This is a genomic window from Microbacterium sp. SORGH_AS_0505, from assembly GCF_030818715.1.
In the GTDB taxonomy this organism is placed as follows: domain Bacteria; phylum Actinomycetota; class Actinomycetes; order Actinomycetales; family Microbacteriaceae; genus Microbacterium.
In genome coordinates this window covers 620,822-734,247 of record NZ_JAUTAT010000001.1, presented here as the reverse complement: position 1 = coordinate 734,247, position 113,426 = coordinate 620,822, and the positions used below count along the sequence as shown (strand labels likewise).

The 113,426-nt window shown below is 70.1% G+C and carries 108 protein-coding genes, 4 pseudogenes and 1 riboswitch (2 of these 113 running past the window's edge); of the genes and pseudogenes, 59 read left to right on the top strand and 53 right to left on the bottom strand.

Going from position 1 to position 113,426, the window contains the following annotated elements; all coding sequences use genetic code 11:
- Positions 1–1,762: the 3' portion of a M13 family metallopeptidase gene (locus QE428_RS03625; RefSeq protein WP_307463134.1), read on the top strand. Its footprint begins 221 nt before the window's first position; only the last 1,762 of its 1,983 coding nucleotides appear in the window; its start codon lies off the left edge, out of view; its stop codon occupies positions 1,760–1,762.
- Positions 1,759–2,283, top strand: coding sequence for a 2'-5' RNA ligase family protein (locus QE428_RS03620; protein WP_307463131.1), 525 nt, complete (start codon positions 1,759–1,761; stop codon positions 2,281–2,283). The genes QE428_RS03625 and QE428_RS03620 overlap by 4 nt, the downstream gene beginning before the upstream one ends.
- 219 nt (positions 2,284–2,502) lie before the next feature.
- Here the strand turns inward: QE428_RS03620 and QE428_RS03615 are convergent, their stop codons facing one another.
- The 3 genes from QE428_RS03615 to QE428_RS03605 all read right to left on the bottom strand — a co-directional run bounded on the left by QE428_RS03615 (position 2,503) and on the right by QE428_RS03605 (position 4,108).
- Entirely contained in the window at positions 2,503–2,994 is a 492-nt protein-coding gene (locus QE428_RS03615) for a universal stress protein (protein WP_307463128.1), read from the bottom strand.
- Positions 2,995–3,063: 69 nt separating this feature from the next.
- Positions 3,064–3,561 (bottom strand): universal stress protein, encoded by a 498-nt coding sequence (locus tag QE428_RS03610; protein WP_307463125.1) that lies wholly within the window; start codon positions 3,559–3,561, stop codon positions 3,064–3,066.
- Positions 3,562–3,610: 49 nt separating this feature from the next.
- Positions 3,611–4,108, bottom strand: coding sequence for a pyridoxamine 5'-phosphate oxidase family protein (locus QE428_RS03605; RefSeq protein WP_307470616.1), 498 nt, complete (start codon positions 4,106–4,108; stop codon positions 3,611–3,613).
- Between the two features lie 10 nt (positions 4,109–4,118).
- Here QE428_RS03605 and QE428_RS14695 point away from each other — a divergent pair, with 10 nt between their 5' ends.
- Positions 4,119–5,126 carry a universal stress protein gene (locus QE428_RS14695; protein ID WP_373457692.1) on the top strand — a complete coding sequence of 336 codons (1,008 nt, stop codon included), beginning with the start codon at positions 4,119–4,121 and terminating at the stop codon, positions 5,124–5,126.
- Here QE428_RS14695 and QE428_RS03600 read toward each other — a convergent pair.
- The 4 genes from QE428_RS03600 to QE428_RS03585 all read right to left on the bottom strand — a co-directional run bounded on the left by QE428_RS03600 (position 5,089) and on the right by QE428_RS03585 (position 8,887).
- The gene (locus QE428_RS03600; RefSeq protein ID WP_307463122.1) at positions 5,089–5,688 is read right to left on the bottom strand and encodes a hypothetical protein; all 600 of its coding nucleotides are present in this window, start codon (positions 5,686–5,688) and stop codon (positions 5,089–5,091) included. The two genes, QE428_RS14695 and QE428_RS03600, sit on opposite strands and share 38 nt — an antisense overlap.
- Positions 5,689–5,717: 29 nt before the next feature.
- Positions 5,718–6,536, bottom strand: a complete 819-nt coding sequence (locus tag QE428_RS03595) for a universal stress protein (protein ID WP_307463119.1) — start codon at positions 6,534–6,536, stop codon at positions 5,718–5,720.
- Positions 6,537–6,611: 75 nt separating this feature from the next.
- Positions 6,612–7,229: a response regulator transcription factor gene (locus tag QE428_RS03590; RefSeq protein ID WP_307463117.1), complete on the bottom strand. Its 618-nt coding sequence runs from the start codon at positions 7,227–7,229 to the stop codon at positions 6,612–6,614.
- An 8-nt stretch (positions 7,230–7,237) separates the two neighbouring features.
- Positions 7,238–8,887, bottom strand: a complete 1,650-nt coding sequence (locus QE428_RS03585) for a GAF domain-containing protein (RefSeq protein ID WP_307463115.1) — start codon at positions 8,885–8,887, stop codon at positions 7,238–7,240.
- A gap of 168 nt (positions 8,888–9,055) precedes the next feature.
- On the opposite strand from QE428_RS03585, the gene QE428_RS03580 reads away from it, so the two are divergent.
- Entirely contained in the window at positions 9,056–10,114 is a 1,059-nt protein-coding gene (locus QE428_RS03580) for a zinc-dependent alcohol dehydrogenase (protein WP_307463113.1), read from the top strand.
- A 77-nt stretch (positions 10,115–10,191) separates the two neighbouring features.
- The gene (locus QE428_RS03575; RefSeq protein WP_307463110.1) at positions 10,192–10,710 is read left to right on the top strand and encodes a pyridoxamine 5'-phosphate oxidase family protein; all 519 of its coding nucleotides are present in this window, start codon (positions 10,192–10,194) and stop codon (positions 10,708–10,710) included.
- A gap of 257 nt (positions 10,711–10,967) precedes the next feature.
- Here the strand turns inward: QE428_RS03575 and QE428_RS03570 are convergent, their stop codons facing one another.
- Both QE428_RS03570 and QE428_RS03565 read right to left on the bottom strand, forming a co-directional pair.
- A complete protein-coding gene (locus QE428_RS03570) occupies positions 10,968–11,186 on the bottom strand; it encodes a helix-turn-helix domain-containing protein (protein WP_373457691.1) in 219 nt (72 codons plus the stop codon).
- Positions 11,138–11,581 carry a DUF2975 domain-containing protein gene (locus tag QE428_RS03565; RefSeq protein WP_307470615.1) on the bottom strand — a complete coding sequence of 148 codons (444 nt, stop codon included), beginning with the start codon at positions 11,579–11,581 and terminating at the stop codon, positions 11,138–11,140. The genes QE428_RS03570 and QE428_RS03565 overlap by 49 nt, the downstream gene beginning before the upstream one ends.
- A 320-nt stretch (positions 11,582–11,901) precedes the next feature.
- On the opposite strand from QE428_RS03565, the gene QE428_RS03560 reads away from it, so the two are divergent.
- The 3 genes from QE428_RS03560 (at position 11,902) to QE428_RS03550 (ending at position 13,442) form a co-directional block, all read left to right on the top strand.
- Positions 11,902–12,471 (top strand): hypothetical protein, encoded by a 570-nt coding sequence (locus QE428_RS03560; RefSeq protein WP_307463105.1) that lies wholly within the window; start codon positions 11,902–11,904, stop codon positions 12,469–12,471.
- Positions 12,472–12,506: 35 nt separating this feature from the next.
- Positions 12,507–13,019, top strand: a complete 513-nt coding sequence (locus tag QE428_RS03555; protein WP_307463102.1) for an RNA polymerase sigma factor — start codon at positions 12,507–12,509, stop codon at positions 13,017–13,019.
- 213 nt (positions 13,020–13,232) lie between these two features.
- On the top strand, positions 13,233–13,442 hold the full coding sequence (locus tag QE428_RS03550) for a hypothetical protein (RefSeq protein WP_307463099.1): 210 nt from the start codon (positions 13,233–13,235) through the stop codon (positions 13,440–13,442).
- A 405-nt stretch (positions 13,443–13,847) separates the two neighbouring features.
- On the opposite strand, the gene QE428_RS03545 is transcribed toward QE428_RS03550, so the two are convergent.
- A complete protein-coding gene (locus QE428_RS03545; protein ID WP_055939212.1) occupies positions 13,848–14,261 on the bottom strand; it encodes a MerR family transcriptional regulator in 414 nt (137 codons plus the stop codon).
- 88 nt (positions 14,262–14,349) lie between these two features.
- On the opposite strand from QE428_RS03545, the gene QE428_RS03540 reads away from it, so the two are divergent.
- Both QE428_RS03540 and QE428_RS03535 read left to right on the top strand, forming a co-directional pair.
- A complete protein-coding gene (locus tag QE428_RS03540; RefSeq protein ID WP_055939215.1) occupies positions 14,350–15,333 on the top strand; it encodes an aldo/keto reductase in 984 nt (327 codons plus the stop codon).
- Between the two features lie 335 nt (positions 15,334–15,668).
- Positions 15,669–16,472, top strand: coding sequence for a MerR family transcriptional regulator (locus QE428_RS03535; protein ID WP_307463094.1), 804 nt, complete (start codon positions 15,669–15,671; stop codon positions 16,470–16,472).
- Positions 16,473–16,647: 175 nt separating this feature from the next.
- On the opposite strand, the gene purU is transcribed toward QE428_RS03535, so the two are convergent.
- From purU to QE428_RS03520, 3 genes are all read right to left on the bottom strand, one after another.
- Positions 16,648–17,526 (bottom strand): formyltetrahydrofolate deformylase, encoded by an 879-nt coding sequence (gene purU / locus QE428_RS03530; RefSeq protein WP_307463092.1) that lies wholly within the window; start codon positions 17,524–17,526, stop codon positions 16,648–16,650.
- Between the two features lie 56 nt (positions 17,527–17,582).
- Positions 17,583–19,067: a peptide MFS transporter gene (locus QE428_RS03525; protein ID WP_307463087.1), complete on the bottom strand. Its 1,485-nt coding sequence runs from the start codon at positions 19,065–19,067 to the stop codon at positions 17,583–17,585.
- A 66-nt stretch (positions 19,068–19,133) separates the two neighbouring features.
- Complete coding sequence (locus QE428_RS03520; RefSeq protein ID WP_307463085.1) at positions 19,134–20,852, bottom strand: long-chain-fatty-acid--CoA ligase; 1,719 nt, start codon at positions 20,850–20,852, stop codon at positions 19,134–19,136.
- A gap of 105 nt (positions 20,853–20,957) precedes the next feature.
- Here QE428_RS03520 and QE428_RS03515 point away from each other — a divergent pair, with 105 nt between their 5' ends.
- Together QE428_RS03515 and QE428_RS03510 are read left to right on the top strand one after the other, a co-directional pair.
- Positions 20,958–21,851, top strand: coding sequence for a WcbI family polysaccharide biosynthesis putative acetyltransferase (locus QE428_RS03515; protein WP_091357088.1), 894 nt, complete (start codon positions 20,958–20,960; stop codon positions 21,849–21,851).
- 18 nt (positions 21,852–21,869) lie between these two features.
- Positions 21,870–22,565: a GNAT family N-acetyltransferase gene (locus tag QE428_RS03510; protein ID WP_091357085.1), complete on the top strand. Its 696-nt coding sequence runs from the start codon at positions 21,870–21,872 to the stop codon at positions 22,563–22,565.
- A gap of 5 nt (positions 22,566–22,570) precedes the next feature.
- Here the strand turns inward: QE428_RS03510 and QE428_RS03505 are convergent, their stop codons facing one another.
- Positions 22,571–23,752 (bottom strand): cobalamin-independent methionine synthase II family protein, encoded by a 1,182-nt coding sequence (locus tag QE428_RS03505; RefSeq protein ID WP_091357081.1) that lies wholly within the window; start codon positions 23,750–23,752, stop codon positions 22,571–22,573.
- 65 nt (positions 23,753–23,817) lie between these two features.
- Between QE428_RS03505 and menC the strand changes: the two genes are divergently transcribed.
- On the top strand, positions 23,818–24,951 hold the full coding sequence (gene menC, locus QE428_RS03500) for an o-succinylbenzoate synthase (protein ID WP_307463081.1): 1,134 nt from the start codon (positions 23,818–23,820) through the stop codon (positions 24,949–24,951).
- Positions 24,952–24,957: 6 nt separating this feature from the next.
- Here menC and QE428_RS03495 read toward each other — a convergent pair whose 3' ends face one another.
- Positions 24,958–25,227, bottom strand: coding sequence for a hypothetical protein (locus tag QE428_RS03495; RefSeq protein WP_091357074.1), 270 nt, complete (start codon positions 25,225–25,227; stop codon positions 24,958–24,960).
- Positions 25,228–25,291: 64 nt separating this feature from the next.
- Between QE428_RS03495 and QE428_RS14690 the strand changes: the two are divergent.
- Together QE428_RS14690 and QE428_RS03490 are read left to right on the top strand one after the other, a co-directional pair.
- Positions 25,292–25,684 (top strand): annotated as a pseudogene (locus QE428_RS14690) (MFS transporter); the annotation flags it as partial.
- Between the two features lie 40 nt (positions 25,685–25,724).
- Positions 25,725–26,546 carry an MFS transporter gene (locus QE428_RS03490; RefSeq protein WP_373457690.1) on the top strand — a complete coding sequence of 274 codons (822 nt, stop codon included), beginning with the start codon at positions 25,725–25,727 and terminating at the stop codon, positions 26,544–26,546.
- 124 nt (positions 26,547–26,670) lie between these two features.
- Here the strand turns inward: QE428_RS03490 and QE428_RS03485 are convergent, their stop codons facing one another.
- From QE428_RS03485 to QE428_RS03470, 4 genes are all read right to left on the bottom strand, one after another.
- On the bottom strand, positions 26,671–28,071 hold the full coding sequence (locus QE428_RS03485) for an MFS transporter (RefSeq protein ID WP_091357066.1): 1,401 nt from the start codon (positions 28,069–28,071) through the stop codon (positions 26,671–26,673).
- Between the two features lie 77 nt (positions 28,072–28,148).
- On the bottom strand, positions 28,149–28,949 hold the full coding sequence (locus QE428_RS03480; protein WP_091357062.1) for an SDR family oxidoreductase: 801 nt from the start codon (positions 28,947–28,949) through the stop codon (positions 28,149–28,151).
- Positions 28,950–29,030: 81 nt separating this feature from the next.
- Positions 29,031–29,522 (bottom strand): hypothetical protein, encoded by a 492-nt coding sequence (locus tag QE428_RS03475; RefSeq protein ID WP_091357058.1) that lies wholly within the window; start codon positions 29,520–29,522, stop codon positions 29,031–29,033.
- Positions 29,519–30,976, bottom strand: a complete 1,458-nt coding sequence (locus QE428_RS03470) for a flotillin family protein (RefSeq protein WP_091357055.1) — start codon at positions 30,974–30,976, stop codon at positions 29,519–29,521. The genes QE428_RS03475 and QE428_RS03470 overlap by 4 nt, the downstream gene beginning before the upstream one ends.
- A gap of 124 nt (positions 30,977–31,100) precedes the next feature.
- Between QE428_RS03470 and QE428_RS03465 the strand changes: the two genes are divergently transcribed.
- Both QE428_RS03465 and QE428_RS03460 read left to right on the top strand, forming a co-directional pair.
- Positions 31,101–31,472, top strand: a complete 372-nt coding sequence (locus tag QE428_RS03465; protein WP_065571031.1) for a DUF4870 domain-containing protein — start codon at positions 31,101–31,103, stop codon at positions 31,470–31,472.
- A 116-nt stretch (positions 31,473–31,588) separates the two neighbouring features.
- Positions 31,589–32,978: pseudogene (locus tag QE428_RS03460) on the top strand (glycine--tRNA ligase).
- A gap of 84 nt (positions 32,979–33,062) precedes the next feature.
- Here the strand turns inward: QE428_RS03460 and QE428_RS03455 are convergent.
- A complete protein-coding gene (locus tag QE428_RS03455; protein ID WP_307463069.1) occupies positions 33,063–33,638 on the bottom strand; it encodes an HhH-GPD-type base excision DNA repair protein in 576 nt (191 codons plus the stop codon).
- A 51-nt stretch (positions 33,639–33,689) separates the two neighbouring features.
- On the opposite strand from QE428_RS03455, the gene QE428_RS03450 reads away from it, so the two are divergent.
- The 8 genes from QE428_RS03450 (at position 33,690) to QE428_RS03415 (ending at position 39,881) form a co-directional block, all read left to right on the top strand.
- Complete coding sequence (locus QE428_RS03450; protein ID WP_307463067.1) at positions 33,690–35,111, top strand: NAD(P)/FAD-dependent oxidoreductase; 1,422 nt, start codon at positions 33,690–33,692, stop codon at positions 35,109–35,111.
- Positions 35,112–35,199: 88 nt separating this feature from the next.
- Positions 35,200–35,625 (top strand): hypothetical protein, encoded by a 426-nt coding sequence (locus QE428_RS03445; protein ID WP_091357044.1) that lies wholly within the window; start codon positions 35,200–35,202, stop codon positions 35,623–35,625.
- A complete protein-coding gene (locus tag QE428_RS03440; protein WP_091357041.1) occupies positions 35,622–36,032 on the top strand; it encodes a phage holin family protein in 411 nt (136 codons plus the stop codon). Before QE428_RS03445 ends, QE428_RS03440 begins: the two co-directional genes overlap by 4 nt.
- A complete protein-coding gene (locus QE428_RS03435; RefSeq protein WP_307463061.1) occupies positions 36,022–36,288 on the top strand; it encodes a hypothetical protein in 267 nt (88 codons plus the stop codon). The genes QE428_RS03440 and QE428_RS03435 overlap by 11 nt, the downstream gene beginning before the upstream one ends.
- A 169-nt stretch (positions 36,289–36,457) precedes the next feature.
- Complete coding sequence (locus QE428_RS03430) at positions 36,458–37,285, top strand: uroporphyrinogen-III synthase (RefSeq protein WP_091357036.1); 828 nt, start codon at positions 36,458–36,460, stop codon at positions 37,283–37,285.
- Between the two features lie 72 nt (positions 37,286–37,357).
- Entirely contained in the window at positions 37,358–37,834 is a 477-nt protein-coding gene (locus QE428_RS03425; RefSeq protein ID WP_133399178.1) for a hypothetical protein, read from the top strand.
- A gap of 51 nt (positions 37,835–37,885) precedes the next feature.
- Positions 37,886–38,947, top strand: coding sequence for an enoyl-CoA hydratase/isomerase family protein (locus tag QE428_RS03420; protein WP_307463058.1), 1,062 nt, complete (start codon positions 37,886–37,888; stop codon positions 38,945–38,947).
- A gap of 1 nt (position 38,948) precedes the next feature.
- Positions 38,949–39,881, top strand: coding sequence for a DnaJ domain-containing protein (locus QE428_RS03415; protein WP_307463054.1), 933 nt, complete (start codon positions 38,949–38,951; stop codon positions 39,879–39,881).
- A 9-nt stretch (positions 39,882–39,890) separates the two neighbouring features.
- On the opposite strand, the gene QE428_RS03410 is transcribed toward QE428_RS03415, so the two are convergent.
- A complete protein-coding gene (locus tag QE428_RS03410) occupies positions 39,891–41,246 on the bottom strand; it encodes a D-alanyl-D-alanine carboxypeptidase family protein (protein WP_307463051.1) in 1,356 nt (451 codons plus the stop codon).
- Positions 41,247–41,284: 38 nt separating this feature from the next.
- A riboswitch (TPP riboswitch) is annotated at positions 41,285–41,394 on the top strand.
- On the opposite strand from QE428_RS03410, the gene QE428_RS03405 reads away from it, so the two are divergent.
- From QE428_RS03405 to QE428_RS03395, 3 genes are all read left to right on the top strand, one after another.
- Complete coding sequence (locus QE428_RS03405) at positions 41,389–42,027, top strand: ECF transporter S component (RefSeq protein WP_133399182.1); 639 nt, start codon at positions 41,389–41,391, stop codon at positions 42,025–42,027. Its footprint overlaps the riboswitch before it by 6 nt.
- A gap of 3 nt (positions 42,028–42,030) precedes the next feature.
- Positions 42,031–43,485, top strand: a complete 1,455-nt coding sequence (locus QE428_RS03400) for an ABC transporter ATP-binding protein (protein ID WP_307463043.1) — start codon at positions 42,031–42,033, stop codon at positions 43,483–43,485.
- Positions 43,482–44,270, top strand: coding sequence for an energy-coupling factor transporter transmembrane protein EcfT (locus QE428_RS03395; protein WP_091357017.1), 789 nt, complete (start codon positions 43,482–43,484; stop codon positions 44,268–44,270). Before QE428_RS03400 ends, QE428_RS03395 begins: the two co-directional genes overlap by 4 nt.
- 15 nt (positions 44,271–44,285) lie before the next feature.
- On the opposite strand, the gene QE428_RS03390 is transcribed toward QE428_RS03395, so the two are convergent.
- A complete protein-coding gene (locus QE428_RS03390) occupies positions 44,286–44,789 on the bottom strand; it encodes a GNAT family N-acetyltransferase (protein WP_091357016.1) in 504 nt (167 codons plus the stop codon).
- A gap of 9 nt (positions 44,790–44,798) precedes the next feature.
- The gene (locus tag QE428_RS03385; RefSeq protein WP_307463039.1) at positions 44,799–45,203 is read right to left on the bottom strand and encodes an MmcQ/YjbR family DNA-binding protein; all 405 of its coding nucleotides are present in this window, start codon (positions 45,201–45,203) and stop codon (positions 44,799–44,801) included.
- A 53-nt stretch (positions 45,204–45,256) separates the two neighbouring features.
- On the opposite strand from QE428_RS03385, the gene QE428_RS03380 reads away from it, so the two are divergent.
- Positions 45,257–45,604, top strand: a complete 348-nt coding sequence (locus tag QE428_RS03380) for a hypothetical protein (RefSeq protein WP_307463036.1) — start codon at positions 45,257–45,259, stop codon at positions 45,602–45,604.
- Between the two features lie 19 nt (positions 45,605–45,623).
- Positions 45,624–46,145, top strand: coding sequence for a hypothetical protein (locus QE428_RS03375; protein ID WP_307463034.1), 522 nt, complete (start codon positions 45,624–45,626; stop codon positions 46,143–46,145).
- Between the two features lie 25 nt (positions 46,146–46,170).
- Here QE428_RS03375 and QE428_RS03370 read toward each other — a convergent pair whose 3' ends face one another.
- On the bottom strand, positions 46,171–46,896 hold the full coding sequence (locus QE428_RS03370) for an aminoglycoside 3'-phosphotransferase (RefSeq protein ID WP_307463031.1): 726 nt from the start codon (positions 46,894–46,896) through the stop codon (positions 46,171–46,173).
- A gap of 131 nt (positions 46,897–47,027) precedes the next feature.
- Between QE428_RS03370 and QE428_RS03365 the strand changes: the two genes are divergently transcribed.
- Genes QE428_RS03365 through QE428_RS03355 form a run of 3 tightly spaced genes read left to right on the top strand, consistent with a single transcriptional unit; the run spans position 47,028 to position 49,417 of the window.
- Positions 47,028–47,789: an SDR family NAD(P)-dependent oxidoreductase gene (locus QE428_RS03365; RefSeq protein WP_133399187.1), complete on the top strand. Its 762-nt coding sequence runs from the start codon at positions 47,028–47,030 to the stop codon at positions 47,787–47,789.
- A gap of 11 nt (positions 47,790–47,800) precedes the next feature.
- Complete coding sequence (locus QE428_RS03360) at positions 47,801–48,571, top strand: enoyl-CoA hydratase/isomerase family protein (RefSeq protein WP_307463027.1); 771 nt, start codon at positions 47,801–47,803, stop codon at positions 48,569–48,571.
- Positions 48,572–48,586: 15 nt separating this feature from the next.
- Positions 48,587–49,417 carry an NAD(P)-dependent oxidoreductase gene (locus tag QE428_RS03355; protein ID WP_307463025.1) on the top strand — a complete coding sequence of 277 codons (831 nt, stop codon included), beginning with the start codon at positions 48,587–48,589 and terminating at the stop codon, positions 49,415–49,417.
- 107 nt (positions 49,418–49,524) lie between these two features.
- Here QE428_RS03355 and QE428_RS03350 read toward each other — a convergent pair whose 3' ends face one another.
- Both QE428_RS03350 and QE428_RS03345 read right to left on the bottom strand, forming a co-directional pair.
- Positions 49,525–50,373, bottom strand: coding sequence for a Cof-type HAD-IIB family hydrolase (locus tag QE428_RS03350; RefSeq protein WP_091356995.1), 849 nt, complete (start codon positions 50,371–50,373; stop codon positions 49,525–49,527).
- Between the two features lie 35 nt (positions 50,374–50,408).
- Positions 50,409–50,876 carry a GNAT family N-acetyltransferase gene (locus QE428_RS03345; RefSeq protein WP_307463021.1) on the bottom strand — a complete coding sequence of 156 codons (468 nt, stop codon included), beginning with the start codon at positions 50,874–50,876 and terminating at the stop codon, positions 50,409–50,411.
- Between the two features lie 56 nt (positions 50,877–50,932).
- Here QE428_RS03345 and mmuM point away from each other — a divergent pair, with 56 nt between their 5' ends.
- A complete protein-coding gene (mmuM, locus tag QE428_RS03340; protein WP_307463017.1) occupies positions 50,933–51,856 on the top strand; it encodes a homocysteine S-methyltransferase in 924 nt (307 codons plus the stop codon).
- A 1-nt stretch (position 51,857) separates the two neighbouring features.
- Here mmuM and QE428_RS03335 read toward each other — a convergent pair whose 3' ends face one another.
- The 3 genes from QE428_RS03335 to QE428_RS03325 all read right to left on the bottom strand — a co-directional run bounded on the left by QE428_RS03335 (position 51,858) and on the right by QE428_RS03325 (position 56,328).
- Positions 51,858–53,276 (bottom strand): glycoside hydrolase family 1 protein, encoded by a 1,419-nt coding sequence (locus QE428_RS03335; protein ID WP_307463014.1) that lies wholly within the window; start codon positions 53,274–53,276, stop codon positions 51,858–51,860.
- A 95-nt stretch (positions 53,277–53,371) separates the two neighbouring features.
- A complete protein-coding gene (locus tag QE428_RS03330) occupies positions 53,372–55,231 on the bottom strand; it encodes a beta-glucoside-specific PTS transporter subunit IIABC (RefSeq protein ID WP_307463011.1) in 1,860 nt (619 codons plus the stop codon).
- A gap of 218 nt (positions 55,232–55,449) precedes the next feature.
- The gene (locus QE428_RS03325) at positions 55,450–56,328 is read right to left on the bottom strand and encodes a PRD domain-containing protein (RefSeq protein WP_133399194.1); all 879 of its coding nucleotides are present in this window, start codon (positions 56,326–56,328) and stop codon (positions 55,450–55,452) included.
- 58 nt (positions 56,329–56,386) lie between these two features.
- On the opposite strand from QE428_RS03325, the gene rlmN reads away from it, so the two are divergent.
- The 3 genes from rlmN (at position 56,387) to QE428_RS03310 (ending at position 59,232) form a co-directional block, all read left to right on the top strand.
- Positions 56,387–57,643 (top strand): 23S rRNA (adenine(2503)-C(2))-methyltransferase RlmN, encoded by a 1,257-nt coding sequence (gene rlmN / locus QE428_RS03320; protein WP_373457689.1) that lies wholly within the window; start codon positions 56,387–56,389, stop codon positions 57,641–57,643.
- Positions 57,644–57,722: 79 nt separating this feature from the next.
- Entirely contained in the window at positions 57,723–58,736 is a 1,014-nt protein-coding gene (locus QE428_RS03315) for an aldo/keto reductase family protein (protein WP_307463006.1), read from the top strand.
- A gap of 16 nt (positions 58,737–58,752) precedes the next feature.
- Positions 58,753–59,232 carry an NUDIX domain-containing protein gene (locus tag QE428_RS03310; RefSeq protein WP_307463003.1) on the top strand — a complete coding sequence of 160 codons (480 nt, stop codon included), beginning with the start codon at positions 58,753–58,755 and terminating at the stop codon, positions 59,230–59,232.
- A gap of 109 nt (positions 59,233–59,341) precedes the next feature.
- Here QE428_RS03310 and QE428_RS03305 read toward each other — a convergent pair whose 3' ends face one another.
- The 3 genes and pseudogenes from QE428_RS03305 to QE428_RS03295 form a co-directional block, all read right to left on the bottom strand.
- Positions 59,342–59,875, bottom strand: a complete 534-nt coding sequence (locus tag QE428_RS03305; protein WP_307463000.1) for a ribonuclease H — start codon at positions 59,873–59,875, stop codon at positions 59,342–59,344.
- 97 nt (positions 59,876–59,972) lie between these two features.
- Positions 59,973–60,266, bottom strand: coding sequence for a hypothetical protein (locus QE428_RS03300; RefSeq protein WP_133399197.1), 294 nt, complete (start codon positions 60,264–60,266; stop codon positions 59,973–59,975).
- Positions 60,267–60,447: 181 nt separating this feature from the next.
- A pseudogene (locus QE428_RS03295) lies at positions 60,448–61,426 on the bottom strand (zinc-binding dehydrogenase).
- 66 nt (positions 61,427–61,492) lie between these two features.
- On the opposite strand from QE428_RS03295, the gene QE428_RS03290 reads away from it, so the two are divergent.
- Genes QE428_RS03290 through QE428_RS03265 form a run of 6 tightly spaced genes read left to right on the top strand, consistent with a single transcriptional unit; the run spans position 61,493 to position 67,649 of the window.
- Positions 61,493–62,101, top strand: a complete 609-nt coding sequence (locus tag QE428_RS03290) for a TetR/AcrR family transcriptional regulator (protein ID WP_307462995.1) — start codon at positions 61,493–61,495, stop codon at positions 62,099–62,101.
- 57 nt (positions 62,102–62,158) lie between these two features.
- Entirely contained in the window at positions 62,159–62,830 is a 672-nt protein-coding gene (locus QE428_RS03285; RefSeq protein ID WP_307462992.1) for a GntR family transcriptional regulator, read from the top strand.
- A complete protein-coding gene (locus tag QE428_RS03280) occupies positions 62,827–64,353 on the top strand; it encodes an MmgE/PrpD family protein (RefSeq protein WP_307462989.1) in 1,527 nt (508 codons plus the stop codon). Before QE428_RS03285 ends, QE428_RS03280 begins: the two co-directional genes overlap by 4 nt.
- On the top strand, positions 64,353–65,252 hold the full coding sequence (gene prpB / locus QE428_RS03275; protein ID WP_307462986.1) for a methylisocitrate lyase: 900 nt from the start codon (positions 64,353–64,355) through the stop codon (positions 65,250–65,252). The genes QE428_RS03280 and prpB overlap by 1 nt, the downstream gene beginning before the upstream one ends.
- A gap of 22 nt (positions 65,253–65,274) precedes the next feature.
- On the top strand, positions 65,275–66,465 hold the full coding sequence (locus QE428_RS03270) for a bifunctional 2-methylcitrate synthase/citrate synthase (RefSeq protein ID WP_307462984.1): 1,191 nt from the start codon (positions 65,275–65,277) through the stop codon (positions 66,463–66,465).
- Complete coding sequence (locus tag QE428_RS03265) at positions 66,462–67,649, top strand: thiolase family protein (protein WP_307462981.1); 1,188 nt, start codon at positions 66,462–66,464, stop codon at positions 67,647–67,649. Before QE428_RS03270 ends, QE428_RS03265 begins: the two co-directional genes overlap by 4 nt.
- A gap of 67 nt (positions 67,650–67,716) precedes the next feature.
- On the opposite strand, the gene QE428_RS03260 is transcribed toward QE428_RS03265, so the two are convergent.
- The gene (locus QE428_RS03260; protein ID WP_307462978.1) at positions 67,717–71,484 is read right to left on the bottom strand and encodes a choice-of-anchor I family protein; all 3,768 of its coding nucleotides are present in this window, start codon (positions 71,482–71,484) and stop codon (positions 67,717–67,719) included.
- 143 nt (positions 71,485–71,627) lie between these two features.
- Between QE428_RS03260 and QE428_RS03255 the strand changes: the two genes are divergently transcribed.
- Positions 71,628–72,404 carry an enoyl-CoA hydratase-related protein gene (locus QE428_RS03255; RefSeq protein WP_133399206.1) on the top strand — a complete coding sequence of 259 codons (777 nt, stop codon included), beginning with the start codon at positions 71,628–71,630 and terminating at the stop codon, positions 72,402–72,404.
- Positions 72,401–72,805 carry a RidA family protein gene (locus QE428_RS03250; protein ID WP_307462975.1) on the top strand — a complete coding sequence of 135 codons (405 nt, stop codon included), beginning with the start codon at positions 72,401–72,403 and terminating at the stop codon, positions 72,803–72,805. Before QE428_RS03255 ends, QE428_RS03250 begins: the two co-directional genes overlap by 4 nt.
- Before the next feature lie 286 nt (positions 72,806–73,091).
- Here QE428_RS03250 and QE428_RS03245 read toward each other — a convergent pair whose 3' ends face one another.
- On the bottom strand, positions 73,092–74,408 hold the full coding sequence (locus tag QE428_RS03245) for an HNH endonuclease signature motif containing protein (RefSeq protein WP_307462972.1): 1,317 nt from the start codon (positions 74,406–74,408) through the stop codon (positions 73,092–73,094).
- Positions 74,409–74,708: 300 nt separating this feature from the next.
- Between QE428_RS03245 and QE428_RS03240 the strand changes: the two genes are divergently transcribed.
- From QE428_RS03240 to QE428_RS03225, 4 genes are read left to right on the top strand one after another with little or no spacing between them, the layout of a single operon-like run.
- Positions 74,709–75,086, top strand: a complete 378-nt coding sequence (locus QE428_RS03240) for a hypothetical protein (RefSeq protein WP_307462970.1) — start codon at positions 74,709–74,711, stop codon at positions 75,084–75,086.
- 21 nt (positions 75,087–75,107) lie between these two features.
- Entirely contained in the window at positions 75,108–75,884 is a 777-nt protein-coding gene (locus QE428_RS03235) for an electron transfer flavoprotein subunit beta/FixA family protein (RefSeq protein ID WP_307462968.1), read from the top strand.
- A 17-nt stretch (positions 75,885–75,901) separates the two neighbouring features.
- Complete coding sequence (locus QE428_RS03230; RefSeq protein ID WP_307462965.1) at positions 75,902–76,891, top strand: electron transfer flavoprotein subunit alpha/FixB family protein; 990 nt, start codon at positions 75,902–75,904, stop codon at positions 76,889–76,891.
- Positions 76,892–76,897: 6 nt separating this feature from the next.
- Positions 76,898–78,679, top strand: coding sequence for a cytochrome b/b6 domain-containing protein (locus QE428_RS03225; RefSeq protein WP_307462962.1), 1,782 nt, complete (start codon positions 76,898–76,900; stop codon positions 78,677–78,679).
- A gap of 97 nt (positions 78,680–78,776) precedes the next feature.
- Here QE428_RS03225 and QE428_RS03220 read toward each other — a convergent pair whose 3' ends face one another.
- Positions 78,777–79,286, bottom strand: coding sequence for a GNAT family N-acetyltransferase (locus QE428_RS03220; RefSeq protein WP_091356916.1), 510 nt, complete (start codon positions 79,284–79,286; stop codon positions 78,777–78,779).
- Between the two features lie 132 nt (positions 79,287–79,418).
- Here QE428_RS03220 and QE428_RS03215 point away from each other — a divergent pair, with 132 nt between their 5' ends.
- A complete protein-coding gene (locus QE428_RS03215) occupies positions 79,419–79,979 on the top strand; it encodes a thioesterase family protein (protein ID WP_091356913.1) in 561 nt (186 codons plus the stop codon).
- Between the two features lie 44 nt (positions 79,980–80,023).
- Positions 80,024–83,746, top strand: a complete 3,723-nt coding sequence (locus QE428_RS03210; protein WP_307462958.1) for a bifunctional proline dehydrogenase/L-glutamate gamma-semialdehyde dehydrogenase — start codon at positions 80,024–80,026, stop codon at positions 83,744–83,746.
- A gap of 191 nt (positions 83,747–83,937) precedes the next feature.
- Here QE428_RS03210 and QE428_RS03205 read toward each other — a convergent pair whose 3' ends face one another.
- The gene (locus QE428_RS03205) at positions 83,938–84,687 is read right to left on the bottom strand and encodes a hypothetical protein (RefSeq protein ID WP_240741296.1); all 750 of its coding nucleotides are present in this window, start codon (positions 84,685–84,687) and stop codon (positions 83,938–83,940) included.
- Between the two features lie 163 nt (positions 84,688–84,850).
- Here QE428_RS03205 and ddaH point away from each other — a divergent pair, with 163 nt between their 5' ends.
- Genes ddaH through QE428_RS03180 form a run of 5 tightly spaced genes read left to right on the top strand, consistent with a single transcriptional unit; the run spans position 84,851 to position 90,433 of the window.
- Positions 84,851–85,714, top strand: a complete 864-nt coding sequence (gene ddaH, locus QE428_RS03200; protein WP_307462955.1) for a dimethylargininase — start codon at positions 84,851–84,853, stop codon at positions 85,712–85,714.
- The gene (rocD, locus tag QE428_RS03195; protein ID WP_307462952.1) at positions 85,711–86,928 is read left to right on the top strand and encodes an ornithine--oxo-acid transaminase; all 1,218 of its coding nucleotides are present in this window, start codon (positions 85,711–85,713) and stop codon (positions 86,926–86,928) included. The genes ddaH and rocD overlap by 4 nt, the downstream gene beginning before the upstream one ends.
- Positions 86,929–86,976: 48 nt before the next feature.
- Positions 86,977–88,665, top strand: coding sequence for a circularly permuted type 2 ATP-grasp protein (locus tag QE428_RS03190; protein WP_307462949.1), 1,689 nt, complete (start codon positions 86,977–86,979; stop codon positions 88,663–88,665).
- A complete protein-coding gene (locus QE428_RS03185) occupies positions 88,659–89,591 on the top strand; it encodes an alpha-E domain-containing protein (RefSeq protein WP_091356892.1) in 933 nt (310 codons plus the stop codon). Before QE428_RS03190 ends, QE428_RS03185 begins: the two co-directional genes overlap by 7 nt.
- A complete protein-coding gene (locus QE428_RS03180; protein WP_307462946.1) occupies positions 89,588–90,433 on the top strand; it encodes a transglutaminase family protein in 846 nt (281 codons plus the stop codon). The genes QE428_RS03185 and QE428_RS03180 overlap by 4 nt, the downstream gene beginning before the upstream one ends.
- Positions 90,434–90,442: 9 nt before the next feature.
- Here the strand turns inward: QE428_RS03180 and QE428_RS03175 are convergent, their stop codons facing one another.
- The 8 genes from QE428_RS03175 to QE428_RS03140 all read right to left on the bottom strand — a co-directional run bounded on the left by QE428_RS03175 (position 90,443) and on the right by QE428_RS03140 (position 97,782).
- Positions 90,443–90,580: a hypothetical protein gene (locus QE428_RS03175; protein ID WP_172824693.1), complete on the bottom strand. Its 138-nt coding sequence runs from the start codon at positions 90,578–90,580 to the stop codon at positions 90,443–90,445.
- Between the two features lie 77 nt (positions 90,581–90,657).
- Positions 90,658–92,373 (bottom strand): hypothetical protein, encoded by a 1,716-nt coding sequence (locus tag QE428_RS03170; RefSeq protein WP_307462942.1) that lies wholly within the window; start codon positions 92,371–92,373, stop codon positions 90,658–90,660.
- A 1-nt stretch (position 92,374) separates the two neighbouring features.
- Positions 92,375–93,130: an SDR family NAD(P)-dependent oxidoreductase gene (locus QE428_RS03165; RefSeq protein WP_307462939.1), complete on the bottom strand. Its 756-nt coding sequence runs from the start codon at positions 93,128–93,130 to the stop codon at positions 92,375–92,377.
- Between the two features lie 16 nt (positions 93,131–93,146).
- Positions 93,147–93,995 (bottom strand): phosphogluconate dehydrogenase C-terminal domain-containing protein, encoded by an 849-nt coding sequence (locus QE428_RS03160; protein WP_307462937.1) that lies wholly within the window; start codon positions 93,993–93,995, stop codon positions 93,147–93,149.
- On the bottom strand, positions 93,992–94,786 hold the full coding sequence (locus QE428_RS03155) for a sugar phosphate isomerase/epimerase (RefSeq protein ID WP_307462935.1): 795 nt from the start codon (positions 94,784–94,786) through the stop codon (positions 93,992–93,994). Before QE428_RS03155 ends, QE428_RS03160 begins: the two co-directional genes overlap by 4 nt.
- Positions 94,783–95,553: a triose-phosphate isomerase family protein gene (locus QE428_RS03150; RefSeq protein ID WP_307462933.1), complete on the bottom strand. Its 771-nt coding sequence runs from the start codon at positions 95,551–95,553 to the stop codon at positions 94,783–94,785. The genes QE428_RS03155 and QE428_RS03150 overlap by 4 nt, the downstream gene beginning before the upstream one ends.
- Entirely contained in the window at positions 95,553–96,023 is a 471-nt protein-coding gene (locus QE428_RS03145) for a ribose-5-phosphate isomerase (protein ID WP_307462930.1), read from the bottom strand. The genes QE428_RS03150 and QE428_RS03145 overlap by 1 nt, the downstream gene beginning before the upstream one ends.
- Before the next feature lies 1 nt (position 96,024).
- On the bottom strand, positions 96,025–97,782 hold the full coding sequence (locus QE428_RS03140; RefSeq protein WP_307462928.1) for a dihydroxyacetone kinase family protein: 1,758 nt from the start codon (positions 97,780–97,782) through the stop codon (positions 96,025–96,027).
- A 120-nt stretch (positions 97,783–97,902) separates the two neighbouring features.
- On the opposite strand from QE428_RS03140, the gene QE428_RS03135 reads away from it, so the two are divergent.
- From QE428_RS03135 to QE428_RS03125, 3 genes are all read left to right on the top strand, one after another.
- Positions 97,903–98,640, top strand: a complete 738-nt coding sequence (locus QE428_RS03135; protein ID WP_091356862.1) for a FadR/GntR family transcriptional regulator — start codon at positions 97,903–97,905, stop codon at positions 98,638–98,640.
- Between the two features lie 184 nt (positions 98,641–98,824).
- Positions 98,825–100,690: a glycoside hydrolase family 3 protein gene (locus QE428_RS03130; RefSeq protein WP_307462920.1), complete on the top strand. Its 1,866-nt coding sequence runs from the start codon at positions 98,825–98,827 to the stop codon at positions 100,688–100,690.
- Positions 100,683–101,267, top strand: a complete 585-nt coding sequence (locus QE428_RS03125) for a TetR/AcrR family transcriptional regulator (protein ID WP_307462917.1) — start codon at positions 100,683–100,685, stop codon at positions 101,265–101,267. The genes QE428_RS03130 and QE428_RS03125 overlap by 8 nt, the downstream gene beginning before the upstream one ends.
- A gap of 1 nt (position 101,268) precedes the next feature.
- Here the strand turns inward: QE428_RS03125 and QE428_RS03120 are convergent, their stop codons facing one another.
- From QE428_RS03120 to QE428_RS03080, 9 genes and pseudogenes are all read right to left on the bottom strand, one after another.
- Entirely contained in the window at positions 101,269–101,637 is a 369-nt protein-coding gene (locus QE428_RS03120) for a nuclear transport factor 2 family protein (protein ID WP_157681093.1), read from the bottom strand.
- A 79-nt stretch (positions 101,638–101,716) separates the two neighbouring features.
- On the bottom strand, positions 101,717–103,279 hold the full coding sequence (locus tag QE428_RS03115) for a DUF5605 domain-containing protein (RefSeq protein WP_307462913.1): 1,563 nt from the start codon (positions 103,277–103,279) through the stop codon (positions 101,717–101,719).
- Positions 103,280–103,513: 234 nt separating this feature from the next.
- On the bottom strand, positions 103,514–104,230 hold the full coding sequence (locus tag QE428_RS03110) for an alpha-L-rhamnosidase C-terminal domain-containing protein (RefSeq protein ID WP_307470611.1): 717 nt from the start codon (positions 104,228–104,230) through the stop codon (positions 103,514–103,516).
- A gap of 91 nt (positions 104,231–104,321) precedes the next feature.
- Positions 104,322–105,932: pseudogene (locus tag QE428_RS03105) on the bottom strand (family 78 glycoside hydrolase catalytic domain); the annotation flags it as partial.
- A gap of 376 nt (positions 105,933–106,308) precedes the next feature.
- A complete protein-coding gene (locus tag QE428_RS03100; RefSeq protein WP_307470609.1) occupies positions 106,309–107,418 on the bottom strand; it encodes a serine hydrolase in 1,110 nt (369 codons plus the stop codon).
- On the bottom strand, positions 107,418–109,826 hold the full coding sequence (locus QE428_RS03095; RefSeq protein ID WP_307462910.1) for a glycoside hydrolase family 3 C-terminal domain-containing protein: 2,409 nt from the start codon (positions 109,824–109,826) through the stop codon (positions 107,418–107,420). The genes QE428_RS03100 and QE428_RS03095 overlap by 1 nt, the downstream gene beginning before the upstream one ends.
- Positions 109,827–109,901: 75 nt before the next feature.
- Positions 109,902–110,759: an ATP-binding cassette domain-containing protein gene (locus QE428_RS03090; protein WP_091356835.1), complete on the bottom strand. Its 858-nt coding sequence runs from the start codon at positions 110,757–110,759 to the stop codon at positions 109,902–109,904.
- Positions 110,756–112,639 (bottom strand): dipeptide/oligopeptide/nickel ABC transporter permease/ATP-binding protein, encoded by a 1,884-nt coding sequence (locus tag QE428_RS03085; protein ID WP_307462905.1) that lies wholly within the window; start codon positions 112,637–112,639, stop codon positions 110,756–110,758. The genes QE428_RS03090 and QE428_RS03085 overlap by 4 nt, the downstream gene beginning before the upstream one ends.
- A protein-coding gene (locus QE428_RS03080; protein ID WP_091359750.1) for an ABC transporter permease crosses the window boundary here: on the bottom strand, positions 112,636–113,426 show its 3' portion. 151 nt of this gene lie beyond the right edge of the window; only the last 791 of its 942 coding nucleotides appear in the window; its start codon lies off the right edge, out of view; its stop codon occupies positions 112,636–112,638. The genes QE428_RS03085 and QE428_RS03080 overlap by 4 nt, the downstream gene beginning before the upstream one ends.

Here is a 113,426-nt window from a genome sequence, read left to right as displayed (position 1 = left end):
CGAGACCCGTAAGATCGGCGACCTCTACGCGAGCTTCATGGACACCGACGCGATCGAGGAGCGTGGCGCCGACGCCATCGCGCCCCAGCTCGCGCTCGTCGACCGGGTCACCGGCATCCCGAGCTTCCTGAGCACCGCCGGGTCGCTGGAGCGAGAGGGCGTCTCGGGTGTCTTCGGCACCTACATCGAGCCCGACCCGGGCAACCCGCAGCGCTACGTGGTGTTCCTCGTGCAGGGCGGGCTGTCGCTCCCCGACGAGAGCTACTACCGCCTCGAGAACTTCGAGAAGACGCGCACCGCGTTCCGTGCGTACGTCGCCAAGGTCTTCACGCTCGCGGGCGTCGACGACGCCGACGCGCAGGCCGACCGCGTCGTCGCGCTCGAGACCGAGATCGCGTCCCACCACTGGGACAACGTGCGCAGCCGTGACGCCGTCGCGACCTACAACCTGATGTCGTGGGATGCCGCGGTGCAGCTCACGGGCGTCGACCTCGCTCCGTGGCGCGACGCCGTCGCCCCCGGCAAGGCGGGCATCATCGAAGAGGTCGACGTCAACCAGCCGAGCTTCTTCGAGGGCCTCGGCGCGCTGCTCGCAGAGGACCGCCTCGAGGACTGGAAGGCGTGGCTGCGCCTGCAGATCATCCGGGCATCGGCGCCCTTCCTGTCGAAGGCGTTCGTCGACGCGAACTTCGCGTTCTACGGCACCGAGATGACCGGCGTGCCCGTCAACCGCGAGCGCTGGAAGCGCGGTGTCTCGCTCGTCGAGGCCGCCCTCGGCGAGGCGGTCGGCAAGGTCTACGTCGAGCGTCACTTCCCGCCGCGCGCCAAGGAGGAGATGGACGTCCTCGTCGACAACCTCATCGAGGCCTACCGGCAGTCGATCTCGTCGCTCGAGTGGATGACGCCGGCGACGCGCGAGCGTGCGCTCGAGAAGCTCGAGGCGTTCACGCCGAAGGTCGGCTACCCGGTGACCTGGAAGGACTACTCGAACCTCGAGATCGAGGCATCCGACCTCATCGGCAACGTCCGCCGCTCGAACGCGTGGCAGCACGACCAGCAGATCGCGAAGCTCGGGGCGCCCATCGATCGTGACGAGTGGTTCATGACCCCGCAGACGGTCAACGCCTACTACAACCCGCTCATGAACGAGATCGTCTTCCCCGCCGCGATCCTGCAGCACCCGTTCTTCGACCTGGAGCGCGACCCGGCTGCGAACTACGGCGGCATCGGTGCGGTGATCGGTCACGAGATCGGGCACGGCTTCGACGACCAGGGGAGCGCGTTCGACGGCACCGGTGCGCTCAACGACTGGTGGACCGACGAGGATCGCGCGGCGTTCACCGAGCGCACGAAGACGCTCATCGAGCAGTACAACGCGCTGGTCCCGCAGGGGCTGTCCACGGACCACACCGTCAACGGCGCCCTCACGATCGGCGAGAACATCGGCGACCTGGGCGGCCTCGGCATCGCGATCAAGGCGTACCGGCTGCACCTGAAGGCGACCGGGTCGACGGATGCCGACGGTCCCGTCATCGACGGACTCACCGGCATCCAGCGTCTGCTGCTCAGCTGGGGGCAGATCTGGCAGCAGAAGGGGCGCGACGCCGAGACGATCCGTCTGCTGACGATCGACCCGCACTCGCCGAACGAGTTCCGCTGCAACCAGATCGTCCGCAACATCGACGAGTTCTACGCCGCCTTCGAGGTGACCGAGGCCGACGCGCTCTGGCTCGATCAGGACAAGCGCGTCACCATCTGGTGACCGTGGTGCACGGCGCGCCGGTCGTCAGCATCGAGCTCGAGTTCGATGCGGCGACCGAGCGCGCCGTGCGCACGGAATGGCAGGCGCTCGCCGACGCCGGGCTGTCGAGCCTCGCGGCGCACACCTCGCCTTCGAACGCGCCGCACGTGACGCTTCTGGTGCGTTCTTCGGTGGAGCTCGCCTCGATGCCGTTGCCGGCCGCGTTCCCCGTCACGCTTGGCGCGGTCGTGCTCTTCGGGGCGGGGGAGCGGCGGGTGCTCGCCCGCTCGGTCGTGCCGTCGGCCGAGCTGATGGCGCTGCACGCCGCCGTGCACGAGGCCGCCGGTCCCGGCGACGACGCTCCGCACACCGAGCCGGACGAGTGGATGCCGCACGTCACCCTCGCGCGCCGGCTCAAGGTCTCGGACCTCGAGCGCGCGCTGCCGCTGCTCGGTGAGCCGATCGTCGGTGTTGCTCGCGGGCTCAGGCGGTGGGATGCGGCATCCGCCACCGTCACCGAGCTGGGTGTGTTCGCGCGCTGATCTGGCACCGCCCCGAAAACCTGCCGCAGAGGTTTCGGCGCGATCCGGTTTCGGTAGGGGTTTTCGGTGGATGCATCTTCGGTGTGTGGCGTTCGTCTGCGATGCCTCGGTCGGTCGTGCCGAAAACGATCGTTTTCGGCACGGTTATTGGCGGTCAACCACGGTCCTGTGAAGTGGAGCCGGGTTCGCCCGACATAGGCCGTGACGGCGACTCATCGTTCAGCGGGCAGATTTGGGCTGTTCCGCTTCGTTCGATCGCGACGTCTTGCTTCCGCGAGATTCGTGTGCGGGAACGACCATCACGGGACACTGCGCGTGGTCCACGCATGCCCGACTCACCGAACCGAGCAGCAGCCCGGTGAACCCGCCGTGTCCGCGCGTACCCACGATCAGCATGTCTGCGCCTTTAGAGGCGTCGATCAGCGCCGGGGCGGGGCCGCCGAACACGATGTGTCGGTCGATTCTCGTAGGTGCGCCGTCCGGGAACGCTTGCGTGATTGCCTCGTCCAGCAGCTGCGCAGCATGTTCATCTCCGGACCAGCCGAGCAGAGCGTAGGGATCGACGAACGCGGGATTTGTCCAAGCGGTGATTGCTTCGACAGCGCATCCGAGAGGGCTCGAAAGTTCGGCTGCCATCTGCAACGCGAGTATCGAGGCGTGAGACCCGTCGACTCCGACGACTATTCGCTTCTGATCGTTTACGTGCTGCATGCCCACATCCTGTGTCGTAACCTCTTCCGATACTGGGACGAAGGTCCGCCGGAACTGCCGCGTCAAGCGTCAGCTTGTCTCCGACTCGACACGCCACGTCCTCGGGACCACAACAACGGGACAGGGGGCGTGCGACACGCATGTTGCGCTGACGGATCCGAGGAGAAGATCGGCGAAGCCACCGTGCCCCCGGGTGCCCACGACAAGAAGTCGTGCGTATCGACTCAACGCCAACAGCGTTGCTGCGGGCGCACCCTGCCGGGCGTCGTAGGTGAGCCAGGGAGGTTCATCTCCGTCCAAGACCGCGTCGATCGCGTCACGCAGACGTTCCCCGGCGTGAGCACGCACGGATGTGCGCACCTGCGGGTAGGCAAGGTCCTGGTAGAGGGGCGGCGGGTAGTCCCAGGCGAGGACCGCGTGGAGGGGCAAGCCCAACGTTCGTGCGAGCTGGTTGGCGTAGCTGAGGGCTGTCACGGAGTGGGTGGAGCCGTCAACGCCCACAAGCACCCCCGGCGTGGTCCATGGGAGGGAGTCGGCGAGGTCTGGGGGCGCGAGAGTAGTGAGCATGACCTGGATCGTGTGCCAGTGCAGCGAAGACGTCCGGGACCTCAGTCCCTCAGGCTTCGTCGGTTCCGACGAGGCGACGTGATCTCACCGGTTCGGTCGTTCGATGCCGTCGACTGGAGAAGCGGCGTCCTGTGATCGTCAGCGGCGCGATGCGAAGGAAGACGTCGCCGCCGGTAGGTGAGGCGCTGAGGAGCTGACGAATCCCACTGTCCGAGATGTCATAGGGGTCGTCGATGCGCCACGCGACACCTCTGATGACGACGCTCCATGCGGACGGGCTGTCGCCTGAATCGATCTCGAACGCAACCCGAGGGTTCATACCGATGAGGTTGAGCTTGCCGCCCTCGCTCGTCCGGCAATAGATCTGGCGGTCTCGCGCGAGGTAGTTCATAGGGAACACGTCCGGCGCTTCATCGACGCCGATCAGGCACAGGCGCCCGAGGTCCGCAGCCTGAACCAGCCCCCACGCATCATCTGCGGACACGACCTCGATCGAACCGCCTTCGCCGCTGTCGGCGCCGGGGAGCGTCCAGCCTGTATTGCGCATCTTCGCCACGATGACCCCCTACTCGGTCCTTCACTCAGGTGATTTCACACTCCAGAGGGCCAGCATGCGGGGCCGAAAGTCCCTCGAGCAGCTGCCGGGGGGCCTCGGGACCTTCGCCCCGTTAGGTTCTCCGCGCGTTACGTATGGTCTGACCGAAGAATCTGGAAGGGAAGGGTCGGAGATGATCGTGGTGTATCTCAATCGGTTGCAGCCCGATGGCGGTCCCATGAGGTGGGTGGGCGGGCGCGCCCGCTCCGCCCACGTGGCCGTCACCGTCGCCTTTCACGGCGGCACGACGGAGGCGCCCTCCGACACGGTCGCAGCGATGCTCGCGGAGACCAATGACACCCGCTTGGTAGAAGTGAATCGGAAAGGCAGAGAGCTTCGTCCGTTGGTTGCGGAGGGAGATCTCCTCGTCCTGGACCAGCAGGACGTTCGGCGAGGAGAGTCCACCGCTGTGGCACTCATTGATGAGTCTTTGCAGGCGGGGCGACCAGTATGCGTTGTACCGGTCGAGTGGACGGGTGAAGGTCAGGGGGTGTTCGTTGGTTTGGAAGACGATGAATCCTCGGAGCGGGCGCTGACCTTTGCCGCTGAGGAGGCGCTCCGCATGGGGCACACGCTGATTCTTGTCCACGCCTGGCGTGAGCCTGCGATGACGTTGGATGGTCCCATGGCGATCTTGGGGTCGCCCGCGTCTTGGTTGCAGAGCCATCGAGATCACCTTGAGCGGGCTCGCGCCAGCCTTGCCCAGTGTTTCCCTGGAGTGCGCACGCGAACGACCATCTCTCGTGCCACCCCGGAACGGACTCTCGTGGCGGCATCTGTGGATGCCGCTGAGGTCGTGCTGGGGTCGCATGCGCCTACCTGGGGCGCAGTTTCCCGCGAGGTCATGCGTCTCGCGGGCTGCCCGGTCCTCATCGTGCCCCCGCTTCCACACTCGCATTCGCGCGTGGGACATGGCTCAGGCGTCTCGGATATCAGGGTGTCAGCTTCCCGCTCCGCGCGTCCTTCGTGAGCTGCACGACTCCGAACCCGCTGAATGCGGCGACGGTCATGGCCATTGCGATGCCGGCGATGATACCGATCATGACGGTCACGCTGAAGGGCTGACCCGGCTGCCACAGCGGCGTGGCGGTGAGCAGGAACACCAGGAGCCCGGCGACCCAGCTTCCGCTGGCCCACACGACGCATCGCCACGACGCCCGCATCCCGTAAGCCCGCAGCACCATGGCTTGCGGGATGCTCATCGACGCGAGAAGAGCGCCGCCGAGGCCGACTGCGCTGGCGGCCGTAACAACGACCGGCGCTTGCGCCCAGACGCCGGCCGTGAGCGACGGAAGGCATCCGATCAGGTACGCCAGAAACGCACTTGCGGCAGTCACGCTCACCCAGACGAGCATCGGCATGAACGGGATCACCAGAGATAGGACGAACCATTGCGAGACGCCAAGCACGGTTCCTTCGATGATCCCGGCGGCGGCTGAGGCCGCGACAGCACCCGGACTGTCCGCAGTTGCGGCTCCGACGATCGCCGGCCCGATGAACCCCGCGGACTCACCCGCGGTAACAACGACCACCCACCTGATCCACACCCCTCGCAGTGTCATCAGCGACTCTCCTCGCGCGGCGGTACGACGCAAAGCGGCGTTGCGACGTGGCCGAGCAGGTCGAGTGCGACCGAACCGAAGAGAGGGCCAAGTATCGCGGACGCGGGGTGCCGTCCGAGGACAAGTAGCGACGAAGACGGGGCCTGATAGCTGAGGGCAGCCGTCGGGTTGTCTCTGACGAGTAGGGTCTCGACCGGAACGCGCGACTGCAATTCGGACGCCCTCACCGCCGCCCTTTCGAGGATGCGGTGGTGATGACGTTTCGCATCGTCGTGAGCGGTGTCGGACCAGGCATGTCCGGCTGCTGGATAACCCAGGAGCCAGGCGTGAACGATTCTCAGGGCGACCCCAGTTGCAGCGGCCTCGGCGGCCGCGAATTCGAGGGCGTCGTCGGACGATTCGTCATCGTCCACGCCCACAGTGACGGGGGTGTCGAGCGCCGTCCAACCGGCGGGGACGAAACAAGCTGGTCCCCGTGGCCCACTGCGAGGGGGGAATGCACCTGTTGCAGCTGTCGGCCGCCGCGTCATGCCGATAACGGTGAGCTCCGAAGACGGTGGTCGCTCCAACAGAGCGGTACCGGAACGGGAGCTGCGTACGGTTCCGGTGATGTCCGCCCAGGGGGCCAGATCACGGAGCCGGCGGCGAGCCCGTTCGAGAACCTCCTCGGCGTCTGCCGGCGCATGCTCGAAAAGCGAACGTTTCCTGACTACGTGCACGTCCACCGCCATGGGCTCGAAGCGTGCCCGGTACGCAACCCATTCCAGCGCAGACTCAGCTGCAGTGCTGCCGTCGTATTCGAGCACGATCCGGTCCATGCGATGCCTCTCCCGAGCACCGACGGTAGGACGCCGTCCAATGGGTGCGCGGGAAGAAGGTCCCCCAAGAATGAATCAGTCAGGATGCGCGAACTGAAAGATCGCCGCTTGTGTCCGACTCGCTACTCCGAGCTTCACGAAGAGGGATGAGATGTAGTTCTTCACTGTCTTCTCCGCCAGCCCCAACGCGTCCGCGATCTGCCTGTTCGTGAGTCCGTCGGCGATCAACCTCAGGATCTGCTTCTCCCGTAAGCCCAGCGACCCGAGTCGGGGGTCCTCCGCGGCGGCCCGCACCCGCGCGGCCGCGAAGCGGGACGCCGACTCCGTTCGAACCGAGTCGCCCGCGTGCACCGCGCGGATGTCGTGGAGAAGCGTGATCCCGCTGACGTTCTTCAGGATGTATCCGGCGGCCCCGGCAAGCACTGCCGCGTGCGCGGCCGCGTCGTCGTCGTATGCAGTGAGGATGAGACATGCGACCTCGGGAGAGGCCGACCGGATCCGCCTGCACAGGTCGATGCCATTGCCATCGGGCAGGCGCATGTCCAGGACGGCGACGTCTGGACCGGTTGCAGAGATACGGGCTTCGGCCTGTCTGATCGTGCCCGCCTCGCCGACAACCAGCATGTCATCAGCTTGATTGATGATGTCGGCCAACCCTCGCCGAACCATTTCGTGATCGTCGACGAGGAACACTCCGATTGTCACGACTCACCACCGAGCTCTATCAACGGCACCTGCCAGGTGACGACCGTCCCCGGATTCGATGACGCGATCTGCAGGTCACCGCCCCTCCGAGCAGCGCGATCGCGAAGGTTGCGCAGACCGCTTCGCCGATCGGACCTGATACCCGCTCCGTCATCCGCGACACGGACCGTGACAGCCTCGTCTTTGACAGCGACGTGCAGCTCGATGGAGTCAGCTTGGGCGTGACGGACGCTGTTGGAGATGAGTTCTCGGGCAACAGCGACAACGTCATCGCCCACAGGCCCGGCGAGCAAGCTGTCCACGGGACCGGAGAAGCGGACCGAGGGGGCCCGCTCCCGTTGGCCTGCCGCCTCGGCGACGATATCGATGAGCTTGTGCCGAACAGATGATGCGTCGGAGGACGACAGGGCGAAGATGACGGTGCGAATCTGGCGGATCGCGTCGTCGATCTGCGCGACCACTTCCTGCCCACGACCGCCGTGACGCCCCTGTGTCTCCGTCGAGAAGATGGACTGGATGGTCAGCCCCGCGCCAAACAGCTGCTGAATGACGTGGTCATGCAGATCGCGCGCGATACGTGCGCGCTCCTCAGCAACGACGGCGCGCTGCTGATCCCGACGTGCCTGAGCGAGTTCGACCGCGACAGCAGCCTGTGAGCAAAGACCCTCAAGAACGTCAAGATCGATTCGACGGTATTCCGGCGACGTCGGGGGCCGCGAGATGACAACTGCCGCCACAGGCATCCCCTTCACGACCAACGGCGCAGCTATCGCCGGGCCAGCCTCGTCGAGGTGCGTCTGCAACAACGGGTCACCTGATGCACGGCCGGGACCGCGGCGAAGAAGCTCTCCCTCGAGCGCCGCGGCCACCGTCGTTTGGGCGTAGAGGAACTCACGGCCAAGAAGAGTCCGCTCGCCGTCACCGCGCACTGCCGCGACATGGAAAGCCCCGCCCCCTTCAGCGGGCACGAGAACAGCGGTGAGGGACAACGGCTCAAGTTCGCGCACCCGACCGGCGATTAGATCAAACACCTGCTCACGAGGAGTGGTGAGGATGGCGCGGGAGAGCTCCGCAGCGGCGTGTGTCCAGGCGGCGCGGGTCCGAGTCTCTTCGAACAGTCGAGAGTTGGCGATGACGAGCCCTGCCGTTGATGCGAGAGCTTCCAGCAGGCTTTCGTCGCGGCTTGTGAACGAGCCGCCTCGGGCATTCGTCAGATACAGGTTGCCGAAGACCTCCCCACCAATGCGGATGGGCGCCCCAAGGAAAGACTGCATCGCCGGGTGATGTGGAGGAAAGCCGGCCGATCGCGGGTCCGCACCGAGATGTTCCAGGCGTATCGCCTGGGCCTCAGAGATGACCGCACCGAGCAGACCATGACCGCGAGGGAGATGCCCGATCTGCGCGGCGAGCTCCGGGGGAACACCGACATGTATGAATTGGTCGAGACCATGCCTGTCGCCCGAGATGACGCCGAGCGCACCGTACTCGGCCCCCACAAGCTCAACGGCGGCTTCGACGACCCGCCGAAGAACAGCGACCAGCTCTATCTCACCGACAACGGTCGTGACCGCACTCAGAAGCGACCCCGGTCGACCCCCCTCCCCAGGAGGCTCGGGCTCACGAGATCCCGCGTCCGAAGACGTCACGAGCCCACCGGCAGTTGCCCATCACGCATCCTCGACACCTCGCCTCCGCCCGAACGGTACTGCGAGTACTGGCTCTCCGCCACCCTCCGGTGCGGCGGGACCTTAGACCCACACTCACCGCAGCCCTCGGGAGAAGCTTCACGAAAGGTTCACTAGGAGGGAAACGCGATGCGCGCAGCCGTCGTCACCACGCTTGGAACATTCGCGAAAGTAGAGGAGCGCGATATTCCTCGGCCTGGGCCGGGGCAGGTTCTCGTCCGCCTCGAGGCGTGCGGTCTGTGCCACACCGACATCCACGCCATGCGAGGCGACTGGCCGGTCAAGCCCACCCTCCCCCTCGTTCCGGGACACGAAGGCGTCGGCATCATCGAGGCAATCGGCGAAGGCGTCGCCACACGCACCGTCGGCCAACGCGTCGCGATGCCCTGGCTCGCGCACGCCTGCGGAGAGTGCCGCTACTGCATCGACGGACGCGAGAACCTGTGCGAGCGCCAATACAACAACGGGTACGGCGTCGACGGCGGCTACCAGGAGTACATGCTTGCAGACGCCCGATTCGCCGTACCCGTCCCGGACGGCATCACCCCCGTCGATGCCGCGCCCCTGACGTGCGCCGGTGTCACGACCTACGCCGCGATCAAGAACGCCCACATCACTCCCGGCGAGAGAGTCGCCGTCTTCGGGGTCGGCGGACTCGGCCACCTCGCCGTCCAGTACGCGCGCCTGGTTGGAGCCGAAGTCATCGCCGTCGACGTAACAGAAGACAAGCTGCGCCTTGCCGCAGAGCTCGGTGCCGACCACACGGTCAACGCCTACGAGACCAACCCTTCAGCGGCGATCCGAGCCCTGGGCGGCGCAGACGTCGCCGTGATCCTGGCTGTCGCCCCACCCGTGATCCGACAAGCCTTTGACGCGCTCAACAGAGGCGGTCGACTGGTTCTCGTCTCCCTCCCCGCCGATGGCGAAGTGACCCTCCCCGTCTTCGACACCGTCCTCAAAGGAATCAGCATCATCGGTTCGATCGTCGGCACACGACAAGACCTGATCGAGGTCTTCGGGCTCCACGCAGCCGGCCGCACACGCGTCATCACCGAAACGCGAGACCTCCGAGACGTCAACACGTCCGTCGACGAAGTACTCGCCGGCACCGTCCCTGCCCGGCTCGTCTTCACTTACCACTCCGCAGACCTGGTCACCGCGCCCCCGACGGAGACCAGGTCTGCCTAGACCGCATGGGGAGCGGGGTGGGTGGCGCGCAGCTGCGGTACGCCACCCACCATCCCCCCCCCATCAAAGGAACCGCGATGCTGAATAGGTATCGGCACATTCGACACCTCGACAGTGCTGAATGCTGGGCACTTCTTGACACCGAGACCCTCGGCCGCTTGGCCGTCCTAGACGAAACCGGGCGACCGGATCTCTTCCCCATCAATTACCTGGTCCACTACAGACGCCTGTACATGCAGTCGGTATACGGATCCAAAACCGCCAGCATTCTCCGGAACCCCGCCGTCGCGTTCGAAGTTGACAGCATCGACGCCGCAGGCGACGCACGATGGAGCGTCGTTATCCGAGGGAACGCCACACTCCTTGAGGACGAAGAACTTGAGATCCGAGGGTCCGGAGTTCGCAGGCTCGCATCGTTCGAACCCTCCAAGAAGTGGGACTACATCCGGGTCGCACCGGCATCCATCACCGGCATCATGATCGAACCCGATGCCGACAACGGTTCGACCGTTCGCGGTCTCGGGCCGATGCAGTCGCCCGCGCACAAGCCGAAAGACATCTCCCACCGGCCACCGATTCACCTCAGCAATCAATGACGGCGCACCCACCGAAAACGCTCGCCGAAACCGGCTTTTGGCCCACCTTTCCGGCGGGCATTCTGCATCCGCCAGAGCGAATCGGCCGAAAACGATCGTTTTCGGCGGACTGCGCGACGCGTGTGTCAGCGGCGTAGATTGCTCGAGTGGATAGAGCGGAGCGAACGGTCTTCGTCATTGGAGACGAGGTCCATCAGGACGCGGATAAACCCGAACATCATCTAAGGACCGCTCGCTGACAACGCCCCGACTGGGTCTTAGGACTCGGCCGGGGCGTTGTCGTGTCGAAGTACGTCACCAGGCTGGCAGGCGAGCGCCTCACAGAGCGCAGAAAGGGTGGAGAAGCGAACGGCCTTCGCGCGACCGTTCTTGAGCACGGCAAGGTTCGCTGGCGTAATTCCTATCACCGCGGACAATTCGGCGACAGTCATTCCGCGCTCGCCCATGATCCGGTCGATGTCGACGACGATTGGCATCGGACGACCTCCGCGAGGTCGTATCGCATGGCGGCGGACTGCCGGAACAGCGCGAACAGCACCGTAACGATCAACGTCGCCGCGGCACTGACTCCGATCGCGGCGAGCGTGCCGAGCATGAGCGCCGGCGGCGTGACGTGAGCGGCGTTGAAAACAACGAACATCGCCAGGGTGGCGAGCCCGATCGCGGCGGGGCACCATGTCAGCGCGCGCACCCACGGAAAGGCATCAGTCGTGAAGATGCTGTCGCGCCGCACAAGATCGAGCAAGTGCCACGTGATGATGAGCGCTGCCTGACCGCAGGCAATGACGAAGACGCCCCACCCGATGATGACCGGCGCGATGCTGGCGACCTCCGCGTAGGCGCCGGCGAGGCCGGCGACGTTCGCGGGGATGATGAAAAGCTGGAGCGCGAGTCCGATGAGTGCAAGTACGGCGAAGACAATCTTGGCCGCAGCGACCTGGGGCCGGGATACCGCCTGACGCAGCAGGCTTCACAGCGCAAACCGCAGCATCTAACTACGGTCGGCCATAAACGATCGTTTTCGGCAGGCCTGGGGTCAAGGCGAGAGTTGCGGCGAGTTGGTTGTCACACTTTGTTCTGTGCTGGGCATTTCCCATATGACACCGGAGGGTCCGTTGTCAGGGAGCGGACGGAGCGGCCGTGAGTAAGCACGATGTGGATGAGGTCCTAGCAGGTAGCGGCCCAAGGTTTGTGGCGTCGGTAGCCACAGAGGCGGCGCTCGATGAGCTCGTGCTCGAAGCGCGATCGTCCGCCCGTGGGCACCGCAGCCGACGGCGCCTGCTGTGGCTCGTTCCCGGTGCTGTCGTCGCGGCCACCGCCCTGACAGCGGGCGCGGTGATCGCGGAGCAGTTGACTCGCGTGCATGTTCCGATCTCGATCGAGTACACGACCGACACCGGCAAGAGCGTGTCTTGCACAGCGCACATCGAGAGCTCAGCCTTCTCGCCCCGCCTGGCTGAGGTCACCGAGTACTACAACACGCATGACTTCGACGCCGACGGCCTCGGGCAGCGCATCTACAACTACGCGCTCGTCCTCGCTGGAGACAAGGAGGGCACAACCGCCGACCTGCCCAGCTCCGTTCTCTGGCTCCCCGGCGACGAGCACGACGGTGGGTGGGAACCGCAACCCGGCCGGAGTGCTCTCAATGAGTCGGCGTTCGCGTTCATCGTGCAGGACGTTGAGAACAAGCAAGGTTGGGCGGCAGGAAGTTGGCGCGCCGCGCAGATGGAGACCGACTGCACGGGTGAACTCCATTGAGCGTCGCGCCGACCACGCGATCCGTTCCCGCGGCGATGACGGGTGACCTGACCGAGGCATTTCGGCGCGAGGCCAGTAGCCTCCTGGGCTTCTTCGTCAGACGCGACGTCCCGGCGGAGGATGCCGCCGACCTCGTGAGCGACACGTTTCTCGCGGCATGGAAGTCGACGCGCACAGGGGACGTCGCACCTGACCAGTTGCGCGCGTGGCTGTTCGGCATCGCCCGCAAGACCCTGTCGAGATACCGTCGCGGCGGCACCCGTAGAACGGCGCTGAGCGAACGACTGAGGGCCACGCTCCTTCTCGAGGATGCGACACGGCACGGCCATGACGGAACGTCGGAGGAACTGAACGAGCACGTTCGGTTCCTGATCAACTGCTTGCCCCGCATCGACCAAGAGATTGTTCGCCTCGTGTACTGGGATGGGCTCAGTCAGGAGGAGGTCGCCGTGGTGCTCGGCAAGCCCGCCACCGCGGTCCGTGCGCGCCTGTCTCGCGCGCGGAAGACCCTGCGCGACCAGCTGGCGGCAACCGACGACGTCAGCTGAGCGATTGCCTACCGAAACCCCTCGCCGAAACTGAGTTGTGCGACCCGTTTACGGAGGGGTGGCCGAGGGTATCGCGGCTCGATCGCCAGAAACGATCGTTTTCGGTTGACCGAACGAGGCCGCTCGCCGTCGCTCAAAATCTTCACGTCAGGCCACTCCCGCAGGCGCGTTCTTCGGGTATCGCTGCGCCTGCATCCCTGCCATCATCGTCCGATGGCCCTCCGGTTAACTGTCATCCTCTTGCTCCTCATCGGAGGAGGAGGCGTCGGCGTGGGATTCGGCCTCGCGATCGTGTTCGACCTCCCGTGGGGATGGCTACTCGTCGCCGGGGGCGCGATCGCCCTCATTCCCGGGTTCATTCTCTTCGTGCGACTGAAACAGCGTGACGCGCCGCAGGCGACTCCCGGAAGCCACCGACCGTGACCAATTCACAGAGGTGGGGCGGATTGGCGATGGGGGTTCTCTTCGCGCTGATCGGCCTGCTTCTCGGATCCTCAGCAGTGGGACTGGTTCTGATCGTTGGCGGTGTGATCATCGCCGCCGTTCACGCGGGCCTGCTCCTCCTCGCTCGTCGCAAAAGGTGAGCGGCACGGCTGCCCGGCTTTCACCAGCCCGCACTGTCACAGCCGCGCCAGAAACGTCTATCAAAACTCAGTAGTGGGTGCCGTTTGCGGTGCGCCGAGTTCAGCGTCTTGGGTGCACCGCCGAAAACGATCGTTTTCGGCGGAGTCATCCCTGTGGGCACTTCCGCAGAGATCGTCGTTCTCGCAGCGATGCGTGTGTCTTGATCGCGCCCCCCACAAGCCGACGGCTGACCCGACAGAGCCGTCAGGCAGCCGGTCGGGCGCTGTCGCTCGTCGCGACGATGGTCTGGCGGTACGCCTTGATCTTCCGCTCCAGCGCCGCCAAGTGACGCTGGACCTCGGCCTGCCGGGCGAGGACGGCCGAGTGGTGTTGTTCGAGGAGCGCAAGACGCTCGGCATGATCAGCACCGGCCCGGTACGCCGCCGCGTATTCGCGCATCTCTTGCACGCTCATCCCCGTGCCGCGGAGCATCACCGTTCCGGCGAGCCAGCTCAACGCGGCCGTGTCGTACCGTCGCCACCCGTCCGGACCACGGTCGGGCGCGGGCGCGATGCCTTCCTTCTCGTAGTAGCGGATGGTGTCGACGGTGATGCCGAGGAGGTCTGCGGCGACACTGATCGTGACGGGCTCGTCGACGTGGACCTCGGGAAGCAGCATGGAACTGAGTCTGCCACTTGACATGGTGTGCACACCAGTGTGGAAGGTTGTCTTCGACCGGGGCACCCCGGCGAGGAAAGGACACCACATGCAGCAGATCCCTCTCGGCTCCCAAGGCCTTCAGACTTCCGTGCTCGGGCTCGGATGCATGGGCATGAGCGCCTTCTACGGCGGCGCCACCGAAGCAGGCTCCACCGAAGCCATCCGTCGAGCGCTCGACCTCGGGATCACCCTGTTCGACACAGCGGAGGCGTACGGGCCGTTCGAGAACGAGCGACTCCTTGGTCGCGTCCTCGGCACGGACCGGGAGCGTGTGGTCATTGCATCGAAGTTCGCGACGGACTTCACCGACGACGGCGAACCAATCGGCCTCGACGGCTCCCCAGAACACGCGCGCCGCGCGATCGACCGGTCCCTTGGGCACCTCGGTACCGACCACGTCGACCTCTGGTACCTCCACCGTGCAGACCCGAAAGTGCCGATTGAGGAGACCATCGGCGCGATGAGCGAAGCCGTCGCTGCTGGCAAGGTGCGCTACATCGGCGTCTCAGAGACTTCGGCCGAGACGCTTCGTCGGGCGCATGCGACGTTCCCGATCACAGCGATCCAGTCCGAGTACAGCCTCTTCGAGCGCGACGCCGAGCACAACGGCGTCCTCGACACAGCCTCGGAGCTCGGCGTCGGGTTCGTACCCTTCTCCCCACTCGGGCGCGGATTCCTCTCCGGAACCGTCACCCGCAAAGACGACCTGCCTGAAGGCGACGCCCGCCGCAACCTCCCCCGGTTCTCTGACGAGGCCATCGAGGCGAACCTCCGCGTCGTCGCAGCGCTCAAGGTCATCGCCGACGAAAAGGGCGTCACCACGGCGCAGCTCGCGCTCGCGTGGCTGATCCAGGCTGGCACAGTGCCGATCCCCGGCACCGCCAAAGCCGCGCGCATCGAGGAGAACGCCGCCGCCGCAGACGTCGTACTCACCGCCAACGACCTCGAACGCATCGACGCCGCATCCCCGCACGGCATCACGGTCGGCACCCGTAACACCGAAGCAGGAATGGCACGCGACCGCGGCTGACCTGCACGCGAAGGCCCGCGACACCGAACAGGTCTCGCGGGCCGGCGTCGGATTCAACACCGCGCCCCTCGCAGCGATGCGCCGAAAATCCCTGCCGTAAGGGGTTTTCGGTGATCGTTTGTGGCGCCTCTAAAGCGCCGACGGTTCCGGTCCCGCCGAAAACGATCGTTTTCGGCTCTGCGCGGCCAGGCAGTTCGTCGCCGCTCCAAAAGAAATTGGTTTTGGCGGCAGCCTCTGCGCGAGGTGCTCAAAGCGCAATTACAAACGAGGCGCAGGCGGCTGAATCCGCCGGGGCTTGACCCTCTCACAGTGTCAGACTGTGGCCTGGGATCACCATGTTGAGTATCGGAGAGTTCGCCCGCCTCGCCGGCGTCTCGGTGCGGATGCTGCGTCACTACGACCAGCTCGGTCTGCTGCGCCCGCAGCGAGTGGACCCCTTCTCGGGATACCGCTCCTACGCCGCGTCGCAGTTGGACCGCGCCAATCGACTGGTCGCGCTGAAGGGCCTCGGCTTCACGCTGGAGCAGGTCGGCGTCATGCTCGACGACGGGATGTCGTCGAGCGAGGTCGCCGTGCTCCTGCGCGAGCGGCGGGTCGAGCTCGCGGCCCAGATCGATGCGGACCGGCAGCGCCTGCACGAAGTCGAGACGAGACTCCGATCGATCGAGAAGGAGAATCCCATGTCCGAGTACACCGAGGGGGCGCTGCCCGAGCTGACGATCGTGCAGCTGTCGGCGAAGGTGGACGAGATGTCGCAGATCGAAGGGGAGATCGGCGGCATGTTCGAGCGCGTCGGCGTGATGATCGAGGCGTCGGGTGCGACGCGCGTCGGTCCGGGCGTCGCCGTCTACACGACGGTCGACGACGGCATGATCGCCGCGGCGGCGGAGCAGATCGGCGATGCGCCCGTGCCCGATGGACTCGCGCGCGCGGTGGTGCCGCGGCATCCGCGTGCCGTCTCCACCCGCTTCGACGCGGCCGACCTCAGCGGCATCCAGGCCGCGTGGCAGGCGCTCGTCGCCGAGATCGAGCGCCGCGGGCTGCGGTTCGACGGCCCGGCACGCGAGATCTACGAGCAGACGCCCTACGACGGTCCCGGCTCGCGCTGGGTCATCGACCTGCAGCAGCCCGTCGCCTGACGAGCCGTTTCCGGGGACGCGATCTGTCGCCTGGCACGGAGCGCAACGACCGTTCGCGTCCCCGGATCGCGGCCTCATCGCGTTCCGGGGACGCTACGTGTCGCCCGAACTCGACCCGAGCGACTATTCGCGTCCCTCGAACGCCCCGCGGAACCCGCGCCCCCGCGCCCCCGCGTCAGAAGACGATCGTGTGGTTCCCATGCCGGATGACGCGGTCCTCGGCGTGCCAGCGCACCGCGCGGGAAAGCACCTGTCGCTCGACGTCGGCGCCGCGTCGCACGAGCTCGGCGGTCGTGTCGGCGTGGGTCACGCGGATCGTGTCCTGCTCGATGATCGGGCCCTCGTCGAGGTCGCCGGTGACGTAGTGGCTCGTCGCGCCGATGAGCTTCACGCCGCGCTCCTTCGCCTTGCGGTACGGCTCGGCGCCGATGAAGGCGGGCAGGAACGAGTGGTGGATGTTGATGACCGGAACGCCGAGCTCGGCGAGGAACTGCGGCGACAGGATCTGCATGTACCGGGCGAGCACGACGAAGTCGACGTTGCCCTTGAGCAGCTCGAGGATCTTCGCCTCGGATGCCGACTTGTCGGGACCCGGCGTCGACGGCACGTGGAAGAACGGCACCCCGAACGAGCGGACGTCGTCAGCCGACGTCGCGTGGTTCGACACGACCATCGGCACCGTGATGGGCAGCTCGCCGCGGCGGTTGCGCCACAGCAGGTCGAGCAGGCAGTGGTCCTGCTTCGACGACAGGATCGCCATGCGCTTGGGCACCGACTGATCGGTGAGCGACCACTCCAGGTCGAACGGAGCGAGCGTGTCGGCGATCTCGGTCTCGATCGCGGGGCGCTGACCTGCGAAGCCGGGCCGGTGGAACACGACGCGCTGGAAGTAGGCGCCGCCACGGGGGTCGTCCGAGTACTGGTCGAACTGGACGATGTTGCCGCCGATCCGCGTGATCATCGCCGAGACCGCGGCGATGATGCCGGGGCTGTCCTTGCCGTGCACGATGAGGCAGGCGTGGTCGGGGTGGAGCTGCGACACGGGCGAAGTCATCCCTCGATTCTGCCCTGTGCGGTGACGGATGCCGACCGCGTGACGCGCGGCATCCGTCAGCGCACGCCCTTCATGAGCGACAGCACGGGCTTCACGCACACCAGCAGCAGCACGCCCATCGCGATCGAGATCCCGCCGAGTGTCGCGAAGTAGGGCACCTCGTTGTCCGGGTTGTAGAGGGTCGCGAGCTGGCCGGCGACGGCGGTGCCGAGCGACACCGACAGGAAGAAGAGCGCGACCATCTGCGTCTGGAAACGTTCCGGCGCGAGCTTGGTCGCCGCCGACAGGCCGACGGGCGAGAGCATCAGCTCGGCGACCGTGAAGACGAAGAGGATGCCGACGATCGCCAGCAGCGGCGTCGAGTTCGCCCCGCCGCCCGAGAACGGCAGGAAGAGCAGGAACGCGACACCCATGACAGCGACGCCGAGCGCGAACTTCACCGGCGTCGACGGCTGACGCGAACCGAGCTTCGACCAGACGGCGGTGAAGACGCCCGCGAGCAGGATGATGAACACCGGGTTGATCGACTGCACCCACGGGATCGGCATCTCCCACCCGAACAGGATCCGATCCAGACGCTCGGCCGAGTACAGCGTCACCACCGTGAACTGCTGCTGGTACAGCGACCAGAAGACGACCGAGGTGAGGAACAGCGGCAGGAAGCCCCACACCCGACTGCGCTCCTGCGCCGTGATCTGCCGGCTCAGCAGGATCACCGCGAAGTAGGCGATCGCCGCGACGATGACCGCACCGATCACGATCAGCGCGAGGTTGTCGGCGCGGATGACGCCGGTCAGGACCAGGACGACGATGATCACGACGGCGGCGACGCCGATCCCTGCGAACAGCGGGTAGCGCCCGCGCGGCAGCGGGTTCGGCACGATGCGTGCCTCGGCGGGCAGGCTCCGGCGTCCGAACGAGTACTGCGTGAGGCCCAGCGCCATGCCGAGGGCGGCGAGCCCGAAGCCCCAGTGGAACCCGAGCGTCGACTGCAGCAAGCCGGTCAGCAGGGGACCGGCGAACGCGCCGAGGTTGATGCCGAGGTAGAACAGCGAGAAACCGGCATCCCGTCGGGAATCGTCGGCGGCGTAGAGGGTGCCGACGACGCTCGTGGCGGTCGCCTTGAGCCCGCCCGACCCGAAGGCGACGAGGATCAGACCGACGGTCACGCCCGCGAAGCCGGGGAGCAGTGCGAGGGCGATGTGCCCCGCCATGATGACGATCGCGCTGAGGAACAGCACGCGTTCGGCGCCCAGGATGCGGTCGGCGATCCAGGCCCCGAGGACGGTCGAGAGGTAGACCGCACCGCCGTAGGCGCCGACGATGCTCGCCGCGACCGTCTGGTCGACGCCGAGACCTCCGTCGGTGACCGAGAAGTACAGGTATAGCAGCAGGATGCCCTGCATGCCGTAGAAGCTGAAGCGCTCCCACATCTCGACGCCGAACACGTGCGCGAGCGCGAACGGCTGACCGAAGAATCGGGTGTCGCGCGCTGCGGTGTCGTCGGAGGACGGGAGGTCGACGGGAGGTACGTTCCGCATTCGTCCCAGGCTAGGCACGGGTCCTGGACAGGGCACCCAGGTTGTGCGGCGTCGGCCGCGGGTGTATCAGTCCTCGTCGACGGCGGCGCGGGTGGCGTGGCGGTCCGCGAGCAGGGTGTCGCGGACGCGGCGGCGGAGCACCTTGCCGATGAGGGACTTCGGCAGCTCCTCCCAGACGACGTAGGTCGTCGGCCGCTTGTACTCTGCGAGGCGCTCGCGGGCGAGCTCGCGCGCGGCGGCCTCGTCGAACGTCGCGCCGTCCTCCAGGACGACGACGGCCGTGACGACCTCGGCGCCGCCGCCGCGGGGGATGCCGACGACCGCGGTCTCGGCGACGCCCGGCGTTCCGGACACGACCTGCTCGACCTCGGACGGCGCGACGTTGAAGCCGCCCGTGATGATGAGCTCCTTCTTGCGGTCGACGACCGTGACGAAGCCGTCCGCGTCCTGCTGCACGAGGTCGCCGGTGCGCACCCAGCCGCCCTCGAGGAGGGTCGCGGCGGTCTCCTTCGGGCGGTTCCAATACCCGGCGAAGACCTGCGGTCCGTGGATGAGGAGCTCGCCGGTCTCGCCCTGCGCGACCTCGCGGGTCGGCTCGTCGGGGTCGACGACCTTGATGTCGGTGGAGGGGAACGGGATGCCGATGGCCCCGATGCGGCGCGACTCGTCGAACGGGTTGGCCAGGGCGATGGGGCTCGTCTCGGTGAGGCCGTACCCCTCGTTGAGCATGCTGCCCGCGAGCTTCTCCCAGCGCGAGACGACGGCCGGGGTCAGGGTCATCGCCCCCGAGATGGAGTACACGACGCGGCTGAGGTCGAGGTCGCGGTCGCGGGCGACCCGGGCCAACCGGTCGAACATCGGTGGGACGGCGGGGATGAACGTCGGCGGGAACCGCTTCGCGGCATCCACCACCAGCTCGGGGTCGAACGTGGGGAACAGCACGGCGCGCGACCCGGTCTCGACGGAATAGATGATCGACAGCAGCAGGCCGAAGGAGTGGAACATCGGCAGCAACCCGTAGATGCTGCCCTCGCCGTGGCGGAACTCCGGCATCCACGCGGCGCCCATGCGGGCGTTCGCCCACAGATTGCCGTGGCTGATCATGGCGCCCTTAGGGTCGCCCGTCGTGCCCGAGGTGTACTGCAGGCAGGCGAGGTCGTCGCGCCCCGGCCGGGGGTGCCCCACGGCGATGGGCGCGGAGCTCTCGAGCCGCGTGAACGGGATCGTGCCGGGCGCGGCCGCCGTCAGCTTGGCACGCGACTCCCGGGCCTTCGCGACGGGCAGGCGCAGCAGCATCCGGGTCTTCAGCGGCATCGCCGTGGTCACGTCGACCGAGATGACGTGGCGGATGCCGAGCTCGGCCGGCAGCGACTGCACGAGCGGCGCGACCTTGTCCCACGCGATGACGGTGCGGGCGCCGTGGTCGCGAAACTGCACCTCGAGCTCGTCCCGCGTGTAGAGCGGGTTGTGCTCGACGACGACCGCGCCGAGCCGAAGCACGGCGTAGAACGCGATGACGTGCTGCGGGGCGTTCGGCATGATCAACGCGACGCGGTCACCGGCGCCGATCCCGAGCTTCCGCAGCCCCTCGGCGACGCGCGCGACCCGCGAGCCGAGCTCGCCGTAGGTCACCGCCCGTCCGAAGAACGCGATCGCATCGCGCTCGCCGTACTGACGCACGCGTTCGTCGAGCAGGTCGACGAGCGACCCCGTCACGGGTTCGATGTCGACCGGCGTGCCGGCGGCGTAGAAGCGGTTCCAGGCGCGTGTCTCGTTCAGCTGCACGGCGACGATCCTAGGTCTCGGGGGTGTCGTACGCGTGCCCTTGCCCGACATGTGCCCGCGCGCAAGCGGGTGGCCGGGGCGAGCGGCGCCTGCGACGCTCGAGGCATGACCGACGATGCGCTCACCGCCCGCCGCGCCCACTACGCCGGCTTCTTCGGCGACCTTCCCCGCACGGACTACGGCGTCGTCGTCGGCAACTGCCAGGCCGAATCGGTGCGCCTCGTGCTCGACTCCGACGACCTGACGCTCCTGCGCGTCCCTCCGGTGTACGAAATGGATGCCGCCGAGGCGGCACGCCTGCACGAGGTGCTCGCCGGCGCCTCGGTGCTCATCGCGCAGCCGGTGAAGGACGATTATCACGACCTTCCGCTGGGGACTCGGCAGCTCGCGGCATCCCTTCCCGCATCGGGTCGCGCGGTCACCTTCCCGGTCGTCCGCTTCTCGGGCCTCTACCCGTTCCAGGCCGTCCTGCACGTGCCGGGGACGGAGGAGGATCCGCCGGTCGTCGCGTACCACGACGTCCGCACGCTCGCCGAGGCGGGCGGCATCCCCGTTCGCGACACGCTGGGCGCCGAGGCCGTCCGAGCCGAGGCAGCCGACTCGATCGCCGAGCTCGCGCGACGCGAGCAGCAGCTCGACGTCGGGGTCTCGGACCTGTTCGCGGCGCCGGGCTTCGACCTCGTTCGCACCGTGAACCATCCGGGAAACCCTGTGATCCTCGCGATCGGCGACCGCGTGCTGCAGGCCCTCGGTCGACCGGGCGCGGCGATCGATCCCGGCCGGCCCCTGCTGGACGCCGTCCACGCGCCGCGCGAGGACTGGGTCATCGACGCGTGGGGTCTCGACGCCGTGCCCGAGCCGGTGTGGCGGGTGAACGGGGATCTCGTCGATCCGGCCGAGATCCGCGAGGCGCACCTCGAGTGGTATCGCCAGAACCCCGGCTTCGTCCGCGGCGCGCTCGAGCGACTCCGACCGACCCTCGAGCGCTGGCGGCGCTGACCGGCGTAGCGTGGCGGGATGGCTGACGCGCTCGACATCCGCGAACTGCACACGATCGACGAGATGGTCGCCGCGAGCGGCGTCTTCGAGGCGGTCTGGGGTTCTCCGGATGGGGGGATGCCGCCGAACCTGCTGCGCGCGTTGGAGCACTCGGGCAACTACGTCGTCGGTGTCTTCGACGGCGAGCGCATGGTCGCGGCATCCGCTGCCTTCTTCGGGCCGCCGTCATCACGCAGCATGCATTCGCACGTGACGGGCGTCCTGCCCGAGGCGCAGGCGCGGGGCATCGGCCGCGCGCTCAAGGCGCACCAGCGCGAGTGGGCGTTCGCGCGCGACGTCGGCACCATCACGTGGACGTTCGATCCGCTCATCGCCCGGAACGCCCACTTCAACCTCGAGGTCCTCGGCGCGCGGGTCACCGACTACCTCGTCGACCACTATGGCGACATGGGCGACGCGATCAACAGCGGCGACGAGAGCGATCGGCTGCACGTGGCGTGGCACCTCGCGTCGCCCGTCCCGACACCCGAGGCATCCGATGTGGTCGCGTCGGTCGCGATCCCGACCGACATCGAGGCACTCCGCCGGGAGGATCCGGATGCCGCGGCTCGCCTCCGCCGCGAGGTCCGCGATGCGTTCCGGGCGCAGCTCGACGCCGGCCTCGCCGTGGGCGGCTTCCGCACCGGCGAGGGCTACCTGTTCGTCCGAAGCTGACTGGTTCAGCCCGCCCGGCGCGCACCTTCACCGAGCGACTCGAGCTTCGCCCATGCGATGTCGGGGTGGATGCGGCCCCCGAGGCCGCAGTCGGTCGAGGCGATGACGCGCTCGGCGCCGACGATGTCGGTGTAGCGGCGGATGCGCTGCGCGACGAGGTCGGGGTGCTCGACGACGTTGGTCGCGTGGCTGACGACGCCCGGGACGAGGACGAGGTCGTCGGGGATCGCTGCATCGGCCCAGACGGCGAACTCGTGCTCGTGGCGGACGTTGCCGGCCTCGAACGAGATCGACCCGACGTTCGCCTCGAGGACGACGTCGAGGATGTCCTTCAGCTCGACGTCGGTCGTGTGCGGTCCGTGCCATGAGCCCCAACACAGGTGCAGGCGCACCTGCTCCTTCGGGAGGCCCTCGATCGCCCGGTTGATCGCCTCGATCCGGATGCGGGTGAACGCCTGGTAGTCGGCGAGCGAGGGCTCTGGGTCGATCTGGTCGAAGTTCTCGGCCAACGACGGGTCGTCGAGCTGGAGGATGAGACCCGCATCGGTGATGGCCCGGTACTCCTCGCGGAGGGCGTCGGCCCACGCGTCGATGTGCTCCTGCTCGGTCGCGTAGTAGTCGTTGTGCACGCGCGCGGCCGACCCGGGGGCGATTGCCGTGAGGAAGCCGCGCTCGCCGTCGCGGAGCGCCGCAGTGAGGTTGCGGATGTCGGCGGCCACCGCGTCGTGGCCGCGGTAGGAGATCGGACCCGTCGTGGTCGGGAACGCCGACGCGATGCGGCCGGTCTCGACGGCCTCGGCGTACACCGCGGGGAACCGCTGGCGGTCGCGGCGACCGAGGAAGCTCGTGAGACGGATGTTCCCCGGGGTGGAGAGGACGGGAGGCTCGGTGAAGGCGTTGACCTCGGTGAGCGACAGCCCCGCGACCCGCTGGAAGGAGTATCCCCACCAGGCGCCGTAGTCGACCGGGTTCGTCATCGCCTTGCCGAACTCCCCGTCGCCGACGAGGGTGATGCCCGCGGCGCGCTGGCGCTCGACGACGTCGGCCACGGCGCGCGCGGTCAGTTCCTCCGCCTCGGCACTCGGCAGCAGGGTGAAGCCGTCGTCGGCGAACGCGCGCGCGGCGTTCGCCTCGATCAGCGCGGTCGAGCGGGGAAGGCTTCCGGAGGTGGTCGTCGCGAGGGGCATCGCCCGAGTCTAGGAAGTCGTCGCCGTCGATGCACCCAGGCAGCAATGGCCCGTAACCTGACCCCATGCCGCTCACCCAGCACGCCGCGTCCGTCCGTCTCGAGGAGATCGAGCTGCGGGTGCTCCGGATCCCGCTCGTCGCCCCGTTCACGACGTCGTTCGGCACCATGGCCGACCGCGAGGTCATCGTCGTGCGTGCGAAGACCGACGCGGGCGAGGGATGGGGAGAGATCGTCACCCAGAGTGCGCCGGTGTACTCCAGCGAGTACACGCAGGGCGCGTGGGACGTCACGACGCGCTGGCTCGGCCCGGCGCTCCTGCAGCGCGGGACGCTCGCGCCCGAGGACGTCGCGGGTGTTCTCGAATCGTTCGTCGGCCACCGGATGGCGAAGGCGGGACTCGAGCTCGCCCTGCTCGACGCCGCCCTTCGCGGGGAGGGGCGTTCGTTCGCGTCGTACCTCGGCGGGACGGCGGCGACGATCCCCTCAGGGGTGAGCGTCGGCATCCAATCGGATCCGGCGGCTCTCGTCGAGACCGTCCGCGGATACCTCGACGAGGGATACGTGCGGATCAAGATCAAGATCAAACCCGGCCGCGACATCGCCGAGACGGATGCCGTCCGCACAGCGTTTCCCGACATCCCGCTGCAGGTGGACGCGAACTCCGCCTACACGCTCGCCGACGCCGACACGCTCGCGCAGCTCGACCGGTTCGGCCTGCTGCTCATCGAGCAGCCGCTGCAGGAGGACGACCTCGTCGACCACGCCGCACTCGCGCAGCAGCTGAAGACGCCCGTCTGCCTCGACGAGTCGATCACCTCGGTGAAGGCCGCGCGCGACGCGCTCGCGCTCGGCGCGACGACGGTCATCAACGTCAAGGCGGGCCGTGTCGGCGGGTACCTCGAGGCGCTCCGCATCGCCGACCTCTGCGCGTCGGCCGGGATCCCGGTCTGGTGCGGCGGCATGCTCGAGACCGGGATCGGCCGCGCCGCGAACGCCGCGCTCGCCGCGCACCCCGCGTTCACGCTGCCGGGCGACGTCTCGGCATCCGCTCGGTTCTACGACCGTGACATCGTGACGGAACCCGTGGTCCTGGAGGACGGGCACGTGCGCGTGCCGACGGGTCCGGGGCTCGGTGTCGAGGTCGACCTCGACGCGGTCGAGGCGTTCACCGTGGCGCGCGAGACGCTGCGACGGTGAGGCGCGTCACCAGATGACGCCGCCGCCGATCGAGATGCCGCCCCAGGTCAGCAGCACGAAGATCGCGGCGAAGACGACCGGGCCGATGCCCTTGCCGCTGCGGGCGAGTCCCTTGAAGAGGGCGATGACGGCCAGGATCGCCGCGACGATCGACAGGCCGCCGCCGACGAAGAACCCGATGAACAGCGGGATCGGCATGAGGATGAGGCCTGCGAGACCGACCCAGAAGGCAGCCCAGGCGGTCGGGTTGGAACGGCGTTCGGTGGCGTAGGACATGACTCCATCCTGACGGGCGGTGCCGGGCTCCGCGACGGGGCTGTCCCGAATCGCGTGGCGTGATATGGCCGCGCCGGCCGGTGATGCAGCGCCCTACGCTCGAAGGATGACCACGTCGACCGCGCCCGTCCCGACCACAGCGATGGCCGCACCGCGGTTCCCGTTCGGCGCGCTCCTGCTGCTGAGCTTCGCGGTCTTCGTCACGGTGACGGCGGAGTCCCTGCCCGCGGGGCTCCTCCCCGAGATGGTCGAGGGCCTGCAGACCGACCCGCTGGGGGTCGGGCTCCTCATCTCGGTCTGGGCGCTGACGGTGATCGTCACGAGCGTCCCGCTCGCCCGTCTCACCGCTCGGTTCGACCGGCGCCTCGTGGCCGGCGGCGCGCTCGCCGTGTTCGCCGTCGCGAATGCTGCGACCGCACTGGCACCGACCTATGAGGCCGCGGTGGCCACCCGCATCGCCGCGGGCGTGGCGCACGGCCTGTTCTGGGCCATCGTCATTGTCTACGCGACCTCGCTGCTGGCCTCCGTCGCACCTGGGTCGTGGCCTCGCCCTGGTCACGGCCGGAGGGACCGTCGCCACCCTCGCGGGACTCCCGGCGGGCACGCTCATCGCGCAGCTCCTGTCGTGGCGATGGGCCTTCGGTGCGCTGGCGGCCGTCGCGCTCGTCCTGGCGGTGATCATCCTCATTCGTCTGCCCCGCAGAGTGCCCGAACCCGCGCTCCTGCGCGCGGATCGACCTCGAGGTGCGGATGCCTCGCTCGTCCCCATCTTGCTGTTCGCCGCGGCCTCGCTCGTGTTCGCGCTCGGGCAGTTCGCGACCTTCACCTACGTCCGGCCTCTGCTCGAGGTGTCGGCCGGGGTGCCCGAGGCGCAGGTGCCGCTCCTACTCTTCGCCTACGGTGCCGCGGGTCTCGCCGGCGTCGCCGTGGCCGGGCCGCTCGCCGACCACTGGCCGCGGGCCTCGCTCGTGATCATCCTCGCGGGGCTGGTGGCGGCCTTCGGCATCCTGACCCTCGCGGCCGACACCCCGCTCGTGTACGTCGCACTCGCAGGGTGGGGATTCGCGATCGGCGCGTTCTTCCCCCTGCAGTCCTCGCTGCTCATGCGCATCGCGACCGACCGCACCCGCACCCTCGCGAGCGCGGGCACCGTCGTGACCTTCAACGTCGGCATCGCGGTCGGCCCCTGGCTCGGCGATCTCGTGGGCGGAGCCGCTCAGCCGACCGCGGCCACGGCGCTCTCGGGCGGCGCCGTCCTCGTCTCGCTTCTGCTCGTGGTCGCGGCCGTCGTCCGCGGCTTCCGGCGCTCCGACGCGTAAGCGGATGCAGGGGATCCTCGGCGACACGCCGGGGGAGGGACGGATGCCGCGGCGTGCCGCCCGGCATCCCTTGCATCCCGCGACGGTCGCCCGCGGTGCGGGCTGGGTCAGCGGGGCGGTTCCGTCAGCGGGGCATCGAGGGCCGCGCCTCGTGCGGGTCGCGGCGCTGCGGGATGAACAGGGCGACGCCCAGGGCGATCACGGCGGCGCCGAGTCCGAGGGCGAACGAGAGCTGGAACGCGGCCGGGGTGGGAACGGCAACCCCGCCCCTGTCGACCGAGAGCGCAGCGAGCACCGCGCCGACGACGGCGGCCGCGATCGACGTGCCGAGCGAGCGGAACAGGGCGTTCAGCCCGTTCGACGCACCGGTCTCGTGCTGCGGCACCGATCGCATGATGAGCATCGGCATGCCGGCGTACCCGAAGCCGATGCCGACGCCGATGAGCAGGTTCGCGACCAGCAGGTGCCAGACCTCCGACGCCCACAGCAGCGAGTAGCCGTATGCCAGGATGAGCGCGCTCGCTCCCATGATCAACAGGACCCGCGGACCGATCGTCCGTGCGAGGCGACCCGAGAACGGCGACAGCACCATCATCACGAGCCCGGCGGGCATGACGATGAAGCTCGCCTGGACGAGGGTGAGACCGAAACCGCCGACGGATGCCGGCAGCTCCAGCATCTGCGGATACGACACGTTCGAGGCGAAGAGAGAGAAGCCCATCGCCACCGAGGCGAGGTTCGTGAGCAGCACGGCGGGCCGGGCCGCGACCCGCAGATCGAGGAGCGGCTCGCGGATGCGGAGCTCGAACCAGCCCCACACGAGCAGAACGGCGAGTCCGCCGAGGCCGAGGGCGAGGGTCGCAGGCGAAGCCCAGCCCCACTCGTTGCCGCGCGACACCGCGAGCAGGACGCCGGTGAGGCCGATGGCGAGGCCCACGGCGCCCGCGAAGTCGAATCGTCCGGCCGTCCGCAGGACGCTCGCCGGCACGACGGTGGCGACGAGGACGAAGACGACCGCACCGAGCCCTGCGGCCATCCAGAAGAGGACGTGCCAGTCGCTCGTCTCGGTGATGATCGCGCTGACGGGCATGCCGACGGCGCCACCGACGCCGAGCGTCGCGGACATCAGGGCGATCGCGGCATCCACCCGGTCCTCGTGCAGCACGTCGCGCATGATCGAGATGCCGAGGGGGACGACCCCGGTCACGGCGCCCTGCAGTGCTCGCCCGACGATGATGCCGCCGATCGAGGGCGAGAGGGCGGCGATGACCGACCCCACGATGAGGAGTCCGAGCAGGACCAGGACGATGCGACGCTTGCCGTACATGTCGCCGAGACGCCCCGCGATGGGCGTCGAGACCGCCGCCGCGAGGAGCGTCGCCGTCACGACCCACGCGGTGTCCTCACGACTGGCGTTCAGTAGCTCAGGGAGCTTCGACTGGATCGGCACGACGAGCGTGAACATGAACGACGACGCGAGACCCGCGATCGCCAGGACTGCGACGATCGCGCCCTGTCGTGGCATCCGGGTGAGTCTGCGTCTGTCGTCCGGAGCCATCCCTCCAGGTTATCCCCGGCGGGGTGTCGGAGACGCGCCGCGGATCAGCCGGCGGAGCGCCACGCGTCCGACTCCAGGTGCGAGCCCGCCTGCGGGCCCATCTGGAGCATGCCGCCGTCGACCACCCACGTCGCCCCGGTCACGTACGACGACGCGGGCGAGGCGAGGAAGGCGACGACGTCGGCGATCTCCTCCGGCTTTCCGGGGCGGGGGATCGGGATGCCGGGGCGATGCGTGTTCTCCGCGTCCTCGGCATCCATGTCGTTGATGGGCGTCGCGATCTCGCCGGGGGCTACGGAGTTGACCGTGATGCCCTTCGCGCCGAGCTCCTGAGCCATCGTCTTCACGAGTCCCTCGAGACCGTGCTTGGACGCGACGTACGCGGCGGAGCCGACGCGGGGCTGCGAGCCGTGCACGCTCGTGACGGCGATGATGCGCCCCTCCTCGCCGGAGTCGGCCATGAGGGTCGCCGCCGTGTGCATACCGACGAAGGCGCCGTCGAGGTTGAGGCCGACAACCGTACGCCAGCCGTCGATGTCCATGTCGAGGAACGGGCCGCCGGTGCCGCCGCCCGCGTTGTTCACGAAGACGTCGAGGCCGCCGAGTTCGTCAGCGAGATGGCGGATCACCCCGGGCACGGACTCGAGGTCGGTCGCGTCGAACTGCGCGACGACGGCCTTCCTTCCGCGACGGCGCACCTCCTCCGCCGTGCCGTTGGCGCCCTCCTCGTCGGAGTGCCACGTGACGCCGACGTCCATTCCCGCGTCGGCCAGGGCGAGAGCGGTCGCCCGTCCGATCCCGGAGTCGGAGGCGGTCACGATGGCGCGGCGAGGAGAGAAGGTCATGGCTCGACGCTACGAAGCGGGCAGCCGGCCCGGCACCGGGTTGACAGCCCCGCGGCCGCGGACGTATCGGGAGTGGGGACGTCAGCGCGAGCAGACGGCGCGCAGATGCGCGACGTCCTCCTCCGACAGGAGTGCGCGAGGCATCACGGCCACAGGTCCCAGAGTGGACCCGACCTTCAGCAGGAGGGCGTCGCCGGCGGCATCCACCCGGCGGAACGCGCTGAAGCGGATCTCACTCGTCCCGAGCGCGGACGTGGCGACCAGGGAGTCGGCGGTCAGCGCTGCGGTCGGGGCGGAGCCGACGGGGTACGCGCGGTGGATGGAGGAGTGGACCGCCATCCACGACACGATCACGACGACGCTGAGCAGGATCACCATGACGATTCCGATCCACGCCGCGCCGTCGCTGCCGGTCAGGGTGAGGAGGATGCTGAGCACGACGATCAGCGCAGTGAGGATCATCAGCACGATCCACGAGGGGCGCGTCAGCTGCCAACGGAGGAATCCGCGCGCCAGGCGGGAGGCCAGCTGCTCGTCGACGACGAGCGACCGGCCTCCCTCCGGCGTGTTCACACGGCGTCCGGAGACGGTGCGTCGGCGGGAGCGGCCGTCTCAGCGGCGGACGCCGGCTCTGCCGTCCGACGGCGCAGCGGCGCGGCATCCTGCTCGTTCTGCAGCCCCTGTTCGTTCTGCAATCCCTGGGCGATGCCGCGGCCGGTGGCCTGGCCCTGGATGATCCCGCGGAGGTCGATGCCGGTCGCCGCCTGAACGGCGTCGAACGTGGCGCGCATGCTCGAGGCGCTCTCGCCGGCGATGTGGCTCGAGGCCCCTTCGCCGCCGAGCACCGTGATCGAGCCGACCTTGTCGAAGCCGCGGGCGAACTCGGTCATCAGCGGCACGAGCGACTCGATCGCACGCTGCGCGAGCAGCGCCTGCTGGTTCTCGGCGAGCGCGCGTGCCTCGGCCGTGAGGGCCGCAGCGCGTGCTTCACCCTCGAGTCGCACGGCGGCGGCGTCGGCCTCGGCGCGCAGGCGCGTGGCCTCGGCTTCCTGAGCCGCGATCCGCGCCCGGGCCTCAGCGGCCTTGACCTGCGTGTACGCGTCTGCGTCGGCCGAGCGCTCACGCTCGTAGAGCGACGCGTCGGCGACCTTCTTGACGTCGGCGTCGAGCTGCGCCTGACGGTTCTCGGCCTGCTGCAGGAGGACGGCCTGCTCTCGCTCGGCGCGGGCGAGGGCCTCGGCCTGCTCCGCCTCGGCGCGGGCACGACCGACCTCGGCCGCGGCCGCGGCGGAGTTCTTGTCGTACGCCGTCTGCTCGATGAGGTTCGCCTCGTCGGTGGCGATCTGGCGCGCCTTGACCTCGCGGGCCGCGTTGATGCGGGCGACCTCGGCCTCGCGGCGGACGCGCTCCACCTCGGTCGCACCGAGGGCGTCGATGTAGCCGTTCTTGTCGGTGACGCCCTGGATCTGGAACGAGTCGAGGATGAGGCCCTGCGACAGCAGGTCGCTCTTGATGCCGTCGGCGATCTGATCCGACAGCTTCTGCCGGTCGTTCATGAGCTGCTCGACGGTCAGGGTCGCCACGACACCGCGGAGCGCGCCCTCGAGCTGCTCGGTGGTGAACTGCTCGATCGCGCCGTCCTGCGAGAGGAAGCGCTCGGCCGCACGCCGGACGAGTTCGGGGTCCGAACCGATCTTGACGAGGGCGACACCGCTCACGTTGACCGTGACGCCGGTGGATGACTGGGCTGTCGGCTCCATCTTGATCTGCCGCGCGCGCAGCGAGATCATCTCGGCGCGCTGCGTCAGCGGGTTGACGAGCGCGCCGCCGCCGGTGATGACCGAGATGCGCGACGAGTCGCCCGACGCGTTCTTCTGGTTCCGTCCGACGATGACGAGCGCCTGGTCGGCCTTGGCGACCTTGTACCAGGCCCGCAGCACGACCATGAAGATGATGATGAAGACGATGACGGCGACGACGGCGATCGCGCCGATGACGACTGCCCCGCCCGTGACGAGTGCGTCCATATGTGATTCCCCCGAGTCTCGATGTCTGTATGCGGCACGGTGAACATGCCCGCTACGAACGTATCGGTTACTCCAGCCGCGTGACGAGGTCGGTCACCAGCCGGCGGACCTTTACGCTGGCGCCATGACGATGCCCCCGCCTCCTCAGCCGCCCTACGCCGTCGCCCCGCCTCTCAGCCCGCAGGACGAGAAGCTCTGGGCGACTCTCGCGCACCTCGGCGGCATCATCTTCTCCCCGTGGGGTGCCCTGATCATCTACCTGGTCTTCCGCGAGCGCGGGCCGTTCGTCCGCGCGCACAGTGCAGCGGCGCTGAATTTCCAGCTGACGATGATCATCGCCTCGTTGATCTGCATCCCGCTGATGTTCGTCTTCATCGGGTTCATCCTCCTGGCCGCTGTCGGCGTCTACGCCCTCGTTATCGAGGTCGTCGCCGCCGTGAAAGCGAACCAGGGGCAGTGGTACACGCCGCCTCTCAGCATCCGCTTCGTCTCCTGATCGTCGCCGTCCGGCCACGCCGGATCGGCCGGGGCGCCCCGATAGACTGACGGATGCCGCGCGCTGCGGCATCCGCGCTCTCGCGCACCCTCTTCACAACGACCATTGGAGCCACCGTGGCCGAGCAGTCCCGTCTCGACAAAGTCATCGCCCTCGCCCGTCACCGCGGGTTCGTCTTCCAGGCGGGCGAGATCTACGGCGGGTCGCGGTCGGCGTGGGACTACGGCCCCCTCGGCACCGAGCTCAAGGAGAACATCCGTCGTCAGTGGTGGCAGACGTTCGTCCGCGGGCGCGGCGACATGGTCGGCCTCGACTCCTCGGTGATCCTGCCCAAGCGCGTGTGGGAGGCCTCGGGCCACGTCGCCACCTTCAGCGACCCGCTCGTCGAGTGCCTGCAGTGCCACAAGCGCTTCCGTGAGGACACGCTCATCGAGGACTTCGAGGCCCGCAAGGGCCGCAAGGCCGAGAACGGTCTCGGCGACATCCCGTGCCCGAACTGCGGCACGAAGGGCCAGTACACCGAGCCCAAGTCGTTCTCGGGTCTCGTGAAGACCTACCTCGGCGTCGTCGACGACGAGAGCGGCCTGCACTTCCTGCGTCCCGAGACCGCGCAAGGCATCTTCGTCAACTTCTCGAACGTCCTCACCGCATCGCGCAAGAAGCCCCCGTTCGGCATCGGCCAGGTCGGCAAGGCGTTCCGCAACGAGATCACGCCCGGCAACTTCATCTTCCGCACGCGCGAGTTCGAGCAGATGGAGATCGAGTTCTTCACGCCCCCCCGCCGAGGCGGGCGAGTGGTTCGATCACTGGGTCGAGGCGTGCTGGAACTGGTTCATCGACCTCGGCATCGACCCCGAGAACATGCGGCAGTTCGACGTGCCGAAGGAGGACCGCGCCCACTACTCGGCCGGCACCATCGACGTCGAGTACCGGTTCGGCTTCACGGGCAAGGAGTGGGGCGAGCTCATGGGTGTCGCCAACCGCACCGACTTCGACCTGTCGAGCCACATCGAGGCGTCCGGGCAGAAGCTCGCGTACTTCGACCAGGCATCCGGTGAGACCTACGTCCCGTACGTCATCGAGCCGTCCTTCGGTCTGACGCGGGCCATGATGGCCTTCCTCGTCGACGCGTACCGCGAGGAGGAGGTGCCGAACGCGAAGGGCGGCACCGACACCCGTACGGTCCTCGGCCTCGACCCGCGCCTCGCGCCCGTCAAGGTCGCCGTGCTTCCGCTGAGCCGGAACGAGCGCCTGTCGCCGCTGGCGCGCAAGGTGGCCGACGACCTGCGCGCGAACGGCTGGAACGTCGACTTCGACGACGCCGGTGCGATCGGTCGCCGCTACCGCCGTCAGGACGAGATCGGTACGCCGTTCTGCGTCACGGTCGACTTCGACTCGCTCGACGACGACGCCGTCACGATCCGCGACCGCGACTCGATGGCGCAGGAGCGCGTCGCCTTGTCCGAGCTGCACTCGTACCTCGCCCCGCGTCTGCGCGGCGCCTGACCAGAAGGCTCCAGGGACACGAACGGTCGCCGCGGCAAGGTATCCGCGACGTCTGACGTCCCTGGAGGGGTCGACCGTGCGGGTTCAGCCCTTCTCGGCCTTCGCCGCCGCCTTCGCAGCCCGCTTGTGCTCGCGCACCTTCGTGAGGGATTCGGGCGAGACGATGTCGGCGACCGAGCGGAACGAACCCTCGTCGCCGTAGGCGCCGGCGGCTTCTCGCCAGCCCTCACCCGTGTATCCGTACTGCTTGCCGAGGAGCGCGAGGAAGATGCGCGCCTTCTGGTCACCGAACCCCGGGAGTGCCTTCAGACGCTTCAGGACCGTGCGGCCGTCGGGCTCGCCCTGGGTCCACAGCGCGGCGGCGTCCCCGCCCCAGTCGTCGACCAGGGTCTGGCAGAGAGCCTGCACGCGTCCGGCCATGGAGCCGGGGAAGCGGTGGACGGCGGGGGTCTGGCTGAACGAGGCGGCGAACTCCTCGGGGTCGGCGGCCGCGATCTGCGCGGCGTTCAGACCGCCCGTCCGCTCGCGGATCTTCAGCGGACCGGCGAAAGCGGTCTCCATCGCGATCTGCTGATCGAGCAGCATCCCGATCAGCAGGGCGAGCGGTTCGTCGGTGAGGAGCGCGTCGGCGGCCTCGTCGCCGGTGATGTGAAGGGCCATGACTCCATGTTCCCACCGTCCGCCCCGTGACCGTGGGGGAGGATGGAGGGCATGAGTTCCGACGCTGCCACCGACTTGATCTCGCAGGCGCGCCGCGCGCGCGTCGCCGTCGTCGGCGGCGGCATCGCCGGTCTCGTCGCGGCGCTGCAGTGCGCCAAGGTCGGCATCTCTGTGACGCTGTTCGAGTCCTCCGACCGGCTCGGCGGGATCGTCGCATCCGCGGACCTCGACGGTCGGATGACGGATGTCGCCGCCGACGGCTTCCGCGTCGCCCCGGGAGCCCTCGCCGAGCTCATCGACGAGCTGGGGCTGCAGGACTCCGTCGTCCCCGCGCGGGATGCCGACACCTGGGTCGCCGGTCCGTACGGCGTCGCACCGCTGCCGGCAGCGTCGATCCTCGGCATCCCGGCCAACCCGTTCGACGCCCGCGTGACCCGGATCATCGGCGCGCGCGGATCGTGGCGCGCGTACGTCGATCGTCTGCGACCGCCGCTGACGATCGGAGCCGAGCGCAACCTCGGCGCCCTCGTCCGCACGCGCATGGGGTCCCGGGTCCTCGATCGGATGGTCGCGCCGTTGACGTACGGCGTCCACGGAGTACCGCCCGAGCAGGTCGACGTCGACCGCGCCGCGCGCGGCCTCAACTCGGCACTCACCCGGACGGGCTCTTTGTCCGGAGCCGTCGCCCAGCAGCTCCCCGACACGGATGCCGCTTCCCGTCCCTCCCGCGCGACCATCGACGGCGGCATGTCGGCGTTCGTCGATGCGCTCGCGCAACGTCTGGCCGACCTCGAGGTCGATGTCCGCACCGGTACCGAGGCCGGCTCGCTCGCTCCCGCGGGATCCGGGTGGTCGGTGTCGTGGAACGCCGGCGACGAGAGCGGGGATCTCGAGGTCGATGCCGTGATCGTCGCGACCCCGGAGCGTCCCGCGCGGCGCCTGCTCGCACCCCATGTGGGCGGCCTCGACGGCGCGCCCCTCTCTCCAGACGACGTCGACGTCGTGACCCTCGTGCTCGACGATCCTTCCCTCGATACCCGGCCGCGAGGTCATGCGCTCTACGCCGTACCGGGCGAGGCCGCAGCCCTCGCGGTCGTGCACGCGACCGCGACCTGGCCGCACGCGGCCGGCGACCCGCACGTCGTGCGGGTGACGCTCCCCGCGAGCGGGGAGCCGGATGCCGCCGCGATCGCCACGGCGACGGCGGCGGTGCGCGAGCTCCTCGGCGTCGACGCTCCCACCGTTCGCGCCGCGCATCGAGCGCGGTGGCCCCGCGCCCTGCCCTCCTCGGCGCTGTCGCCGGCGCGCGACGATGCGCGCCGCGCCGCCCGGACGAACGAGCGTCTGGGTGTCGTCGGCGCCTGGATCGACGGCACCGGCCTCGCGAGGGTCGCGGCCGACGCGAAGACCGAGGCGGAACGCATCCGATCGGGGCTGCTGTGGCATGCCGACGGCGAGGGTGCCTCGACCTGAGCCCCCTGTCAAGGGTGGATGCCGCGAACGGAATGCGCCGATACGCTGGGTGCTCGGCACCACATCGCTTCGAACGTGAGGAATCGCCATGAAGGGCAAGATCGGAATCGTCGTCGGACTCACCGCCGGCTACGTCCTCGGGGCCCGCGCGGGCCGTCAGCGCTACGAGCAGATCAAGGACGCGTACCTGCGCGTGTACAACACACCTGCCGTCCAGAAGCAGGTCGACAAGGTCACGGAGTTCGGCAAGTCGGCCGCCTTCGCGCTGCCGAGCGTCCTGTGGAACGGCGCCGTCAAGGTCACCCGGGCCGCGACGACATCGGGCACGCCCGGCGAGAAGCTCGACGCGGCGCTCGACGCATCCAAGGATGCGGCCGACGACGTGAAGGATGCCGCCGAGACCACCGCCGACGCCGTGTCGAGCTCCGCGAAGAAGGCGACGGGCGGTTCGTCGTCGACCCGCAGCTCCGGCTCGACCGGCGGCTCCCGCAAGAAGTCCTCGTCCGCGTCATGAGCACGCCCCGCGGATTCCGGGATCGGCGCGACGAGAGCCTCCTCGGCCTCGTCGGTGAGCTGCCCGAGCTCGTCAAGAACCTGATCGTCGCCGAGATCAACGCGGCGAAGGCGTGGGCGACCCGCACGGGTAAGGATGCCGGCGTCGTCGCGCTGTGGTTCGTCCTCGCGCTGTTCTTCCTCTTCTGGACGCTGCCGGCGATCGGCGCGTTCACCATCATCGGGCTCTCGTCGTGGATGGCGCCGTGGCTGGCATCCCTCATCCTCGTCGTGCTCGGACTGCTGCTCGTCGTCATCGCCGCGCTCCTCGGATTCCTGAGGGTCCGGCGCATGAAGAATCGTGAGAACCCCGCGAAGGCCCTGTCGACCGACGCCCGAATCGTGAAGGAAGTGGCCGATGAGTTTTGATCTCCCCCGCACCGCCGTCCCGCTCGGGATCACCGACCCCGTCGAGCGCGCCCGCGCCGAGCTGAAGGCGGCTCTGGTCGCCATCGAAGAGAAGGCGAACGTCCCCAAGCGGGCGGCGCACGCCACCCGCCGCGCCAAGGTGTCGGCTCGCGAGTTCGCGGACCGCAACCCGACGGGTGCAGCGATCGCGGCCGTGGGTGCTGCCGTGGCCGTGGGTCTTCTCGTCTGGGGCGCCGTTCGCCTCTACACCCGCTGACGTCCCACCGCGTCGCCGGTGCCGACGCCGGGGGTATGCTCGGTTCAGGCAGCGGCGATGGCGCGATTGCTGCCGACGACACGGTCCCGAACGTGCGCGATCGCGCGCATTCTGCTGAGCGTCGGCCGTCTCGCGCAGGGGCGGCCGCCGCCTACACGAGAGTCGAACCATGAACACATCCGCTGCGACAGCACCGAAGCCCCTCAAGGGCTGGCGTGTGCTGGTTCCGCGCGGAGGTCCGTGGGGCGACAGCGTCGCCGCTGCGCTGCGTGCGCAGGGGGCGACACCCGTCATCGCGCCGCTCATCAACTTCGCTCCGTCCGAGGATCCGACGGACCTCGAGTCCGCACTCCGCGACCTCGCCGCCGGTGCCTTCGACTGGGTGACTCTGACGAGCTCGACCACGGTCGACGTCCTGCATGCCTATCGCGCTGTGATCCCCCATTCGACCCGGGTCGCCGCGGTCGGCGAGACGACCGCCGCGGCTCTGGGCGCGGTGGGATACCGGGTTGATCTGGTGCCCGAGGACGACAACTCCGCGGCCGGAATGGCCGCGCAGCTCATCGCGCTCGAGGAGACCCCGACTCGCGTCCTGACCCTGCGCAGCGAGCTTGCGAAGCCGGTCCTGACCCGTCTCCTCGAGGAGGCGGGGCACGACGTGCGCAGTGTCATCGCGTACCGGACGGTGGGCGTCCCCGTGACCGAGAAGGTGGCGACCGACGTGCGGTCGGGACGTATCAACGCCATCCTCGTCACGAGCGGATCGGTCGCCGAGCAGGTGCACGAGCAGTTCCCCGAGATCCCGGAGTCGACCGTCATCGCGGCGATCGGGCCCCGCACCGCCAAGGATGCGCGTCGCGCTGGGCTCGGCGTGAGCGTCACCGCGAAGGAGCAGACGGTCGCAGGGCTCATCTCCGCCGTCGGCCAGTTCCCCCTTCCCCACGCGATCGACGAGCTCGCGCCTCCGACCGGCTCGTTCCCCCGCATCCAGGGCTGAGTCCCGTGGTCGAGACCGGATCGTTGTGGCCTCGGCATCCGTCTCACGGGAGCTGTTTGGCAGACTGAATCCATGGTGACGCTGCTGCTCGATTCGTCGCGACTGGAGGTCGCGCTCTCCGCCACGGAGCGCGTGCTGGCATTCCGGAAGGATGCCGTCAGGGTCGAGCGAGCGCACATCACGAAGGTGCAGCTCGTCGACGACCCGTGGTCGTGGTTGCGCGGCGTCCCGAACCCCGGCACGGTCGTCCCGCGGACGGTCGCGATGGGGGTCTGGCGCTCCGCCGGCGGCGACGACTTCGTGCTCGTGCGGCGACGTCGTCCCTCGGTCGTGATCGATCTCGAAGGCGATCCGGAGTTCCAGCGGCTCGTGCTCACCACGCGCCACGGGTTGGCGCTCGTCCAGGCGCTGCGGCTCGAGGGCGAGGACGAGCCCGTGGACGTCGTCCAGCTCGTGACGACCGAGATCCCGGTGCAGGACGGGGATGCCGCCGCCAGCCCGTCCGGGCGGACGCCCCGTCGTCGCGCACCGCGACCCGCCCAGGCCTGACCGGCTCCGCTCTCGGCCGCTCCTGGGGAGTCGCCCGGTAACGTTGCCCGGGTGAGTGAACGCCCGGCATCCCGTCTGCTCGTCCGCGCGGAGGGAAGCGTGGGACGCGTCACGCTCGATCGACCCGAGGCGATCAACGCCGTCGACCACGGCATGATCCGCGGGATCGCGGAGGCGCTCGACCGCTGGGAGCACCACCCCGACATCCGTCTCGTCCTCCTCGACGGCGCGGGCGATCGCGGGTTCTGCGCCGGCGGCGACGTCCGCACCCTTCGGGAGCAGATCCTCGCGGGGGATGCCGAGGCGGCCATGGGCTTCTTCCGCGACGAGTACGCGCTCAACGCCCGCATCGCCGAGTATCCGAAGCAGATCGTCGTCTTCGCCGACGGCGTCACGATGGGCGGCGGCATCGGGCTGGCCGGTCACGCCTCGGTCCGCATCGTGACCGAGCGCTCTCGCTTGGCCATGCCCGAGACGCGCATCGGCTTCACCCCCGACGTCGGCGGGTCGTGGCTGCTCGCACACGCGCCCGGGCGGACCGGCGAGTTCCTCGCGCTGACGGGCGGGACGATGGATGCCGCCGACGCGATCTACGCGGGGTTCGCCGACCACCTCGTCCCCGCCGACCGGCTGGACGACGTCCGCCACGCGCTCGTGACCCGTGCCGACCCCGACACCCCGACCGAGATCGCGATGCTGTTCGACGAGACCCCCGAGCCGGCGCGCCTCGCCGCCGCGCGCGAATGGATCGACGACGCCTTCGCCGCAGCGTCCGTGCCCGAGATCATCGCCCGCCTGCGGGAGCGTTCCGAACCGGATGCCGGGGCCACCGCCGACCTGCTCGAGGCTCAGGCGCCGACGGCCCTCACGGTGACCCTCGCCGCCGTGCGGTCGGCGCGGGGACTCCCGGATCTCCGAGCGGCGCTCGCGCAGGAGTATGCGCTCGTCGAGTGGTTCGGTCGGACCCAGCCCGATCTCGTGGAGGGCATCCGCGCGCAACTCGTCGACAAGGACCGCTCGCCGCGCTGGCAGCCCGCGACCCTCGCAGACGTCCCCGCCGACACCGCCGAGCGGGCGCTGTCGTTCACCCCGACCGCCCCGCTCTGGAGCTGACGTGTTCGACAGTCCCCTTTCCGCCTCGGCGTACGACGTCCTCGGGGTGTCCACCGACGCCAGTGACGACGACCTCCGAAAGGCGTACCGCCTGCGCCTGCGACAGACGCACCCAGATACCGGCGGAGACGCCGCCGAGTTCGTCCGCGTGCAGCGTGCATGGGAGCTCGTCGGGACGGCCGCAGCGCGTGCGGTGTACGACCGCGGTCACGGATTCACCGAGACTCTCTCGTACGCCCCCGACGCCGACGCCCCGCAGTGGCGCCCGCACGCCCGCCAGGCCGACACCCGGCCGCGCGCCCGGTCGTTCGGCCAGCCCGGAGGGTGGCGTCGGGAGCGCTACCTCGACCTGATCCGCGAATGGGCGGGACGCGGTGTCGACCTGCCCGACCCCTACGACCCGGCGCTCGTGCGGAGCGCTCCGCACGAGGTGCGCCGGCTGCTCGCGGACGCGCTCGCCGAAGAAGCGACGGCCCGCATCGTCGCCGAACTCGGCATGGGCTACACGGTGTGGCACGACGTCGCTGCCGATCCGCGCGACCCCGACATCAAGCTCGATCACATCGTGCTCGGACCGAGCGGACTCTACGCCGTGCTCTCGGAGGATTTCGGGGCTCCCGTCCGCACCCGCCGCGGCGAACTCGAGGGTGACGCCGTCGTCGGGTCGCCGGTCGCGCAGCTCGTGCTCGCCGCGCGCGGACTCGGGAGAGGCGCGAAGGTGAAGTTCAGTGCGGCCCTCGTCGTCCTGCCGGACGACGACGTCGCCATGGCGATCGAGGAGCTCGGCAAGGTGAAGGGACTCCCCGTCGCCGTCCTCGCCCGCAGCGCGCTGGCGACGGTGCTGCGTCGCGGGGTCAGCGGGGCACGTGAGATCGGCGGCAACGAGCTGTTCGACGTCCGGACCCGGCTGCAGCAGACCGTCCGCTTCGCCTGATCGCGATCATCAGCCGCCGATCCTGGTCAACTCGATCGGATGGGTCAGACGCCACCAGGCGTCCGGGCCGGGCAGGGCCTTCTCGATCGTGACGGGAACCTGGGCCTCGCCGGTGGGTCCCGTCACCGTGAGCGTGCCCGCCTCCGACCCTGCGGTCGCGTCCGCGTCGACGTCGAACGAGGTGGTGCTCTCGGCCGTCGCACCGTTCCACAGCAGGAGCGACGCATCCTTCTCGGTGAGGAGCCGGCTCGTCGCACCCCAGGCGGTCGTGACCTCGCCGACCACCGTCCCCGCGGAGAGCGTCGACGGCGTCTCGGCTTCGGCGGCGACCGCGTCCAGCAGACGCTCCGTCTCTTCGAGGCGCGCGCTGCTGGTGGGCTGGCCGGTGACGGCGGCGAAGACCGTCAGCGGGGCGCCGTTCGCATCGACCCGCTTCGCGGCGATGAGGTTGTTGTACCCGGCGAAACTCCCGGTCTTCAGCCCGACGACTCCGTCGACGCCGAGGAGCGCGTTCGTGTTCTCGAACGATCCGGCACCGGGCAACTCCGCGGTCTTGGTGCCGACGATCTCCGCGATGACGGGGTTCTCCATCGCCTTCTCCGCGAGCGCCACCATGGCCGACGGGGTCGCGACGTTGTCGCGGCCGTAACCGGAGGCATCCGTCACCGTGATGCCGTCCAGCCCGTTCTCTCCGAGCCACGAGTTCGCCGCCGACGCGTAGTCGTCGACGGACCCGAATGCGTCGGTCGCGAGGCGGTTCGCGTAGTTGCTGGCCGACGCCATGAGCATGCCCTGGAGCATCTGGTACTCCGTGAGGGAGCCGTCGTCGGGCACGTTCAGGGCCGACTGGTTCTGCGAGACGTAGCGCCAGTACTCCTGCCGGTCCGCGAAGGTGAAGTCGTAGGCGGGCCCCTGCTCGCCGGTGGTCAGCGGCTTCCGGTCGAGGACCACGAGCGCGGTGACGAGCTTGGCGGTGCTCGCCATCTGCACGCGATCATCCGACGAGGTCGCCGATCGGAACCCGTCGACGCCGACGGCGGCTTCTCCCTCCGCCGGCCACGCGATGGAGCTCGCGGCGCCCGACAGTCGGGGGGCTTCGCCCGCCTTCGCCGTCACCTCGACGGAGGACAGCGGCCACAGCAGCATCGCGCCGGAGTACGCCCCAGCCAGCACGAATACGACGAGGACAGGGATGCCGATGATGCGGGCGCGGACGCGGCGACGGCGCCGCAGGGGCGGCAGCAGGTCGTAGGCGGCCGTCGAGGTGGGCGCAGCGACGGCGGATCGACCGTCGGCATCCACCCAGCCGAGGGCCACCCGGCCTCCCGTGGAGAGCGTGCGGGTAGCGGCGTCGTCCACGGTCACCGGACCACGGTAGCGCGCCCGGGCTGTGGCTATACTCGAGCCACAACCACGGGAGTCCGGTGAGCCGGGCTGAGAGGAAGCGATCCACGCTTCGACCGTCGAACCTGATCCGGATCATGCCGGCGCAGGGAGGAGAGAGACAATGCACGCTGTCGCGTCCACATCCACCTCGGCCGAGCGGGCCGTCGGCCAGACCGGTCGCTTCCGCTGGCGGGTCATCGACATCGTCGTGGCCTCGGTCCTCGGCGTCGCATCCGGCCTCATCTTCCTGCTGTGGAACATCGGTTACATCGGGCCGAAGACGCTTCTCGAGCCGCTGCTCCCGGGCCTCCAAGGCCTCCTCGACGGGCCGTGGCTGTTCGCCGGGGTGCTCGGTGCGCTCATCATCCGCAAGCCGGGCGCGGCCATCTACACCGAAACCCTCGCGGCCGTCGTCTCGGCGCTCGTCGGCAACGCGTGGGGAGGGTTCCTCACGATCGAGGCAGGGCTCGTTCAGGGCCTCGGCGCCGAACTGATCGTGCTGCTCTTCCTCTACCGCCGATTCAGCCTTCCCGTCGCGATCCTCGCGGGTGCGGGAGCGGCGCTCGCCGGCGGCATCAACAACCTCGTCCTCTGGTACGCCGGTGCGGACGCCGCGTTCACCGCGGTCTACCTCGCCTCCACCGTCGTCTCGGGTGCCGTTGTCGCGGGAGCCCTCTCCTGGTTCCTCGCACGAGGGCTCGCGGCCACCGGCGCTCTCGACCGATTCGCCATTGGACGCGAAGCGCGCAGCCGTGTGTGAGGCATGACGCATCCTGCACGGGTCGAGGTCAGAGGTTGGGGCTGGCGTCATGCATCCCGCAACGCGTGGGCCGTCCGCGGTGTGGACCTCACGATCGCACCGGGGGAACGCGTCCTCCTCCTCGGCGCGTCCGGCGCCGGCAAGTCCACGCTCCTCCACGGCCTCGCCGGCGTTCTCGGGGGAGCTGACGAGGGCGAGGTCGAGGGTGAGATCCTCCTCGACGGCGCCCGCGCCGCCGATCAGCGCGGCCGCGCCGGGCTCGTCCTGCAGGACCCCGACTCGCAGGTGATCCTCGCGCGCGTCGGTGACGACGTGGCGTTCGGGTGCGAGAACCTCGGGGTCCCGCGCGACCAGATCTGGCCCCGCGTCGAGATGGCGCTGGGCGCCGTGGGACTCGACGTCCCCCGGGATCGCCCGACGAAAGCGCTGTCCGGGGGACAGAAGCAGCGACTCGCTCTCGCCGGCGTGGTCGCGATGCAGCCCGGGCTGGTGCTCCTCGACGAGCCGACAGCCAACCTCGATCCCGGCGGTGTCGAAGAGGTCCGTGACGCGGTCGCGGCCATGCTGCAGGCGCATCCCGCGACCCTCGTCGTGATCGAGCACCGTGTCGACGTGTGGTTGCCGCTGGTGGACCGCGTCATCGTGCTCGGCGGGCACGATGACGCAGGCGTGGTCGCCGACGGTACGCCGGCGGAAGTTCTCGGATCGCTCGGTGACAGCCTCGCGCAGGCAGGAGTGTGGGTGCCGGGGCATCCGCCTGTCGAACCTGCTCCGCCGGTCGCCGAGTCCGGCCAAACTCTGCTGACCACCCGTGGACTTGCGGTCCAGCGCGTCGCCGGGCATCCGGTCGCGACCGGCCTCGACCTCGACGTGCGGGCGGGTGAGGTGCTCGCGGTGACCGGCCCGAACGGCGCGGGGAAGTCGACGCTCGGGCTGACGCTCGCCGGGCTCCTGCCGCCGGCTGCGGAAGAGGTCGTCGCCGAGGAGGTCCTCGCCGACGGCGCCGGCCCGCACCCGATCCGGTGGTCGTCCCGAGACCTCCTCACGCGCATCGGTACGGTGTTCCAGGATCCCGAGCATCAGTTCCTCGCTCGGACCGTGCGCGATGAGCTGGAGATCGGCCCGAAGGCGCTGGGCCTGGCGGAGGCGGAGACGAGATCGATCGTCGACGACCTCCTCGAGAGGATGCGGCTGACGCGACTCGCGGCCGCGAACCCCTACACGTTGTCGGGCGGGGAGAAGCGTCGGCTCACGGTCGCCTCGATGCTGGCGACGGCGCCGCGGATGCTCATCCTGGACGAGCCGACGTTCGGACAGGATGCGGTGACGTGGTCCCGTCTGATCGGCCTCCTCGCCGATCTCCGCGACGCGGGGTCGGCGGTCGTCATCGTGACCCACGACCTGGACGCCGTCCGCGCGTTGCATGCCCGCGAGGTTCGGCTGGGCGGTGACCGGTGACCCTTCTCGACGGCCAGGCGAGGACCGGCACGGTCGCCCGCATCAACCCGGTGGCGAAGCTCGCGGCCAGTGGCCTCGTCGCGATCCCGCTCGTGTTCACGCTGGATTGGGTCTCGGCCGCCGTCGCGCTCGTCCTCGAGTGTCTCCTCATCCCGTTCGCCGGCCTGCGCTGGGGGGAGTTCTGGCGACGGACCTGGCCGGTCTGGCTCGCGGCGCCGCTGACGGCCGTCACCATCGCTCTGTACGGAGAGGCCGGCGGTCGCGTCTACGTCGAGTGGCTGCTCATCCGCGTCAGTGACGGTTCGCTCGAACTCGCCGCCGCGACCCTCCTCCGCGTGCTCGCGGTGGCTCTGCCGTCCGTGGTCCTGTTCATCACCGTGGACCCCACCGACCTCGCCGACGGGCTGGCGCAGATCGTGCGTCTGCCTGCGCGATTCGTCCTCGGCGCCTTGGCCGGTCTCCGGATGATCGGTCTCTTCGTCGATGACTGGCGTTCGCTGGAGCTCGCCCGTCGGGCGCGCGGGGTCGCTGATCGAGGCCGGCTGAGGCGGTTCGCGGGGATGGCCTTCGCCCTCCTGGTGCTGTCGATCCGACGGGGCTCGAAGCTCGCGACGGCCATGGAGGCCCGCGGATTCGGTGCGCCCGGGCGCCGCACGTGGGCGCGCACGTCGACCTTCGGCGCTCGCGAGTGGGTGCTTGTCGGGATCGGTGCAGGCATCGCGGGGGTCGCGATCGTCGCCGCTGTCCTCGCGGGGACCTGGAACTTCATCCTCGGCCCGTCCTGACCGCGCGGGAGTGAATCAGAAGGCGTAGGCGAAGCAGATCGAGCGCGGCATCGTCTCGGCGTACGGCTCGTAGACGGGGATGCGGGTGAACCCCAGCGACTCGTACAGGGCGACCGATTCGGGCTGCGGGATGCCGGTCTGCAGGATGACGCGACCGGCGCCGCCCGTGCGGGCACGGTCCAGGGCGGCGCTCATGAGGGCACGCGCGATGCCGCGGCCCCGGGCCGCGGCGGTCACGACGAGGCGCTTGATCTCCCACTCGTCTCTGAGGCGCCGGAGGATGACGTGGCCGGTGGGAGTGCCGTCGGCATCCACCGCGATGAGGGTCGCGACGATCTCGTCGGGATGCATCGCGAGAGCGCGAGATCGTGCGGTGCGGCGTTCGACCGGTTCGTCGCCGTGGAACCCGTCGTAGCGAGCGCCGAGGTCGGCATCCAGCTCGTCGCGGAGCAGCTTGGCGCGCGGGTCGTCCCACGCGACCTCGAGAAGGCGGAACCCGGTGCTCGTCCGTTCACTCACCGGACGAGCCTAAGCGCCCCCCGGGTCGTCGAGGCGGCGAACGAGGCGCGAAGGCGCCGTCCGCCTATACGAGGCGTCGAGGAGTTCAGCGAGCTCGGTCTCGTCGAGGTCGGCGAGGTCGATCCCGAGCCACCCCGACGGTCCGAGGTACGCGGGGGTCCAGAAGCGCAGGTCCTGGCGCAGGGCCGGTTCGTCGGCGGCATCCGGCAGGACCATCACCGCGGTGTCGTGGCGTTCGAACTCGCCCGGGCCACGGCGCACGGACCCGCCGAAGTACGCGAAGACCTTCGTGGTGAAGAACGCCGGACGTCCGTGACTGACCTTCTCCTGCGCCTCGGGCAAGGCGAGCGCATGTCTGCGGACGACGGCCAGCAGGGGATCGTCGTCGCGGAACATCACCGGGTGCTCAGCCACGGGCTTCATCATGGCGCGGACTCGTATGCGCCGCGACTGGTAGCGTCCGCGGTATGACCATCGGCACCGTGCCTCCGCCCGCGCGTCGCATCGGCGCGGGCGCGGTCCTGGCCGTCGCCGTCCTGCAGGTGGTCGCGATCGTCGTGACTGTCGTGCTCTGGTTCTTCTACACCGTTTTCGCCGGTGGAGCGTGCGCGCCATCGTGTGACTGGGCGACAGCGGATGCCGCGGGCACGCTCTTCGTCTCGGCGATAGCCGCGAGCATCCTCGTGACCGTGACCGCGGCGATCGTCGCCCGGCGGACCGGTCGGGACTTCGCGTGGGTCCCCCTCGCCTCGACCGCCCTCGTCATCGCCGGCTACTGCGCCGCGGCGGCGGTGTTCGACACTGCGATGCGCTGACGCGATGAGGTCGAGTCGGGTGAAGAGGGCGCGAACGGATGCCGAGGGGTGGGCGCGCGACGCTCTGCGCGAGCTGACGGCGGGGGCCGGCGACTATGCGCAGGCCGACCTCGATGAGCTGACGCGGTTGCGCCGGTCGGACGATCTGGCCGAACTCAGCATCGAGATGTTCGCCGCCATCATGGGAGTGCTCGTCCACGATGGCGGCGCGGCGGTGTCAGCGAGGCTCGACGTCCCACTCGACATCGATGCGGCAGAGCCCCTCGTCGACGTCGGCGATCTCCTCGCCGCGGCCGTCTGGCCCCCGAACAGGCGCGGTCGCGCGATTCCCGGATTTCTCCTCGAGCGTTTTCCCGGACACGAGACCACCACCCGCGGTGACCTCACCGTGCGCGCTCTCGATGCGGTCGAGATTCATGGGCGTGCGGTCCTGCGCCGATACGTCTTCCGGCACGACGGGGAAGAGCGCTACCACTCGCTCGTCCTGAGCTTTTCGCAGCTCCCCGTCCTGCGGGAGGTGTCGGTCCCGCTCCGCGGTTGAGTCGACACTGCGATGAGGTGAACCCTCAGGTGGCGTTCCAGAGGTCGCGGTAGTACGCGAGGCGTTCCTCGTCCGGCTCGACACCGTACGCCTCGAGCAGCAGGCCGTCCCAGCCGGGACCGTAGTTCCAGCCGGTGCTCATCGCGGCGACGGCGATGTCGCCCCATCGATCGCCCAAGCCGAGCTGGCCCATGTCCACGTGACCGCTCCATCGGCCGTCGTCGCCGATGAGCGTGTTGGGGGCGCACGCGTCGCCGTGGCAGACGACGAGCTGCTCGATCGGTGGACCCTCGCGAAGTACGGCCGGCACGACCACACCACGCTGCGCCGCGTTCGCGACCCGGGAGGGCACGGTCCAGTCGAACGGGCAGGATGCCACGGGCAGACTCTCGTGCAGTGCGCGAAGGCCCTCGCCGATCGCCCGGACCGCCGTCTCGGGGCGCGCCACCCAGTCGGGGTGCACGGCCGAGAGCCCGGCGATCGCTCTGGTGACGAGCCACTCGGTCTCACCGTCGTCGCCTTGCTCGACGACGGTCGGCACGCGGAGGTACGGGGCTGCCCATGCGAGCCGCTCCGCCTCGTCGGCCATCGAGGTCTCGAGGTGGACCGGCCCGACCTTGATGTACCGCTCGTCGTCGGTGCGCAGCGTCAGCCCGCCGAGCTGGTTCGTCCAGACCGGTGTCAGTGTCGCCCCGCGCGCCAGCCGGCGCGCGATCGGTGGCACCGGAGCGTCGGGCAGCGGAATCGACATCGCTCCATCCTGCCGTCGTCGGCACCGGTTTGTCGTTCCCGCCGCGCGAGAGGGCTAGCCTGGAGGCATCCCATTGCAGTGGCACCCAGTCGCGCCCTGCGTGGGACCCGATACCGTTCGAAGGAGAGCGCATGGACATCGCCGGAGCATCCGCCCTCGTCACCGGGGGAGCCAGCGGCCTCGGGCTCGCCACCGCCCGCCGCCTCGCGGCGCAGGGCGCGCACGTCGTCGTCGTCGACCTGCCGTCATCCGCGGGCGCCGAGATCGCGGCAGAGCTCGGCGGCACCTTCGCGGCCGCCGATGTGACGGATGCCGCACAGGTCGAGGCCGCCGTGGCCGCGGCATCCGCCGTCGCACCGCTGCGCGTCGCCGTGAACTGCGCCGGCATCGCGCCGCCCGCGAAGGTGCTCGCCCGGGACGGCTCGCCGAACCCGGTCGCGGACTTCGAGCGGATCATCCGCATCAACCTCATCGGGACGTACACCGTCATCGCGCATGCAGCGGCGGCGATGGCCGCGACCGAACCCACGGCATCCGGGGACCGCGGCGTCATCGTGAACACGGCCTCCGTCGCCGCCTTCGACGGGCAGATCGGCCAGCCCGCGTACTCGGCAAGCAAGGGCGGCGTGCACGCGATGACCCTGCCGATCGCGCGCGAGCTGGCTCGCTCCGGCATCCGCGTCTGCACGATCGCGCCCGGGATCATGGAGACCCCGATGCTCGCGGGCCTCCCCGAAGCCGCGCAGGAGTCGCTCGGGCAGCAGGTGCCCTACCCGGCGCGACTAGGCAGGCCGGATGAGTATGCGGCGCTTGTGGAGCACATCGTCGAGAACGGTTACCTCAACGGTGAGACGATCCGTCTGGACGGCTCGATCCGCATGGCACCGAAGTGAGTGGAGACGCGATGAGTGACACGATCCTGCTGCAGCGCGATGGCGCGCTCGCCCGGCTGACCTTCAGCCGCCCGGCGTCGCTGAACGCGATGGACTTCGAGATGGGCAGGCGCTGGCGCGACCTGGCGCACGAGCTTACGAGCGATGGCACGGTCGGAGCGATCGTGCTGGATGCCGCTGGCCCCGCGTTCTGCGCTGGCGGCGACGTCGTGCAGATGGCGACCTCCGGCGGCAGTGGCAGCACGATCACCGAGATGGCCGGGGTGATCCACGACGGCATCCGGACCTTCGTCGAGTCATCGATCCCGATGGTCGCCTCGGTGCAGGGCGCCGTCGCCGGCGGCGGACTCGGCCTGATGCTGACGGCCGACTACGTCGTGGCCGCGCCGCGGGCCGTCTTCGTCAGCAAGTACGCGAACATCGGGCTGACGCCCGACCTCGGCGTCTCGACGCTGCTGCCGGCCGCCATCGGGCAGCGCCGCGCGCTGCAGCTGCTGCTCACCGACACGACGATCGATGCCGCCACGGCGCTCGACTGGGGGCTCGTGGCCGAGGTCGTCGATCAGCCGGGCGACCGCGCCGAGCAGATCGCGCGGGCCTGGCTCGACGGCGCGAGCGGCGCGTTCGGGCAGGCGAAGCGCCTGGTCCGCACGGGTGCCCACCGGCCGTTCGCCGACAACCTCGACGATGAGGCCCGCACGATCGGTGCCGCGTTCGACACCGACGACTCGAAGACCCGCGTCGCCGCTTTCGCCGCGGCATCCCGGTCCCGTCGTTCCTGATCCCCTGGAGAACCCATGACCCTCGCCGGAAAGACCATCCTCATGTCGGGCGGCAGCCGCGGCATCGGCCTCGCGATCGCCCTGCGCGCCGCGCGCGACGGTGCGAACATCGCCCTGCTCGCCAAGACCGACGCCCCGCATCCCAAGCTCGAGGGCACCGTCCACTCGGCGGCCGAGCAGATCCGCGCGGCCGGCGGGCAGGCGCTCCCCATCGTCGGCGACGTCCGCGAGGACGGCGACATCACCGAGGCCGTCCTGAAGACGCAGGGCGAGTTCGGCGGGATCGACATCGTCGTCAACAACGCCTCGGTCATCGACCTGTCGGGCTCGCTCGAGCTCGCGGCGAAGAAGTACGACCTCATGCAGGACGTCAACGTGCGCGGCACGTTCATGCTCTCGCGGGCGGCGCTCCCGATGCTGACGGATGCCGCGAACCCCCACATCCTGTCGCTGTCGCCGCCCCTCAACCTGTCGCCGAAATGGCTCGGGGCGCACACCGGGTACACGCTCGCCAAGTACGGCATGACGATGGCGACCCTCGGCATGGCCGCGGAGTTCGCGAAGGACGGCGTCGCCGCGAACACCCTGTGGCCGCAGACGACGATCGCGACGGCCGCCGTGCAGTTCGCCCTCGGCGGCGATCGCATGATGAAGGTCAGCCGAACCCCCGAGGTCTACGCCGACGCGGCGTACGAGGTGCTCTGCAAGCCCGCCCGCGACTACACCGGCCAGACGCTGATCGTCGAGGACGTGCTGCGCGAGGCGGGCGTCACCGACTTCTCTCGCTACGCGGCGACGCCGGGGACGCCCGACACCGAGCTGTTCCCCGACATCTTCCTCGACTGACCCGTTCGCGGGTGCAGGGTTTCGGCCCGACACGCCGTCGACGGCGGGCGGATGCCGGGGTGTCGCGCCCGATCCATTGCGTCCGCGTACGCGCCGCGGCGCGCCGGTCAGACCAGGCCGAGCTTCACGAACGCGTTCCACACGCCGTCGTCGAGGACGTCGGTCGTGACGTTGCCGGCGCGCTCCTTGAGGGCGGGGTCGGCGTTGCCCATCGCGACGGGCGAGCCGACGACGTCGAACATCTCCGCGTCGTTCCAGCTGTCGCCGATGCCGACCGCGTCGGCGGCGTCGAGTCCGAGGATGTCGAGCACCCGGAGGATCGCCGAGCCCTTGTTCGTGCCACGCAGGCCGATCTCGCCGTTGGACCCGCCGGGGAGCGGGATGCTGCCGGGGATGACATGGAAGCGATCGCCGAGGTCGGTCTGGGCCCTGTCGACGCTGTCGGAGCGCTTGCTGATGAAGGTGGTCTTCGCGATCGCATCGAGGTCGGCGTCGGCGACGGGGCGGTAGGTGACGATCGGCTTCGGTTCGACGACGTCGGTCTGCCCGAGACGGCGGGCGTCCTCGAGGTGACGCTTGCGGCGCTCGGCGAAGTATTCGTCGAGCATCGCGCCGACACCCTCGCTCGCGAAGACCGCTTCGTCGGACTGGAGGAAGTAGTCGATGTCCTCCGACTCGAAGTACGAGATCAGCCGGTCGGTGTCCTCGCGGGGCATCGGGTCGGCGAACAGCAGGTCGTCGCCGCGGACGGCGTAGGCACCGCCGTTGGTGATCGCGCCGTCGTAGCCGATCTCGCGGACCTTGGGGTGGATGTCACCCGCTGCTCGCCCGGTGCAGAGATAGACGAGGTGCCCGTTCTCGCGTGCCGTCCGGATGGCGGTGATGGTCGAGTCGGCGATGGCCGTCCCGTGCTCCAGGATGGTTCCGTCCACGTCGAGGAAGGCGATGCGCGTCATACGTCCATTCTCCCGGACGGAGAGGGACGGCCGGTTCAGAGCCGCTTGCGCAGGAAGACCTGCTCGGTCCCGTCGTCGCCGGGGACCCGTTCGCTCTCCTCGTACCCCTCGCGCTCGTAGAGGCGGAGGTTCGCCTCGCTCAGCGACCCGGTGAACAGCTCGGCGGTCGTCGCCCCGGCGTCCCTGCCGCGCTCCTCGACGGCGGACAGCAGCGAGGTGCCGAGGCCCGATCCCTGCTGGTCGGGGGCGATCGCGATCCGGCCGATGAGCAGCAGGTCGCCGTCGAGGCGTGCCCGCACGCAGCCCACGATGCGCTCGCCGTCGAGGGCGATGCATCCGAGGTTCTCCTCGAGCTCCGCGCGAACCTCGTCGAGGGTCTGCGTGAGCGGCGGCATGTCGACGGCGTCGTAGATGAGCGCCTCCTGCACGAAGGCGGCGCGCTGCAGGGTGAGCACCTCGCCGGCGTCGTCCACGGAGATCGGGCGGATGCGGGAAGTCGTCACATCTTTCAGCGTAATGCGACGGGGGAGAGCAGAGCGGCCGAGCCTAGAGTGACCGCATGCCCGATGTCCGCGCCGTGATCGCAGGCCGCCCCCTCGTCCTGGACGGCGGACTCGGGACGATGCTCGAAGCCCGCGGGCACGACCTCGCCGGCGCGCTCTGGTCGGCCGGTGTCCTCATCGAGGCGCCGGGCGATGTCCGCGACGTGCACGCCGAGTTCGTCGCCGTGGGCGCCGAGGTGATCACGACCGCCTCCTACCAGCTCGGGTACGACAACCTCGGCGCTGCCGGGTACGACCAGGCGGCCGTCGACCGGCTGCTCACGGCGTCGGTCCGGCTCGCGCGAGAAGCGGCGCAGGGGCGGGCGTGGGTCGCGGCATCCGTCGGTCCGTTCGGAGCGGTCCGTGCCGACGGCAGCGAGTACACGGGGGACTACGGGGTCTCCGCGACCGACCTGGCGCGGTGGCATCGGCGCCGCATCGAGGTGCTCGCCGCGGCCGGCGCCGACCTGCTCGCGATCGAGACCATCGCCTCTCCCGCCGAGGTCGAGGCGGTCGCCCTCGCGCTCGAGGGGATCGACGTCCCGGCGTGGATCTCGGTGTCCGCGGCGAGCACGGCGTTCGACGGCGGCGGCCTGGCATCCGCCCTCGCCACGGCGGCGTCCGCCTCGGGGGTCGTCGCGGTCGGGGCGAACTGCTGCCCGCCCGACCTCATTCCCGCCGTCCTCTCGCACGTGCCGGCCGGGGTCGCGGCCGTCGTCTACCCGAACAGCGGCGAGCGGTGGGATGCGGCATCCCGGACCTGGCGCGGCGAACCCGGGTCCGCCTTCACCGATGTCGACGACTGGGTGGATGCCGGTGCCCGCCTCGTCGGCGGGTGCTGCCGCACGACGCCCGCCGACATCGCAGCGCTCGCCGCCCGGCTCGGGACCCCCGGGAACAACGATGCGGCCGTGGCGAACCACGACCGCATCGGAGGGTAGGTCAGCGCGCCAGCGATGCGCCGTTCGTGCGGATGACCTCCGCGTACCAGTCGAACGACGCCTTCTTGTAGCGATCGAGTGATCCGCTGCCGTCGTCGTTCCGGTCGACGTAGATGAAGCCGTACCGCTTGCTGAGCTGCGCTGTCGACGCCGAGACGAGGTCGATGCAGCCCCACGTCGTGTAGCCCATGAGGTCGACGCCGTCGGCGATCGCTTCACCGACCGCCTCGAGGTGCGCCTGCAGGTAGGCGATGCGGTAGTCGTCCTGGACGGTCTGGACGCCGTCGACCTCGACGAGCTGGTCCTTCGCCCCCAGGCCGTTCTCGACGATGAACAGCGGCTTCTGCCAGCGGTCCCAGAACTGGTTCAGCACGAGGCGGAGGCCGACGGGGTCGATCTGCCAGCCCCACTCCGACTCCTTCAGCGTCGGGTTCTTGACGCCGCCGAAGAGGTTGCCTTCGCCCATGACGCGCTTCGACTCGTCGGTCGTCTCGCAGATCGACGAGTAGTAGCTGAACGACACGAAGTCGACGGTGTTCTCCTTGAGGAGCGTGCGGTCCTCGTCGGTGATGTTCAGCTCGACACCCTGCTCGCGCAGGCTCCGCAGGTAGTAGCCGGGGTATTCGCCGCGCACGTGGATGTCGCCGAAGGCGAGGTTGACGCGCTCCGTCGTGAGGGCGGCGAACACGTCATCGGGGTTCGGGGTGAGCGGGTAGACCGGCATCGACAGCACCATGCAGCCGATCTGCGCGTTCGGTGCGAGCTGACGGGCCACCTTGGTCGCGAGCGCCGATGCCACGAGCTCGTGGTGGATCGCCTGGTACAGGTCCGAGGGCGACAGCTCGTCCTTCGGGGTGTTGATCCCACCCGACATGAACGGCGCGTGGACGATCGAGTTGATCTCGTTGAAAGTCAGCCAGTACTTCACCCGGGCGCCGTAACGCGAGAAGAGCGTCCGCACGTAGCGCTCGTAGAACCCGATCATGTCGCGGTTCACCCAGCCGTCGTAGGTTTCGGCGAGGTGCAACGGGGTCTCGTAGTGCGAGATCGTGACGAGCGGCTCGATGCCGTGGCGCTCGAGCTCGTCGAGGACCCGGTCGTAGAACGCGAGGCCGGCCTCGTTGGGCTCGGTCTCGTCGCCCTTCGGGAAGATGCGGCTCCAAGCGATCGAGAACCGGAAGGTCTTGAACCCCATCTCGGCGAAGAGCGCGATGTCCTCCGCGTACCGGTGGTAGAAGTCGATGCCGACCTGCTTCAGGTTGTCGTCCGTCGGGCCCTCGCTGCGCGGGGTCATGATGCCCTGCGGCATCACGTCCTGGATCGAGAGTCCCTTGCCGTCTTCGAGGTATGCGCCCTCGAGCTGGTTCGCGGCGGTCGCGCCGCCCCAGAGGAAGCCGTCGGGGAACGAGATGGTGCTCATGAGTCGCTTTCGTTTCGTGTCGTGTGGGTTCGAGGGGGAGGGGGATGCCGGGCGCCGCCGCTTCGGGTGCGGCGGCACCCGGCATCCGGATCGGGTCAGGCCGTGACGGCCGCGGACTCGACCGAGACCGCCGTGAACAGCGGCTCACCGTGGGCGATGGGGCCTGCAGCGCGGTCGGTGATCGCCGGGTAGAGCTCGCCGTTGGTGACGACGATCGGCGTGGTCAGGTCGTACCCGGCCTTCTCGATCGCGTCGCCGTCGAACTCGACGAGCAGGTCGCCGGCCTTCACCTGCTGGCCCGTCGTGACCTTCACGTCGAAGTGCTGCCCGCCGAGCTTGACCGTGTCGATGCCGATGTGGATCAGCACCTCGGCGCCGTCGGCGTGACGCAGGCCGATGGCGTGGCCGGTCGGGAACGCGGCGGCGATCGTCGCGTCGAACGGGGCGTACAGGGCTCCGCTGCGAGGAAGGATCGCGACGCCGTCGCCGAGCGCGCCCTCGGCGAACGCGGCATCCGGCGTCTCGGACAGCGGGACCACGGTGCCATCGAGCGGGCTGAGGACGGCGAGGTCGTTCTCCGCGGTCGCCGGGGCGGGCGCCGCATCCTCGGCCGGTTCGACGAAGCCGATGATCACGGTGAGCAGGAACGGGACGATGATCGCGACACCGAGGCCGATGACGAGCATGAACATGTTGCCGTTACCGAACAGGGCCGGAAGGGCGAGGCCGGAGGGGACGACGAACGCCTTTGCGAAGACGCCGCCGATGCCGATGATCGCGCCGCCGATCGCGCCGCCGACGATGCCGAAGGCGAACGGGCGCTTGAGGGGAAGGTTGATGCCGTAGATCGCGGGCTCGGTGATGCCGGCGAGGAAGCCCGACAGGGTCGCGGGGGCCGCGAGCGACTTGAGGTTCTTGTTGCGCGCACGCACCCAGACGCCGGCGACGGCGGCCGCCTGCGCGAGGACCGCGGCGAAAACGGGGCCGACGAGCATGATCTGCCCCGTGGTCTGAAGCTCGAGGGTGAACAGCGGAACGAGACCCCAGTGCAGCCCGAAGATCACGAAGACCTGCCACAGGCCACCCATGATGGCGCCGCCCGCCCACGGGGCGTTCTCGAAGACCCAGTTGATCCCTCCGCCGATCCCGCGACCGATGAGATCGGAGATCGGGCCGATCACGACGAAGACGAGGGGCACAGCGATCAGCACGACGATCATCGGGGTGATGAACCGCTTGATGGCGCTCGGCAGCTTCGCGTAGAGGACCTTCTCCGCATGGCTCTGCAGCCAAACGATCACGATGATGGGGATGACGCTCGAGACGTAGGTGACCATCGTGAAGGGGATGCCGAAGAAGGTGAGATCGGGCTTGCCCACGAGTGCGGTCGCTGTCGGGTACAGCAGCGCCATGGCGATCGCGAGAGCCGTCCATTCATTGGCCTTGAAGTAGCGAGCGGCCGTGATCGCGAGTGCCAGGGGGAGGAAGTTGATGAAACCGTCCGACAGTGCCTGCAGGACGATGTAGGTGGAGGTTCCTTCACTCATCCAGCCGAACGTGACGGCTGCCGCCAGGAACGCCTTCAGCAGACCCGTGCCGGCGAGCGCCCACAGGACGGGCGTGAAGATCGCCGAGATCATCGAGATGAAGCGGTTGAAGAGGTTGCCCTTCGGGGCGTCGCTCGCCGCGCCGTCGGCGGAGGCCGCGCCGAGCTTCGAGATCTTGCCGATCTCGGCGAAGACGTCGGGCACGTCGTTGCCGATGACGACCTGATACTGGCCGCCGGCCTGGGCGACCGTCACGACACCGGGCGTCGCCTTGACGGCGGCGCTGTCGGCCTTCGACTCGTCCTTGAGGACGAAGCGCAGGCGCGTCGCGCAGTGCACGAGCGAACTGACGTTCTCTTCTCCGCCGACGCCCTTCAGGACGCCGGCCGCGGTCTTCGAGTAGTCCATCGGGACACGCTCTTCCTTGCCGCATCGGTGCGGCACATCTCGGGTGGGTCACGCGTCGGAGCCGTTTCCGGGCAACAAAAAAACCTGAACTCGTTCATCGCTCATCGAGCGATGTGAGTTCAGGTTTTGCCTGCTGCCGCAGTAACAATCCGTCGCGTGCAGGGCGGCATCGCCCTGCGGAAGGTCACGTTAGCATGCATCCGAATGGGACGCGAGGGTCACTCCGGCGAAGCGGCGACCTGGGATGCGAGCCGCTCGACGTGCACGATGACGTACAACAGCTCCTCGTCGGTGAGCTCGGACTCCGTGGCCGCACGGACGTAGGCCTTGACCTCCTGCGCGATCGCATACGACCGCGGGTAGCTGTGCTTGGCGAACTCGAAGAACGAGCTGTCGGCGCTGCGCAGCATCGATCTGGACACGAGCCGCTGCAAGAGGAACTGGATGTGCAGCACGAACCGGGCGTAGTCGGGGCTTTCGACGTCGAGCTTCACGCCGAGCCCGTTCTCGACCGTCAGGACGACGTGCTGCACGCGGCGGAACAGCAGCGCAGCGGTCCCGTTCGGCTCGTCCCGCGTGGCGTTCAAGAGGTGCATCGTGAGGAAGACGGCTTCCTCGGCGGGCAGTTCCGTTCCGAGTGCCTCGGAGATCGACGCCGCCATCGCGGCGGCTGCGGCGAACTCCGCCGGGTGGAGGACGCGCAGCTCCGGCATGTTCGCCGTCGGGATCCGGATGCCCTTGTCCAAGCGTTCCAGCACGAACTGGACGTGGTCGATGACCGCGACGGTCAACCGGCGCCCGAGGTGATGCCCGAGAGTCCGCTCGGCCTGGTCGACGGCGCGCGAGACGGCTTCGATGATCGGGTAGGGGGTGTCGGTCAGCATCCGGCGTTCGCGCTCGCCGTCCTCGCCGGCGTCGAGGATGAAGGTCTTCTCGACCTTGGCAGGGTCGAGGGAGTCGGTGGGCTTCAGCTGGAATCCGAGGCCGCGGCCCATGAGGACGCGTTCGCGGCCCTGCTCGTCGAGCGAGATGACGACGTTGTTGTTGAGCACCTTGTGCACAACCGTTCCGCGGCGCCGCGGAGCCCCATCCGTCATGCCCCGAGTCTAGAGTCGTCCGGCATCCGTCCAGCCCGTCGCCGGTAGCCTGGAAGGCATGACCGAGCCCACTTCCGCGCGCCCTGAAGGCATGTCCGCCGTGCGTACGACGACGCCCAAGCAGGTGCGGCCCGCGACCGAGGGGTGGACGCAGGCGAAGGATGCCGAGGGTCGCCCGCTCCTGCAGTTCGCGAGCCCCAAGCGCGGCAAGCCGCCGGTGCACCTCGCCGACCTCGATCACGATGCGCGCGTCGAGAAGCTGAAGGAGCTCGGGATGCCGGGCTTCCGCGCCGGGCAGCTCGAGAAGCACTACTTCCAGCACTACACGTCGGACCCCGCCCATATGACCGATCTGCCGGCGGGTAACCGCGACGAGCTCGTCGGCGGACTCCTGCCGAATCTCATGACCGAGGTGCGCCGCCTCGAGACCGACGGTGGCGACACGATCAAGTTCCTGTGGCGCCTGCACGACGGCGCCCTCGTCGAGTCGGTGCTCATGCGCTACACCGGCCGCATCACGCTGTGCGTGTCGAGCCAGGCCGGCTGTGGCATGAACTGCCCGTTCTGCGCGACCGGACAGGCCGGCCTCACGCGCAACATGTCGGCGGCCGAGATCGTCGACCAGGTCGTCCGCGCCAACCGGCTCATCGCCGACGGCGGCCTCGGCGACCCCCGGAAGGTCGGCCACAAGGACGAGCGCGTCACGAACATCGTCTTCATGGGCATGGGTGAGCCGCTCGCGAACTACGCCCGGGTCATGCAGGCCGTCCGGACGATGGTCGACAAGAAGCATGGCCTCGGCATGAGCGCGCGCGGCATCACCGTCTCGACGGTGGGCCTGGTCCCCGCGATCCGCAAGCTGAGCAACGAGGACATCCCGGTCACGTTCGCGCTGTCGCTGCACGCGCCCGACGACCTGCTGCGCGACGAGCTCATCCCGGTGAACTCCCGCTGGAAGGTCGACGAAGCGCTCGACGCCGCGCGCGAGTACTTCGAGAAGACCGGCCGCCGCGTCTCGATCGAGTACGCGCTCATCAAGGACATGAACGACCACGCCTGGCGCGCCGACCTCCTCGCCGACAAGCTCAACCAGCGCGGTCGCGGCTGGGTGCACGTGAACCCGATCCCGCTGAACCCGACGCCCGGATCGATCTGGACCTCGTCGGACGTCGACGTGCAGAACGAGTTCGTGCGACGCCTCAACGAGGCCGGCATCCCGACGACCCTCCGCGACACCCGCGGCAAGGAGATCGACGGCGCGTGCGGTCAGCTCGTCGCGACCGAGGATGATCAGGTCGCTGCCGCATCGGTCTGACCGGCCGGCGATTCTGCCCGCGGCGTAACGCTGTCAAGAGCCCCGTGTTGAGACAGCACCCGGGAGTAGCGTCGAACGCATGGTCAATTATCGATTCCTGGGCAACAGCGGCCTCAAGATCACTGAACTCACCTACGGCAACTGGCTCACCCACGGGTCGCAGGTCGAGAACGACGCGGCGATCGCGACGGTTCACAAGGCCCTCGACCTCGGCATCAGCTCGTTCGACACCGCCGACGCGTACGCCAACACCGCGGCCGAGTCCGTTCTCGCAGAGGCGCTCAAGGGTCAGCGCCGCGAATCCCTCGAGATCTTCACGAAGGTCTACTGGCCGACCGGTCCCAAGGGTCCGAACGACCACGGACTCTCGCGTAAGCACCTCCTCGAGGGCATCAACGGTTCCCTGAAGCGCCTGAACACCGACTACGTCGACCTCTACCAGGCGCACCGCTACGACTACGAGACCCCGCTCGAAGAGACGATGCAGGCCTTCGCCGACATCGTCCGTCAGGGCAAGGCGCTCTACATCGGCGTCAGCGAGTGGACCGCCGAGCAGCTGCGCGCCGGGCACGCGCTGGCGAAGGAGCTCGGCTTCCAGCTCGTCTCGAACCAGCCGCAGTACTCCGCGCTGTGGCGCGTCATCGAGGGCAAGGTCGTTCCGACCTCCGAGGAGCTCGGCATCTCGCAGATCGTCTGGTCGCCGCTGGCGCAGGGCGTCCTCACCGGCAAGTACAAGCCGGGTCAGCCGCTTCCCGAGGGGTCGCGCGCGACCGACGAGAAGGGCGGATCCGACATGATCAAGCGGTTCATGAAGGACGAGACGCTCACCGCCGTGCAGAAGCTGCAGCCGATCGCCGAGGGCGCGGGCATCACGGTGCCGCAGCTCGCCCTCGCGTGGGTGCTGCACAACCCGAACATCGCCGCGGCGATCATCGGGGCGTCGCGTCCTGAGCAGCTCGAGGACACCGTGAAGGCCTCGGGGATCGAGCTCGACGACGACACGTACGCCGCGATCAACGAGGCGCTGGCGCCGGTGGCGGTCACCGACCCGGAGGAGACGTACTCCGTCTCGCCGAAGTCCCGTCTGATCTGACGAGCGCCGCCCGTTCGTGGCCACGCAGAGCGCCGGCATCCTGCTCTACCGTCTCGACGGTGGGGGCGGGGTGTCGGCGTTCGTCGCTCACATGGGCGGGCCGTACTGGGCGTCGAAGGACGAGGGTGCCTGGTCGGTCCCGAAGGGTGAACTCGAGGACGGCGAAGAGGCGTTGGATGCCGCGAAGCGGGAGTTCCGCGAGGAGCTCGGCGTCGCCCCTCCCGAGGCCGACTACGCCGAGCTCGGCACGTTCGCGTACTCGTCGGGCAAGCGGGTGACGGTGTTCGTCGCCGACGGTGCGGGCTTCGAGGCGGAGGGGTTCGTGTTCGGTGAGTTCGAGATGGAGTGGCCGCCGCGATCGGGCCGGACGGCATCCTTCCCCGAGGTCGACCGCGCCGAATGGATGCCGCTGGATCGCGCGCGCGAGCGGGTCGTGAAGGGGCAGCGGTCGGCGTTCGACCGCCTGGCCGAACTGCTGAGCGCCGCGGACACCTGACGGCCGCGGCAACAACCGCGGAGCATTCGCGGGGGTCGCTGGTCGGAACCGGTTGCGGAGCTCGACCTCGGCGAAGACTCCGCGGTCCGTGCCCGCACCGGCGCGCGGGTCAGCGCTTCTTCTTCGGCGCCTCGGACACGTCGAGCCTCTCGTGCAGGCCGCCGAGCGACGACCACGCCGATTCCTTGCCGGATGCCGCGTGCTCGGCGCCGCGCACGGCGCGCTCGTCGGCCCACTCGTTGAGGACGTGACCGCGGTGTCCGCGGACGTGTTCGAGGACCACGTCGGGAAGGCCCGCGGCGCGGCGAGCGTCGCGCGCGGTGATCAGCTGCTCGAGCAGGTCGACGTTCTTCGTCGGCGCGCCGGTCGAGGTCTTCCACCCGCGGCGGCGGTGACCGTCCATCCATTTCTCGTACGTGTCGATCGCGTACTTCGAATCGGCCTGCACGACGAGCTCGCGGACATCCGCATGGTCCTCGATCGCCTTCAGGAGTCCCAGCAGCTCGCCGACGTTGTTCGTGCCCTGGATGATCGAGCCCGCCGCCCAGTGGCCGTCCTCGCCGACCCACGCCCAGCCCGTCGGTCCGGGATTGCCCTTGCAGGCGCCGTCGGTGGCCACTACATAGCGGGAGGTTTCGGTCACCGCTCCACGGTACCCGCGCAGCCGGCCCGCCCGATGCCCACCGGACTCTGCGGGCTCTCGGGCGGGAGATGCGGCCGCCGCTTTCGAGCCCGACGGACTACGAGTACGTCAGGCCGAAGAAGGTGGACCCCAGCATGAGCGCCACCACGGCGACTATCGCGCTGGCGGCCCTCGTTCCGGTGGGACCGCGCCGGATAGCGACGACACCGGAGGCCAGAGCCGCGATCATCGTTGCGAAGCTCGCGTAGCGAATCGTCGTCGCTGGCGATCCCCACACCGTCGACAAAGCCGCGAAGATCAGCAGTGCCACGGCGAGTCCGGCAACCACGAGACGACTGGCGGAGCCCCGCCGCTTCGACGCGACAACTGCGTAGTCTCCCGAAGTGCTCATCAAATCCCCCTGACGTCGCCCGAAACCGTCGGAGCCAGATTCGCACCTCGGCAATGCCGCCGCAACGATTCGCGGGTTTTGTCGGGGATGCATCGAAGTTCAGGCTGGAAAGTGGCTCTCGGGAGACGCGACGGAGGGGTGGGAGCGCTGAGCGCCACCACCCCTCCGTCGATGCACGTCCTTAAGGGCGGAGCAGGACCTTGCCGACGCGGCCGGCGGTCAGGCTTGCGCGGGCGGCGTCGCGCGCCTGCTCGAGCGGGAAGGTCGCCGAGACCGGCAGGGTCAAGACGCCGGACGAGAGGTGCTGGGCGAGCTCACCGAAGAGCCGGCCGCGCTTGGCGGCATCCATCTCGGTGCTCACCTTGCTGCCCCAGAAGCCCTTGATCGTGATGTGGCGGAAGATGACCGGGCCCGACGCGAGCTCCATGACCGGGGCATCCATCGCGCCGAAGACGACGAGGGTGGCGTTCTCGCCGAGGAGCGAGAGGACGTGACCGCTCGACTCGCCGCCGACGGAGTCGACGCCCGCGGTGATCGAGGCGCCGCCGGTGATCTCGGCGACCTTGTCGCGCCAGTCGTCGGTGTCGACGGCGACGATCCGGTCGATGCCCTGCTCGGCGAGCTCGGCGACGGCGGCGCTGCGGCGCACGAGGCCGACGATGTTGAGGCCGCGAGCGCGACCCATCTGGGCGACCATGCGGCCGACGGCGCCGTTCGCGGCGTTCTGGACGATCCAGTCGCCCGGCTTCAGGTCGAGGAAGTCGATGAGGCTGATCGCGCTGAAGGGCATGGAGACCAGCTGCGCGGCCTGCTCGTCGGGAAGGCCCTCGGGAACGGGGATGAGGCCTGCGGCGCGGGCGACGAACTGCTCCGCCCACACGCCGAAGGTGCCGCCGGTGGCGACGCGCTGACCGACCTGGAGGTTCTCGACGCCCTCGCCGAGCTCCTCGATGACTCCGACGGCCTCGGTGCCGGCGCGGGCGGGGGAGTTCCGGCTTGAAGCCGTAGGTGCCGCGGATGGTCCAGAGGTCGTGGTTGTGGATGGGCGAAGCGAGGAGGCGGACGCGGACCTCACCGGCGCCGGGCGTCGGGTCGGGGGTCTCCGTCGTCTCCAGGACGTCGGCCGGCTCGCCGAAAACGGGGTGGGTGACTGCGCGCATTCTTTCTCCAAGCGTCATTTTGTAACGATCGGTTCACTATACTATGGGTGACCGAGAGGATCCACCATGGGCCGTACCAGCGCATTCGACCGCGACGACGTCATCCGCGCCGCGCGGGACGTCTTCTGGGCGCGCGGCTACGCCGAGACCGGTGTCGCGGAACTCGAAGCGGCGACGGGGCTGAAGCGCTCGAGCATCTATCACGCGTTCGGCAGCAAGAAGGGGCTCTTCGAGGCCGTCGTCGCGAGGTACCTCGACGAGGTCGTGCGTTCGCGCATCGGTCGGCTTCGCGAGCCGGATGCCGGCCCCGAGGCGCTCGAGCGGTACATCGCCGAGATGCGGAGCGCGATCGCCAGCGGCACCCCGCGTGCGCAGGCAGGATGCCTGCTGCTCAATGCCGCCTGCGCTCCCGTCGTCGACGACGACCCCAACGTGCGCGCGCTCGTCACCGGGTACACCGACGAGCTCCGGGCGGCGATAGCCGCGGGTGTCGACGGTGCGCGGCCGGAGGTCTCCGCAGGCTCGCGCGCCGCGCTCTCCGAGGTCTGCGCGTCCCTGGTCATCGCCGCGTTGGCCGTGGCGAGGGTGGATCCGGATGCTGCGGATCGCAGCCTCTCGGCCGTCCTCACTGCCGTCGCTTCGTGGGACGCCGGCGCGACCCCTGTGTATACATAAGGTCGACCTATCGGGCGCTTCGCCCCTTTATGGGCATCTTGTGCATACACTGGCGTCATGACCGATGCTCCCGCGCGGTACGCCGGCGTGCGCGCGTACGAGACGCTCCTGGGCGAGATCCAGGACGGGACGTTGCGCCCCGGCACCGTGCTGGGCGAGGTCGAGCAGGCCACCCGGCTAGGCGTGAGCCGGACGCCGCTCCGGGAGGCGCTTCGGCGTCTCGCCGCCGACGGACTCGTCGAGCAGGCCTCCCCGCGGGTGACCGTCGTCACCCGCATCGACGCCGACGACATCCGGGCTCTCTTCGCCGTGCGCCGGGCGCTCGAGGAGACCGCGGCCCGGCTGGCGGCCCAGTCCGGTGATCGATCGATCTTCGCTGGACTCGCCGAGGACTTCGCCGCGACGCAGACGTCGGGCGGACCGGCATCCGATGCCGACGCGTACTACGCGCTCATCGCGCGTTTCGATGCGGAGCTCGACGCGGCGGTCGACAACGACTACCTGACCTCGGCCCTCCGCACCGTCAGGACGCACCTCGTACGCGTCCGCCGGCTCGCTCGCGACAATCCCGAGCGTCTCGCGGCATCCGTCGCCGAGCACCGCCTCATCGCGAGCGCGATCGCCGCGGGCGATGTCGACCTCGCCGCGCATGCGACGCACGTCCACCTGCACAACGCCCTGACCTCGATCCAGGGCTCCCTGTCCGACACCCCGGAGGAAACGACATGACCGTCACCCATCACGTCCGCGTCTACCGCAGCGACGAGCCGCTGCCCCGCGAGGAGCAGCTCGCCTACAAGATCGCGCAGGTCGCCGTCGATCCGGTCGCCGTCGAGGACGACGTCGTCGACATGATCGTCAACCGCATCATCGACAACGCGGCGGTGGCCGCCGCATCCCTCACCCGTCGTCCCGTCAGCGCGGCACGTTCGCAGGCGCTGTCGCACCCGGTGTCGGCGAACGGCCACGGCGGGACCGTCTTCGGCGTCGACAACGAGACCCGCACGAGCCCGGAGTGGGCGGCGTGGGCCAACGGCGTCGCCGTCCGCGAGCTCGACTACCACGACACGTTCCTCGCAGCGGAGTACTCGCACCCGGGCGACAACATCCCCGCGATCCTCGCGGTCGCGCAGCACGTCGGCGCCGACGGCGCGGCCCTAGTCCGCGGGCTCGCGACCGGCTACGAGATCCAGGTCGACCTCGTCCGGGCCATCAGCCTGCACAAGCACAAGATCGACCACGTCGCGCACCTCGGCCCGTCTGCGGCTGCCGGTATCGGTACCCTGCTCGGGCTCGATGTGGACACGATCTACCAGGCCGTCGGCCAGGCGCTCCACACCACCACCGCGACGCGTCAGTCGCGTAAGGGCGAGATCTCGACGTGGAAGGCGCACGCCCCCGCCTTCGCCGGGAAGATGGCCGTCGAGGCGGTCGACCGGGCGATGCGCGGCGAGACCTCGCCGTCCCCCATCTACGAGGGGGAGGACGGCGTGATCGCCTGGCTTCTCGACGGCAAGGACGCCGCGTACGACGTGCCGCTGCCCGCAGCCGGCGAGCCGAAGCGCGGCATCCTCGACACGTACACGAAGGAGCACTCGGCCGAGTACCAGGCGCAGGCGTGGATCGACCTGGCCCGCAAGCTCGGCACCGAGCGACCCGAGCTGCGCGACCCGGCGAACGTCGCGTCGGTCGTCCTGCACACGAGCCACCACACGCACTACGTGATCGGCTCGGGTGCCGGGGATCCGCAGAAATACGACCCCACGGCATCCCGCGAGACCCTCGACCACTCGATTCCGTACATCTTCGCGGTCGCGCTGCAGGACGGCGGCTGGCACCACGTCGACTCGTACACGCCCGAGCGCGCCGGTCGGCCCGACACCGTCGAGCTGTGGCACAAGGTGACGACCGCCGAGGATGCCGAGTGGACGCGGCGCTACCACTCCGAGGACCCCGACGAGAAGGCGTTCGGCGGCCGCGTGGAGATCACGCTGACGGACGGCACGATTGTCGCCGACGAGATCGCCGTCGCCGACGCGCACCCCCTCGGCGCCCGCCCGTTCGCGCGCGCGGACTACGTCCGCAAGTTCCGACTGCTCGCCGAGCCCGTGCTCGAGCCCGCCGAGATCGAGCGATTCCTCGAGCTCGTCCAGCGCCTGCCCGAGCTGACAGCCGACGAGGTGCGGCAGCTCGACATCGTCGCGGCCCCCGGTGTGCTCGAGGCCGCCCCGGCCCCGAAGGGACTCTTCTGATGCTGTACGCGCAGACCCCGGCGCACGAGAAGCGCCGCCTGTTCCGGGAGCGGCTCGCGACGGGGGAGCTGCTGCGCTTTCCCGGGGCGTTCAACCCGCTGTCGGCCCGCCTCATCGAGCGGAAGGGGTTCGAGGGCGTCTACATCTCGGGCGCCGTGCTCTCGGCCGATCTCGGGCTCCCCGACATCGGACTGACGACGCTCACCGAGGTCGCCGCGCGCGGCCAGCAGATCGCCCGCACGACGGAACTCCCCGCGATCATCGACGCCGACACCGGCTTCGGCGAGCCCATGAACGTGGCCCGCACGATCCAGACCCTCGAGGACGCCGGGATCGCAGGCGCCCACATCGAGGACCAGGTGAACCCCAAGCGCTGCGGCCACCTCGACGGCAAGGAGGTCGTCGACGAGGGCACGGCCCTGGGGCGCATCCGCGCCGCGGTCGACGCGCGTCGCGATCCGAACTTCCTCGTGATGGCGCGCACCGACATCCGAGCCGTCGAGGGACTGGATGCCGCGACCGACCGTGCGCGCAAACTGGTCGACGCCGGGGCCGATGCGATCTTCCCCGAGGCGATGCGGACGCTCGAAGAGTTCGCCGCGGTGCGGGCGGCGGTGGACGTGCCGATCCTCGCGAACATGACCGAGTTCGGGAAGAGCGATCTGTTCACCGTCGACCAACTGCGGGACGTCGGGGTGAACATCGTGATCTGGCCGGTATCGCTCCTGAGGATCGCTATGGGCGCGGCCGAGCGCGCGCTCGATACGCTGATCGACGAGGGGCACCTCACGTCCCGCCTCGGCGAGATGCAGCACCGCGCCGACCTGTACGACCTCATCGACTACGAGTCGTACAACCACTTCGACACGAACGTCTTCACCTTCCGCATCGACCGCTGACGGTCGACGAACAGGAGCGAACATGAGCGACCCCGACATCAAGAAGGGCCTCGCCGGCGTCTACGCCGACACGACCTCGATCAGCAAGGTCAACCCCGAGACGAACTCGCTGCTGTACCGCGGGTACCCCGTGCAGGAGCTCGCGGCGACGCAGCCGTTCGAGGCGGTCGCCTACCTGCTGTGGCACGGCGAGCTGCCCACGGACGACCAGCTCGCCGAGCTGCAGGCGGTCGAGCGGGCGAACCGCGCGCTACCCGACGACATCCGCTCCTTCATCGACGCGATGCCGACGTCGGCGCACCCGATGGACGAGGCGCGGACCGTCGTCAGTCTGCTCGGCGCGTTCGAGACGGCGGGCATCGCGAACGTGCTGGACGCCGCGGGGACGCCGGCGGAGAACCTGGACCGCAGCATCCGCCTGTTCGCGATCCTCCCCGCCGTCGTCGCGTACGGCCAACGCCGTCGCCGGGGCGAGGAGATCGTCGAGCCGCGCGAAGACCTCGGCTACGCCGCGAACTTCCTCTGGATGACCTTCGGCGAGGAGCCCGACGAGGCCGTCGTCGACGCGTTCAACCGCTCGATGGTCCTGTACGCCGAGCACTCGTTCAACGCGTCGACCTTCACCGCCCGCGTGATCGCGTCGACCCTCAGCGACCTGTACTCGTCGGTCGTCGGCGCGATCGGTGCACTGAAGGGACCGCTCCACGGCGGCGCCAACGAGGCCGTCATGCACATCTTCGACGAGATCGGCTCAGCCGACGCCGTCGTCTCGTGGCTCGACGAGGCCCTCGCCGCCAAGCGCAAGATCATGGGCTTCGGGCATCGCGTCTACAAGCGCGGTGACTCGCGCGTGCCGACGATGAAGGCGGCGCTCGACACGCTCGTCGCGCACTACGACCGGCCCGACGTCGCCGAGTTGTACGAGACGCTCGAGTCCGAGTTCGTCTCGCGCAAGGGCATCTACCCGAACCTCGACTACCCGTCGGGTCCCGCGTACAGCCTGATGGGCTTCGACACGCTGACCTTCACGCCGCTGTTCATCGCCGCCCGCATCACCGGGTGGACGGCGCACATCATGGAGCAGCAGGCATCCAACGCCCTCATCCGGCCCCTCTCGGCGTACGGCGGCGAGGACGAACGTCACATCGAGGGCTACGTCCCGGATGCCGCCGAGGTCGAGGCCCTCGAACGGCCCGAGGAAGCCGCGGGATGACCTCCGCAGAGCGCATCGCCATCGTCGCCGGTGCGCGCACTCCCGTCGGCCGGTTCGACGGTGCGTTCCGCGGCACACCCGCGCACGAGCTCGGCGCGCAGGCGGTGTCCGCGGCGCTCCAACGGTCGACGGTCGACGCCGCGCGCGTCGGCGAGGTCGTGATCGGGACGATCGGGCAGGTCGCCGGTGACGCCTACATCGCGCGGCGCATCGCGCTCGCGGCAGGTCTCGCGGACGACACCCCCGCTTTCACGGTGAACCGGCTGTGCGGTTCGGGGCTGCAATCGATCTGGTCGGCCGCGCAGGAACTGCGCTGGGGTGGCATCGACGTGGCCGTGGCCGGCGGCGCCGAGAACATGACGCGCATGCCGTTCTACGACATGGACGCTCGCTCCGGCGCGACGCTCGGGCACCGCCAGTTGCTCGACGGCACGCTCGCGATGCTGACCGACCCGTTCAGCGGGCGGCACATGGGGACGACCGCCGAGACCGTCGCGGAGCGGTTCGGGGTGACGCGCGCCGAGCAGGATGCCTACGCCCTCGAGTCGCAGCGACGAGCGTCGACGGATGCCGCCCGCGCCGCGTTCGCGGAGGAGACCGCCGTCACGACGACCACCGATCGGCGGCCCGTCGAAGTGTCCCTCGATGAGCACCCGCGCCCCGACACGACGCTGGACGCGCTCGGCCGGCTGCGGCCCGCCTTCACCCCCGACGGCACCGTGACGGCAGGCAACGCCTCGGGCATCAACGACGGTGCCGCGGCGACCGTGCTGATGCGGGAGTCCGATGTGCGGGCCGAGGGGCTGCCTGCGCTCGCGACGATCGAGGCGGTCACCACAGCGGCCCTGGATCCCGCCATCATGGGGTACGCGCCGACGATCGCGCTCCGCAAGCTCTTCGCGCAGACGGGGCTGACCCCCGCCGACGTGTCGACGGTCGAACTCAACGAGGCGTTCGCGTCGCAGGTGATCGCCGTCATGCGCGACACGGCACTCGACCCGGAGCGGACGAACCCCTACGGCGGGGCGATCGCGCTCGGCCATCCCGTCGGCGCCACCGGCACGATCCTCACCGTCCGTGCGGCGCTGACGCTGCAGCGCACCGGCAGTGAGTTCGCGATCGTCACGATGTGCATCGGCGGAGGCCAGGCGCTCGCCGCGCTGTTGCGACGCTGGGACGCCTGACCGCGGCATCCGCCCGACGGCGACGGCCCCCCACCCGGAGGTGAGGGGCCGTCGCTGCGTCAGCCGGTCAGGCCAGCTGGCGACGTCGACGCATCAGCACCGCGCCGAGCACCAGCAGCACGCCCGCACCCCCGACGAGCGCGATGAGCGGAGCGGGATCGCCGCCGGCGTTCGCGAGGCTCCCCGCCAGCACGACGGTGATCGGGACGCGGATGTCCCGTTCGCCGTCGGTGCTCAGGACCAGGGTGTGGGCGCCGGTCTCGAGGTCGCCCGGAACGGCGACGGTGAAGGCGAGGCGACCGTCGGCATCCGCTGCCGGGATGCCGGTGATGACCATCGGCTCGCTGAACAGCGTCGCGCCGATCTGCTGCCCGGCGGTCAGGCCCGACACCGACACGCGGAACGACCCGCCCTGCTCGACCCGCGTCGTGCTCAGGGTGACGGTCGCCCAGGCCCCGGTGTCGCCGGGCTCGGTCGGTTCGCCGGGCTCTCCGGGTTCGGTGGGTTCGCTGGGTTCGCTCGGCTCGCCGGGTTCGGTCGGTTCGCCGGGCTCGCCGGGCTCGCCGGGTTCAGTGGGTTCGGTGGGTTCGGTGACTTCGACGGCTCGGCCGAGGGGCGCCGGGTCGACGACGTCGCGGGACGCGAAGTACTCCACCGTGGCGGCGAGGTCGGCCTGGCCGGTGTCGGTGCGGACGGTGCCCTCGGCGAAGGCCGCGAACCCGTCGCCGCCGGCGGCCAGGAACGAGTTCGTGACGACGGTGAAGACGTCGGCCGCGGCGATCTCCTCACCCTTGAACGTCATCGACGTGACCTCGCCTGAGCGTCCGACGCTCTCACCCGGGAGGGGCGTCGCTTCGGTGTATTCGTAAGAGAAGCCCTCCGAGACGCCCAGGTGCAGCTTCGGGCGCTCGCCCGTCGCCTTCCACTGCTGCTCCAGGATCGCCTTGATCTGCGCGCCGGTCAGGGGCACGGTGACCAGGGTGTTCGCGAACGGCTGCACGTCGGCGACCTCGCGGTAGCTGACGATGCCGTCCTCGCCCTTCAGCAGGTCCGCACGCAGGCCGCCCGGGTTCATGAGAGCGATCTGCGCCGGCGTCCCGCTGTAGGCCTCGTTCGAGGCGGCCCACAGGTAGACGTCCGCGACGGTGTTGCCGAGCGTCGATTCAACGCCGCGGTCCGAGCCCTTCACACCGCCCCGCAGGATGTCGCCGCTGATGCGACCGACCTCCTTCGACCCTTCGACCTCGGCGTACGCGGTGGCGTCGGCCACGATCTTCGCGACGGCGGCATCCGGAGCGTAGCCCCCCTCGAGGAGCTTCTCGGTCGTGCCCGCGATCGACAGCAGCTCCTTGGTGGAACGGTCGACCTCGAGCGACAGACGGCCCATCGCGGTGCCGTACTCGGCAGCCTGGATGACCGGACGGGTCTCGCCGCCCGGCGCCGCGACCTCGCATGCGTATGTCTGGTGCGTGTGCGCCGAGACGATCGCGTCGATGTCCGGGGACGCACCGCGGACGAGCTTCCCGAAGTCGGACGGGTCGGATGCCACGACGCCGCAGTCGTTCGATGTCGCCGTACCCGAGTGGGTGAGCAGCACCGTGACGTCGGCGAGGTCGCCGTCGGTGATCTTCTTCGCGACGCGGTTCGCGGCGGTCAGCTGGTCGCCGAAGGTGATGCCGGCGATGCCGTTGGGGCTCACCATCGTCGCGGTGTCGGTGGTGACAGTGCCGATGAACGCCACGCGCACGCCGTCGACCGTCTTCACGGTGTACTCGCGGAGGGCGGGGGTCGTCGTGCCCTTCTCATAGACGTTCGCGCCGAGGGCGAAGTCCTCGCTCCCGTAGGACGGGATGACGCGGTCGGTGATGTCGTCGAAGCCGCGGTCGAACTCGTGGTTTCCGACCGCCGAGACGTCGAGCCCGGCAGCGACCAGCGAGTCGATGGTCGGCTCGTCGTCCTGGATGAAGGACGTGAACGTCGACGCGCCGATGTTGTCGCCGGCCGAGACGACCAGCGTGTTGGGGTTCTTCGCCTCGGCGGCATCCACAGCACCGGCGAGGACGGCGGCGCCGACCTGGTTCGCAGAGCTGTCCTTGCCCGCTTCGATGCGTCCATGGAAGTCGTTGATCGTCAGGATGTCGATGTCGATCGGGTCGAGGGCGTCCTCGATGGCGAACAGGGTGGTCGTCCCCGAGACCTCGTTGCCGACCGCGAGCATCGGGGTGCCGCTGGGTGACTGGTCGGCGGGGATGAAGGTGACCCCCTCGGGTCCCAGGTCGCCGGCCGTGGCGAGGTCGCCGCCGTCGTCGACGGACTGCGAGAAGTCGCGGTTGTTGACGTAGGTGACGAACGTGGGGGATGCCGGGTCGCTGATGTCGTACGCCGCGATACCGCCGACGCGCTCGAAGCCGACGAACGCGTAGGTGCGCCCGCTCAGCTCGCCGATCGTGACGCTCTCGGGCTCAGGCCCCTTGTCGTCGCTGCGGCCCTCGAGGTTCGACTCGGAGTGGTTGGAGTTGAAGAACTCGGGCGCAGCGGCCGCGGTGACCTCTTCGAAGCTCGACCCGGAGTCCCAGACGAGCTCACCGTCGGTCGTCCAGATCGCGAACGAGCGGCCGCCGAAGGAGTAGAGCTCCTCGTAGCAGCCGCGGTCGGCGTCGAGGCCGTTCTCGATCGTGACGTTCAGGCGGCCGAGGTCGGCGTTGCCGAGCTTGCCGGCGACCGGGCTGTCGGCGCAGACGGGGGCGAGGTCCTTGGAGCCGAGGTCCTTGGCGCGGACGGCTTCGGCGTACTCATTCCACTCGCGGGCGTCGCCCTCGTTCGCGGTCACGAGATAGGTGGTGCCGCCGGCGGTGTAGGAGTCGATGGCGTCGGGCTGGTACATGCCCTTGAGACCCTCGTAGGTGCGGAGGGCGACCTTGTCGTCGCGGTCGCTCGGGTCGAGAGCGTTCTTCGCGAGGCCGTGGTCCTTGAAGCCGAGGGCGTGGATGTCCGTGACGGTAGCCGAGGCGAGATCGACCGTCGCGATGGCGTTCGCCTCCTGCAGGGTCGCGTACGCGACGCCGCCCACGACGGTGATGTACTCGGGCTCGAGGTTGCGGCTGACCGGGTGGTCGTCGCCGTGCGGGGTCGGACCGAAGACGCGGACGTCGGGGTCGAGGGCCCCGTCGGCCTCGTAGGCGTGGAAGTCCGCGGTGCGGACGGCGCTCTGCGACGGGGCGGTCTTCGAGGTCGGCAGTGCGACGACGCCGATCGATCCCTCGGGGTCCGAGCTGAAGTCGTCGGCAGGCTCGCCCTCGTTCGCGACGACCGCGTACGCGCCGTCGGGCGAGACGGTGACCATGTCGGGCAGGGAGCCGACCTGCACGGAGCCGAGGGTCGCGGCCGCGGGGGAGGCGGCATCCGCGTCGAAGAAGACGAGGTGGCCGGGGGCGGTCTTGTCGGAGGCCTCGATGGCGGCGATGCCGAGGCCGTCCTCGCGGATCGCGACCGAGTTCGCGACGCCGTCGGAGGCGAGCGAGAAGAGCTTCTTCGGTGCGGCGGGGTCGGACGCGTCGAGCACGTCGATGACGCCTGCCTGGGCGTTGACGACGAACAGGCGGTCCTTGTAGGCGGCGACGATCTCTGCTGCCGACGCGTCGAAGACGCCGGTCTCGTACGAGCCGACGGGCGTCAGCGTGAGGGCGGCGTCCGGAGCGGAGCGGGTGATCGGGTCGGGCACGACGGCGGCTGTCGCTGTCGAGGCGGCGGTGACGGTGAGTGTGCAGGCGACGGTGGTGACGACACCCAGCGCGAAGGCGCGCCGGACGGTGCTGCGGAAGGCGTGCGAAGGCATCGGATTCCTCGTGATCGGGGTGGTGCGCGACGTGCGCACCTCTGTCCTATCGACGCCGGGTGTCCGGGGTGCGCTGCCCGGTGGACGGCGGGTGAACGGGGAGGGTACGTCGCGTTCCGGCATCCGTCTGCGAGCATGTGGGCATGACGGATTACGCGACCATCCTCACCGAGACGCGCGGACGCGTCGGGTGGATCACCCTCAACCGGCCCGAGGCGCTGAACGCCCTGAATGCGCAGGTCATGCACGATGTCGTGGATGCCGCGGAGGCCTTCGACGCCGATGCCGGGATCGGCGCGATCGTCGTGACGGGCAGTGAGCGGGCGTTCGCGGCGGGGGCGGACATCAAGGAGATGGAGGCGCTCAGCGGCAGCGAGATGCTGCTCGCGAACCACTTCGGCGAGTGGTCGCGGTTCGCCGCGGTGCGGACGCCGACGGTCGCTGCGGTGGCGGGCTACGCGCTGGGCGGCGGGTGCGAACTGGCGATGATGTGCGACATCATCCTCGCGGCGGAGACTGCGCGGTTCGGGCAGCCCGAGATCGGTCTCGGGGTGATCCCGGGGCTCGGCGGAACGCAGCGGCTGGTGCGTGCAATCGGCTCGTTCAAGGCCGCGGAGCTCGTGCTGACGGGTCGGCAGCTTGCGGCGGACGAGGCCGAGCGTGCCGGGCTGGTCTCGCGCGTCGTCCCCGCGGCGGAGCTTCTGGAGGACGCGCAGCGCACGGCGGAAACGATCGCGGCGAAGCCGTTGCCGGCGCTGTACGCGGCGACGGCGGCGCTCGACGTCGCGGAGGAATCGACGCTCGCCGAAGGGTTGCGCTTCGAGCGGCATGCGTTCGCGGGGCTGTTCGACACCGCGGACCAGAAGGAGGGCATGGCCGCCTTCCGCGAGAAGCGGACGCCGGAGTTCCGTCACCGATGAGCGCCGTGCGTCTGGTGCGGTCCGGCGGTCTCGCCGCGGCGCCGTACGCCTACGCGTCGCGCGTCGAGGCCGGTGCGGAACTGGTCTTCCTCGCCGGAGCGTGCCCGCTGGCCGACGACGGCTCGACGGTCGCGGTCGGCGACGTCGCGGGGCAGGCGCAGCGGTGCGTCGAGACGATGCTGGTGGCATTGGATGCCGCGGGTGCTGCGCTCACTGACGTCGCCTCGACGAGGGTGCTGGTGGCCTCCGCGGACCGGAGGGATCTCGTCGCGGCCTGGGATGTCGTGCGCGCGGCCTTCGGCGACCACGACGTGCCGAGCACGCTGATCGGCGTAGCCGCGCTCGGGTATCCGGACCAGCTCGTGGAGATCGAGGCCGTCGCGGCGGTGCGGCGCGGGTAGGCGAGGTGTGGCCGCGTGGCCGGGGCGAACGGTCGGCTACTGCTGTGGTTCGGGCGGGTGCGGGCGTGGGGCGTGGGGCGTGGGGCGTGAGCGTTGGGGTGCAGCGCCGAGCCGCGGATCGGTCAGGCTCGTGCGTCAGCAGGCGCACGGCCCAGGTTCGTGCGTTATCAGGCGTACCGCTCAGGCTCGGGCGTCAGCAGGCGCACCGCTCAGGCTCGGGCTGATCTGGCGGGTGCGGGGCGCGTCGAGCCAGGACCGGTCTCGGATCGCGCAGTTCGGCGTCGGCTCAGAAGGGTGCGGGGTCGCCGGGGTGTGCTGCGGCAGGGGTGAAGGCGACGGCCGGTGTGGGTGCGTCTTCTCTGTAGGTCCTGCCGAGGGGTGAGGTCCATTCGAGGACACCACCCTGGAGTTGTCGCACCCGCCAGGCGGTGAACTGTTTCATCGAGTGGTGCCGTTGGCACAGGTGGGCGAGGTTCGTGAGTTCTGTCTTGCCGCCGAGGGCGTGGTCGTGGGTGTGGTCGATCTCGCACCGGATGGCCGCGACCCGGCATCCGGGGAACCGGCAGTGTTGGTCGCGGGCTTGCAGGAACCGTCGCATCGCGGACGGAACCCGGTACGAGTCGGTCGAGACGGTGACCCCGGTGGTGGGGTCGTGGAACAGGCGCTCCCAGACGTGCGTCGCCCCGGCGAGCGTGCGGGCGGTGTCCGGGTCGATGGGGGACCGGCCGGTCAGGTCGCACGGCCCATCATCGGCACCGGTGAGCGTCGCCGCGGGAACGAGGACTTGAACCCGGGCGCGGATCGCGCCGAGCGGCCCGGCGCTCGTGTCACATGTGTCGTCCAATGCCGGGGTACCTGCGAGGAGGAGGTCGGCGAACACGTCGGCGCGAACCTGGTCGGTCGAGCGTGCGTCGGTCGCGACGACCTCGGAGCCGATCGCACGCTCGCCCCGGGTGTCGATGATCGCCCGCGCCTGTTGAGTGAGCCGGTCGTGGATCCCCTCGGCGATCACCGTCGGCAACGTCGCGATCAGGTCGCTCATCCCATCCCGCCCCGGCATCAGTCGCACGCACCGACCGGCGGCTGCTTCTTCGTGTCGTTCCGCGAACGTCCGTGGGTGCATCCGGTGCGCGAGGATCTCGAGCTCACCCCGGACTCGGTTCGGCGTCTCGCGTTCGCAACGTTCGATCGCGACCTTCTCGAACTCCGCCCACATCTCCCCGGGGAGGTTCAGCCCGGCGTCGACGATCGCTTTCACGTGGCCCTGCACGATCCGCCCGGCCTCCCACGCGGTCACCGCAGCGGGGAATCCCTCGATGATCGTCCGGGCCTCCCCGATCCGCCGTTGCACGGCCCGGTCGGTCAGTCGCATCACCCCGGCGACCTCGGCAGAGATAGACCGCAGCACCATGTCGTGCACCTGGACTCTCGCGTTCCGGGGTGCGCTCTGCTCGTCCGCCAATCGCCCGGCAGCGGCCAGGGCGCGCAGCTCACGAATCTTCGCGCGGGCGAACTCGACCCCGATGTCTTCGACGTCCGCGACGATGCCCGCGATGGCAGCAAGATACGTCTCACCATCGGGGATTTCCATCGGTTCCGTCATGCCTGCACTCTCGCACCAACTACCGACATTCAGACCCCGAAAAATCACCGAAACCACCCGTTATCAACAACGCCCAGAATGAGAAATCACTCATCTTTCCCGATCGCGCTGAGTGACGCACGACCGCCGTGAGGACTTCTCCACAACTCGACCACCGAGTTCGCAAGCCGCCATGGTCATCCACAGCACCGCGCTCGTCAGGCGCGGGTCCCTATCGTCGGGCACGTAAAAGCTCCGGTCCTCGTCCCGCGATTCGCGACGTTCCCCCTGTTCGGTCTCCTTGCTGGCGTCGCGCTGGGCGTGCGAGAGGTCTGGGCTTGGGCTCCAGGGGAGTTCCCGACGCTCCTCGTTATCGCCTTCATGCCGTTCACCGTCTTCGCGGGCTTATGGACGGCAACCTTGCTCTGGGCTCTCGTCGAGCTGGTGATGATCGCCCGATATCGCGCGCCGCGGGGCGCGCCTGTCGTGGCGATCCTCGTGGGCAGCGCTCTCGGTGCGGGCTTTGCTCTGATCGCCGATGCGGCATACTCGCACCCGATGATGCGGGCATCCCTCGTCAGCCTCGCCGTCGCCGGGTCGACCATCGTGACTCTCGCGATCCGCAGCCGTCCGACGTCACTTGCGCCGCCGGGGCCCGTCCCAGACACCGGCACCCTCGTGCCCGACCGTAGACTCTGAGGCGATGCCGAGGAGGAGTCAATGAAGATCGTCGTCCTGCTGAAAGAAGTGCCGGACACCTGGGGTGAGCGCACGCTCGACCTTGAGACGGGGCTCGCCGCGCGTGACGCGTCCGAGCGCGTCCTCGATGAGATCGGTGAGCGCGCGCTCGAAGCCGCCTTGACGTACTCCGAGGCCAACGACGGCACCGAGGTCGTCGTCATGACGATGGCGTCGGATGCAGCGACCGCCTCCCTCCGCAAGGGCCTCGCGATGGGGGCTCACTCCGCCGTCCAGGTCACTGACGACGCCCTCCGTGGCGCCGACCTCGGCGTCACCGCCCGCGTTCTCGCTGCGGCGCTCCGCCGCACCGGCTTCGACCTCGTGATCACCGGCAACCTCTCCACCGACGGCGCGGGCGGCGTCCTCCCCGCCATGCTCGCCGAGCATCTCGGCGTCCCGCAGGCCACCGCTCTGTCGGCCGTCGAGATCACGGCCGACGCCGTCAGCGGCACGCGTGCGACGGACTTCGGCACCGCGTCGCTCACCGCGCCGCTCCCCGCCGTCATCTCGATCACCGAAGCACTGCCCGACGCCCGCTTCGCCAACTTCAAGGGCATCATGGCGGCGAAGAAGAAGCCGTTCGAGGTGCTGTCGCTCGCCGATCTCGACGTCGACGTCGACCCGGCATCCGCCCCGCAGTCGATCATGACCGCGGTCGCGCAGAAGCCGCCGCGTCAGGCGGGCATGAAGATCGTCGACGAGGGGGATGCCGGTGAGAAGCTCGCCGCATTCCTCGTCGAGAACCGGCTGGCGTGAGACTTGAGGAGAACATCGTGACCGACTTCGCCCCTGACGCCGTCCTCATCTGGCTCGACGTGACACCTGCCGGGGAACTGGCCGCCTCCGCCGCCGGTCTCATCGGCGCCGGCGCCTCGATCGGCACCCCTGTCGTCCTCGTCGTCGCCGACGAATCCCGGCACGCCGATCTCGCCCGCGCCGCCGGATCCCTCGGAGCGGCGACGGTCCTGACCGCCGGCCTCGGCGGTGCCGACTCAGCCCTCACTGTGCCGGTCGTCGACGCGGTGGCTGCGGCATCCGCTCTCGTGCAGCCTGACGCCGTCCTCGTCTCGAACTCCATCGAGGGCCGGGATGTGGCCGGCCGGTTCGCCGCCCGCACCTCGGCCGCGCTGTGCGTCGACGCCGTCGGCGTCTCGCGCGACGACGACGGCGTCCTCGCTCAGCACTCCGTCTACGGCGGCGCCTACAACGTCACCGCGGGAGCCACCTTCGGCCCTCTCGTCGTGACCATCCGTCAGGGTGCCGTCGACGCGCGTGCGGAGGCCGTCGACGCACCGGCGGTCGTCGCGCTGCAGGTCGGGGCATCAGGAGCGCCCGCTGCCACCATCACGGGTTTCGACGAGGCGGTCGCCGTCTCGAGCCGCCCCGAACTCCGCGGGGCGGCGAAGGTCGTCTCGGGCGGACGCGGACTGGGTTCCGCAGATCAATTCGCCCTGGTCGAGCAGCTTGCCGACGTCCTCGGCGCAGCGGTCGGTGCCTCCCGCGCCGCGGTGGACGCCGGTTACGTGCCGTACTCCTATCAGGTCGGTCAGACCGGCGTCTCGGTGTCGCCGCAGCTGTATGTCGCCCTCGGCATCTCGGGCGCCATCCAGCACAAGGCGGGCATGCAGACGGCGAAAACGATCGTCGCAGTGAACAAAGATGGAGAGGCACCGATCTTCGACATCGCCGATTTCGGTGTCGTCGGAGACCTGTTCACCGTCGTGCCGCAGCTGATCGCGGCCCTCGAGGCGGGAAAGAAGTAGGAGCGGATGGCGACATACGCGCGTTCCGTGCGCCGGGGGCTTCCGCGCGCGACCGGCGGCGACCCCTGGCCGCCCGCGACGGAGGTGTCGGCGTCGGTCGCCGACGCAGCCACGGCCCCGGCCGCCGACGTGGCCGCGGAGACGCCGACCGCTGATGTGGTGACGCCGCGCACCGAGTCCGCGACGACACCGCCGGCCAAGTCTGCGCCGCCGGCTCCAGCCTCGGGGGCGGCAGGGGATGCCGCGTCCCCGCACCCCGCCGCGTCTCCCGCTACCGCGACACGACGCGGACTCCCGCGCACCCCCGGCAGCGAGCCCTGGCCTCCCGCATCCACCGGCCCGTCGCCGGCCGAAGGCGCGGCACCGGCGGAGCATCGCCCGGCGCCGGAAGCTGCGCCCCCCGCATCCACGGCGGCATCCGCGCCCCGCCCTACCGACGACTCGGGGGCGGCGCCCCCCGAGAGCGCCCCCGTCGCCGCGTCCATCCCCGCGGCCGGCGCGGTCCGCCGAGGCCTCCCGCGCGCCGCCGGCGAGGACGCCTGGCCCCCCGCCGAGACCACGCCCGCACCGCGCGCCGCGCCCCCATCCCGCGAGACTGCACGTGGCGACCGAGACAGCGATCTCGCGCCGCAGTCTCGGCGCGAGCGTGCAGTCTCGGCGTCTTCGGAGCCGGAGTCCGCGCCCAAACCCGCCGCCCCGACCCCCGCGCCCGAACCCGCCGCCCCGACCCCCGCGCCCGCCGCCCCGACCGCGCCCGCGCCCCCCACCCCCGCGGCCCCCGATACCCCGCGCGCTCCGCTCGCGGAGCGCCCGCTGGCGCACGCCGGCGTCGCTCGGCGCCCGGTCCAGAAGCCCGATCCCGCGCGCATCGGCCCGTTCACGAAGACGCAGTGGGTCGGCGTGGTGGTCCTCGGCGGCGGGGCCGTCCTCTACGTCGCGGCGATGGCGGTCCTCGCCGTCCGCTGGGTCCTCAGTCTCGAACCGCTACAGGACTTCCTCGCGACCTACCCGGGCGAATACCACCTGCCCGAGGGGGCGCCCGTCGGGTTCCCCGCGTGGCTGAACTGGTCGCACTTCCTCAACGCGTTCTTCATCGTGCTGATCATTCGCACCGGGTTGCAGGTCAGATCGGAGAAGCGCCCCGCGGCTTTCTGGATCTCGAAGAAGGACCGCAAACGCCGGATGAGTCTGACGCTCTGGCTTCACCAGGCCCTCGACGTCCTGTGGCTCGCGAACGGTCTGATCTTCGTCGTGCTGCTGTTCGTGACCGGCCAGTGGATGCGGGTGATCCCGACCTCGTGGGAGGTGTTCCCCAACGCGCTGTCGGCGGCCCTGCAGTACGTCTCCCTCGACTGGCCGACCGAGAACGGCTGGGTGAACTACAACGCTCTCCAGCAGCTCGCCTACTTCGCCACGATCTTCATCGCCGCCCCGCTCGCCGCGATCACCGGCTACCGCATGAGCGCCGTGTGGCCCAAGCAGGCGACGACACTGAACAGGCTCTACCCCGTCGAGTGGGCGCGCAAGCTGCACTTCCCGACGATGCTCTACTTCGTCCTGTTCATCGTCGTACACGTCGCCCTCGTGCTGTCGACCGGAGCCCTCCGGAACCTCGGCCACATGTACGCGGCGACCGGATCCACCGATCCCGAGGCGTACGCCGACAACTGGACCGGCTTCTGGCTCTTCGCGCTCTCGATCGCCGTCACCGTCGCGGCGTACGTCGCGATGCGTCCGCTCGTCGTCGCCCCGATCGCGCGGCTGTTCGGCGAGGTCAAGAGTCGCTGATCCGGCCGAAGACCCGTCACGCGCACACCCCGCCACAAAGTCCGACGGCGCGGCATCCGAGACGGGATGCCGCGCCGTCGAGTCTCGCGCTCGTGCGTCAGCGCACGAAGCGGACTTCCGTCAGCGTTTCGCCGAGGAAGGGTTCGGTGTGGCTCGCCCCGTCGAGGGTGAACCCGTTGCGGGTGTAGAACCGGTGGGCGCGGGGGTTGTCTTCGGCGACCCAGAGGTAGAGCTCGCTGTCGGCCTCGGGGACGACGGCGTCGAACAGGCGCTGGCCGATGCCGGTGCCGTGCCAGGCATCGAGCAGATAGATGAAGTACAGCTCGCGGTTGCGCGGCGCATCGCGGTCGCGGGCGGGGCCCGATCCGGCGAACCCCACGATCTCGCCGTTCACGAGGGCCGCGACCATGTTGAAGTCGGGTCCCTGCTGAGCCCAATGGGTCCAGAGTTCCGCGAGTCGGCGGGCCGAGACGTTCTCGAGGGCGGCCTTGCTGATGAGGTGGTCGTAGGTCTCGTGCCAGCACGTCGCGTGCACTCGGCCGAGGGCCTCTGCGTCCACGTCGCGAACGGGACGGACGACGGTGTCGGTCTGCAGTTCGGGCTCCATGGCCAGACTCTACGCACGGCCCGTCGGATCGTGAAATCGACAGTGACCGGGCCGTATATGCCGCGCCACGACTGTCGGTAAGTGACAACGGATGCCGCATTGTGCGCGTGTACATGGCTAGGCTCACCGCTCGTGAACGTATGGTGGCGGACCCTGCTGACCTTGATGCGCGCCCGGGTGATGTACCGCCGGCGCGGACCCATCCCGCCCGACGCCGTCGGACGTATCCGGCTGCGGACCCTGCCGACCGACATCGACCTGCTCGGCCACATGAACAACGGCCGGTACGCGTCGCTGTTCGATCTCGGCCGATTCGATCTCCTGACCCGCACCGGCATCTGGCAGACCATGAACGAGCGCGGCTGGTACGGTGTCGTCGCGAGCGAGACGGTCACCTTCCGGAAGTCCCTCCAGCTGTGGCAACGGTTCACCGTGGAGACCCGCATCATCGGCCACGACGACAAGGCGGTCTACCAGATGCACCGCGCGGTCGTGAAGGGCGAGGTCTACGCCGAGATGATCCTGCGCGTCCGGTTCCTCCGCCGCACCGGCGGGATCGTGCCCCTGGAAGAGCTCTTCGACGCCCTGCACCGGCCTGACACCCTGCCCCCGATCCCGCAGTGGATCCAGGACTGGGCCGCGGCATCCGCTCTGCCCTCCACTCGCGCGGAGGCGCCGAGCATCTGGCCCTAGCGTGTCCCGCCTCGACGGCGGGAGGCGCGCTTAGGCTGAGCCTCATGTCGGACACGTCTGTCGCGCCACAAGCGCCCACCTCCGACCTCGCCGAGCGGGCCATCGCCCTCGCAGAGCGCTGGGTCGCCGAATCCGCCGAGGTCGCCGTCGACCCCGCCGCAGAGCGTCTCGCGGGGGTGTTGAAGGACCCGAACGGCCTGCCGTTCACCCTCGGCTTCGTCGACGGGGTCATGCGGCCCGAGTCCCTCACGGCCGCGGCATCCAATCTGCAGCGCGTCGCGCCGCTCGCCCCCTCCTTCCTGCCCTGGTATCTGCGCGCCGCCGTCCACGCGGGTGGTGCCGTCGCGCCCCTGCTGCCGTCGCCGGTCGTCCCCATCGCCCGGCGCGTGCTGCGCGAGATGGTCGGGCACCTCATCGTCGACGCTCGACCCGACAAGCTCGGACCGGCGCTGCAGACCCTGCGGGAGTCGGGCGCTCGCCTGAACCTCAACCTCCTCGGCGAGGCCGTCCTGGGCGAGTCCGAAGCCCTCCGCCGGCTCGAGGGCATCCACGAGCTCGTGCGGCGCGACGACGTCGACTACGTGTCGGTGAAGGTCTCGGCGATCGCCAGCCACCTCTCGATGTGGGCGTTCGACGAGATCGTCGAGCGCGTCGTCGAGCGCCTGCGTCCGCTCTACCTGTCGGCGGCGGAGGATGGCACGTTCCTCAACCTCGACATGGAGGAGTACCGCGACCTCGACCTGACGATGGCCGTGTTCATGCGCGTGCTCGACGACCCGCGGCTGCGGGACCTCGAAGCGGGCATCGTGCTGCAGGCGTACCTGCCTGACGCCCTCCCCGCCCTCAAGACCCTGACAGCATGGGCGCGCGAGCGCGTCGCTGCGGGAGGCGCTCGCATCAAGATCCGCCTCGTGAAGGGCGCGAACCTCGCGATGGAGCACGTCGACGCCGTCATGCACGACTGGCCGAGCGCGCCGTACGACACCAAGCTCGACACCGACGCGAACTACGTGCGCTGCCTCGACGAGGCGCTCCAGCCGGAGAACACCGGGGCCGTCCGCATCGGGGTTGCGGGCCACAACCTCTTTCACATCGCGTACGCCTGGCTGCTCGCCGGCCAGCGCGGGGTGCAGCGCGACGTCGAGGTCGAGATGCTCCTCGGCATGGCCCAGGGCCAGGTGCAGGCGGTCGCGCGCGAGATCGGGCACGTCCTGCTGTACGTGCCCGTCGTCCGCCCCGACGAGTTCGACGTCGCGATCAGCTACCTCGTCCGCCGCCTGGAGGAGAATGCGTCCAGCGAGAACTTCCTGTCGGCCGCGTTCGATCTGGCGTTCGACCGCGCCATGTTCGTCCGCGAGCGCGACCGGTTCACGGCATCGGTCGCACGCGCGGCGGAGCGCACGCTGACCACGGGACCCCGGCGTCACCAGGACCGCGCCGCGACGCCCGACGAGGGTGACACGGCGATGACGACGGATGCCGCCCCCTCAGCCGATCTCGACGACGCTGCGCTGACGCAGGTCGTCCTCGGCATCGCGGGTCGTGGCTCCGCCGCCGTCGACCCCGACGAGACGCGCCCGGCCGAGCTTCCGGGCCGACCGTCGCTGTTCGGCGGGGACGCCTTCGTCGAGACCGCCGTCTTCTCCTCGCGCGAAACGGTCGTCTCGGCGGGTGCCCCCGGGTTCCGCAACACGGCCGACACAGACCCCGCCCTGCCCGCGAACCGCACGTGGGCGCGATCGATCCTGAGCCGGGTCGCCGCCTCGACGGCGGGGGATGCCGCGATCGCCGCGGCCCGCATCGGCACCGAGTCCGAGCTCGAGGCGACTCTTGGGCGTGTGACATCGGCCGCTGACGCGTGGGGCTCGATGCCCGCCGCCGACCGTGCCGGAGTGCTGCTGCGCGCGGCGCGCGCGCTCGAGGCCCGCCGCGGCGAGCTGATCGAGGTGGCGGCATCCGAGACCGGCAAGACCTTGGCCGAAGCGGACGTCGAGGTGAGCGAAGCGGTCGACTTCGCTCGCTACTACGCGGCGACGGCGCGCGAACTCGACAGTGTGAGCGGGGCGGTCTTCGTGCCGTCGCGTGTGACGGTGGTCACCCCGCCGTGGAACTTCCCCGTCGCGATCCCCGCGGGCGGAGCGCTCGCCGCGCTCGCCGCCGGTTCGGGCGTGGTCTTCAAGCCCGCGCCGCAGGCACGGCGCTGCGCGGCGGTCGTCGCCGAAGCGATCTGGGAAGCCCTCGACGATGCCGGCATCAGCCGCGAGATCCTCGCACTGGTCGACCTCGACGAGGGCGACCTCGGTACGCAGCTCATCACGCACCCCGCGGTCGACCGGGTGATCCTCACCGGGTCGTTCGAGACCGCGGCGCTGTTCCGCTCCTGGCGGCCGGATCTCGCGCTGCAGGCGGAGACGAGCGGCAAGAACGCCATGATCGTGATGCCGTCGGCGGACCTCGACCTCGCGGCATCCGATCTCGTCCGCTCGGCGTTCGGCCACGCGGGGCAGAAGTGCTCGGCCGCCTCGCTCGCGATCCTCGTCGGGCCTGTCGCGCGGTCGCAGCGTTTCTCGCGGCAGCTGGTGGATGCCGCGACCTCCCTGCGCGTGGGGTCGCCGGACGATCCGCTGACCGAGATCGGCCCGCTCGTCGAGGCGCCGTCCGGCAAGCTCGAGTGGGCTCTCACGACCCTCGACGAGGACGAGGCGTGGCTCGTCGAGCCGCGTGAGCTGGCCGACGAGCGCTACCCCGGGCGACTGTGGACCCCCGGCATCCGCACCGGCGTGAAGCCGGGCTCACGCGTGCATCTGGAGGAGTTCTTCGGTCCGGTCCTCGGCGTCATGCACGCCCGTTCGCTCGAGCACGCGATCGAGCTGCAGAACGCCGTCGACTACGGCCTGACCGCGGGGCTCTACACGCAGAACCCCGACGACCTGGCGCTCTGGCTCGACCGTGTCGAAGCCGGCAATCTCTACGTCAACCGCGGGACGACGGGGGCGATCGTCCAGCGTCAGCCCTTCGGCGGCTGGAAGCGGTCGTCGGTCGGCGGGGGAGCGAAGGCCGGCGGACCGAACCACCTCATCGGCCTCGGCTCGTGGCGTCCCACCGCGGGTGCCGCGACGTCGTCGACCCTGCATCTGAAGGGTCTGGACTCCTCGATCACGGACGTCATCGAGGCTGCGCAGCCCGCGCTCGGCTACGAAGCGTTCGAATGGCTGCGCCGCGGCGCGCTGTCGGATGCCGTCGCGTGGAATCGAATCTTCGGCAAGGTCGTCGACGTGTCGCACCTGGGTGTGGAGCGGAATCTGTTCCGGTACCGTCCCGCGACCGCCGAGATCCGGTCGACGACGGATGCCGCGCCTCAGTCGCTCATCCGTGCGATCATCGCGGCCGTGCGCGCCGGGTCGGCGTTCACCGTCAGCACCCCGGCGGGGCTTCCCGCCACGGTGCGCTCCGCGCTCACGGCGCTCGACGTTCCGGTGTTCGTCGAATCCGATGACCAGTGGTTCGCGCGGATGTCGGGACCTGGTAGCGAGGATGCCCCGGCGCGCGCCGATCGCGTGCGCCTCGTCGGGCCGCCGGCGCAGGTGCGGGAGGTCCGGACCGCCCTCGTGGCCGCGATCGACGGTGACCCCGATCTCGCGGTCTACGCCGATGAGGTGACGCAGGCGGGACGCATCGAACTGCTTCCGTTCCTGCGCGAACAGGCGATCTCGATCACGGCGCACCGCTTCGGCAACCCCGATCACTGGAGCGAAGCCGTCATCTGACCGAGCGTTGGTAGGCCGATCCAGCTGGATTAATCGATCCGCAGAAGAAAACAACTTATCTTTCTGGCGCTGACCGATGCCGGCTTGTTTGAATGATCTAGCGCTTCTGGGGAGCGCGCACGAAAACACTTCGGGGGGAGTGTCGCCCCGGGCTCACGGACCATCGGTCAGAGCCCGGGGCATTCGTGCTCTTAGGCGTAGCGGGGGAGCCTCACCCAGGCATCCGGATCCGCGTCCTCGCGCGGGATCATGAACGAATCCACGAGTGCACGCACCGTGAGTCCCAGCAGCGTCCACTCTCCGGAGGGGGTGCCGTCGGCCCCCGTCATCTGGAACGTCGGGTGGGGGAGCCGCTCGAGCGATTGGATCGCGAACCCTTCCGCGAGCGCCGCCATCGCCTCGGCGAAGTCCTGGATGGTCAGCCCGTCCCGCATCCTCACCCCGTACGCGTCGATGACGTACTGGTACAGCTCTGCGAAGGCCTCGATGGACTCCCGGTGCCGCTCGTGGCTGGCTTCGGTCAGTTCCGGCCAGGTGTCGGCGGTGGTCCGCAGGGCCAGAGCGACGCGGAACGATTGAGCATCGAGCATCTCGGTGGGGTCGTCAGCGGTGAGCTCCGCCGCCTGCACGTGCGCGAGCGCCGCCTCGCGCACGATCTCCTCGCCGGACGCACCGGCGGCGATCATCTCGTCCACGCGGGCGCGCATCCCGTCGGCGGGTCCTGTGATCCGCATCCGCACCATCGAGACGGCGAGGTCGCGGTGGTAGTCGGCCTGATCGGCCCATAGCCGGTAGGCGGCCCCGGTGGTCAGTCCCGTCCGCCGCAGCACGTCCTGCAGGCGGATGTGCTGTACGCCGGCACTGACCCCGCGTTCGAGGAGCATCTGCATGCCGGCGCGCAACAGGAGGGCTCTGGTCTGTTCACCCGTGCGTCTGGCCATGATCTGCATCCTGTCATTCCCAGGCAACCCCGCGCGGCATGCATCCACCGGATTACTGCACCCGACCTGCCATGATGGGATCCGGCGTGCCCGATCCGTCGGCTCCTCGGAGCTCCGTCGGGCCTCAGGACAGCGTCCGCCGCCCCGGAGACGAGGAGCGAGAATGACGACGCCGACCGAGAAGCCGACCCGCATCGCCCAGCACCGCCGATACCTGATGTGCCGCCCCGAGCACTTCACGGTGTCGTACAGCATCAATCCGTGGATGGAACCGTCGCGTCCCACCGACACCGCCAAGGCGGTCCGCCAGTGGCAGGCGCTCCACGACGTGTACATCGAGCTCGGCCACGAGGTCGAACTCATCGACCCGGTGCCGGGTCTGCCCGACATGGTCTACACCGCGAACGGCGGGTTCATCGTGGACGGCCGTGCGCTCGGCGTCCGGTTCCGCGTCGACGAGCGTCGCGGCGAGGAGCGTCCTTTCATGGACTGGTTCGCCGCGCACGGGTTCGAGGTCGTCGAGCCGACCGAGGTGCAGGAGGGTGAGGGCGACTTCCTGCTCGTCGGCGACACGATCCTCGCCGGCACCGGCTTCCGCTCCGTCGGCGACAGTCATCGCGAGCTGGGGCGGGTCTTCGAGCGCGAGGTCGTCTCGCTGCGGCTGGTCGATCCGCGGTTCTACCACCTCGACACCGCGATCACGGTCCTCGACCCCGTCCAGGGCCCCGGCGGCGTGGAGCGGGCGAACATCGCCTATCTGCCCTCCGCCTTCGACGAGGACTCGCGTCGTGAGCTCGCCGAACGCTACCCCGACGCGATCCAGGTGTCGGATGCCGACGGTGCCGTCTTCGGACTGAACGCCGCCAGCGACGGGCTCCACGTGTTCGTCTCGCCGCGTGCGACAGGCTTCGCCGCGCAGCTCGAGGAGCGCGGCTACATTCCCGTCCCCATCGACCTGTCCGAGCTGCTGCTCGGCGGCGGCGGCATCAAGTGCTGCACGCTCGAACTGCGCGGAGGTGCGCGATGACCGACCCCGATCTGCCCGCGTCGGACGCCGTGATCTCGGCCGAAGAGGCCCACGTCGCCCACAACTACCACCCGCTCCCCGTCGTCGTCGCCGAGGGTGAGGGTTCCTGGGTCACCGACGTCGAGGGCAAGCGGTACCTCGACCTGCTTTCGGCCTACTCGGCGTTGAACTTCGGGCACCGGCATCCCGCCCTCGTCGCGGCGGCCACCGAGCAGCTCGGCCGGCTGACGCTGACGAGCCGGGCCTTCCACAACGACCGGCTCGGCGACTTCGCGGCTGCGCTCGCCGAGTTGGCCGGCAAGGACATGGTCCTGCCGATGAACACCGGCGCCGAAGCGGTCGAGACCGGCATCAAGGTCGCGCGCGCGTGGGCGTACCGGGTCAAGGGCGTGCCCGAGGGGCGCGCGAAGATCCTCGTCGCGTCGGGCAACTTCCACGGCCGGACGACGACGATCGTCGGCTTCAGTGACGACCCGCAGGCGCGCGACGGCTTCGGCCCGTTCGCCCCCGGATTCGAGATCGTCCCCTACGGGGATGCCGCGGCCCTCGCGGCGGCGATCGACGAGAACACGGCCGCGGTGCTCATCGAGCCCATCCAGGGCGAGGCCGGCGTCGTGATCCCGCCGGACGGGTATCTCCGCGCGGTACGCGAGGCGTGCACGGCGGCGAACGTGCTGTTCATCGCCGACGAGATCCAGTCCGGCCTCGGCCGGGTCGGAACGACGTTCGCGTGCGAGCGCGAAGGCGTTGTGCCCGACGTGTACCTGCTCGGCAAAGCGCTGGGCGGCGGCATCCTCCCGGTCTCCGCCGTCGTCGGGAACCGCGACGTCCTCGGTGTCATCCACCCGGGGGAGCACGGCTCGACCTTCGGCGGCAATCCGCTGGCCGCGGCCGTGGGCCTCGCCGTCGTCGACCTTCTCGCGACCGGCGACCTGCAGCAGCGCGCCCTCGCCCTCGGCGACCACTTGCGCTCCCGCCTCGAGCCCCTGATCGGCGCGGGAGTGACCGCGATCCGCGTCGCGGGCCTCTGGGCGGGTGTCGACATCGATCCGGCGAAGGGGACCGGACGCGAGGTCGCCGAGCGGCTTCTCGCGCGCGGTGTCCTGGTCAAGGACACGCACGGCCAGACGATCCGCATGGCACCTCCGCTGATCATCCGCGCCACCGAGATCGATTGGGCCGTGGAGCAGCTGCGACTCGCCCTCGCGGACTGACCGCACGGCGAAACACTCCGGCAACACCGCCCGGATTAGGCTCGTCGCATGGGTGACCTCTTCGACGGCTACGGTTCCACGCTGGCACCGCGCAAGACCCCCTCCGGCGTCCCGGCGTTCGACGAGATGTTCGCCGAGATCGCGCACCCGGGCGAGGCCGCGCGCTCCCGGTCGGCGTACCGGGAGCTGTACCAGGCGCTCGCTCAGATGACGCAGGAGGAGCTCCGCGGACGCACCGAATCGCTCGCCAGTTCGTACCTCGCGCAGGGCGTGACGTTCGACTTCGCAGGCGAGGAGCGGCCGTTCCCGCTGGATGCCGTGCCCCGGGTCATCGCCTACGACGAGTGGTCGCGCATCGAGAAAGGCGTGCAGCAACGCGTCCGCGCGCTCGAGGCCTTCCTCGACGATGCGTACGGGCACCAGCACGTCGTGCGCGACGGCGTCCTGCCGGCGAAGCTCATCGCGTCGTCGCAGTACTTCTACCGTCAGGCCGCCGGCATCCGCTCGGCCAACGGTGTCCGCATCCAGGTCGCCGGGATCGACCTCATCCGCGACGAGCACGGCGAGATGCGCGTCCTCGAGGACAACGTCCGCGTGCCGTCGGGTGTCAGCTACGTCATCTCGAACCGACGCGTGATGGCCCAGACGCTGCCCGAGCTCTTCGTCTCGATGCGCGTGCGTCCCGTCGGCGACTACCCCAACAAGCTCCTCCAGGCGCTGCGGAACTCCGCGCCTCCCGGCGTCGACGACCCGAACGTCGTCGTGCTGACGCCGGGCGTCTACAACTCCGCCTACTTCGAGCACACGCTGCTCGCCCGGCTGATGGGCGTCGAGCTCGTCGAGGGGCGGGACCTCGTCTGCCAGGGCGGCAAGGTCTTCATGCGGACCACCCGCGGTCCTCGCCGCGTCGACGTCATCTACCGCCGGGTCGACGACGACTTCCTCGACCCGCTGCAGTTCCGCGCCGACTCGATGCTCGGGGCCCCCGGCCTCATGCTCGCGGCGCGCCTGGGCAACGTGACGATCGCCAACGCCGTCGGCAACGGCGTCGCCGACGACAAGCTGCTCTACACCTACGTGCCCGACCTCATCCGGTACTACCTCGCCGAGGAGCCCATCCTCAAGAACGTCGACACATGGCGCCTCGAAGACCCGGGCGCCCTCGAAGAGGTGCTCGACCGGCTCGACGAGCTCGTCGTGAAGCCGGTCGACGGCTCCGGCGGCAAGGGCCTCGTCGTCGGGCCCGACGCCAGCCCCGCCGAGCTCGACTCGCTGCGCACGAAGCTCCGCGCCGACCCGCGCGGCTGGATCGCGCAGCCCGTCGTCATGCTCTCGACGATCCCCACCCTCGTCGACGACGGGATGCGGCCCCGCCACGCCGACCTCCGCCCCTTCGCCGTCAACAACGGCGACGAGGTGTGGGTGCTCCCCGGTGGGCTCACCCGCGTCGCCCTCCCCGAGGGGCAGCTCGTGGTCAACTCGAGCCAGGGCGGCGGTTCGAAGGACACCTGGATCGTCGGTGGCGAGGCACCGGGCCGAGGCGAGTACGGGCAGTCGCAGTCGCTCGCGGGACTCGTCGCCGAGCAGGCCACCGCGACCTCGGCCATCCCGATCATCTACGACGCACAGGACGAGCCGGCGCACTCGCCGCAGGACCGGCCGCGCACGACCGCGGAGCAGCAGGAACAGCAGCAGCAGCAGGGGCGCGACGCCGATGGAGGCGAGGACGCATGCTGAGCCGGATCGCCGAGAGCCTGTTCTGGATCGGGCGCTACATCGAGCGCTCGGACGGCACCGCCCGCATCCTCGACGTGCACCTGCAACTGCTGCTCGAGGACCCGTGGATCGACGAGGACACGGCGTGCCGCTCGCTCATGGGCGTCATGGGCACCCCCGCGCCGGAGGGCGGCCGCGCCGTCACCCGCGCCGACGTCCTGACGCACCTCGCGGTGGACCGGACGAACCCCTCGTCCATCGCGTACTCGCTGCAGGCCGCCCGCGAGAACGCCCGTCGGGCGCGCGAGATCGTGTCGACCGAGCTCTGGGAGACGCTCAACACGACGTACTCGCGCATGCCGCGGCGTCTCAACGACGAGAAGACGCACGAGTTCTTCCAGTGGGTCCGCGAGCGCGCAGCGCTCGCCGTCGGCGTCACGGACAACTCGACGAGTCACGACGAGGCCTGGCAGTTCTTCACGCTCGGGCGGGCCATCGAGCGCACCGACATGACCGCGCGAATGCTCGCGACGAGGTCGCTGACCGAGGCATCCGGTCCGTCCTGGACGACCATCCTGCGTTCGTGCGGCGCGTACGAGGCGTACCTGCGGACCTACCGGGGGATGCCGAGTTCGCAGAACGCGGCGGAGTTCCTGCTGCTCGACCGGCTGTTCCCGCGGTCGATCATCCACTCCATCCGCACCGCCGAGCAGTGCATGAGCGCGATCGACCCCGTCGCCGACCGCGTCGGGCACTCCAACTCGGTGCTGCGCGCCCTGGGGCGGATGCGCAACGAACTCGAGTACCGGCCGATCGACGAGGTGCTCACCGAGCTCCCCGCCCACATGCAGAGCGTGCAGTCGGTGACACGCGAGGCGTCCGAGGCCATCCGGGCGCGGTTCTTCCCGACCCAGGCCGAACCCAGCTGGATCGGAGAGACCTCATGAAGCGGCTGCGCATCGAGCACACGACGGGCTTCGACTACCCGGGCGAGGTGGGGGCGTCGTACAACGAGGCTCGGATGCTGCCGACGACGAGCGACAGCCAGTTCGTCCTGAGCTCGCAGCTCGACATCGACCCGTCGACGACCGTGAACTACTTCGTCGACTACTTCGGCACACGTGTGGCGGCCTTCGACGTGCTCGCGAAGCACTCCGCCCTCCAGATCACGGCGCGCTCCCTCGTCGAGGTGCGGGCGCGGCCGCTCACCCACCCCGACATGTCGTGGGAGGCGCTGACGCGCGACGCGCAGCGGTCGATCGGCACGGTCGAGATGCTGTCGCAGACACGGCGCACCGAGCCTCACCCCGAGGTCGCGGACCTCGCCGCGGGCATCGCCGCACAGCACGAGAACCCCTCGCACGCCGCCCTCGCGATCGCGACGGCGATCGGTCAGGCCGTCGAGTACGTGCCGGGCGCGACCGAGGTGCAGTCGACCGGTGCCGAGGCGTGGGCGGAGCGGAAGGGGGTGTGCCAGGACATGGCGCACATCGCCCTCGGTGCGTTGCGGTCGGTCGGGATTCCGGCGCGGTACGTGTCGGGCTACCTGCACCCGAATCCCACCGCCGAGGTCGGCGTGCCCGTCGTCGGCGAGTCGCACGCCTGGATCGAGTGGTACGCGGGTTCCTGGCACGGTTTCGACCCGACGAACGACGCCGAGATCGGCGACCGTCACGTCACCGTCGGCCGCGGGCGCGACTACAACGACGTCCCGCCGCTGCGCGGCGTCTACGCCGGGCCGTTCAAGAGCCGCCTCGAGGTGAAGGTCCTCATCACGCGCGAGGCGTGAGTCGGTCGCTCAGGCGGGCGAGTCGTCGGGGTCGAGGGTCTTGAGGGTGTCCTCCTCGACGGCGTTGTCGGCGTCGAGCTGATTCTCCGTGATCTCGTCGCCGCCGGTGGGGTCGTCCTGCTCGGGGGTTGCTGATGCGTCGCTCATGGCTGCACGCTACGCGCGGTGGGGGGCGGCATCCGCCCCCTTGACAGGTCGGAGCCCTGCCTCGGACGGCGGGCGGCTCAGCGCTCGATCGTGCGGAAGGTTCCGGGGGCGAGGTCGATGCCGTCCTCCACGCCGTCGACGGATAAGAAGAGCGAGCGCGCCGCGCGGTCGAGGTTTGCGACGAGCAGCGTCGTGCGACGGCCCCGTCGATGACCGATCGCCCAGACCAGGCCGTCGGGGCTGTCACCCCAGAGCAGCGCGCCGCCCGAGCCGGCGGCGAGCTCGCGCAGCGCGGATGCCACGGGCAGGTCGGTCCCGTCGGAGGCGCGGATGCCTCGCGGTCCCCACTCCTCGAAGAACGCCAGTGAGGCGACCCCGGGAACGGCGAGCGCTGCAGCGCTCGCGACCGTCCACGCGGCGAGTTCCGGCGCGGACTGACGCGTGTCCGTCGCGCCGGTGAACTCCGCTCCGTATCCCTCCGACAGATTCCCGCGGGTGGGCGCCGGCTGCGGGCCGGTCGCGACGTTGTTGAAGCGCGGTCGCAGCGAGACGGGCCCGATGTGCACCGGTGTGCCGTCGGCGTACCCGACCGCCTGCGTCGCGACGAGCCGCTGCACGGCGACGGACTCGACGAGCTGCTCGGTGCCGGTCGCGTGGAACAGGGGGGTGACCGTCGTGAGGATGCCGTCGAGGTCGTCCGGCAGCCGGTGCCGTTCGCGATTCAGCTCGGTGAAGTGAGACCTCGAGCCGCCGGCCACGGGCGGACGGATGCCGGCGTGGTCCAGCGCCGCGCGGAGAGCGGCCGTCGCGGGAGCGTCGGAGACGTGGCGCGCGTCGCCGCCCGGCTGGAAGGCGGCGACCCGCAGCACGTCGAGCCCTCGGAGCGCTTCGGCCGCGGCATCCAGGGCGTCGGCGTCGTCACCGAGGACGACGCGCACATCCAGGGGCACGGCGGATGCCGCGGCCCGGGCCAATGCGGCGGGCCAGGTCGGGGTGCCGAGGTCGAGCTCGACGACGAGGCCGTCGCCCACGGGCACCACCGTGGGGGCCGGATCCGGCGCGGTCCCCGCGCCCAGCAGGATCTGCGGAAAGCGTCCGCCGTCGCGCAGCGTGAGCACGTCGCCCTCGTCCGCTTCGGGAGCGGCAGGCTCGCCCGCCACCTCGATCGCCACCGACTGGCGCACGCGCTCGCCGGCCTCGACGCGGTAGGGGAACGGCAGGTCGAGCGGGCGACTGTAGGTCTTGTACGAGGCGTCGGTCCAGTTGCGCTGGTCCTCCATCTCGAAGACGTCGCCGTCGAACGCGACGTCGACGGTCGCGCCCGGTACCTCCCACCTGAGCCCCGCGATCTCCCGCATCGGCTGGTGCGGGCTGATCCCGCGCGGGAAGGCGGTGCGCTCGCCGGTGCCGTCGGGATGCCGCACCTCGGCGGGCACGCCGGCCAGGGACGGCGGGTGCAGGACGACCAGGCCCGTGCGGTTCGTGTCGAACGCGGCACCCGCTTCGAGGTCGAGCAGCACCCGGAGCCCCGCCGGTCGGGCTTCGACGCGGACGACGCCCGAGAACGACGACCCGAGCCCCTCCGAGCGAACATGCAGCGTCAGCGTGACGTCGGTACTTCGCACGCGGTCCAGGACGAGGTCCGCGGTGTTCCAGTCGGCGTCGCGGACGACGGCGCGGATGCTGCGCAGCACGACCTTGCCGTGGGCGGCGATGTCGGCCAGCTCGTCGCCCCGCAGCTCGAGCGACCAGGGGCCGCTCCGCCACGACGGATGCTCGGTGTGCCAGACCATGTCAGAGCGAGGTCATCCCGCCGTCGACCTGGAACGTCGCCCCGGTCGCGAACGACCCGTCGTCGCTCGCGAGGTAGACCATGATCCCGGCGACGTCGTCCGGCCTCCCTGCGCGGCCGATCGGGATGCGGCTGACGATCGCGGCGCGGGACTCGGGGTCCTCGCTGATGGCCGACACGAGCGGCGTCTCGGTGTAGGCGGGCTGCACCGTGTTGACCCGGATGCCGCGGTCGGCGTATGCCGCCGCGACCGTGCGGGAGAGCCCGTGCATCCCCGCCTTCGAGGCGCTGTAGGCGGTGAAGTCCTTGCCCTCGCCGTTGACGGCGGTGGGACTGCCGGTGAGGATGATCGACCCGCCGCCGAGGGCGAGCATCGTGCGGACGGCGTACTTCACGGTCAGGAAGGCGCCGGTCAGATTGACGTCTATCGTGCGGCGCCAGACGTCGAGGTCGAGGTCGGCCGCCGGCGCATCCTGACCGAACAGTTGGATGCCGGCGTTGGCCACCACCACGTTCGGCGCCCATCCGGCATCCTTCGCCGCCGCGAACCCGGCCTCGACCGACGCCTCGTCGGAGATGTCCATCGTCACCGCCATCGCGGCCTCGCCGATGCGCGCGGCTGCGGCTGCCGCGCCGTCGCCGTTGCGATCGGCGAGGATCACGCGGGCGCCCTCGCGGGCGAAGCGCTCGGCCACCGCCGCGCCGATGCCGAGGGCGGCGCCGGTGACGAGGGCGGTCCTGCCGTGCAGTCGTGCCATGTCGCTCATCTCCGGGTCAGCGCTCGATGTGGTCGAGGTGCAGCATGCGCGCGAGGTTCGCATCGAGCTCGTCGTCGCGGAAGATCTTCTTCCAGTCCTCCTTGATGATGCTCTCGCGACCGTAGTCCATCGCGATCAGGCACGCGTCGCTGAACGGGTTGTCACCGCGCAGGCCGTTGGCGAGCGCCACCTGGGTGTGCCCGTAGAGGATGCTGCGCGCTGCCGCCTCGGGGACGCCCATCGTGTGGATCGCCTCGTCGAGCGCCTCGTTCAGGAGCGAGCCGATCATGCAGGCGACGGTCTCGACGAGCGTCGGCTCGAGCTGGGCGAGCTGCTTCACGGTGACGAAGTGGACGTCGATGACCGGCGCGTAGATGGCGCGGACGGTCTCCTCGACGATGCGCGCGTGCTCGGGGTCGTCGGACTCGACGGCGGCGATGGCGTCCTGCGGGGCGGCGATGCCGCCGAAGGTGTCGGCCCATTCCTCCCTCGTCGTGCGCTCGAGGAACACCGACGGGTGGCACGGGTGCGCGACGGCCTGGATGACGTCGTCACGGGTCGTGAGGAGCCCGGCGTACGCGGCGGCGGGGTCGAGCGTCAGCACGATCGCGCCGGCCTTCAGCCGCGGGACGAGCTCCGCGGTGACGGCGCCGAGGGCGAGGTCGGGGACGGCCAGGACGACGATGTCCGCGTCCGCGACGGCGACGGATACCTCGGTCAGCTCGCGTCCTGCGTCGAGGGTGCGCTCCCGCCCTCCGGGGGAGTTCTCGACGTAGTGGACGGTGTGGTCGGTCTTCACGAGGTTGTTGGACACGCGCATGCCCATCTTTCCTCCGGCGCCGATGACGGCGATGGTGTGGCTCATTCGAAGCTCCTCAGGTGGTCGAGGGTGGCGCGGGTCCATTCCCGCTCCGTGCGGATGGTGGTCTCGGGGTCGCCCTGCCAGGGCAACCAGTGCTCGACGATCTCGTTGATCCCGCGCTCCCGAGGGCGGACCGTGTCGAGCAGGTGTCGGTAGTCGTGCAGCCCCGTGCCCATGCGGGCTCCCGAGTAGGTGAAGCCGACCCAGCCGGGCTGGCGGTCGAACGCGAAGTCCTTCGCGTGCACGTTCACCACCGCGGGGGCGGTCTGCTCGACGCACGTGCGCGGGGATTCGAGCCGCGCGACGACGTTGGCGGGATCGAGGCAGATGCCGAGGTTCGTGCTGTGCGCGTCGCGCACGAGACCGAGCAGGTCGTCGGTCGCGACCTGCTCGTAGGTCTCGAGGGCGAGCGTGACCCCGGCCGACTCGTACGAGGGGAGGATGCCGCGCAGCAGCGCGCCGGCCTCGGCGAGCGTCGGCCGGGAGTCCGGCCCGAACACCATGCTGCGCACGAGCCGGGCATCGAACGCCTCCGCGAGCGCGAGGAACCGTTCGAGGTGGTCGTGCCCGAGACCCTTCGTCCCGAGTTCGACACGCAGCCCCAGCTCGCGCGCCGCGTGGGCGGCATCCCCGACCTCCCGGTCCGACATCTTGGTCAGGGGGGCGTAGTCGCAGATCTGGAACAGCTCGACGCCGAGCTCGCGCGTGCGCTCGAAGGCGCCGACGAGCGAGAGCGGGTCGGGGGAGCGGTCGGAGTGCTCCCAGAAGAAGGCATACGTCCCGAGCCCGATCACGGCGCGCTCCGGCGGAGCGCGAGGGCGTGCGCGTCATCGAGGACCGCCGCGAACGCCGACGGGTCGTGTGCGAACCGGCCGAGGAAGAGTCCGTCGACGGCGTCGCCGAGTTCGCCGAGCAGGCCGGGCCCCGCCGAGCCTCCGTAGATGACGCGCGAGCCCGCGCGGTCCGGGTCCGCGTCGAGCGCTGCGCGGAGCGCGCGGGTCACCGCCGAGATGTGGGGGACGGGCGCGGGCGAGGGGGCGCCGATCGCCCAGACCGGCTCGTACGCGACGACGATCGGTCCGGCCGGGGTGCCGGCGAGGTCGCGCGCGAGCTGGGCGACCGTGGCCGTCGCGGCGGACGCGGCATCCTGCTGCTCGTCCTCGCCGACGCACAGCACGGGCGTCACGCCGTGGCGGAGCGCCGCGGCGGTCTTCGCGGCCACGACCTCGTCCGACTCACCGAACAGCCGGCGTCGCTCGGCGTGGCCGACCTCGGCATACGCGACGCCGGATTCGGCCACTTCCGCGGCGGTCACCTCGCCCGTGAACGGACCCGGCTCGTGCGCCGAGACGTCCTGCACGCCGAGGCGCACGGGGGTTCCCGCGAACGCGCCGGCGGCGTCGTCGATCTGCAGGTAGGTGGGGATGACGAAGACCTCGACGGCGCCGCTGCGGACGCCCTCGTGGGCGCGCAGCACAGTGGATGCCTGCGCGAACCACGCGCGCGCCTGACGCCGCCCGAAGTACGCCTTCAGGCTGACCCCCACCGTGACCTGCGCCATCAGCAGGATCCGGTGCTCTCGTACTCCCCGATGACCGCGACCTTCGACGCCGAGGCGGAGGACGGGTCGAATCGGTAGGTCAGCCACTCGCGCACGAGTCGGCGGGCGAGCTCGATGCCGACGACCCGCTGTCCCATCGTGAGCACCTGCGCGTCGTTGGAGAGCACGCCGCGCTCGACCGAGAACGAGTCGTGCGCGGTGACGGCGCGGATGCCCGCCACCTTGTTCGCGGCGATCGCGACGCCCAGCCCGGTGCCGCAGATGAGCAGCGCCCGGTCGGCCTCGCCGCGGGCGACGCGCTCGGCGGCCTCGATCGCGACCTTCGGGTACGGCGTGTGCCCGTCGGCGCCGACGCCCACGTCGACGACCGACGCGACGCTCTCGCTCTGCTCGAGGTCGTGCTTGAGGATCTCCTTGTAGTCGAAGCCGGCGTCGTCGCTGCCGACGATGATGCGCAGGGGCTCGGTCATGTCAGTTCCTCTCGGGGGTGTCGGCCGATGCGGACCGACTGATGACGGGGGCCGCGGCGAGGGTCTCGCCGACGGCGGTGACGATCAGGGCGAAGGACTGGGCGCCGGCGTCGACCGTGCCCACGGCGTGCTCGCCGTGTGTGCGGGCCCGACCCTTGCGAGGGAGCAGGTCGGCCGTCGCGGCGGCCGCGGCGGTCGCCGCCACGGCCGCGGTGCGCCAGGCATCCGCGAGACGCGTACCCGCCGCGACGTCGCCCGTGAGCGTCTCGGTGAAGGGGAGCAGCGCGTCGACCATGGTCTTGTCGCCGCGTTCCGCCTTGCCGTGCGAGACGACGGCGCCGACGCCCGCGGCGACGCCGTCGGCGATGCGCGTCGCGTCGGGCCGGCCGGCGTCGCCGAGACGGGCCGCGAGTTCGGCGAGCAGCAGACCCCACAGAGCACCCGAGGTCCCGCCGGCGCGGTCCGACCACGCGTCTGCCGCCCGGGCGAGCGTCGTCTCCGCACCGGCACCCGCGTCGGCGGCCTGCCGCGCGGCGCGAACGGCGGCGCGCGATCCGCGCTGCATCCCGATCCCGTGATCGCCGTCGCCCGCGACCGCGTCGATGCGTCCGAGCTCGTCGACGTGCTCGTCGATCGTCCGCGCGACGGTGTCGAGTGCGGCCACGACGGTCGCTGCGAGCAGGACGGATGCCGCGTCGCCGGCGACCTCGTCGGATGCGACCGCCGAGGCGATGCGCCCGGCATCCCGCCGCTCCGTCGTCGGGACCGCGCCGCGCCGGTACGCGGGGGTGTCGACGGGGGTCTCCCACAGGTCGGCGAGCTCATCGTCGAGCCAGAAGAGGGTCAGTGACGTCCCCGCCATGTCGAAGCTGGTGCAGTACTCGCCCACGTGCGGGTCGACGATCTCGAGCCCCGCCTCGTCGAGGAGCGCGGCGACCCGGCGGTAGACGACGAACAGCTCCTCGTACTTCAGTGAGCCGAGTCCGTTGAGCAGCGGGACCACGCGGCCGTCGGCACCGTCGGGGCGTTCGGCGAGCAGCCGCGCCACGAGCATCTCGGCGAGGCCGTCGGCGGTCGGGATGTCGGTCTCGTCGATGCCGGGTTCGCCGTGGATGCCGAGGCCCACCGCCATGCGACCGTCGGGCACCGAGAACAGCGGAGCGTCCGCGCCGGGGAGGGTGCACCCCGTGAAGGCGACGCCGAAGGAGCGGGTGCGGTCGTTCGCGAGGCGCGCCACGCGTGCCACGCCCGCGAGGTCGTACCCGGCGGCGGCGGCGCCGGCCGCGGCGCGGAACACGGTGAGGTCGCCGGCGATCCCGCGGCGACGGTCGCGTTCGGCGGGGCCGGCGCTCGCGATGTCGTCGGTGACGACGACGGTCTCGCAGGGGATGCCCTCCGCGCGCAGGCGTTCCTGGGCCGCGTCGAAGTTGAGCACGTCGCCGGCGTAGTTGCCGTAGCTCAGCAGCACCCCGCCGCCGGCGTTCGCGGCCGAGGCGACCGCGTGGACCTGCTGCGTCGAGGGGGAGGCGAAGAGGTTCCCCATGGCCGCACCGTGCGCGAGGCCCGGCCCGACGAGGCCGCCGAACGCCGGGTAGTGCCCGGACCCGCCGCCGATGACGACGGCGACCTGGCCATCGGGCACGCGGGTGCTGCGGACGACGCCGCCCGTGACGCGCTCGACGTAGCGACCGTTCGCGGCGACGAAACCGTCGATCATCTCGTCGGTGAAGTCCGCCGGATCGTTCCACAGGCGCGTCATCGCGTGCTGCTCCTCGGGTCGGGGGTACGGGTGTCCCGCATCGCCATTGTGCACAACCGGTTGACCAATTGCAAGCGCGTCGGCACCGCGCTTCCGGGTTCTCTCCCGTATCTTGATGCCGTGCCCGCTTATCCGTCCGACCGCTCCGCCGACATCACGGCGTCCCTCGGGGTGCTGCCCTCCGGCACGCCGGTCTCGGAAGTCGCGCGCCGGCTCATGGACCTCTTCACGAGCGGAGACCTCGAGCCCGGCACGCGCCTGCCTCCCGAGCGCCAGCTCTCGGTCACGCTCGGCGTCGGCCGCTCGGCGGTGCGCGAGGCACTCGCGGCCCTCGAGATCCTCGGCATCGTCGACGTCCGACCCGGCTCGGGCACCTACCTCCGCGGGACGGCGAGTGATCTGCTGCCGCAGACCCTGCGCTGGGGGCTGCTGATCGGGCGGCGCAGCACCGATGACCTGCTCGACGTGCGCTCGGGCCTCGAGATCTACAGCGCCCGCCTCGCCGCCTCGCGGGCCGATTCCGACGACATCTCGCGCCTGGCCGATTCGCTCGCCCGCATGAGGGCCGCCGATGCGGACCTCGCCGCCTTCGCACGTGCGGATGCCGCCTTCCACGACGCGCTCGCCCGCGCCGCAGGCAACGACGCCCTCGTCGACCTGCTGCACGTGGTGCGCTCGCTCCTGCAGGTCTATGCCGACCGGGCCGTGCACGACGCCGACGCCGCACGTCTGGCGATCGCCGAGCACGACGCGGTGTTCCGCGCGGTCGAGGCGAAGGACGAGGATGCCGCGGCCTCCGCGATGGCGGTCCACATGGCGACCGCGGCGGCGCGGCTCGCGGGAGCGTCGCGCGACTGACCCCGCCCGGCGCCGCGTTCGAGGGGCGCATCCCGTCGCTTCGCGCGGCGCGGCATCCTGCGTCCCCGGAGCGGTGCTTGCCGGACGTCGGCCCGTGCGCTTGCGCAGACCACTGAACGTTATTTAGTCTTTTGTCGCCGGGCGATGCCGCCCGCCCGCCACGACGACGTCGCAGGAGATCGCAGTGACCGCATCCCTTTCCACCGCCCCCGACGGCACGCGCTACCGCGACCTGAACCGCAACGGCGTGATGGACCCGTACGAGGACCCGCGCCTGCCCGTCGCCGAGCGGGTCGCCGACCTCGTGTCGCGCCTCTCGCTCGAGGAGAAAGCGGGGCTGATGATCCAGACGATCGTCCCGACGACGACCGACGGCGAGGTCGACGGGCCGTCCACGATGCCCGGGCGCACCGCGGCGCGCGAGTTCATCGAGGGCCTGCACGTCACGCACCTGAACATCCACCAGATCCCCGATCCACGCGCCATGGCCCGGTGGGTGAACGGGCTGCAGCGCGTCGCAGCTGCGTCGGGCCACGGCATCCCGGTCACCATCTCGACCGACCCGCGTCACTCCTTCACCGAGAACGTGGGGGCGTCGTTCACCGCCGGTCACCTCTCGGCGTGGCCGGAACCCTTGGGTCTCGGCGCGCTCGCCGACCCGGGCTTCGTGCGTGAGTTCGCGGACATCGCCCGGCGCGAGTACCTGGCCGTCGGCATCCGCTCGGCCCTTCATCCGATGCTCGACGTCGCGACCGAACCGCGCTGGCCGCGCCAGTACGGCACGTTCGGTCAGGATGCCGAACTCGTCGGACGCCTGGGCGTCGCCTACGTCGACGGCTTCGAGGGCGACCGGCTGACGGCGGCGAGCGTCGCGTGCATGGCCAAGCACTTCCCGGGCGGCGGGCCGGAGAAGGACGGTGAGGACCCGCACTTCCCGTACGGTACCGACCAGGTGTACCCCGGCGGCATGTTCGAGTATCACCTCGAGCCGTTCCGCCGCGTGATCGACCGCGGGGTCTCGGCGATCATGCCGTCCTACGGGATCCCCCGCGGGGTCGTCCTCGACGGAGAGGACGTCGAAGAGGTCGCCTTCGGCTTCAACCACCAGATCATCACCGGCCTCCTGCGCGAGAAGCTCGGCTTCACCGGCGTCGTCTGCACCGACTGGGGTCTCATCACCGAGTCGCGCCTCATGGGCAAGGTGCTGCCGCCGCGGTCGTGGGGCGTCGAGCACCTCAGCGAGATCGAGCGCGTCCGCAAGGCCCTCGACGCCGGCGTCGACCAGTTCGGGGGCGAGGACGACCCGGCGCTCGTGCTCGAGCTCGTCCGCTCCGGCGCCGTTGCCGAGTCCCGCCTCGACGTCTCGGTCGCGCGCCTGCTGACCGTCAAGTTCGAGCTCGGCCTGTTCGACGACCCGTTCGTCGATGAGGATGCCGCGGGCGAGATCGTCGGCAGCGCCGAGTTCCGTGCGGCGGGAGACCGGGCCCAGTCGCGCTCGGCCGTGATCCTCCCGGGGGGTGGTGGGGACGCAGCATCCGTCCTTCCCCTTCGTCCGGGCACGGCGGTGCACGCCCCCGAGGTGTCCGACGACGCGATCCGCGAAGCGGGATTGGTGCCGACGGCGGATGCCGCCCGCGCCGACGTCACCGTCGTGCGGCTGCAGCCGCCGTTCGACCCGCGAGACGAGTACATGCTCGAGGCGCACTTCCACGCGGGCTCGCTCGCGTTCGACTCGGCCGCCGTGGCCCGGGTCGCGGACACCGCCGCCACGACGCCGACCGTCGTCGCGGTGCACCTCGAACGCCCCGCGCTGCTCGCCCCCGTGGTCGCGCACGCGCACGCCGTCGTGGCGACGTTCGGGGTCTCCGAGCGCGCCCTGCTCGACGTGCTCACCGGGCGGGTGCCGGCGGCAGGCAGACTGCCCTTCGAGATCCCCCGCGACGAGGCGGCCGTCCTCGCCGGGCACTCCGACGTCCCCGGTGGCACGGTCGACCCGGTCTACGAAGCCGGTACCCCGTCACTCGAGGTGACGGCGTCCGCGCATGCGTGAACGGCGGAACTCCGCGCAGGGCCGGGAGAGCCGCGAGCTGATCCTCGAGACGGCGCTCGAGGTCATCGGTCGGCGCGGCTACGGGGCGACCTCGCTCCGCGACATCGCGGGCGAGGTCGGCATGACGCAGGCCGGCATGCTGCACCACTTCGGCACGAAGGAGAACCTGCTCGTCGAGGTGCTGCGGGAGCGGGATGCCGCGACCCGCGAAGCCCTCGCCGAGCAGGCCGGCGCCGAACCGCCGTCGGTGCGGGTCGCGCGGCGCAACGCCGAGTCGCCCGCGCTCGTGCACCTGTACACGAACCTGCAGGTCGCGGCATCCGCCCCCGATCACCCCGCCCGCGCCTTCTTCGAAGAGCGTCAGCAGAGCGTGCACGCCGTCGTCGCAGCGGACGTGCGAGCGCGGCAGGACGCCGGTGAGATGCCCGCGGGGATCGACGCCGACATGACCGCGACCGTGCTGCTCGCCCTCTCGGACGGCCTGCAGCTGCAGCAGGGCGTCGACCCGACGATCGACATCGCCGCGGTGCTCGGATGGACGTGGGAGCGGTTGACGGAGGCGGGCCGGCCGGGCTGAGTCACGCAGGCCGGGTGCCGGGCGTCGGAGTAGCGGACACGTCCGTCCACACTTCCGTCATCTGCTCGATCAGTCCGTCTCGGACGCTGATGAACGTCGCGCAAGCGAACTCCGTGATGCCGCGGTCGTCGCGGGCCGTGACGACGGATCGACATGCGGCCCGCACCTGGTCGCCGACGATGTCCTCGACGTGCAGACCCTCGAACCCGGGATAGGCGGCGTTGAGTTCGATCCACGAAGCCCGGTCGAAGATCTCCTCCGTGTGGACATACCGGCAGGAGAAGTCCGGGTGCAGGTAGCGCTCCAGGTCCTGCCAGCGGTGATCATCGAGTGCCGTCATGAGTTCGGAAAGAAGGGAGACAGCCTGCATCATCGAATCGTAGAGGGACGTCATCTGGTCGAGAAGCTCCGACGCCGTTTCGGGGCCGGGCCGGGGGCTGGGGCCGTCTCTACTCCTCGCGCGTCACCCGGATGGCCATGAACTGCCGTCCCGGCAGGTCGACGCGTACCTGACCGTGGTAGGTGCCGGGCAGCTCCTCGACGGACATCCCCCACGTATCGATGACCTCGACGCGCCACTCGCCCTCGTCGAGGATGACGTTCCGGAACCGCGGCCGGTTGAAGCCGAAGTAGGCCACCTTCACGCGTCCCGCGACGCCGCCCCACGGCACGTCCCAGTCACTCGGCAGCGGATCCCACACGCCGCCCGGCGCCTGGGACTGCAGCAGCTCGAGGAACCCGATCCGTGCCGGCGACGAGCCGTGCAGCGCCCCGCCCTTCGACCACCAGAGCACCTCGTCGTCATCGCCGACGGATGCCGCGCCTCCGAGCGCGGGCGGGTAGTAGGTCTCGCCGTGACCGACGTAGCCGCCGCGGACGGCTCCCTCCCAGAACCGGCGGGTCATCTCCTCGCCGGTGATGTTGCCCCAGCCTTGGTCGATGTCGCCCTCGTACGCGCACTCGTCGATGACGACGGGCTTGCCCCACTCTTCGCGCCACTGGTCGGTGTTCTCCGCGGTGCGGTACACGTCGACCCGCTGGATGCTGACGTGCGTGATCCACGGCTTCGCGTAGTCGTAGACGGGGCGGCAGTTGTGGATCGAGTTGAGGTGACCGAAGGCATCCTCTTCTCCCACGACGGCGGCGAGCCGCTCCCAGTCGTCGAGGTCCTTCGACCACAGCAGGTCGTACTCGTTCGCCATCGACCACCAGACGTTCGCGAATCCCGACAGGCGTCGCACGACGTATCGCAAGTAGCGCTCGTCGACGGCGGGACCCAGGTCGGCGAAGCCCCACCGGTCGTAAGCGTGGAAGAGGATGAGGTCCGCTTGGATGCCGAGGGCCGCCAGGTCCGCGATGCGCTGCTCCAGGCGTCGGAAGTGCGCGGGGTCGAATCGGGTGTGGTCGAAACCGCCCTCGAGGGTGCCGATGAACGGGAAGTCGGCCGGTTCGTTGGCGTTGTAGAGATACGACTTCGGGAAGACGCACATGCGCAGCTTCACGAAGGGGGCCTCGGCGAGGGTCGCGAGCGTCTTCTGCTGGAGTTCCTCGGGCTGGTGGATCCAGGCGTAGGCGGTCGTGCCGACCGGGCGGTGCCGGGTGCCGTCGGCGTGCTGGAAGTGCAGTCCGTCGACGCGCACCGGTCCGTGCGAGCCCTCGCGGGCAGCGATCACCTCGACCGTGCCGGTGAGGCCGTCGAGCGACCGCGCGGTCGAGCGGGTCTCGAGGGTCCAGGTGCCGGTCGTGTCGGCGAGGGCGCGGACGACGTAGACGCCGTCGCCGTCGTAGAAGCCGCCGACCCGGATCTCCTCACCGCCCCGGCGGAAGACGGCGTCGAGTTCGACGTCGACGAACGGGTTGCCGTGCGAGGGGCCGGCGATGCGGACCTCGAGCGGATCCCAGAGCGGCGTCGGCGCCGGGAGGGTGACCTCCGCCGAGGCGCGGGGGACGTCGTCGCCCTCGTAGGCGGGGTCGGGATCGATCGATCGCGGGTGCGTACGGGGGACGACCACCCCCGGACCCCACCTCTGCGAGCGCGGCGAAGAACCTCTCCCGCTCCTCGAGATCCTCAAGGGCGGGGACGATCGCGACGAGCTGCCCGAGGCGGCCGTTCCGGAACTGCGTCGCCATCGGTGAAGCGGCGACGCCCGGAAGGTACCGCTCGAGGATCGCGCGGGCATCCGGGTCGTCGAGAGCCTCGCCGAAGGTGCTGGCGCGGTCGAACATGGTGTCTCCTCAGGGGTGGATCAGGCGGATGCCGTCGCGCGCCGGATCGCGTCGTCGACGGACGCGAGCAGGTCGGGCGGCGTGAACATGAGTGCGGTGGTGACGGGGCGTCCGGCGCCCCAGCGCGTCTGGGAGCGCACCGCCTCTGCCCGGTCGGGGTCGACCGCGGCGACCGTGTCGATGAGCGCGGCGTACGCGCGCGGGTCGTCGATCACGTCGGCGAGCGACGCGTGCAACCCGTCCAGTGCGGGGCGCGGGGGAGCGGTCGGGGCGGCGAAGCGCCATTCGTGGCGACCCGATCCGACCTCGTCCGGTGCGCCCTGCACGTCGACCTCGGCGGTCGTGTTCGCCGGCACCACCGCGGTCACCGCGATCTCGGCGCCGTCGCGACGCCACGAGACCGACGCCTCGCCGTACGGGGTGAGGTGGCGGGCCGACGCGGACGACAGCGTCTCGAGCGGCTGAGGTGCGATGCGCAGCCGCCGGTAGCCCGGAGCGGCAGGCGCGAGGCCGGCGACAGTCCGATGCAGCCAATCGGCGACCGCACCCAGCGCGTAATGGTTGAACGAGGTCATCTCGCCCGGATTCACGGTGCCGTCGGGCAGGAGCGAGTCCCATCGCTCCCAGACCGTGGTCGCGCCCTGCGTCACGGGGTAGAGCCACGACGGGCATTCCGTCTGCGTCAGCAGGCGCTCTGCCGCGGCGAGGTGGCCGCCGTGGGTCAGCGCGTCGGCCACCAGCGGGGTGCCGACGAACCCGGGTGCCGATGCGGTACCCGCCCTCGCGGACGAGGGCCGCGAGACGGTCCGCCAGGGCGGCACGCACCTCGGGATCGGTCACGAGGTCGAACTCCAGGGCCAGCGCGTACGCCGTGGGTGCGTCGCTCATCATGCGTCCCGCGGGCGTGACGTACTCGGCGGTGAAGGCGCGGCGGCTGCGCTCGGCGAGCGTGCCGTAGTGCGCGGCATCCGTCTCCAGTCCGAGCAGACGCGCGGCATCGGCGACCTGTCGGAGGGAGCGGGCGTAGTACGCCGACGCGACGATGTCGCTGTCGACCTTCGCCTGACCGGGCTTGTCCGGCGGCGCCGCCGGGTCGAGCCAGTCGCCGAGCTGCATGCGACCCGCCCACAGGCCGCGCTCGCCGGCGTCGCGGCCGACGGCATCCACCCAGGTCCGCATGCTCTCGTACTGCGCGGCGACGATGTCGCGATCGCCGAAGCGCTCGTGGAGGACGGTGGGGACGACGGTCGCGGCGTCACCCCAGGCAGCCGGTGACGCGCCGCCGGCGAACCCCGTGAGGACCGAGGGGACGACGACGGGGACCGACCCGTCGTCGCGCGCCTGCTCGTGGGCGAGATCCCGCAGCCACGAGGCGAGGAACCCGGCGCAGTCGTAGAGGAACGACGCGGTCGGTGTGAACACCTGGATGTCGCCCGTCCACCCCAGCCGCTCGTCGCGCTGCGGGCAGTCGGTCGGGATCGACAGGAAGTTGCCGCGCATGCCCCACACGACGTTCTCGTGCAGCCGCTCGATGAGCGGATCGGATGCCGCGAACCACCCGGTCCGCGTCATGTCGGTGTGGAGCACCACCGCCTCGACGTCGGCGGGGTCGACGTCGGCGCCGGTGATCTCGGCGTACCGGAAGCCGTAGAAGCTGAAGCGCGACTCGAGGACGTCGTCGCCCCCGGAGAGATCGAAGGTCGCCGTCGCGGCGGCGTTGCGGAGGGGGCGGAGGGAGAGCTCACCGTTCTCGAGAACCTCCGCGTGCCGGATCGTCACTCGGGCGCCCGCGTCGCCGCGGAGCCGCACCCGCAGCCTGCCCACGAGGTTCTGCCCGAAGTCGAGAATCGTGCCGCCCGAAGGGGTCGCCAGCACGTCCGCGACGGGGAGGGTCTCGATCCGCCGGACGGGCGGAGCGATCCTGGCCTCGGGGACGGGGACCGTCTCGTACCCCGGGAGGGCCGCCGCCCCGACCCGGACGGGACGGAAGTCCGCGGCCGTGACTCGGAGGTCCTGGTGCTCGCCCGCGTAGATGCCGCTGTCGACGACAGAGCACTCCGCGGCGGCCTCCCACCCGTCGCCTGTCGCGGCGACCGTGGTGGTCGTGCCGTCGTCGAACGTGACGCGCAGCTGCGCGAGGAAGGACGGCTGCGTGCCGTAGAGCCTGGCGGCGAAGGCGAAGAAGCCGTATTTCTCCGTGTACCAGGCCCCGGCGAGGGTCGCGGACAGCTCGTTCTCGCCCTCGCGGACGAGCGCGGTCACGTCGACGGTCTCGTGGACGAGACGGTCGCGGTAGGCGGTCCACCCGGGAGAGAGGACGTCCTCCGACACCGGCGTCCCGTTCACCTCGGGTTCGGCGACGCCGAGAGCGGTCCAGAAGAGAAGGGCGCGGGTGACCGGGCGGCCGAGCCGGAACCGCGTCTTCACGACGGTGGGCATCGCCTCGCGGGCGGGGTCCGCAAGCCCGACGGGCTGCGCGACCCACTCGCCGGCAGCCAGGAAGCCCGCCGCGACCTCGCAGCCGTCGGACCAGTCGCTCCAGGTGCCGGATGCCGCCTGTGCCCGCACGCGGACGGCGCGGCGGTCGCCGGGTTCCAGCGGCGCGAACGGCCACGCGACGAGTGCGCTGTCGTCGCCGTCGAGCACGACGGTCTCGATGCCGTCCGTGACTTCGGCGCGGGTTTGGAGCCAGTTCGCTTCGTCGGTCGCGACGATCCAGCTCAGGCGCGGCTCGGCCGTCGCGACGAACGGGCTGTCGCTGCGGAGCTCGACGCGCAGACTGTCGATGCGGGCGTTCACGGGATGTCCTCCGAGGTCAGATCAGCAGGCGGCCGATGTCGGCCGCCAGGGCGACGGCGCGCGGATCGGCGCCGCCGGGCCAGGGGCCGCGGGCGATGGTCCAGGCGAAAGAGACCCCGGAGTCGGGGTCGACGCAGGCGAGGGCACCCGCTGCGCCGTCGTGGCCGAAGGAGCGGGGCCCGCCGAACGAGAGCTGCTGCGACGGCTTCTGGAACACGATCGCGTGGGCGCGGTCGTGCTGATGGAGGACCTCGTCGTACCCGCGGATCTGCTGCTGCCCGATCTGCTCGACGGTGTCGGCGGAGAGGAACGGCTGCCCGCCGTCGACACCCGTCACCGCGGCGGCCATCAGACGAGCGAGCCCTCGGGCGCTGCCGGCGCCGCTGCCGGCCGGGTGGCCGTACCGCCAGCTCCGCGGCGAGTTGCCGAGGTCGACGTCGCCCGCCATCGAGCCGAACACGAGCGGGCCGAGAGCCGAGTACGACCGGACGAGGGTGTCCGAGACGGGCTGGATCATCGGCAGCACGTCCGCGCGGCGATCCTCGTGCTCCGGGGGCAGCCCGAGGTAGAAATCCACCTCGTGCGGTGCGCGGATCTCCTGCTCGTAGAACTCGTGCAGGGTGCGTCCGGTGACCCGGAAGACGAGCTCGTCCCCGAGGGAACCGATGGTGATCGCGTGGTACCCGAACGCACTGCCCGGGTGCCAGAAGGGGCGGGATGCCGCGAGCCGATCGGCGGCGGCGTGATGGTCGAGCAGCTCGTCCCACGTGAGGACCGTGTCGGCCTGGGGGAGGCCCGCCTGGTGCGAGAGCAGCTGACGGACCGTGACGGCGCCCTTGCCCTTCGCGGCGAACTCCGGCCAGTAGGTCGCGACGCGCTCGTCGAGGTCGAGCTCGCCGCGTTCGATCAACAGGCCCACGGCGAGGCCGATCGTGTTCTTCGTCACCGAGTACGGCACGATGACGGAGTCCCGGCCGAGGTGCGGCCCGCCCCAGGCATCCAGGACGACCTCGCCCCGGTGACGTGCGGCGACCTGGAACGAGAGGTCGGGGTCGGCCGCGAGCCAGCTGTCGAGTCGCTCTGCGATGCCGGTGAGGCGGTCGTCGACGGTCCCCTCGAGAAGCATCACGCGCCGACCTCCCAGTCGGCGGCGAGCGGAAGATCGGCGACCGATGCGCCGACGCGCAGCGTGAACGTGCCCGGCTCGATCTGCCAGCCGTCCGCCCAGTACGCGAAGCGGCGCTGCGGCAGGGCGATCGAGGCGGTCGCGGTGGCCCCGGCATCCGCTCTGACGACGGCGTGACCCACGAGCCAGCGAACCGGCCGGTCGACCTCGGAGCCGGCACGCTCGGCATAGACCTGGACGACCTGCTTGCCGGCGCGCTCGCCGGTGTTGCGGAGCGTGACCTCTATCCGCTCGCCGTCGCGGGTCGCGGCATCCCACTCCCACGAGGTGTAGCCGAGGCCGTGTCCGAACGGGAAGGCGGGTTCGGCGGCTGAGCGCAGCCAGGCGCGGTAGCCGACGTGGATGCCCTCGTCGTACGTCAGAACGCCGTCTTCCGGGGTCACCTGGGTGACGGGCACGTCGGCGAGTGCGGCCGGCCACGTGGTGGGGAGGCGCCCGCCGGGCTCGGCGGCGCCGGTGAGAACGTCGGCGATGGCGTGACCGAACTCCTGTCCGCCGAAGTAGCCCTGCACGATCGCCCCGACCTCGTCCGCCCACGGCAGGACGACGGGCGAGCCCGCGTTGACGACGACGATCACGGGCGTCCCGGTCGCGGCGACCGCGCGCACCAGGTCGTCCTGGCGGCCCGGCAGGTCGAGGTCGGTGCGGTCGTAGCCCTCGGACTCGACCTTCGCGTTCGTACCGACCACGACGATCGCGACCTCCGCGGCGCGGGCGGCATCGGCGGCTCGCGCGATGAGCTCGGCGGGGTCGGTCCGCTCGGGGGCGATGCCGATCGTCGCCGACATGGCGCCCGCGAGCGCCCCTGCGTCAGCGGGGACGAACTCGACGCGGACGTCGATCGGGATGCCGCTCCGCACGGCGACCGCCGCGGTGAGGGACGGCGGGTTGAGGAAGGCGGCGCCGAGATCGGTGCCCTCGACGACGGGGGAGTCGTCGAGGAGCAGCTCGCCCCCGACGTAGAGGCGGGCGGGGTTCGCGCCTGCGAAGCCGAGCTCGACCGTGCCCGTCGCCTCCGGCGTGTAACGGGTCTCGAAGACGACCGTCCGGCTCGCGGCGATCGGGGCATCGCCGCCGAACCACACGAGTGCACTGGCCCGCCGATCCTCGGTGAACAGCTCCTCGCCGTCCTCGCCGAGGAAGGTCACGCGCAGCCCCGGTTCGCCCGTGACGGGGTTCGTCATGCGGTCGAGGGCGAGCTCGGCGACGCCCTCCTGCACGACCGCGCCGATCTCGTAGACGACGTCGGCGTGGAGCAGTGCCTCACGGATGCCGTCGAGCGGCGACACCGTGCGTTCGGGCAGCACCGTGGCCGACCCGCCGCCCTGCGTCCGGGCGTCGCGGGCGTTCTGGCCGATCACCGCGACGCGGCGCAGGCCAGCCGCATCCAGCGGCAGCACCTTCTCGTTCTTCAGGAGCACCGTGCCTTCGACGGCGGCCTCGCGGACGAAGGCGACGCCGTCGACCGGCGCGGGCTCGAGCGGACTCGTCCCTTCGAGGGCGCCGACGCGTTCGGCGAGCAGCAGCATACGGAGCACCTTGCGGTCGAGGTCTCCCTCGGCGACGCGACCGTCCCGGACGGCGGCGACGAGGTCGGCCCAGGCGGGAGCCGGTCCCGGCATGGCGAGGTCTTGAGCCGCGGCGACCGCATCGAGCGAACGGACCGCGGTCCAGTCGCTGACGACGACTCCGTCGAAGCCCCACTCGCTGTTCAGGGGCGTCTCGAGCAGGTCGTTCTCGGTCATCGTCACGCCGTCGACGGAGTTGTAGGAGCTCATGATGCTCCACGTCCCGGCGGCGACGGTCGCCTCGAACGGGGCGAGGTAGAGCTCGCGGAGGGCGCGTTCGTCGACTTTCACGTCGACCGTGAAGCGGTCGGTCTCGGAGTCGTTGGCGACGTAGTGCTTGGGGGTCGCCGCGACGCCGTTGTCCTGCAGGCCGCGGACGTACGCCGCGCCGAGCGCCGAGGTGAGGTGCGGGTCCTCCGAGAAGCATTCGAAGTGCCGACCGCCGAGCGGCGATCGGTGCAGGTTGATGGTCGGCCCGAGGACGACGTCGACGCCCTTGCGTCGGGCTTCGCTCGCGGCGGCGGCGCCGTAGCGGTGCGCGAGTCCCGGATCCCACGACGCGGCCAGCGCCGACCCCGAGGGCATGTTCAGCGACGGGTCGCGCTCGTCCCAGCGGGGACCGCGGACGCCCGCGGGACCGTCGGAGAGCGTCATGGCCCGCAGCCCGATCTCGGGGAGCGGGACCGTCGTCCAGAAGTCCGCGCCCTGCACGAGGGCCGCCTTCTGCTCGAGGGTCAGCTTCTCGAGAAGGGGACGGAGGTGGTCGGTGGACGCGGTCATGCGATCTCCTGTGATCGGAGGATGAGAAGAGGGATGGTGGATGCCGGCGCGCGATGTCCGCGCACCGGCATCCGGTCAGGCGGCGCCCGGAACCGACGCGCCGGCCTCGGACGCGAGGAACGCACGACGCGCGGCGCGGCGCTCCTCCTGCTTGTCGGGGTCCGGCACGGGAGCGGCCATGAAGAGCCGCTGGGTGTAGGGGTGCTCCGGGGCGGAGGTGACCCGGTCGCCGTCGCCGTACTCGACGATCTCGCCCCGGTACATCACGGCGACGCGGTGACTCACGTGGCGAACGACGGCCAGATCGTGCGTCACGAACAGGTACGCGACGCCGGTGCGCTCCTGGATCTCGACGAACAGGTCGAGGACGCGCGCCTGCGTCGACAGGTCGAGCGCCGACACCGGCTCGTCGCACACGATCAGCCGCGGCTCGAGCGCGAGGGCCCGGGCGATCGCGACGCGCTGCCGCTGGCCGCCCGAGAACTCGCGGGGCAGCCGGCTGCGTGCGTCGGAGGGAAGGCCGACCTGGTCGAGCAGATCCCGCACCCGCGTGCGTGCGGTGGCCTTGGCGACCCCCGCCGCCGTGAGCGGCTCGATCAGGATCTCCTCGATCGTCATCGACGGGTTCAGCGACGAGTACGGATCCTGGAAGACGACCTGGATCTCGGAGGTCAGCGATCGGCGCTGGCGCCGGCTCAGGTGCGAGATGTCGCGACCGTCGTAGGTGATCGTGCCGCCGCTGACGGGCGCGAGTCCGAGGGCGGCGCGACCGAGGGTCGTCTTCCCCGATCCCGATTCGCCGACCAGGCCCACCGTCTCGCCCGGGAGGATGTCGAGCGAGACGCCCTTCAGTGCGCGGAACGGTTCGGCACGGAACCCCTTGCCCGGGTATTCGACGACGAGATCTTTCACCTCGAGCAGCGGAGCGGTCATGCCCGTGCTCCCTTCAGGACGAGCGGACCGCGGGCGGGACCCTCGTCGAGGATCGCGTCCAGCAGTGCCTGGGTGTACGGGTGACGGGCCTGGTGGAAGATGCTCCGCACCGGTCCCTGCTCGACGAACAGACCGTTCTGCATGACGGTGACCCGGTCGCAGAGGTCGGCGACGACGCCGAAGTTGTGCGTGACGAGGAGCATGGCCATGTGGCGCTCGGCCTGCAGGTCGCGCAGCAGGTCGAGGACCTCCGCCTGCACGGTGACGTCGAGCGCCGTGGTCGGCTCGTCCGCGATGATGAGGTCCGGGTCGGTCGAGACCGCCCCGGCGATCAGCACGCGCTGAGCCATGCCGCCCGACACCTCGAACGGGTACGCGTCGAATGTCCGCTTCGGCTGGGGGATGCCGACGCGGGCGAGGAGGTCGAGGGAGCGCTCCGTCGCCTCCTTCTTCGACAGCCCGAGGTGCGCGCGCAGTGGCTCGACCAGCTGGCTGCCGATCGTGAACGACGGGTCGAGGTTGCTCATCGGCTCCTGCGGGATGTACCCGATGCGCTTGCCGCGGATGCCGGCGTAGGTGCGCTCGGACGCGTCGGCCAGCTCGGTCCCCTCGTAGAGGATCGATCCGCCCGTGACGTGACCGCCGCGGGGGAGCAGGCCCAGCACGCCGAAGGCGGTCTGGGTCTTCCCCGAGCCGGATTCGCCGATGAGACCGTGCACCTCGCCCTTGCGGATGTCGAACGAGACACCGTGGACGACCTCGATGTGGGAGCCGTCGGGCTGGTCGTACCCGACCCGCAGGTCGCGGACCTCGAGCACCTTCTCTGTCGCCTTGCTGCGGGCGTCCTCGCTGTGACGGATCACGCCCTGGTTCTCGATGACCGGGAGTTCGTCGAGGTCTTCGATCGGCTCACCGCCGCTCATCGAGATCGAGGTGGTCACGGCCGCGACCGAACCGGTCGCGGTCGTGACGGCGCGACGGCGCTTGCGACGCACCGAGACGGTGCGCTCGAGCTCGTCGCGCATGACGTTGGCGAGCAGCGTGAGGGCGATGCAGGTGAGAGCGATCGCGAGCGACGGCCAGATGAGCAGGAGCGGCGTGCGAGCGATGTTCTTGAAGCCGTCGTTGAGCATCGAGCCCCACGTGGGGACCTTGACGTCGCCGAGGCCGAGGAACTCGAGCCCGGACTGGATCGCGAGGGCGATGCCCGCGATGATCGCGGCCTGGATGATGATCGGTGCCCGGACGACCGAGAGGACGTGGCGGCCGATGATCCGCGCGTCGCTGAGGCCCGAGACGCGGGCCGCGTCGACGTACAGCTCGCCGCGCACGGCGGTGACCGCGGCGTAGACGAGTCGGAAGAACGACGGCGCGAGCAGGATGCCGAAGATGAACATCGAGATCCAGACCGAGGGGCCGAGGACGGCGCGCGCCGCGAGCAGGATGACGATGCCCGGGAGTGCCATGTTCAGTTCGGTGACCCATGTGGCCACCGCGTTGAACCAGCCCTGGTAGTAGCCGGCGATGAGACCGCTGATGACACCGATCACGATGGCGACGACGACGGCCAGCAGTGCGGCCAGGACACTCGTCTGAGTGGCGACGAGCAGGCGCGACCAGACGTCGCGGCCGCTGCTGTCCGTGCCGAGGAGGTTCGCGCCGCCCGGGGAGGCGAGGACGTTCCGGATGTCGGCGTAGTTCGGGTCGAGGGGGGCGATCGCACTGCCGATGACGGCGATGACGGCGATGAGCAGCAGGAACAGCGCGGCTCCGACACCGACGGGGCGCTTGAGGAGTCGTCGCGCGAGGTGCATGCGCACGGGCGCGGCGTTCGCCGGGGCGAGGGGGAGAGCCGGGTTGATGGGAGATGCTTCGCTCACGAGAGCCTCACCTTCGGGTTCAGAGCGGCCTGAGCGAGGTCGATCAGCAGGTTGACGATGACGACGAGGATCGCGAAGGCGATCACGAGCCCCATCACCACGGGGATGTCGCCGAGGGTGGTCGAGCGGACACTGAGCTGTCCCATGCCCGGGATGGAGAAGATCTGCTCGACGACGACCGCACCGCCGAGGAGTCCCACGAACTGCAGGGCGAGGACCGCGAGCGCGGGGCCGCCGGCGTTGCGCAGGACGTGCTTGTAGATGACGGAGCGTTCGCTGAGGCCGCGAGCGCGGAGGGTTCGGACGTAATCGCGGGAGGTCGCGTCGATGACCGATCCGCGCACCTGGACTGCGACCGACGCGATCGCGCCGATGGAGAGGGCGATGATCGGCAGTGTGACGGAGGAGACCCAGCCGCTGAACGACGTCGCGATCGGCACGTACCCGGTCGCCTTGAACCAGTGCAGGTTGACCGCGAAGATCAGCACGAGGATGAGGGCGATGAGGAAGCCCGGCACGGCGAAACCGACGAGCGAGAGGATCTGGATCGTCCCGTCCACCGCGCCGCCCCGGCGCGCTGCCCAGACCCCGATGACGATCGCGATGACCGCGGAGATGAGGGTGGCCCCGATGACGAGCGAGAGGGTGACGGCGAGGCGGTTGGTCACGCTCACGCTGACCAGCTCGCCGGTGAACCAGCTGCGACCCAGGTTGCCCGTGAACGCGGACGCGAGCCAGTCGGTGTACTGGGTGAGGAGCGGGCGGTTGAGCCCCAGCTCCTCGGTCT

Coding starts and splice junctions, on each gene's coding strand:
- QE428_RS03185 (WP_091356892.1), top strand. CDS start 88,659: ATGCTGAGCCGGATCGCCGAGAGCCTGTTCTGGATCGGGCGCTACATC.
- QE428_RS03300 (WP_133399197.1), bottom strand. CDS start 60,266: ATGAGCACTTCGGGAGACTACGCAGTTGTCGCGTCGAAGCGGCGGGGC.
- QE428_RS03100 (WP_307470609.1), bottom strand. CDS start 107,418: ATGCTTCTCGAGGGGACCGTCGACGACCGCCTCACCGGCATCGCAGAG.
- mmuM (WP_307463017.1), top strand. CDS start 50,933: ATGCCCGATGTCCGCGCCGTGATCGCAGGCCGCCCCCTCGTCCTGGAC.
- QE428_RS03250 (WP_307462975.1), top strand. CDS start 72,401: ATGAGCGCCGTGCGTCTGGTGCGGTCCGGCGGTCTCGCCGCGGCGCCG.
- QE428_RS03095 (WP_307462910.1), bottom strand. CDS start 109,826: ATGACCGCGTCCACCGACCACCTCCGTCCCCTTCTCGAGAAGCTGACC.
- QE428_RS03350 (WP_091356995.1), bottom strand. CDS start 50,373: ATGACGCGCATCGCCTTCCTCGACGTGGACGGAACCATCCTGGAGCAC.
- QE428_RS03365 (WP_133399187.1), top strand. CDS start 47,028: ATGGACATCGCCGGAGCATCCGCCCTCGTCACCGGGGGAGCCAGCGGC.
- prpB (WP_307462986.1), top strand. CDS start 64,353: ATGCTGTACGCGCAGACCCCGGCGCACGAGAAGCGCCGCCTGTTCCGG.
- QE428_RS03145 (WP_307462930.1), bottom strand. CDS start 96,023: ATGACCGAGCCCCTGCGCATCATCGTCGGCAGCGACGACGCCGGCTTC.
- QE428_RS03245 (WP_307462972.1), bottom strand. CDS start 74,408: ATGACGGAACCGATGGAAATCCCCGATGGTGAGACGTATCTTGCTGCC.
- QE428_RS03610 (WP_307463125.1), bottom strand. CDS start 3,561: ATGCTCACTACTCTCGCGCCCCCAGACCTCGCCGACTCCCTCCCATGG.
- QE428_RS03360 (WP_307463027.1), top strand. CDS start 47,801: ATGAGTGACACGATCCTGCTGCAGCGCGATGGCGCGCTCGCCCGGCTG.
- purU (WP_307463092.1), bottom strand. CDS start 17,526: ATGACTTCGCCCGTGTCGCAGCTCCACCCCGACCACGCCTGCCTCATC.
- QE428_RS03525 (WP_307463087.1), bottom strand. CDS start 19,067: ATGCGGAACGTACCTCCCGTCGACCTCCCGTCCTCCGACGACACCGCA.
- QE428_RS03335 (WP_307463014.1), bottom strand. CDS start 53,276: ATGAGCACCATCTCGTTCCCCGACGGCTTCCTCTGGGGCGGCGCGACC.
- QE428_RS03260 (WP_307462978.1), bottom strand. CDS start 71,484: ATGCCTTCGCACGCCTTCCGCAGCACCGTCCGGCGCGCCTTCGCGCTG.
- QE428_RS03440 (WP_091357041.1), top strand. CDS start 35,622: ATGAGCACGCCCCGCGGATTCCGGGATCGGCGCGACGAGAGCCTCCTC.
- QE428_RS03430 (WP_091357036.1), top strand. CDS start 36,458: ATGAACACATCCGCTGCGACAGCACCGAAGCCCCTCAAGGGCTGGCGT.
- QE428_RS03290 (WP_307462995.1), top strand. CDS start 61,493: ATGGGCCGTACCAGCGCATTCGACCGCGACGACGTCATCCGCGCCGCG.
- QE428_RS03330 (WP_307463011.1), bottom strand. CDS start 55,231: ATGGACTACTCGAAGACCGCGGCCGGCGTCCTGAAGGGCGTCGGCGGA.
- QE428_RS03495 (WP_091357074.1), bottom strand. CDS start 25,227: ATGTCCTACGCCACCGAACGCCGTTCCAACCCGACCGCCTGGGCTGCC.
- QE428_RS03435 (WP_307463061.1), top strand. CDS start 36,022: ATGAGTTTTGATCTCCCCCGCACCGCCGTCCCGCTCGGGATCACCGAC.
- QE428_RS03210 (WP_307462958.1), top strand. CDS start 80,024: ATGTCGGACACGTCTGTCGCGCCACAAGCGCCCACCTCCGACCTCGCC.
- QE428_RS03205 (WP_240741296.1), bottom strand. CDS start 84,687: ATGGCCAGACGCACGGGTGAACAGACCAGAGCCCTCCTGTTGCGCGCC.
- QE428_RS03470 (WP_091357055.1), bottom strand. CDS start 30,976: ATGGACGCACTCGTCACGGGCGGGGCAGTCGTCATCGGCGCGATCGCC.
- QE428_RS03535 (WP_307463094.1), top strand. CDS start 15,669: ATGTTGAGTATCGGAGAGTTCGCCCGCCTCGCCGGCGTCTCGGTGCGG.
- QE428_RS03550 (WP_307463099.1), top strand. CDS start 13,233: ATGGCCCTCCGGTTAACTGTCATCCTCTTGCTCCTCATCGGAGGAGGA.
- QE428_RS03370 (WP_307463031.1), bottom strand. CDS start 46,896: ATGTCGATTCCGCTGCCCGACGCTCCGGTGCCACCGATCGCGCGCCGG.
- QE428_RS14695 (WP_373457692.1), top strand. CDS start 4,119: ATGACCCCCTACTCGGTCCTTCACTCAGGTGATTTCACACTCCAGAGG.
- QE428_RS03220 (WP_091356916.1), bottom strand. CDS start 79,286: ATGGAGCCCGAACTGCAGACCGACACCGTCGTCCGTCCCGTTCGCGAC.
- QE428_RS03445 (WP_091357044.1), top strand. CDS start 35,200: ATGAAGGGCAAGATCGGAATCGTCGTCGGACTCACCGCCGGCTACGTC.
- QE428_RS03545 (WP_055939212.1), bottom strand. CDS start 14,261: ATGCTGCTTCCCGAGGTCCACGTCGACGAGCCCGTCACGATCAGTGTC.
- QE428_RS03280 (WP_307462989.1), top strand. CDS start 62,827: ATGACCGTCACCCATCACGTCCGCGTCTACCGCAGCGACGAGCCGCTG.
- QE428_RS03265 (WP_307462981.1), top strand. CDS start 66,462: ATGACCTCCGCAGAGCGCATCGCCATCGTCGCCGGTGCGCGCACTCCC.
- QE428_RS03140 (WP_307462928.1), bottom strand. CDS start 97,782: ATGACGCGCCTGTGGAACGATCCGGCGGACTTCACCGACGAGATGATC.
- QE428_RS03555 (WP_307463102.1), top strand. CDS start 12,507: ATGACGGGTGACCTGACCGAGGCATTTCGGCGCGAGGCCAGTAGCCTC.
- ddaH (WP_307462955.1), top strand. CDS start 84,851: ATGACGACGCCGACCGAGAAGCCGACCCGCATCGCCCAGCACCGCCGA.
- QE428_RS03540 (WP_055939215.1), top strand. CDS start 14,350: ATGCAGCAGATCCCTCTCGGCTCCCAAGGCCTTCAGACTTCCGTGCTC.
- QE428_RS03090 (WP_091356835.1), bottom strand. CDS start 110,759: ATGACCGCTCCGCTGCTCGAGGTGAAAGATCTCGTCGTCGAATACCCG.
- QE428_RS03165 (WP_307462939.1), bottom strand. CDS start 93,130: ATGGCACGACTGCACGGCAGGACCGCCCTCGTCACCGGCGCCGCCCTC.
- QE428_RS03235 (WP_307462968.1), top strand. CDS start 75,108: ATGAAGATCGTCGTCCTGCTGAAAGAAGTGCCGGACACCTGGGGTGAG.
- QE428_RS03505 (WP_091357081.1), bottom strand. CDS start 23,752: ATGCCCCTCGCGACGACCACCTCCGGAAGCCTTCCCCGCTCGACCGCG.
- QE428_RS03380 (WP_307463036.1), top strand. CDS start 45,257: ATGACCATCGGCACCGTGCCTCCGCCCGCGCGTCGCATCGGCGCGGGC.
- QE428_RS03570 (WP_373457691.1), bottom strand. CDS start 11,186: ATGCCAATCGTCGTCGACATCGACCGGATCATGGGCGAGCGCGGAATG.
- rlmN (WP_373457689.1), top strand. CDS start 56,387: ATGACCGAGCCCACTTCCGCGCGCCCTGAAGGCATGTCCGCCGTGCGT.
- rocD (WP_307462952.1), top strand. CDS start 85,711: ATGACCGACCCCGATCTGCCCGCGTCGGACGCCGTGATCTCGGCCGAA.
- QE428_RS03575 (WP_307463110.1), top strand. CDS start 10,192: ATGCTGAATAGGTATCGGCACATTCGACACCTCGACAGTGCTGAATGC.
- QE428_RS03160 (WP_307462937.1), bottom strand. CDS start 93,995: ATGAGCCACACCATCGCCGTCATCGGCGCCGGAGGAAAGATGGGCATG.
- QE428_RS03450 (WP_307463067.1), top strand. CDS start 33,690: ATGAGTTCCGACGCTGCCACCGACTTGATCTCGCAGGCGCGCCGCGCG.
- QE428_RS03605 (WP_307470616.1), bottom strand. CDS start 4,108: ATGCGCAATACAGGCTGGACGCTCCCCGGCGCCGACAGCGGCGAAGGC.
- QE428_RS03425 (WP_133399178.1), top strand. CDS start 37,358: ATGGTGACGCTGCTGCTCGATTCGTCGCGACTGGAGGTCGCGCTCTCC.
- QE428_RS03355 (WP_307463025.1), top strand. CDS start 48,587: ATGACCCTCGCCGGAAAGACCATCCTCATGTCGGGCGGCAGCCGCGGC.
- QE428_RS03315 (WP_307463006.1), top strand. CDS start 57,723: ATGGTCAATTATCGATTCCTGGGCAACAGCGGCCTCAAGATCACTGAA.
- menC (WP_307463081.1), top strand. CDS start 23,818: ATGCCGCTCACCCAGCACGCCGCGTCCGTCCGTCTCGAGGAGATCGAG.
- QE428_RS03510 (WP_091357085.1), top strand. CDS start 21,870: ATGGCTGACGCGCTCGACATCCGCGAACTGCACACGATCGACGAGATG.
- QE428_RS03615 (WP_307463128.1), bottom strand. CDS start 2,994: ATGCAGCACGTAAACGATCAGAAGCGAATAGTCGTCGGAGTCGACGGG.
- QE428_RS03465 (WP_065571031.1), top strand. CDS start 31,101: ATGACGATGCCCCCGCCTCCTCAGCCGCCCTACGCCGTCGCCCCGCCT.
- QE428_RS03125 (WP_307462917.1), top strand. CDS start 100,683: ATGCGTGAACGGCGGAACTCCGCGCAGGGCCGGGAGAGCCGCGAGCTG.
- QE428_RS03180 (WP_307462946.1), top strand. CDS start 89,588: ATGAAGCGGCTGCGCATCGAGCACACGACGGGCTTCGACTACCCGGGC.
- QE428_RS03285 (WP_307462992.1), top strand. CDS start 62,159: ATGACCGATGCTCCCGCGCGGTACGCCGGCGTGCGCGCGTACGAGACG.
- QE428_RS03580 (WP_307463113.1), top strand. CDS start 9,056: ATGCGCGCAGCCGTCGTCACCACGCTTGGAACATTCGCGAAAGTAGAG.
- QE428_RS03190 (WP_307462949.1), top strand. CDS start 86,977: ATGGGTGACCTCTTCGACGGCTACGGTTCCACGCTGGCACCGCGCAAG.
- QE428_RS03325 (WP_133399194.1), bottom strand. CDS start 56,328: ATGACGGATGGGGCTCCGCGGCGCCGCGGAACGGTTGTGCACAAGGTG.
- QE428_RS03455 (WP_307463069.1), bottom strand. CDS start 33,638: ATGGCCCTTCACATCACCGGCGACGAGGCCGCCGACGCGCTCCTCACC.
- QE428_RS03120 (WP_157681093.1), bottom strand. CDS start 101,637: ATGCAGGCTGTCTCCCTTCTTTCCGAACTCATGACGGCACTCGATGAT.
- QE428_RS03405 (WP_133399182.1), top strand. CDS start 41,389: ATGCACGCTGTCGCGTCCACATCCACCTCGGCCGAGCGGGCCGTCGGC.
- QE428_RS03150 (WP_307462933.1), bottom strand. CDS start 95,553: ATGGCGCAGGTCACGGTGGGGGTCAGCCTGAAGGCGTACTTCGGGCGG.
- QE428_RS03485 (WP_091357066.1), bottom strand. CDS start 28,071: ATGCCACGACAGGGCGCGATCGTCGCAGTCCTGGCGATCGCGGGTCTC.
- QE428_RS03270 (WP_307462984.1), top strand. CDS start 65,275: ATGAGCGACCCCGACATCAAGAAGGGCCTCGCCGGCGTCTACGCCGAC.
- QE428_RS03595 (WP_307463119.1), bottom strand. CDS start 6,536: ATGGACCGGATCGTGCTCGAATACGACGGCAGCACTGCAGCTGAGTCT.
- QE428_RS03170 (WP_307462942.1), bottom strand. CDS start 92,373: ATGGTCTGGCACACCGAGCATCCGTCGTGGCGGAGCGGCCCCTGGTCG.
- QE428_RS03480 (WP_091357062.1), bottom strand. CDS start 28,949: ATGACCTTCTCTCCTCGCCGCGCCATCGTGACCGCCTCCGACTCCGGG.
- QE428_RS03515 (WP_091357088.1), top strand. CDS start 20,958: ATGACCGACGATGCGCTCACCGCCCGCCGCGCCCACTACGCCGGCTTC.
- QE428_RS03400 (WP_307463043.1), top strand. CDS start 42,031: ATGACGCATCCTGCACGGGTCGAGGTCAGAGGTTGGGGCTGGCGTCAT.
- QE428_RS03175 (WP_172824693.1), bottom strand. CDS start 90,580: ATGAGCGACGCATCAGCAACCCCCGAGCAGGACGACCCCACCGGCGGC.
- QE428_RS03255 (WP_133399206.1), top strand. CDS start 71,628: ATGACGGATTACGCGACCATCCTCACCGAGACGCGCGGACGCGTCGGG.
- QE428_RS03225 (WP_307462962.1), top strand. CDS start 76,898: ATGGCGACATACGCGCGTTCCGTGCGCCGGGGGCTTCCGCGCGCGACC.